This window comes from Anabaena lutea FACHB-196 (assembly GCF_014698305.1).
Classification (GTDB): domain Bacteria; phylum Cyanobacteriota; class Cyanobacteriia; order Cyanobacteriales; family Nostocaceae; genus Anabaena; species Anabaena lutea.
Window position 1 is genome coordinate 1 of sequence record NZ_JACJST010000006.1, and the last position, 115,343, is coordinate 115,343.

Genomic DNA, 115,343 nt, shown 5'->3' on the forward strand with positions numbered 1-115,343 from the left:
TAACAATTATATGATTCGAGTTCTCAGTTCCTGTTTCATTGACTCTACATTAGATTCCTCTCATCCCTTATGTCAAGCCTAATTGAGATGCTCTTACCCTGTAAAATTAATTACCCAATCGCTTTAATAATTTATTATGATTATTGATTGCTTTTTGAAAATCTGGTTTAATACTTATTGCCTTTTGGTATGACTTTAGTGCTTCTTTATCTCTTTGTAAATTTTCTAATACAAGACCTCGTTTATACCAAGAAGTATAATTTTTAGGTTGAATGGCAATGGCTTTATCGTAAGATTTAATTGCTTCTTTATACCTTTGTAAATTTCTGAGACAATCACCTCTATTATACCAAAATTCATGTTTATTAGGTTGAATGTCAATAGCTTTATCATAGGATAAAATCGCTTCTTCATGTCTTTTTAAAGTTCTTAGAGTATTACCTTTTTTATGCCAAGCAAGAGCATCATTAGGTTGAATAGCAATAGCTTTATCGTAAGATTCAATTGATTCTTCATACCTTTGTAAAGTTCTTAGAGCAATACCTCGGTTATACCAGGCTTCATAGTAGTCAGATTTGATAGCAATAGCTTTATCGTAAGATTCAATTGATTCTTCATACCTTTGTAAATTTCTTAGGGCATCACCTCGATGATACCAGGCTTCATGTTGATCAGGTTGAATAGCAATGGCTTTATCATAAGATTCAATTGCTTCTTCATACCTTCGCAAAGTTCTTAGAGTAAGACCTCGATTATACCAAGCTTCATAATAATCAGATTTGATAGCAATGGCTTGATTGTAAGATTCAATTGCTTCTTCATACCTTTGTAAAGCTTTAAGAGCTTTACCTCTATGATAGCAAGTTTCATGTTGATCAGGTTGAATAGCAATGGCTTCTTTATAAGATTCAATTACTTCTTCAGGCTTTTGTAAATTGGGTGGTTCATCATTCTGGTTAACACAAATTCCACTTAATTCGGTTAGTTGTGCGGGGTATATATTCTGTTCTTGACCAACTCCAAAAATTTGATTTAATTCATCCAAGGCTTCCTTAGCATTTTTATAACGTTGTCGCCAATCACAACGCACCATTTTAGTGATAAAATTTTCTAATTTATTACTAACTTCAACTTGGTCAATCCAAATAATTTCGCCATCATCATCTTCTGGTAACAAGCGAGGAGACAAATCAATTAATGCCTGAATTGCTGTCATCCCTAAAGCATAAATATCACTACTAAATTTAGGTTTACCCATAGCCTGTTCTAAAGGCATATATCCGGCTGTACCAATGCCAATAGTGCGGGTAGTAAAGCCAGATTTCAGCGCAATAGTAGTATTAATTTGTTTGACTATTCCAAAATCAATCAATACTAATTTTCCATCTTTGCGACGCATGATATTTGCAGGTTTAATATCACGATGAATAAATTTATTGTCATGAACATAAACCAATATTTCTAAAACATCTTGTAAAAGTTGAATTACATCACCTTCACTCAACTTTTTACCAGGACTGATTTCTTGAGTTAGATCATATCCATCAATCAATTCTTGAATCAAATAAAATTCTTTGCCTTCCTGAAAATAGGCGTATAATTTAGGAATTTGATCATGATTTTGTCCTAATTGATATAAAATCTTTGCTTCTTGTTCAAATAAACGGCTAATATCTCGGTCAATTTCTGTAGGTTTTAACCGTTTAACAACACAAATTTGTTTAGGAGTAACGGGAATATCTAAATCTTCAGCGAGATAAGTTTCACCAAATCCACCTGCACCTAGTTCTTTGACAATCTGGTAACGTTGACGGAGGATATTACCAATCATAGGATGTTGCTTTTAAAACCCTGTTTCTGTATATCATAACTCAGAGATCCCTGGCTTCTTTACAAAAACGGATATTTTATAAAAACTTACTGATTATTATTAAATCTGAAGAATTACAAATTAACACATTACCAAAAAACAAAAAATGCAAATTGTTAAACGCAATATCGAATTAAAAGTAGATGATAGTTTAATGCGGGTTTATGTTGCATCTCCTAAACCAGCTGGTAAATATCCAGGAATTGTTTTTTACAGTGATATTTATCAATTAGGTGATGCCATAATTCGGTTAGTTAATTATTTAGCTGGTTTTGGTTATGTTGTCGCAGCACCAGAAATTTTTCACCGCATTGAACCTGTGGGTTCTGTAATTGAACCTAATGATCTTGGAAGAATGCGCGGTAATGATGATGCACGACGCACGTTAATTTCTGAATACGATGCTGATACTCGTGCTGTAATTGATTTTCTCAAAAATGATAATTCAGTTATTGCTGATAAAATCGGTACTTTGGGTTTTTGTATTGGTGGACATTTGGCTTTTCGGGCTGCTTTTGAAGGTGAAATTAAAGCTTGTGTTTCTTGTTATCCTACAGGTATTCCTAGTGGTAAATTAGGTAAGGGTGTGGCTGATACTATTCACAGATTTGAGGAAATTAAAGGAGAAATGTTGTTAATTTTTGGAACTCAAGATCCACATATTTCTGAAAATGACCGACATACTATAATTAATGCTTTAGAAAATGCCAAAGTCCATCATCACTTTTTTGCTTATGAAGCGGAACATACTTTTATGAGAGATGATGGTTATCGTTTTGATGCTGTTGCTGCTACTTCAGCTTGGAGGGAAATTATCGCTTTCTTAGAACGGAAGTTTAAAAGGTAATTATAAACATATTTGTAGTTGGATTAAGCGACAGCGTAACCCAACAAAGTTTTGATAATGTTGGGTTTCCTCGCGTCAACCCAACCTACAATTATTAGGAACTAATCATTAATTTCTAACAAACCGGGGGGAGGAGTAATTTCAACTCGACGGGTTTCTAAATCGACAACAGGAACAATTTCCATAACAAAAGGAATCAAAACAGTTTTTTGTTCTTTTTGCGTTGTTGGTTCTTCGTTATTAGTTGCAAAAGATGGGTCTAATTTAACTTCTAATAAATCATGACCTGAAGGTAAGATATCCACCACTGTTCCTACAAATTGACCAGATGATTGCATGAAGACTTGCAATCCTATCAAGTCTAAAACATGATATTCACCTTCGTCTAGTTCTGGTCGATCGTTTATCGGCACAAAAAACCGACAGTCACGCATATTTTCAGCAGCAGTGCGATCGCTCACTCCCTCCAATTTAATCACATATAGATTCTTATTCTCAATATACCGCCCATCTAACAATTCTACTTGTTGCAGTTCTGTTTCCCCAGGACGTAACAACCAGCGTGTTCCCGGTTCCTCAAAGCGTTCGGGAAAGTCAGTATTAGGATAAACCCGCAACTCCCCAGCTAAACCTTGAGGTGAAACAATTTTACCAATTTCCAACCAATCATCAAGATTGGGGACTGGGGACTGGGGACTGGGGACTGGGTTAAGAGGTTTAGGAGGGCGGGGAGACCCCGCCCCTACGGGTTTCTTCTTCTTCGCGTTCTTTGCGTCTTCGCGGTTCATTTCTCTTACACACTCACAGCCGCAACTTGATAAACTCGTTCAGCCACCTTAGCTAAACGCTGCATACCGATAGTAATTTCCTCATCACTACCAGTCAAACTAATACGCAGACATTGATGTTTGTGTTCCCATTCTTCCTTTAAACCGGGGAAGAAACTACTACCAGGAACAACAATTACACCCACCTTTTTTAATTCCTGGTAAAATTCCCAGTCAGTCATGGGCAAATCTTGCAACCATAACCAACCAAAAATTGCTCCTTCACCACGATGTAAAAACCAAGGTAAATTTTTGGGCATTGCTGCTTCTAATGTACTTTCTAACACATCAAACTTTTTTTGGTAGAAAGGACGAATCACATTTTCAGCAATATTCGCTAATGTACCTGATTCTATCGCACGGGATGCGATCGCTTGACCATATCGAGAAGAATGAATTCCCACATTGGTTTGGAAACATTCCAAAACCTGAATTAGCTTTTCATCACCAATGGCTACCCCAATTCTTTCTCCTGGCAATCCGGCTTTTGATAAACTCATACAATGGAGGATATTTTCCCCAAATACCGGAGTCATTTCTGTAAAATTCAACGCTGGGAAAGGTGGCGCGTAAGCTGAGTCTATCAATACAGGCACATTATAAGGTGCAGCTAAATCAGTGATTTTACTCACCTCATCATTAGTTAAAACGTTACCCGTAGGATTGCAAGGACGGGAGAAAATCACGCAACCAGTATTTTCTGTAATCGAAAGTTGGTTAAAATCAGGACGATATTTAAAACGGTGTGCGGCTGTATCAATATCCAAAGTAGGTTTATAGGCAACCAAAGCCTCTGGGAATAAACACACACCACCATAGCCAGTATAATCGGGACTTAATGGCAAAACGATTTCTTTTAAATCGCCATCATTAGTATATCCACCGAAAGCGTTCGCAGCATAAAAGTATATAGTTTGACTACCAGCGGTAATTAAAATGTTTCTGTCTGTTAAATTTAACCCATAACGCTGGTTAAAATCCTTGACAATTGTATTAATTAAAGGTGCATATCCCTGACTAGAACCATAACGACATACAACTTCACCATACTCAGAACTAGCTAATAAATCTGCGGTGCAATCCCGCCATAACTGTTCTACCTCTGGTAAAATCAACGGATTTCCCGCACTCAAATTATATAATTCCTTTCCCTTACTAGCTCTGAGGGTTTCGTTAATATCTTTCATAATCGCTCTCACGCCTGTTAAGTTAGACATTTGAGCGCCAATTTTAGTAAGGGCAGGTTTCATAGGCTTTTGTACAGACTTAAATAATCGCAGAAGTGGATAAATTAAACAGTGGTTGCAGCCCAGACAAAGATAAATGCTGCCGCCTTTTACCACTCTAAACCAGTGAATGCGATTTTAACAAACTCTGGGAGTTCTTGAGTTTGAGGAGTTTTATATACAAGGAAAAAAATAAAACCCCACGTGTGAGGTGGGGGATTTCTCTTGTAATCGTACAAATGTACTATATCAAAAAGTTGTTTGACAAGTGGTTACTAAAAAAATCTTTATCCATATCATATAAAAGATAGCAAAATCATAAATTTATGTATCCATTTGCTGAGATAAACTCATTAAACGTCAATATCAGGAGAACTAAATTTTGGAAGTTAAAGCAGCAGTAGCTTACAGCCCAGGTAAACCCCTAACGATTGAAACCGTACAATTAGCAGCACCACAAGCTGGAGAAGTATTAATTGAGATTAAAGCCAGTGGGGTATGTCATACTGATGCTTATACTCTTTCTGGTGTTGATCCTGAAGGGCTATTTCCCGCGATTTTAGGACATGAAGGCGCTGGTATAGTTGTAGAAGTAGGGGCTGGTGTAAAAAGTGTAAAACCGGGAGATCATGTAATTCCCTTATACACACCCGAATGTCGCCAATGTGAGTATTGCTTAAGTTTTAAAACTAATCTTTGTCAAGCAATTCGCACTACACAAGGAAGAGGTGTTATGCCCAACGGTACTAGTCGTTTTAGTATCGGTGGAGAAATGATTCATCACTACATGGGTACATCAACCTTCGCTAATTATACCGTATTACCAGAAATTGCCGTTGCCAAAATTCGAGAAGACGCACCTTTTGATAAAGTTTGTTACATTGGTTGCGGTGTGACTACAGGTATAGGTGCAGTCATCAACACAGCTAAAGTAGAACCAGGTGCAAATGTGGTGGTGTTCGGTTTGGGTGGGATTGGTTTAAATGTCATCCAAGGGGCGCGAATGGTAGGTGCAAATATGATTGTGGGAGTTGATATTAATCCCAACAAACGGGCTTTAGCAGAAAAATTTGGCATGACACATTTTGTCAATCCTCAAGAAGTTGCAGGTGATTTAGTTCCTTATTTAGTAGATTTAACTAAAGGTGGTGCTGATTATTCTTTTGAATGTATTGGTAATGTCAATATCATGCGTCAAGCATTAGAATGCTGTCATAAAGGTTGGGGTGTGAGTGTAATTATAGGTGTAGCTGCTGCGGGAAAAGAAATCAGCACTCGTCCATTTCAACTAGTCACTGGACGCGTTTGGAAAGGTTCAGCCTTTGGTGGTGCAAGAGGACGTACAGATGTGCCAAAAATTGTAGATTGGTATATGGATGGCAAGATAAATATTGATGATTTAATTACCCATATTATGCCAATTGAAGAAATTAATGATGCTTTCGATTTGATGCACAGAGGAGAATCAATTCGCAGTGTTGTGACGTTTTAAATTATTGACTGATGGAAATCTAACTTGCATCTTATCTATCATTAAAACTCTTGTGGTAGAGCCACTTCCTGTGGCGGGTTTCCCGACTTTTAGAAAGTGGCGCTGAAAGGGTGGACAACTAATAGCCCACCCACCCTATTTAATGCAAAATTGTAGCCCATTAAAATCTATCAATCATGAAGAATGAGTTTCTAGGGGATTAGCGATGTATTGAAATGTTGGTTCAGAATTCCAAGGACCGCGTTCATTTTGCTCGTTGCCATTTGTCGATAAGTTGTAATAAAGAGAAACGGTTTCATCAGGTTGAATATTCCCAAATAGAGGATCAGTCAACTTACCCAAAGAATCCAAAGCCTTCATAAACATTTGGGTATGAGAAATTTCTCTCGTTAATAGATGCACTAAAGTGTTTTTAGTTCCCTCATCTGTTGCCAGCTTAATTAACTCTTCATAGGTTTGACGAGCGCCTGCCTCCGCCGCAATATTAGCACGTAAATCACGCACGACATCGCCACCTTCATTCAAGTATTTTGCACTCCAAGCATTACCTTGGCTATCAAGAAAATGGGGACCAACTCCTCGGATAGCAAAAAGAGTACTTTTGTAAGCTTCTGTTTGATCGGAATTTTTGGTATGAGCCTCGATGAGCTTACCCACCATCTCTAAATGCCCAAACTCTTCAATTGCAATATCTTGGAGCATATCGCGGATACCAGGATTCTCTACATGAAAAGATTGTACCCAATATTGCAAAGCTGCTGAAAGTTCCCCTGTTGCTCCTCCGAATTGTTCTAGAAGCAATTGTGCAAAACGGGGGTTGGCTTCATCAACTTTGACTGCATGAATCGGTTCTTTTTTGTGGAAAAACATACAACTAATTCAAAATTTACATCAAATCCCAAACAACTTAAAATCCAAATTTAAGCTCTACTACTACTTTTAAATAATCCCCATAGATAGATCGCAATTATTGCCCCAATAACTCCTACAAAAAGTCCAGGAATACTTAAACTAGTAGATGTCAATTGCAACGTTCCTGTTTGGAGTAGTGTGAACAAAGTCCCACCAATAAAAGAGCCAACAATACCTAGAATTATGGTTGAGAGAATTCCACCACCTTGATAACCAGGATAAACAGCTTTAGCAAGAGCGCCAGCTAAGAGTCCTAAAACTATCCAAGCAATTATATTCATTATTTTTTCTTTCCTTAAAAATCTCACTCATCCAGTATTAAACTTATCAATTATTAATTACCTTTCTTTCTACCAAATGAGATAAATGTAAAAATCAAAAGGTAGACTTATTAAAAATAAACTTATTTTTTTGTATTTCTTGTATTTTCAATTGTGCTACTACGATACAGCAGATTGCTGGTGAATAGAATACAATGCTTTTGAGCAAAGCCATATACAAGCATAGTTTTATTTCTAACCGCTAAATGTCGCTATGTTTGGATCTAAGCGTCGTAATATTACTTTTAAATAATACATAAAAATGGTTTTTGTCATATTAGGGACTGGTAACAGGTAAAGATAATCATAAAGTCAAAATTCAGGAGTCAAAACTAATAAATTTCTACTTACTCAATTACCCATTACCAATTACCAATTACCCTTTACCCATACTTAAATTAAATTGCGCGAGAGAATTTTGTCTCTCTGGTTCTTGTATGAGTATCGAAGATGACAGCAATATTTCTTACCAATAATCTACCAGTATCAGTAATTTGGATTTCATCAGCTAATAACTTGACTAATCCATCAGCTTCTAAGGGTTTTAACTCCTCTAATTCCGGAGAGAAATATTGATCAAAACTGATGTGGTATTTGGCTTCAATGTCTGACTTATGTAGCTGAAAGTGAGACATGATAGACATAATTACATCTCGTCTGATGATATCATTCTGGCTTAGTTTGACACCTTTACTGGTAGGGATTATCCCTGCTGTAACTGCTTGGTAATAGTCCTTCAATCCTTTGTGATTTTGAGCATAAGCATCTTCTAGCATACTAATCGATGTGGAACCAAAACCAAAAAGTTCCGTTTCTGCGTGGGTGGTGTAGCCTTGGAAGTTACGTTTTAGAGTACCATGACGTTGTGCGATCGCTAATTCGTCATTAATTTTCGCAAAATGATCCATCCCAATAAACAGATATTCGTTACTGGTTAACTCCTCAATAGTCATTTTCAGCATATCTAACTTTTCCTGTGCTGCGGGTAATGCATCTTGAGGAATCCTTTTCTGCACAGGTTTCATCCACGGTACATAAGCAAAATTAAACACCACAATTCTATCAGGATCTAAAGCAATGGTCTTTTGTATAGTTTCCCGGAAAGTCTGAAGATTTTGGTAGGGTAAACCATAAATTAAATCCACATTCACACTATCGAATTTAGCTTCTTTAATCCAACCCATTGCATCAAACAGCATTGCTTCTGGTTGAATACGGTTCACCGCTACTTGCACTTCAGGATTAAAATCCTGGATACCAAAACTAATGCGATTAAAGCCAATATCTTTCAGAAAATGGATGTACTCTCTAGTTACATAGCGCGGGTTAATTTCAATTGAGACTTCTGCTTGCGAATCAATGTTGAAATAATGATTAATCTTGTTCCACAAAAATTCAACTTGGTGAAGTTCCAAATAATTAGGTGTACCACCACCCCAATGAACCTGAAGCACTTTCCTACTTGTGTCAATCAAAGCCGTGGTATTTTGAATTTCTTGCACCAAATGTTCTAGGTAGGGTTTGGCAATATTCTTATTACTAGAAATCACCGTATTACAGCCACAAAAATAGCAAGCACTCTGACAAAAGGGAATGTGGAAATACAAAGATAGGGGTGTTTGTCGTTGATTAGAAGCGGTAATTGCAGCTTGGAAATCCTTGGTGGTGAATGTCTCACTTAATTCTGTAGCGGGTGGGTAGCTGGTGTATCTGGGTGCGCGAGTATCATACTTCTTAATCAGATCCAGATCAAATTTTACACCAGGTAATAGAAAGACCATCAAAACCTCCGAGTATCTGTAAGTTTAGTTCTTAGTGGTCATAGCAATTTTGAATTGGGAATACTCACGGTTATTTTTCCCAATTTGGTGTTGTAAAATTGACAATTTTTTTGATTACTAATTGCCAATATATTTGTATGCTTCAGTTTAGAAGACTGAAACGAACTAGCTAGGACTTACGTTAAGAAACCCGGTTTTGATCAAAAATACTATAAACCAGTTGTAGTAAATAGAATTCACGACTACACAAACTAGTTTAGTTATGAATTCTACTATTTTTAATAAACCGTAAAATACGCAAAATAACAAGAGTTCGAGAGATATTTTGCGTAATTCATAATTCCATTAATTTTGCCGAATTACCTAATCAAATTAAGTCATTATACGTAGCTCGACCAAGAGCTAGAATTAAAATACTTTCTAACTCTTTAATTATCTGCGTATTCAAGTAAAAAGCATGGTTAGCTTCTGCTACAATTTTATCAGCATTTGCATCATCCACAGGTACTGTATCTAATGCTTGACGATACTTGTTTTTGAATGCTTGCTTATCTGGAATTTGCTCAAAGTTGTAAAAAGAAGTTCCTTCATATCCAGACAATTTTAAAGCTGACTGAGCAATTTTTTGTAGCATTTGTCCTCCAGAAAGATCACCCATATAACGAGTATATGAATGACCTAACAATAATGCAGGTTCATGAGCAGATATTTCTTGAATACGAGCAATGTAATTTTGAGCAGCAGTTGAAGGTGAGATCCTTTTGTACCATTGACTTCCATAATAAAACTCCATGTCTTTTTCTAGGGAAGCTTGGCGCTTTAGTTCAGGAAAATAAACTACACTAATCACAGGATGTTGTTTATTTTTCTCAATTGCTGCTTCTAGTTCACTGTAAACAAAATACAAATTCTTCAACAACTGAATAAAGCAGTCTCTATCAATAACACCTTGGACAAAACATTTCATGAAGCCGACATTTTCTGCATCTGTATGAGCTTGTTGAGTACCAGAACGCAGTTTGATTGCTAAATTATTACTCATTATTGCTTCCTTCTTGTTCAAGTGCAAAGTTTCTAGAATGTCACCGACTTGTTTATCAGTTCACCGTCGATGTCACAGTGAGAAGATTGCTATTGTAGAGATATGGACTCTCTGCACTAATCTATCCAGCAAATATCACGGCTGAATATATCCTGGCTATTTTGATCTCTTACAAAATATTTAACTATTAATCTTCTTAATAAATATAAAGATATTCATATTTCTTTAGACTTTCCTGAGTAAATTTGCTCTATATGTTGCTTTTCAAGGCAAAATTACCTTAGATCTGGAATAATTACTTAATTCCATGTATATAACCAAGAAAAAGTAGCAAGTAGATATATCAAAAATTAAGTGCCATACTGGAAACATTCAACTAAATCACTTTTAAAACCATGAAGTTTACTAATTTGCAACTCCCATTTATTTTTATTTTAGCTGGTTGCGTTTTTTCCCAAGCTGGTTATACGCAGGATACCAATTCAAACACATCTAAACTAACTCAAGAAGTTACAAGATTACGTCAACAGGGAGCAACGGGATTACAAACCTTTCTCAAATCCCATAATAATGAATTAACATCCAAACCTTCACCACAAATCAAAACAGCTTTAGACATATTGTGCCAACAACGAGATTGTTATGCATCTAAATTGTATTGGTACACGGATTTAGAACAAGCTAAAGCTGCTGCTAAAACTAGTAGTAAACCAATCCTTTCTTTGCGGTTGTTAGGTAGATTAGATACAGACTTGAGTTGTGCTAACAGCCGATTTTTTAGAGTAGCCTTATATCCAAATGCAGAAATTTCTCAAGTATTAAGAGAAAACTTTATTTTGCATTGGCAAACAGTACGTCCTGTACCCAAAGTAACGATTGATTTTGGTGACGGACGCAAGTTAGAAAGAACAATTACGGGGAACAGTATTCATTACATTTTAGATAGTTCTGGTCGTCCCATTGATGCTATTCCCGGACTGTATGGACCGAAAGCTTTTCTTAAACAACTAAAGGAAGCAGAAATAATTGCAACAGAGTTGGGTAAAATTAGGGGGACAAAATACGAAAATTTATTACAACAATATCATCTGCGTCAGCTTGATAAAATTCAAAACCAATGGAGATCAGATTTATCCCAATTGGGTATTCAGTCTCCACCTCAGTTAGGGCAACTGACCAATAATTCTACTTTATCTCCTAGTGCTAGTGTTGCAGGTTCTCTCGCAGTTTCTAAGTCTGTCGTAGAAAGACCTATTATCAATGCGATTCAACCCGATACATTAGATAATAAATCTAATCCTTTAGAAATTATTGATCAGGCAACTTGGAACAGATTAGCGCAAATATACCAAAGTGATGCTAAACTTGATGGTAATAGTATAGCTTTAATTCAAGCTAAAAAGTTACCAAATACAACCAGCAAAAATAATTTATCCAGAGTAATTAGTAATTTTGAAACAGTCATGGCTCTGGATACAGTGAGAAATGAATATATGCTACATAGGCAAATTCATCAATGGTTTTCGCAAAGAAATGAAACATTAGATCTCAATAAACTCAATGAAAAAGTTTATGCTGAACTGTTTCTAACTCCTAGTTCTGATCCTTGGTTAGGTTTAGCAAACAATGATACTTATAGTGCAATTGATAATGGTGGCATTATTGAGAATTCTGCATTACTAAGCCGCTAAAACCTCATCCAATTACTAAACCTGCTCAGATGATTTTGTACAATTTAGTTTCAATAATTTAACTGATGACTACTAAGAACTATTTATGCTTAGATAATTTTAAAAGCATAAAATAGCAAAAGGAGTATCATGGTTAAGTCTTTAGAAACTCCCGCAGTTGAGTTATTGAAACCAGGTGTCAAAGCCCCGGTTCAAGAAACATTATTAACTCCCCGTTTTTATACCACAGATTTTGATGCTGTGGCCAAAATGGATATTTCTGCTCATGAGGAGGAAATAAGGGCAGTAGTTGAAGAACTCAAGGCTGATTATAACCGCCATCACTTCGTTCGTGATGATGAATTTAAACAGTCTTGGGATCACATTCAGGGAGAGAAAAGACTAGCCTTTATTGACTTTTTGGAACGTTCCTGTACTTCGGAATTTTCAGGTTTTTTACTGTTTAAAGAATTATCTCGTCGCATCAAAGATAGTAATCCTTTGCTATCAGAAGCATTTGATTATTTAGCACGAGATGAAGCCCGTCATGCTGGGTTTCTAAATAAGTCAATGGCAGATTTTAATCTTTCCCTTGACTTAAGTTATCTCACTAAAAATCGAACTTATACCTTTTTTCCTCTAGAGTGGGTAATTTACACAGTTTATCTATCAGAGAAAATTGGCTATTGGCGTTATATTTTAGTGTATCGCCATATGGAAAAAAATCCAGATTTCCAGTTTTATCCACTGTTTCGGAAGTTTGAAAGCTGGTGTCAAGATGAAAATAGACACGGGGATTTCTTCAAAGCTTTGTTACGTTCTCAACCCCAGTTATGGAATAATTGGAAAGCGCGTTTATGGGTGCGCTTCTTCTTATTAACGGTGTTTGCTACTCATACAATGACCGTATTTGAACGGGCTAATTTCTATGAAATATTAGGAGTTCATCCTCGTAAATACAATAATCAGGTAATTGAAGAAACCAACAAAACCGCAGCGAGAGCATTTCCCATTATCTTGAATACAAATCACCCCTACTTTTTCTGGTATTTGGAACAATGTGCAATCAATAACCAGAAAATTATCGAACTCAATAACAGTAAGCATGGGCTAATTGCCAAGTTTTTCAAAAAAATACCGTTGATGAAAAACATCGTTTGGTATATGTTGAAACTTTACCTGATTAAACCTATCAACGCGGAAAAGAATCGTCAGGCTGTTTGTTAATTGATATTTTGCCTCTTTGACGGTTTGTATTATTTTTAATTTCTAATCTCGCGTAATTCCTAATATCTTTTAAACTAATACAGTGTGTCTGGAAAACCTATTACAAAATCTCTCTTCTAGAAAGAGGGAGATTTTGAATTTTCTCCCTTTCCTCATTGGGAAGGAGGTTAAGTTTTTTGTGGGCTGTTGGTGTCTTAACCGCCCTGCATGAAAACGCTTATAGCCCACATTCCACAGCCCAACTGTCACAATCGGGAAATTACTGAGAGGAAAAGCCCAGCAATCATAAAATTTGCAGATTTTTTGGAGTTCTCTTACTCACCATTTTGTTCTGTTTCTATAAGTTGAGCTTGAGTGCGACGTAATTCTTCTAATGTCAACTCTAAACTGAGATTTTTCTCGTTTAATTCCCGCGTTCGTTCATGTACTTTTTCTTCAAGAATCTGGCTGTATACTTCTAGTTGTTCATTAGCATCATTTTGGATTTTAATGAGTTGCTTAACTTCCAGGATGAGACGATTGAGAGAAGCTGCTAAAATCCCAACTTCATCATTAGTTGTTACAGGTGCTTGCAAATCAAAATTACATTCTTCTGTCACCTGTTGAGCAATGTGAGTGACTAATTGAATAGGACGGGCAATGGTACGACTGGTGTAAATTGCTAATAATGTGGCGATGGCAATTGATAGTGATAAGCTACCTAAAATAATGTATAAACGTAATTTTTCTGCCCTTTTCAGTTCCCAATTAGCTTGCTGATACTCCTCGGCTATTACTTCCACAAGCATTGTGATATCATCAAGAAAATCATCAATCATAAAAACTGATGAACCGTGCATGAAATTAAACAGTTTAGTTTGTGCTATTTTAATTTCATTTGTTGATATTTTACTAGGATTATTAGCCTGAAATAAACCTCCAGTATGTTGTAAGTAAGCATCAAATCCTTTGTAGGTTTGCAATAAGCGATAAACAGCTTCTTGCTCAATGATAGAATCATAAATAATAGGATTTTCAATATTGTAGTTAGCTTGAAAATCAAACCAAATTTCTCTAGCTTCTTCAACATATCTCAATAATAAAGCATATTGTTCTGTCCATTTTGGTGGTTGCTCCATATATAAAATCAGCTTGTGTTGATTGGTACGAACACGAAACACAATAGTTTTGAGTTGGGACATTTGATATAACTCTTCAATTGCTGCTTCTTCCCGTTTCTGGGCTTGTCGCTGGTAATGATCCGCAATTAAAAACCCAATGCTAGTTCCCAAGACAGCAATACTCAAAAGCAGTCCATATCCAAGACCAATTTTTTGTCCAACTTTCAAATGGCTGAACCAATAGCGATAATTACTTGTGTCTGGGGTTGAATTAGTTGATTCCAAGGGGATATTTGGCTTATCAAAATCTAAGTTGTGTTGCTGTTTCATGCTTAACCACGACCCAGATAAACTTGAATCCGTTCCCGTTATTGGGTGCAGGAAGCAGGGGAGGCAGGGTGCAGGGGGATAATAACAACTGACTACTCAATACTCTGCACTCGGTACTATGTTCGTAACCGATAACCCATACCTCTGACTGTCTCAATCACGTTGCTGCCAAGTTTTTTGCGGAGATAACCGACATAGACATCGACAATATTAGAACCAGGGTTATAGTCGTAACCCCACACAGAATCTAGGAGTTGTTCTCGACTGATGATTTGTCCTGGATGACGACAAAACATTTCTACCATTGCAAATTCACGGGCGGGTAGTTCTATAATGCGATCGCCTAATTTTACTTGTCGAGTCCGCAAATCTAGGACTACGTTACCAGCTTTCAGGGTAAATTCTTGAGCATCTCTGACCGGTATAGCACTCCGCAACCGCAATTTTACCCGTGCTAGTAGTTCTTCAAATCGGAAAGGTTTGGTGACATAATCATCTGCACCTCCTTCTAATCCTGCAACTTTATCATGAATGTCACTGCGAGCAGAAAGGATAATCACAGGTATATCTTCTCCCTGTCCGCGTAGTTCTTCGAGAACTTGAAATCCATCTTTTCCTGGCAAACGCAGATCCAAAATTAACAAATCAAACGTGCTACTTTGGATCACATCCAGCACACACAAACCATCGGTAACAATTGTGGTTGTGAATCCTTGCGATCGCAACCCTTTTTGAATAAATGAGGCAATTCGGGGTTCATCTTCAACAATGAGAATGTTGGGCATATCAGGGGGCAGGGGGCAGCTCACAAGGGTAGGTATTTTACATTGTCGTGAGGGCTAGACTTGGTGGACAAGGAAGGACAGTGGACAAGGGAGGAAAACCGTACAAAATCATATTCTCTTGGTAACAAGAACAGTCCGTCAAAAGACCATTGTGCGGAGAAAATCTTCCTTGTCTACTTTCCCTCCTTGTCTTCCTAGTCCTGCCTTAACAGATAATATTAAAAACCTACCCTTGTCAGGCAGGGGGCAGGGGGCAGGAGGTAATATATTATTCTCCCCATCACCCCATCACCCCATCACCCCATCACCTCTACACCCTACACCCTTACCCCCTTTCATGGAGGATCTAGGGGTAAGACGATGGTAAACATCGAACCTTTGCCTAACTGACTGCGAAGTAATACTTGCCCATCATGAGCTTGTGCGATCGCTCGGACAATAGATAACCCCAAACCTGCACCTTCGGAACGACGACGACTGTGGGAAGTGCGGGCAAATCGTTCAAAAATCCTTTTTTGATCAACCAGTGGAATACCTTCGCCTGTATCGCGTACCCAGAAGCGTACTTTCCCTTTAGCGATCGCTGAACCGATGGAAATAGTATCAGTTTTTTTAGTATGCTGAGTAGCATTTTGCGCTAAATTCATCATAGCTTCAGTAATTCTTTGGCGATCGACAACAATCTGACCTTTAGCTACAGCGTCCAGTTGCCAATCTCTTTCTGCCAGTGCTTGGGCTTTGATCAATAACTCTTGGGTTAACTCTGCCACATTCACCGTTGCTACCTGTAAAAAGTCTGCCCGTTCTGCTTTGGCCAGCAAAATCAGATCATCAACTAAACGGCTCATCCGGTCTAGTTCTCCCATCACCATTGTCAGGGTTTCCTGTTGTTCTTGGGGGTCATCTCCCATTAGTTCTAAATGTCCACGAATGATAGTGATAGGAGTTCGCAGTTCATGTCCAGCATCATTCACAAATTCGCGCTGACTGGCAAAAGCAGCTTCAAGTCTGTCCATCATTTCATTGAATGTTGTGGCCAGTTTTCCCAATTCTCCTTTATCTCGCACTGGCAAACGCTGAGTTAAATCTGACTCACTAATGGCATGAGCCGTGGTGATAATTGTCCGTAGAGGAGTCAGTATTCGCCCCGTAGCTAACCAAGCCAAAATTAACGACACTACAAAAACTAAGCTGGAAACTTCAATAATTGCCGTCACTGCTTCTAAAGCTTGTGTCCTATCCCCAGCAGTGTTGTGTGCCACCACGAATACCCCCCGTGTTTCTCCATTGATGGTAATCGGTTCCACAATGTACATAGTATTACTAACATCAGCGGTGAGAAATTCCTTCTCTCCCTGTTCTGCATAAGTCTGTTTTGCCCACTGTCTCATTAATAGTGAATTTCTGGCTAGAAGCTTAGGACGGGCGCTAGGACTGGATTTGTAGAATTCACCATCTATAAAAGTGATGAAATAGGATTCATCTTTGGGTAGCCGATACAACAGATAAGCTTTTAAAAGCTTTTTTAAATCTTCTACTGATTTGGGTACAGTGGTTTGTTTTTGTTCAGAGATTAACCAGTTCAATTGCTTTGGATCAATTACCATCTCTTCAGTGAGTTCATCTTCTGGAATCAAGGTTTGTCCATTAATCAATGCCTTAAAAGCCTTGATGTCTGCGGACATATTTTGACGAACACGCTGATCAATGCGGTGATAGAGATGATAGCGAAAGGCAGGAATAGCAATGAGAAAGGTTATGCCTAAAATCAGCAAGTACCACAGCAAAATTAGGGTGCGTGCTTCTCCGAATACTTGCTGCCCAACTAAAAAAAACTGGGACATTTTAAAAACAGATATGCGCTCACGAAAACGATTTATTATCATCCTCATTTTAAATATTCTTGATTTCAATTTTTCCTGTTCTCTATTTGGAATTGAGTTATTCCTATCACGGTTAAACTCATACAAATTGGGTTATTTAAAATTATGTTGATTTCCTGTAGATTAATTTACTCAAATGATAATTATGTAAAGATGAGAAGATTTTCATCTATTTTTCATGTGCTTTTCATGAGTAATTGCTATGTTAGCAATGATCTTTAATGTTTCTTAAAGAAAACAAAATTAAATCTTAATATTCTGTTTGAAAAACAAGTGTGTAAAATCTATCTACCCAATGAGTACAAAAATGATACTACTATTTAACCCTCTTAAATTCAATATCTGGAGAGAGTTAAATAGGTAATAAATCAATTAAATGTAATAAAGGGAGTATGGTTCGCACGAACCTCTCCTATCAGTAATAAGAATTAGTTCTTAGTCCTGTCTATTGCCTACTGCCTCTGAATCTAGGAGCAAATTTATCAGTCGCCATTAATCATTGTTGTGGTTAATTACCCTCATGAAAACGTTGTCAGGATTGCCCATGAAAAACTTATTAACTCACTCTAGAGAAATAGGACTAACGGTGGCTAGAGAAGAATCTGGGGAGGTTAGTAGTTCATCTCACAATCCTCGTAAGTGGCGCATTGCTTTATATTCCCATGACACAATGGGACTAGGACACAAACGCCGTAACTTGTTAATTGCTCAAACATTAGTAGGATATTCACCCCTAGAAACCGATATTTTGATGATTAGTGGCATACAGGATGGCAGCAATGTATTCATACCTCCAGGAGTTGATTGTTTAACCTTACCTGCTCTGTACAAAAATATTGATGGTCAATATCAAGCACGGCGATTGGATTTGTCATTGCAGGAAATTATTACACTGCGATCGCAGGTTATTCTCACCACCATCAAAACTTTTAAACCCGATCTTTTCATTGTTGATAATGTACCCAGAGGTGCAGTCAGAGAACTAGAACCAACGCTGAATTACTTGCGAACCCAAGAAGAAACACGCTGCATTTTAGGTTTACGAGATGTGTTAGATGAACCTGCATCTGTACAGCGAGATTGGAAAAGCATGGCTAATGAAGAAGCCATTCAAACTTATTATGATGCCGTTTGGGTATATGGAGATCCAGCTATTTATGATTTAGCAAAAGAATATAATTTCCACCCCACGACTGTTGCTAAACTCCGCTACACAGGCTATCTTGACCAACGTAACCGCCTCAAGTTCATGGATGTGGATAGTGTTGAGACTTTTAAATCCCTCAATTTGCCATCAGGAAGATTAGCATTATGCTTGGTGGGTGGTGGACAAGATGGAGCGCGGTTAGCAGAAACATTTGCTAGTGCGGAACTACCACCAGAGATGAATGGCATCATTTTGACGGGTCCTTTTATGCCGCGACAGGTACAGCAAAGGCTTCAGAAGTTGGCTGCTAAACGTGATAATTTGCGAGTATTGAAATATTTATCTGAGCCAACACTGTTAATAAATCAGGCCGAACGCGTCATTGCTATGGGTGGATACAATACAACTTGTGAATTGTTGTCATTTCAAAAGCGATCGCTCATTGTACCCCGTATCAAACCCCGTCGAGAACAGTTTATCCGTGCCGAACGCTTACATTCACTTGGTTTAGTGGATATGCTGCACCCCCACAACCTCACATCTCAAGCATTGACAGATTGGTTAATACAAGAAAGCGAAAAACCACAGATTCGTAACTTTGTCAATCTCAATGGACTCAATCACATTTCCCAATTGATAGACGAGATACTCATGGGTAAGCATTCAGCTATCAGCTATCAGCAGTCAGCTTCTTAAAGAAGGCAGTAGGTAATATATTATTCTCCCCATCACCCCATCACCCCATCACCCCATCACCCCATCACCCCTATTATGCTTGTTGGTTACGTTCTTAAACGCTATCCTCGTTATTCTGAAACCTTTGTCGTCAATGAAATTTTGGCTCATGAAACGGCTGGTTTAAACATTGAAATTTTCGCTTTAAGACCACCGAGTGATACTCACTTTCAAAATATTATTTCTCAGGTGCGATCGCCTGTAACCTACATTAAAAAGCCAATTCAAGGTCGTGTGAGTGCATCTCTCAATAGTCTTGCTCCCACAGCAGCCAGCTATTTTTGGGCTGAATTACAAGAAGCTGCTAAAATCATTCCTGATTTTTGGTCAAAATTAGCAATTGCTGAAGGTGAACAAGCCAGCACCGTCTACCAAGCCGCATGGTTAGCACGGGAAGCAAAACTGAAAGGTATCACTCATTTACACGCTCACTTTGGTAGTGTAGCCACCAGTGTCGCTAGATTAGCATCTCACTTTACGGGCATTCCCTATACATTCACGGCTCATGCTAAAGACATCTTTCATGAAAGCGTTGAATTTGCAGATATGGAACGCAAATTAAAAGATGCTTCTACCGTGGTAACTGTCAGTGACTACAACCTCAATTATTTACAACAAACCTATCCGCAAGCTGCACAGCAAGTTAAACGTATTTACAATGGTTTGGATTTGCGACATTTACAATATTCTTCCCCGGCTGATCGTCCTCCCTTAATTATCTCAGTTGGTCGGTTAGTGGAAAAAAAAGGGCTATCTATTTTGATAGATGCTTGTGCCATTTTGAAGCAGAGAAACTGCGAGTTTCAATGTCAAATTGTCGGGACAGGATCATTAGAAACCGCATTAAAACAACAAATCCAAGATTTAGAATTGCAATCTTTTGTAGAAATTATTGGTCTACGTCCCCAAAATGAAGTGTTTCAATTGGTGCAACAAGCGGCTGTATTTGCAGCACCTTATGTAATAGGTAAAGATGGCAACCGGGACGGACTACCAACAGTTTTATTAGAGACAATGGCTTTAGGAACTCCCTGTGTGAGTACAGATGTAACGGGTATTCCTGAAGTGGTGCGTCATGGTGAAACTGGGTTAATTGTGCCACAAAATAATGCTGAAAAGTTGGCGTTTTCACTTCAGGAATTGCTTACTGATTCAGCTTTGCGGGTGAGGTTGTCAACTCAAGCTAGGCAATTAATTAAATCTGAGTTTGATATTTATTGCAATACTGCTGTGTTAAGGGGATTATTTTGCACACAGAGGAGGACACTTGCTTGGGCGGGTTCCCCGACTTGTGCAAAGTGTCTGTCGCGCAGAGACGCAGAGGAGTTATAAGGAGTGAGAGTTGCTTATATTTGTGCTGATGCCGGAATTCCTGTTTTTGGACAAAAGGGATGTTCTATTCATGTTCAAGAGGTGATACGAGCATTACAAAAGCAAGGTTGTGAAGTTGATTTGTTTGCTACTCGCATTGGGGGAATAGCACCAGCAGATTTAGCTAATGTTGTTGTTCATCAATTGCCAGCAATTCCCAAGGTGGAAAAGGAAATAAGGGAACAAGTTGCTTTAGGAATTAATTATAATTTACGTTTAGATTTGCAGAAATTGGGAAATTTTCACTTAATTTATGAGCGTTATTCTCTATGGAGTTATAGCGCAATGGAATTTGCGAAAGAAAAGGGAATTCCTGGTTTATTAGAGGTCAATTCTCCTTTGATTGCAGAACAGGCAAAACATCGCGGTTTAATAGATTTTGATAATGCTGAAAAAGTTGCACATCGAGTTTTTCAAGCTGCTACAGCTTTGATTGCTGTTTCTGAAGAGGTGAAAAACTATTTACTGAATTATGTGGATAGTAGCAAAGTTTATGTCATCCCTAATGGTGTAAATCCTGAAAGGTTTTCTAAGATTAAGAATTACACTAAATCGGAAACTTTTACTGTGGGATTTGTGGGAACTTTAAAACCGTGGCATGGTTTACCAATTCTCACAGAGGCTTTTGTTCAACTACATCAAAAAGTTCCCCAATCTCGACTTTTAATTGTTGGTGATGGGCCAGAACGAGAACATCTCGAAGTTGAATTATCTACAAGGGGATTAGATGCTTATACTCAATTTACTGGTGCGGTAAATCCTGATCAAGTTCCTGGATTATTAGCGGCAATGGATGTGGCTGTTGCACCTTACCCAGCGCAAGCAGATTTTTATTTTTCACCGTTGAAAGTTTATGAATATATGGCGGCTGGTTTGCCTGTGGTTGCGAGCAAAATTGGGCAATTAGTCGATTTAATTGAGCCGGTGGTGAATGGTATTCTTTGTCCTCCTGGTGATGCTATAGCACTAGCTGAGGCTTTAGAAAAATTGTGGCGATCGCCTCAACTCCGTCATAGTCTAGGACAAGCTGCACGCCAAAAGGTAATGCAAAATCATACCTGGGATGCGATCGCTCAACAAATTTTGCAGATAGCAAAGGTGAGGCGATAAATGTCAACATCCCTCAAAAAAACTGTTCCTGATCTTTGGGGAATTCTGGTTTATTTCTGGCCTTATATTCGCCCACACTATGGATTAATTTTAATTTCTGCGATCGCACTAATCGCAGATGTGGGACTCCGGGTACTAGAACCTTGGCCGCTCAAGTTTGTATTTGATTACGTTCTCATACGGAATAATCAACCAACCAATATTCCCATAATCGCAAATCTCGAACCGCTGACTTTACTAACATTTTCCGCAGTTGCAATCCTTGTATTTACCGGATTACGCGCTTTTGCTGCCTATTGGAGTACGGTGGGATTAGCTACAGTTGGCAGCCGAGTTATGGCTGATGTGCGTAATCATTTATATCGTCATCTGCAAGATTTATCTTTGGCTTATCACACCCAAGCCCGTAGCGGTGATTTAATTATTCGTGTCAGTAGTGATGCCAGTCGTCTACAAGAAATCATGATTACGGCTGCATTGCCGTTAGTAGTCAGTATTTTGAGTCTATTTGGCATGATTGGGGTGATGTTTTGGATGAATCCCAGCCTTACCCTATTATCACTGCTGACGTTACCGTTATTTGTGTTAATTACCAATCGCCTCAGCCAACAAATTAAAGATTCTTCATTAAAGCAACGGAAACAAGAAGGGGCTTTAGCTGCTACTGCGGCTGAATCAATTGCAGCTATTAAATTAGTTAAAGCTTTGTGGTTGCAAGATGCTTTTGCACAAGTTTTTTCTCAACAAAATCAGCGTAGTCTTAATGAGAGTGTCAAAACCCAACGTTTGGCCGCTCACCTAGAACGGACTGTAGATGCTGTCATTGCTTTAGGAACAGCTATTGTCTTGTGGTATGGTTCTTGGTTAGCGTTGCGAGATGCCTTGACACCAGGGGATGTACTGGTATTTATTACCTATCTCAAGAATGCCTTTAAGCCTGTGCAGAACTTCGCTAAGTACACAGGTAGACTGGCTAAAGCGGCGGCTTCTGGGGAACGAATTTTAGATGTATTAAATCAGCAGCCTGATGTCAGAGATTTACCAGATGCAATTCCAGCGCCGATTTTTCAAGGTGCGGTGTGTTTTGATCATGTTAATTTTGGCTATGAACTAGGACAAGTTCTGTTAGAAGACATCAATTTAAATATTCAACCAGGACAACAAATAGCAATTGTCGGCACTTCTGGTAGTGGGAAATCTACATTAGTGAGTTTATTATTACGGCTTTATGACCCTTCTTTGGGTCGGATCATGATTGATGGTAGGGATATTCGAGAGTACACATTAGCATCTTTACGCCCGCAAATTTCGGTGGTTTTACAAGAAAGTATTTTGTTTGCGGCGACTATTCGGGAAAATATCGCTTATGGTGTGGCTGGGGTTTCTGATGTTGAAATTGAAAATGCTGCACGTTTAGCTAATGCCCATGATTTTATCCAAGCTTTACCCCAAGGATATGATACTTTTGTAGGGGAAAGAGGAGCAACACTTTCGGGGGGACAACGCCAACGAATTGCGATCGCACGTGCTGCTATTCGTCAAACTCCCATTCTCATTTTAGATGAACCTACCACGGGTTTAGATAAGGGTAATGAAAAGGCTGTAATTAATGCCCTCCAAAAGCTTTCTCAAAACCGTACAACCTTCTTAATTACCCATGATCTTAATTTTGCAACTCGCGCAGACATGATTATTTACATGGAAAATGGGCGGGTTTTGGAACAAGGTTCTCATTGGGAATTGATGCAACAAAATGGTCGTTATGCGGCTTTGTATCAAGTGCAAGTTGCAATGCGAAATGAGGAGAATTTTTCTCACGCAGAGGAGGACACTTGCATGGGCGGGTCTCCCGACTTGAGCAAAGTGTCCGTCACGCAGAGGCGCAGAGGCGCGGAGGAGAGTAAGATATGAATGTTTTTGTGAGCGATACTTTTAATAGTTTGGCTGATCCGAAAATGCCTTTTTTATCAGCAGCAATTGATCCGGTACAGGTGCAAGAATGCTTGATTGAATATTTACCAACTGCTCAAAATAATCATCTTCAAAAAATTGAAGTTATTCGACACAAACCAGGAAGACGTTGTTTAATTGAATATCAATTAATTAATTATCAAGGAAAAACAATAACCCTAATTGGTAAAGTTCGCGCTAAGGGAACGGATTTTTATAGTTATGAATTACAGAAATCTTTGTGGGAATCAGGATTTGGTGAGGATAGTGTTGATGGTATTTCTGTTCCTGAACCTGTGGGCATAATTCCTGAATGGCAAATGTGGTTACAGCGTAAAGTTGAAGGTGTGACATTTACTCAATGTTTAACACAAAATAACGGTGTTTTTTTATCCCAAAGAATTGCTGAAGTTGCCCATAAATTACACACAACTAATATTTCCCTTCGTCGTTCTCATACTATGAATGATGAATTACGTATCTTACATGAACGCATTCCTTTAGTTATCCCAAAATATCCACAATGGCAAGAACGGTTAGAGAAAATTTTAGAGGAATGTGATTATTTAGAAAATAACTTTACAGAAACAAATATTTGTGGTATTCATCGAGATTTTTATCCAGATCAAGTGATTGTTAATAATGAGCGTTTGTATTTAATTGATTTAGATTTATATTGCCAAGGTGATCCAGCATTAGATATTGGTAATTTTATTGGACATATTCAAGAATATAGTCTGCGTGTATTTGGTGATTCTGAAAAGCTGCGTGATTTAGAATTATCTTTGATTGAACGATTTGTTAAACTTACAAGTGATGATTTTAGAGTGGCAATTGAAGCTTATACGACTTTGACTTTAGTCAGACATATTTATATTAGCACTCTATTTTTAGATCGTTCTTTTTTTACAGAATCACTATTAAATATATGCGAACAGCGATTGAAGAGAATTCGTAATTTGTAATTATCTATATTTATATCTCTCGATGGTGCATAAATTTATTTTTTCTCACGCAGAGACGCAGAGGGCGCAGAGCAGAGAGATTTCTTATTTTCAGGAGATTGCTGTGAAGAATTTCGGTTGTTTACTAAAAACTGGTTTGATTAGTTTATTTATTTCTTGCATTTTGAGCAGCAGAACTCAAGCTAATTCTATCCCTTCATATATTGTTAATGATTTTAATCAAATCAATTCTGTTTCTCAATTATCTGATATTAGTGCTGATGGTTGGAGATTTAAAACTCTACAAGCATTGATCGAAAAGTATAATTGTGTAAATAATGGTTTGTCTGACAATACAGATTTTCCTAATCAAAAGCTTAATAGATACGAATTTGCTGCTAAACTCAATGCTTGTATAGGTAGTATAAATCAGCTAATTATCAATAATGATGCTGCTACAATTGACCAAGAAAGTTTAACTGCAATCCAGCGATTACAAACTGAATTTTCAACAGAAATAAAGGTTTTTGAAACACGAGTCAGTTTATTAGAAACCAATGTTAATAAATTAGAATCACAACAGTTTTCGCCCCATGTTGAACTAGAGGGAGAGGTGATATTTGCTGTCACTGGAATAGTTGGTAAACAAAAAGCTGGAAATACTAATAAACCAATTAATGATAATTTAGTATTTAGTAATCGTGTCCGTCTTAGTTTAGAAGGTAGTTTCACAGGTAAAGATAAACTAGAAGTGCGTTTACAAGGCAGCAATACACCCGAATTGGAAGATGTCACTGGCACTAAAATGGCCAATTTAGGATTTGATGGTGATGATGACAATGAGGTGGAATTAGATGAAATAGAATATAGATTTGGGTTAGGTAAACAAACCCGGATGACTTTGTATGGTTTAGGGGGAGGTTTAGGTGATTTAGTTCCTAGTATTAATCCTCTGTTTAGCGGTAGTGGAGATGGATCTATTTCTACATTTGGACGAGAAAATCCTATTCGACGACAAGGTGGTGGAGTCGGTGTTGGTATTTCTCATAATTTGAATAATGCTGTTAATTTCTCCTTGGGATATATCGCTAGTAATGCAGATAATTCTGAAAGGGGAATTTTTTCTAGTCCTAATGGTGTTATTTCTCAACTCACTCTCGAACCTACTAAAACAACAGCACTTAGTTTTACCTACGTCTATTCTCACAACAATCTCAATACGGGAACCGGCAGCGAATTAACTAGCGATCCTTTTAATGATCTAGCAAATTCGATTACTGCTAATTCTTTCGGTGCGGAAGCAGCTTGGCAAATTAACCCAACTGTTTCTCTTGGTGGTAGAGTTGGTTTTATTAATGCTGAAACAGAAGATTTACGAACAGATGCAAATGCGACTATTTCCACATGGGCAGTTTTGCTAACTCTCAAAGATATTGGTAAAGAAGGTAGCTTTGCTGGTTTTGTATTCGGTCAACCCCCGAAGGTAACTCATAATAGTTTTGGTAAAGCCTTTGAGGATAAAGATACATCTTTACATCTAGAAGCTTTTTACCATTTTCCTATCACGGATAATCTAGCCATAACTCCGGGATTGTTTATGATTACAAGCCCGGAACATGATAATAGTAATGACACTATTTATGTGGGTACTGTGCGGACAACATTTACCTTCTAATCAAAAATTTGTTGCAGTTGGTATCCCCGTGGACGGAATTATAGCGATGTGGAATATTTATTGATGGATCAGATGTGTTTGGGTGGTGATATCTTATGGTTTTATTTATTGGGGTATCTTTTCTCGCATCAAGATTTGTAAGCAGCACACACAGATTTTGACCGCAGATGAACGGATGGGATATTGATTTAATCCTGTTCATCCTAAAATCCTGTAAATCCTGATTCAGACAAAGTTTCGTAAAATCTGTTACTTAACCCCCTTCTCCAAAAAATACCCGTGTATACATTACCAACTAGATAGAGATAAAATTGAGAAGTATCCGGCATTTACCCTCACGGAGATTTTGGCCTGATGTTGCTATGCCTCAGAATTGAGAATTTTGCCCTCATTGACCAACTGGAATTAGAGTTTGGTGCTGGGTTGAACGTGTTAACAGGGGAAACCGGCGCGGGAAAGTCGATTATTTTGGATGCGATTGATGCAGTTTTAGGTGGGAAAGTCTCTAGTCGTGTAATTCGCACGGGGACTAGTCGCGCTTTGGTGGAAGGTACTTTCAGTATCAATCCTTTCCTAGCGGCTTGGTTGAGTGAACAGGAAATTGATTTAATTGATGATAATTCAGTAATAATTAGTCGTGATATTTCTGTCACCACAAGTAATATACGCAGTAGATCTCGTATAAATGGGGTGTTAGTAAATCGGCAGATTATGGGTGGTTTGCGCGATCGCATGGTGGAAATTACCGCCCAAGGACAAACTGTACAAGTGGGACAATCTGCTCAAGTTAGAGATTGGTTAGATTTATATGGTGGTGACTCTTTGATGCAACAACGCCAAAAAGTTGCTGTTGCTTTTATGGCGTATCAACAAGCACACCAAACTTTAGAAAAACGCCGCACTTCCGAACGGGAACGTTTACAACAACTGGATTTACTCACCTATCAAGTGCAAGAATTAGGCGCAGCAAATCTCAGTGATGCTCAAGAAATGGAACAATTGACACAGGAAAGGGAACGCCTAAATCACGTTGTTGATTTGCAACAAATGAGTTACAAAGTTTATCAGGCTTTGTATCAAAATGAAGATGAAACTCCCACCGCTGCGGATTTGTTGGGAGATAGTGAAACGATATTAAATCACATGGTGGAGTTTGATTCTCAATTACAATCTTTGCTGGAATTGGTGCGAGACGCAGTAGCAGCAATGATGGAAGTGGGAAGACAAATTAGTGCTTATGGGGAAGGGTTAGAAGCAGATCCGCAACGGTTAGAAGAGGTTGAAGAACGGATTCGGGAATTAAAACAAATTTGTCGCAAATATGGACCGACTCTTACGGAAGCGATCGCTTATTATGAACGTATCCAAAAAGAATTAGCCGAACTTAATAACAGTGAACTATCAATAGAAACTTTAGAACAACAAGAACAAACTTGTTTACACCATCTCAATAAAGTAAGTCAGACATTAACCCAACTGCGTCGTCAAACTGCGGCTAATTTAGAATCTCATTTGTTAGCTGAACTTAAGCCATTAGCAATGGAAAAGGTAAAATTTCAAGTTGAAATTACACCAATTCCTCCTACCGCTATAGGTGCAGATAAAATTACTTTTATGTTTAGTCCTAACCCTGGTGAACCTATACAACCATTAACAGAAATTGCTTCTGGTGGGGAAATGAGCAGATTTTTACTAGCTTTAAAAGCTTGTTTTAATCAACATGATGGGGCTGATACAATGGTATTTGATGAAATTGATGTGGGGGTGTCAGGAAGAGTTGCTCAAGCTATTGCTGAGAAATTACACCAACTTAGTCAAAATCAACAAGTATTATGTGTTACTCATCAGCCTTTAATTGCAGCAATGGCAGATCGACATTTTCGAGTTGATAAACAAGTTATTAATAACAATGGTAACACTGAACAACGTACAGTTGTGAGAGTTACCAGTTTAGATAATTTAAATACTCGTCGGCAAGAATTAGCACAGTTAGCAGGTGGTAAATCTGCCAATCAAGCGATCGCATTTGCCGAATCTCTGTTATTACAAGCTGCAAACCACCGTCGTCAAGAACAAAGTTAAGTTCTCAACCGATGGTAAGTAGGTTGGCGTTAAAAATTGTCGTTGGGATAAGGCAGGGGGAGAAAGGGTTTTAGCCTTGTTTACTTTTCTTTACACAGTTTGGTTTTATTGTGCTTACCTACTTAAACAACGCTTTTACAAACTTACTACTTACCGTTAGATTCCACTCCCAAAAACTAACACTAACAAAAGAAAAAGCTTTCTGTTTTCAAGAGTTTTACATACTTATCTTTTAGACTACTGTGCTTTTATCCAGTACTTAAATAGTACATTTGATCTATACGTTGTGTTCAAATCGAGCATCGCACGGTTAAATACTTAGCTCATCTAACAATTAGTCATTAATAAATTTAGTTAATCATATTTTTATTAAAAGGTACTTGCTTTTTCATGAGAGTTATGAGATTCTACTATTAATCTACAATAAATCAGTCGAGATACAGTAGTTTTATCAGCAACCCACAACTAACGCTAATGCCTACAGTGGCTAAGGAGTTGAAAAGCTTTGCCAACAACTAAATATGCAGCAGTTACAGTGGCATAGCTGACAACTGCTATACCAGAAAATCATTATTATCCTATACTGATTTGTAAAAAATATTACTTGGAGTCTAATATGAGCAAACAACAAAAACAACTAAGACTCGGTGCATTTTTACCAGGTGCAGGTCAGCACGTGGCAGCTTGGCGACATCCCCAAGCACAGAGTAATGGCGCTCTCAACTTTGAGCATTATAAACAAATAGCCCAGACAGCCGAGCGCGGTAAATTCGACGCATTTTTTCTAGCTGACGGTTTAGCCTTACAACATCGTCCTGGTGCTGAAGGCCGGACAGCCTTCGGTGGCGACTTTGAACCTGTTACCCTATTTTCAGCCTTGTCTGCGGTGACAGAACGAATCGGTTTTATTGCTACTGCCTCTACCACCTACGAAGATCCGTATATTCTCGCACGCAAATTTGCTTCCTTAGATCATATTTCTGGGGGAAGAGCCGGCTGGAATGTAGTCACAACCGGTAGTAGTGAAGCAGCCGGCAATTTCGGACTGGAAGCCCATCCTATTCATGCAGAACGGTACATCCGCGCCCACGAATTTATTGATGTAGCCAAAGGTTTATGGGATAGTTGGGAAGACGATGCTTTTGTCCGTGATAAAGAAACAGCTTTTTACTACGACCCCAAGAAAATACATCAACTTAACCATAAAGGCAGATTTTTCTCCGTACGCGGACCATTAAACATTGCCCGTCCACCCCAAGGATATCCTGTGATTGTGCAAGCCGGTTCTTCTGAAGATGGTAAAGAACTGGCTGGTAGAACTGCGGAAGTTATATTTACTGCTCAACAAACTTTAGAAGATGCCCAAGCCTTCTATGCAGATGTTAAAGGTAGACTAGCAAAATATGGACGCACACCTGACCAACTCAAAGTGATGCCCGGTGTGTTTCCCGTAGTTGGCATCACAGAGGCAGAAGCAAAAGCTAAGTATCAAGAACTACAAGATTTAATTCATCCCCAGGTTGGTTTGGCTTTATTACAGGGACTTATAGGCACGGATCTTTCCGCCTATCCTCTGGATGGACCATTGCCAGATTTACCAGAAACCAATGATAACAAAAGCCGCCAAGCATTATTAATTGATATTGCTCGCAAACATAATTTTACCATTCGGGAACTTTATCAATGGATTGCGGGAGCGCGTGGTCATTGGACAATTATTGGGACACCAGTGCAGATTGCAGATCAATTGGAAAGCTGGTTTGTCAATGATGCTGCTGATGGTTTTAATATTATGCCTCCTTACCTTCCTGGAGGACTAGATGATTTTGTGGATTTAGTAATTCCTGAATTACAACGTCGGGGATTATTCCGCACTGAGTATGAAGGTACAACTCTGCGTGAAAATTTGGGGTTATCTCGTCCAGTTAATCAATATCAAAAGGTATTGGCAGCAATTAAATAATTTTTTTCTCACGCAGAGGCGCAGAGGCGCTGAGAATTCGAGAGATAGAATTTTTAACTTTCAGATGCGGATTTGGGATTGCAATTACACCATAAAAAAATATATGAGCAAAACACGCAAGTTTCGGTTAGGTGCATTTATTCAAGCTACTGGACATCATATTTCTGCATGGCGACACCCCAATACACAAATAGATGCAGGTTTGAATTTTGAACATTATAAAGAAATTACTCAAACTGCGGAACGCGGTTTATTTGATGCTGTTTTTCTAGCAGATAGTCCAGGAGTTTGGGGTGGTTCTCCTGAAACTCAAATTCGTAACGGTAAAATCGCTCATTTCGAGCCTGTTACCCTGTTTTCAGCTTTATCTTCTGTCACCAAAAACATTGGTTTTATTTCCACAGCTTCCACTACTTACGAAGATCCCTATACATTGGCACGGAAGTTTGCATCTTTAGACCATTTGAGTCACGGACGTGCAGGGTGGAATGTTGTCACCACAGGGAATGAAAATGCGGCGGCTAATTTCGGACTGGAACATCACCCAGAACATAGCCAACGTTATGAACGGGCTGAAGAGTTTGTAGAAGTGGTGCAAGGATTGTGGGATAGTTGGGAAGATGATGCTTTTATCAGAGATAGAGAATCGGGTGTTTATTTTGATGCCGACAAACTGCACACATTAAATCATAAAGGCAAATATTTTTCTGTTAAAGGGCCTTTAAATGTTGGTCGTCCACCCCAAGGTTATCCAGTCATTGTTCAAGCTGGTGCTTCTGAACCAGGCAGAGATTTAGCTGCTCGTACTGCTGAGGTAATTTTTACAGCTAATCAAACTTTAGCTGATGCTCAAGCATTCTATGCAGATGTGAAAGGACGGTTGGCAAAATATGGACGTTCTCCCGATGATCTCAAAATCATGCCCGGAGCTTTCCCCATCATTGGCAGAACTGAGGAAGAAGCTCAAGAAAAATATGAGTTTTTGCAATCTTTAATTCATCCCGATGTAGCTTGGGGAATCCTCCAAAATTATTACAAAGGTGTGGATTTATCACAATACTCTTTTGATGATTTAGCACCGGAATTACCCAGTGATACTAACAATAATAAGAGTCGCTTAAAACTGGTGACAGACTTAGCTACTCGCGGTAGTCTTACCCTACGTCAATTATATTTATCTTTGGCGACAGCGCGGGGGCATCGTACTATTTTGGGTACTCCTGAAACCATTGCTGATCAATTAGAAGAATGGTTTATTAATGATGCGGCGGATGGTTTCAATATTATGCCTCCAATTTTGCCTACAGGGTTGGATGAATTTGTAAATTTAGTTGTTCCGGTTCTACAAAAACGCGGACTATTCCGTACTGAATACGAGGGTAGTACCTTACGAGAAAACCTCGGTTTGCGTCGTCCAGTTAATCGTTTTGCTGTTACACAAGAAAACAAAACACTGGTGTTGGCGTAATTTCTACACAGTGTCAGTGTTGTAGGGTGTGTTAGGATGAAATCCGTAACGCACCATTGTCAAAGGTTCGGTGCGTTACGCTGTGGCTAACGCACCCTACAAAAATTAATTTTTAATCACTCTAATTAAGTCACGTCAGCACAGACGTTAAAAGCCTACCGAAGTCTATGCAAACTATCGGAAAGTTATGCTTGTCCAAAAGACAAGAAACTCAAGTCAAAATCAACAGCACGATTTCCCACAGATACCCGATTTTTTGAAAATTCATAACTTTTAGATTCTGCAATTGTTTGAGAAATCAGGGATCTAAATTGTCTTGTAACTTTTCTAAGGAAAATATGAGTAAATATAGCAAGTTGAAAAGCTCTCCCTCCGCCGCAGTTAGAGCCAATCTCGATTATCCTGTCATTGATACTGATGTTCACACTAATGACTTTACTCCTGCCCTTGAGGATTATATTGCTCACTACGGCGGTGTGAAACTGGTAGATGAATTACGCAAAGCCGAATCTTCCCGTCTAAATTCTAAGACTGAGGGTAAAGACTGGTATCAACAAACTCCAGAAGAACGCCAATATAATCGGACATTGCGATCGCCTTGGTGGGCTAGAGTTACCCGTAATACCTTAGATTTGGCTACTTACACTCTCCCTGCATTACTTTACGAACGTCAAGCGGAGCAAGGCTCAGATTATTCGGTACTATTTCCTAATAATGCCTTAGCTGCGGCTGGTGCAAGTAAAGAAAATCGTCAACTACTGCAACGGGCAATTAATCACTATCATGCTGATATTTACCGCAAATATAGCGATCGCTTGACTGTGGTAGCTGGTATCCCCATGACTACCCCCCAAGAAGCGATTGAGGAGTTAGAGTTTGCTGTAAAAACCCTGGGATTGAAGGTGGCAAATATTCCTGGTGGTGTAAAACGTCCAATTAAAGCGATCGCTGATAAATACCCAGCCGATCAATTCCCCGAAATCGGCAAATATGCCTCTTACATAGACTTTTTCGGACTAGACAGTGAATACGACTATGATCCCTTCTGGGCTAAAGCTGTCGAATTAGGTGTACCCATTACCACCCATTACGGTAGTCAAGGATGGACTGGACGCTCCTCCATCAGTAACTACATGAACAACCACATCGGTCATTTTGCCGATGGTTCACAAGCATTTGCGAAAGCATTATTCTTTGGTGGTGTAACTAGAAGATTCCCACAATTGCGTGTCGGTATGCTAGAAGGTGGTGCAGATTGGGGCGCTCACGTTTACATTCATTTAGTAGATCGTTTCTCCAAACGGAGTTTAGAAGGTCTGCAAAATTACAACCCAGATTTAGCTAATCCTGATGAGTTGTTTGAATTGTTTGAACAGTATGGTGGTGACATTACTCAAGGACATTCCCTCAGCAAAGAAGAATTGACTAAGAGTGTATTAGGATCTTCCTTCAACCGTCATAGCCGTTCACCAGTGGGTAGCGAATTGGAAGATTTTGGTGCAGCAGGGATTCAATCAATTGAAGATATACGCGATCGCTGGGTGAACAGTTTCTTCTTTGGTTCTGAGTCTGATGATCGCACAATTGCTGCGGCATTCAACGACAAAGCTAACCCCTTGGGAGTTAAGCTCAACGCTATTTACTCCTCCGATGTTGGTCACTGGGATGTACCCGATCTCACCGCACCTTTAGCTGAAAGCTGGGATTTGGTCAGAGAAGGCGTAATTTCTGAAGATGACTTTAAGGCTTATGTATTCGGTAATCCTTATAAATTCTACACCGAAGCTAACCCTGATTTCTTTAAGGGTACAGCAGTAGAATCCAAACTACCTAAGACCGAATCTCAAATAGAGAACAAAACCTTGGTAGGTGTGTAGATGTCTTTGTAGACCTCTGGTAAGTAATTCGGGATAGATAGAGACGTTTCATGGAACGTCTCTACAGCAATAAATAATGAAGAAAACGTTCGCGAAGCGTGCGTGCAGCGCATACCACAGAGGCGCAGAGGACGCAGAGAAATAAATTATTGTCAACCTTTTGCAAACGCACATTTGAGGATTTAAAACTATGCCAGTTGAAAAAAGATCCTACGACACCAGCAATGGTTCGTTACCTTATATTTTTTCCCCAGCTAATATCAACAAACCCGCCCCTCTCGTATTATTTCTGCATGGCGCAAAGGACAGAGGAACAGATATCAATGTTTTACTAAAATGGGGTTTCCCTCTTTTCGTAGATTCATCAGCATCTTTACCTTATATCTTTGTAGCTCCCCAACTTTCAGAAGGTCAGACTTGGGTAGATAGAGCAGATGATGTAATTGCTTTACTTGATCATATCATTGCTACCCAAACCGTAGATCCATCCAGTATCATCATATCTGGATTCAGCTTAGGCACGGCTGGAGCTTGGCATATCGCCGCTTCCTATCCAGGTCGTTTTGCCGGTTTGGTAGCCACATCAGGTCGTGTACCCCAAACATTAGAACCAGCCCAAATAGCTGCACTCAAAGAAATTTCCATTCAAATATTCCAAGGTGCAAAAGACGAAAAACTCTCAATTGAAGATACCCAAAATGTTGTTGATACCCTGCGTGGAGCAGGAGCAAAAGTAGATTTTACTGTATTACCTGAAGGCGATCATTTTATTGCCGATGAAGTTTACAGTAGCCCAACATTGCAACAATGGCTAGTTTCACAAAGTCTTCGTAAAACTTCTGTAGCTGTGTGACTCCAAATATCCAGAAACTAACTCGCAAAGTTCCGTGAGATAGCAAATAAAATCATGAACATCATGCTTAATTCCAAGTTAAAACCGAACTTATTCTCCAAAATTCAGTGTACTAATGTCAGACTCTCGCAAAGAAATCAGAATTTGTTTTATTGGTGAATCATTTGTCAATGGCACAGGTGATCCAGAATTCCTGGGTTGGACAGGTAGAATATGCCGTCACGCTGAATCAAAAGGATATGCAATCACCCACTACAACTTGGGCGTGCGGGCTGAGACAAGTCGCTATCTCAAACAACGTTGGCGCTCGGAAGTATCCTATCGTCTTCCTCCTGAGTCCGATGGGCGAGTAGTGTTTTCTTTTGGGGTAAACGACTCAGGATGGGCAGGTAAAAAGCAAGGAATCGAACTTTCTGAGTCGATCGCAAATGCTCGCAGCATCCTGACTGAAGCAAAGCAAATCTATCCTGTTTTGATGGTTGGTCCGCCGCCATGTGGTGATGTCGATCAAGAAAAAAGAAATCAAATTATCGCAAATCTGTCACAGGAATTTGCTTTAGTTTGCAATGAACTAGATGTTCCATATCTCGATGTGTTTTCGAGTTTGCTAAAGTCACCGACCTGGCTAACAGAAGCAAAAGCCAATGATGGCGCTCACCCAAAAGCAGATGGTTATACAGAATTTGCAGCGATTGTACAAAACTGGCAAGGTTGGTTAAATTGGTTCACTTCTTAGTAACTGCGTGGTATGGCCTTTTAATTCTGAGATCGCATTCTATTTAGAAATTCCAAAACTTTCTCAATCAAAAACATTTCTATGACATTACCAAATATTAAACTCGGTCAAACCGGACTCACTGTTTCTAGACTCGTTCTCGGTACAATGACCTTCGGACTACAAACCGATGAAGAAACATCTATAAAAATCCTCGATACTGCCGCCGAAGCAGGAATCAACTTTCTCGATACCGCCGATGTTTATCCTCTTGGTGGTGGACTAGCCACTGCTGGACGGACTGAGGAAATCATTGGTCGTTGGTTAAAAGGTAAACGAGAACATTTTATTGTTGCTACTAAAGCCGTCGGTAAAGTTGGTTCTGCACCTTGGGATCAAGGATCTTCACGCAAACATATTTTAGATGCCATTGACGCTTCCCTCAGACGACTGGGAACTGATTATGTTGACTTGTACCAACTGCACTCTGATGATACTTCAACTCCTCTTGATGAAACCCTAGAAGCACTTGATACCATAGTTCGATCTGGTAAAGTCCGCTATATCGGGGTTTCCAATTTCTTAGCTTACCGATTAGCCCGCGCTTTGGGTCGTGCAGATGTGCGTCATCTGACTCGTTTCGTCTCCATTCAGCCCCGCTATAACCTCTTATTCCGGGAAATTGAGCGCGAATTATTACCATTGGCACAAGAAGAAGGCTTAGGTGTCATTCCCTACAATCCTTTAGCCGGGGGACTGCTGACAGGTAAACATAAATTTGCTGAAGGACCAACATCAGGGACTCGTTTTACCTTGGGTACAGCCGCAGAACGTTATCAAGAAAGATATTGGCGCGATCGCGAGTTCAATACTGTGGAGGAATTACGCACAGTTGCCGATCTAGCAGGATTATCTCTCACTACTTTAGCTGTCGCTTGGGTTCTGGCTAATCCAATTATTACAGCCCCTATCATTGGTGCTAGTCGTCCAGAACAACTTATTGATAGCCTCAAGGCTGTGGAAGTCAAACTTGACGACAATTTGAAACAAAAATTAGACGACATTACCGCAGAATATCGCCGGGGAGATGCTCTGCGTTAGATGGCTTTTGGATGATTTTATTAAACTTCACCGGACGGTTAATCCAGCCGTCTATTTTTATTTTTTACAGCAGCTAAAATGATGAAAAAGGTAAGACTTTCTAAATCTTTTCAACGCGCTCCCAATGCACCAGAATTACCAGATAATCCTTTTCAATTTATTTGTTATTTCGTTAATCAGTTTCGTTGGTGGTATGTGTTAATGGTGTCTCTGGAAATCATACACGCCACCTGTGGAATTATGTTGCCCTATGCGATCGGTGAAATGATCCGCAGTGTCACACGCTCCACAGGAGACAGCAAACTCATTTTTGACAGCTTGAGACAACCTCTAATCCTGTTTACGTCCTTGAGTATAGGTGAAGTGGTATTTGGGCGTTCTGCTGGGCTGTTGCAAACTATTCTCCATCCTATCCACAGACAGCATATAGTCCGATCTTTATATGCTTATTTACAGCAACATTCCCATCGTTATCTCAGCAGTAGTTTTGCTGGCGCATTAGCCCATCGGATTGCGGAAACTTCCCTTGGTGTTACCCAAACCATGCAAATGATGATTACTGAATTTATGCCAGTAATTATCGTCTATATCGTCTCCACAATTTTACTGTATCGTGCCTATCCTCCCCTAGCTGCATTTGTGGGAATTTGGGCAGTTCTCTTTCTCAGCATTTCCTTCTGGTTAGCGACTCGTTGCCGAATTTATGCCCGGAAAGCCGCCGCCGCTAGAAGTGAAACCACTGGTATTATTGTAGATTCCGTCACAAATCTCACCAGTAGCCGACTTTTTGCTCGTTTGGGTTTTGAACGCCGCTATTTGAACGACCAATTAAAGTGCGAACTCAAAGAAGTGAGAAAATCAAACTGGTATTCTGAACGAATTCGCTGGTTTCAGTTTATCTCAGCAGCTGTTCTGAAAATCGGTACTTTGTATTACTCACTTTCTCTATGGAGTCAGGGAAAGATTGCTGCGGCTGACTTCGTTGTTGCCACTAGTTTATCACTCTTAATCATTAGTGAAGCCCGCAATTTAAGCAAACGGTTTCTAGAATTTTTTGAACATATTGGTAATGTCGCCAATGGTGTTCAGACTATTGTTCAACCCCATGAAATCATTGATCGGGACAATGCCATAAATCACGCCATTACTAAAGGTAGTATTGAGTTTCGGCAGGTGAATTTCAGTTACTCATCAGAGAAAACTGTATTCACTAATCTTTCTGTCACCATTCAACCAGGGGAGCGCGTCGGATTGGTGGGTTTTTCTGGTTCTGGGAAATCTACTTTTGTCAATCTGATTCTGCGTTTATTTGACCCTCAATCGGGACAAATATTAATTGATGGGGTGGATATTAAAGATATGACTCAGGAAGCCCTACATTCGCAAATCAGTTTGATTCCTCAAGATCCTTCTCTGTTCCACCGCACTTTGCTGGAAAATATTCTCTATGGACGTTTAGAAGCTTCAGAAGCGGAATTGATAGAAGCAGCACGGAAAGCCTATGCTGACGATTTTATTGCTCAAATGACGGAGGGTTATGATTCTCTAGTAGGTGAACGTGGTGTTAAACTTTCTGGGGGACAAAGACAGCGAATAGCGATCGCCCGAGTCATCCTCAAAAATGCACCCATCTTAATCTTAGATGAAGCCACTTCTAGTCTCGATTCCATTACCGAAAAAGCGATTCAAGATACTCTAGATTCAGCAATGAATGGAAAAACTGTCATTGTGGTAGCCCATCGTTTATCTACTATCGCTCATTTAGACCGCATTTTGGTGTTTGATCATGGTCGCATTATTGAAGATGGTACTCACTCTAAGTTATTGGCTAAGGGTGGTGCTTATTACAGATTATGGCAAATGCAAGCCGGTGGATTTTTACCAGTAGCAGCTATAGCAGGTGACAGTTGAGAGAGTTAAAAAGATGTTGGTGTAAGGCTTTTTAGAATACAAAAATACGGATCGTGCAATTGTTTGACATACGGCAATATGCCGTATAAAATTGTATTTACGAGTCTATCTAAAACTATATTGATATGGATGTTGCACCTAATCCAAAACAGATAGCGAGACTTGAAGCTCGTATCACTCCAGAAACTAAAGCTCTGTTGCAGAAAGCAGCCGATTTAGAAGGACGCACTTTAACTGATTTTGTGATTGCGAGTGTTCAGGCAGAGGCTTTGCGAGTCATCGAACGACACCAAACCCTCAAGCTGAGTATGCGCGATGCTGAAGCTTTTGTTGATGCTTTACTCAATCCTCCACAGCCGAATGATGCCCTAAAAGCAGCGGCAATACGATACCAGCAAGTAATTTCAGTGTAATGGTTCTCAAGATCGAGCTTCTAGATAGTCGTAGGCATATCCGCACTGAATTTTGCTGTGGGCAAGATAGTTTAGATAATTATCTATATAAACAAGCATCTCAGGATCTCAAAAAAAAAGTTGCAACTGTATTTGTTTTGATTGATGAGCCTGATTCCCATGTTTTAGCTTACTACACGCTCTCTGCATATACTGTTGATATTACAGTTCTGGATGAGGCTTTTGCGAAACGATTGCCTCGTTATCCTTATCTACCAGCTACGCTGTTAGGTCGTCTTGCTGTTGATAATAGACAAAAAGGGCAGGGATTTGGTGAGCTAATGTTGGTGGATGCTATGAAAAGGGCGTTTAATGCCTCTAGACAGGTTGGTTCTCTAGCTGTGATAGCTGAAGCTTTAGATGAGCAGGTTGTAAATTTCTATATAAAGTATGGCTTTGGGCAATTTAAGCAAAATCCGATGAAACTCTATATGCCGATGCAATCAGTTGAAGAATTTGTTCAGGATTAAAACTTAAATACAAGTTATGAAATAATGAACTACGGAAAGATAAAGGATACCTTATTTATCCAGGGAGAAGCTAATAGCAACTTTTACTATTAAATAAACAATGCTGGAGAAACATTAAAAAGTTCTCCTAAAGCTTTTGCTTGAGCTTTACTAATTGCTCTTTTCCTATTTACAACCTCAGAAACCACACCTTTAGAACCAATAATTCCTACTAAATCAGATTGTTTAATTCCCCTTGCATCCATTAAATGTTCTAGCATTGCATGGGGAGATGATGGTTCAATAGGGTAGTGTTTAGTTTCAAATTCTTCAATGAGAGTGACTAATAATTGTAAGATAGCAGTTTGTTCTGGTGTACGCTGTTGATCAGCCATTAACTTCTCAACAGTTTCTAAAGCATGATCATATTCTGCCTCGGTGGTGATAACTTTGGGTTGATATTCTACTAATAATTGACTGTAGGTGGTTTTATCTAAGGAAATAGTCATCGTTAGCTCCTGTTAAAAGAAAGGATCATTTTTCCATGTTTCTTTATCATACTCAGCATGGGTTAAAAAATATTTGTAGTAGACTGTTTGGATTGCATAATCAATACTAACAATTAAGCGATAAGAATTACCTTTGATGTTGAATACAATAAAATTGCCTACTGCATCTGCTGTGGGATAAAATTTTCTAAGTTCATTAAAATTCTGCCATGATGCAGATTTTATCATTCGATACCAGGAGTTAACCGATTCCACTGCATCTGGGTATTTATCAGCATCAGCACGTAAGTTACGAATGCTGATTAGGTGCATATTTTGTTTTTCATCTGAAAATACAAATGTTGATTTTATATATGTTCTCATTTAGAGAACAATTTGTCAATATTATCCAGATCCCCAACTTCCGAGTATTAATTCATAAGAGGGTTTGAGATATAGAGCGATCGCTTGTTCTCTTTTTTGATACTTTAAATAAAGGATTAAAACAGTACAATTCCTATACTTCAATATTTTGACCTAGCCATGAAGAAAGAACATAAAGACGAACTTCTAGAAAAAATTGATTATCTTGCTTCAGCAGATCCAACACTGAGTCCATTTGCGGCAGAAGATGTTTTTATCAACATACTTAAGCCACTGCTTATTGAAGATGGATATGAAGTAAGTGAAACTGCAAAGGTATCTGATGGAGGATTAGATTTCATAGCAACTCGTCCATCTACTGAAACTCTTGCTTCTCAAAAACTAGGTATTGAATTTAAATACTATCGATCTGGTCAAGCTGTAGGTACTCAACAAGTTCGTGCATTAGTAGGTGCAGCTATATTCAATCAGATTGATAGAGCAATTCTACTTGTAAATACACAGTTTACAAAAGCTGCAAGGGAAATTTTAAGATATGAGTTACCCCTTCAAATTGAATTAATTGATTTAGACGCTCTTCGTGCTTGGATATCTCGTTTAGAGTTTGATAATGAAGAGTTAATTAGTGAAGTCAAACAAATCCTTAAAGTTTGTAGTCAACAATTTGCGCTGTTAATTGCAAAGAACCCCAATATCCTTGAAGAGCTTGAGTGGAGAGATATTGAACGTACTATCGCTGAAATATTTGATGGACTCGGTTTTGATGTGACTCTAACTCCATCAAGTAAAGATGGAGGTAAAGATGTAATTTTGAAGTGCTTGGTTCAGGGCTGTTGCCAAAATTATATTGTAGAAATTAAACATTGGAGATCTCGTTCTCGTGTGGGTGGTGGAGATTTGCGAGATTTTCTTAATGTAATTATTCGCGAAAGCCGTGATGGTGGTCTATTCCTCTCTACCTATGGTTTTTGTGATAATGCATTTGAGCAACTCACAGAGATAGAGCGGCAGAGATTGCGGTTTGGAGAGCAAGAAAAAATAGTAGCTCTTTCGCGCACTTACATTAAAGCTAAATCTGGAATTTGGTCTCCACCTGAACAGTTAACTGAAGTTCTTTTTGAAGATACATTCTGAAGAGTTCAATTTGTATTACACCTAATACTTCATGTACATTAAGAGTTATCTATTTTAGCCCCGAATAAAAAAGTAAGTAGTCATACTAAAACCAACAACAATCACAAATATCCGCACTAAACGAGGATCTAATCTCCGTGCATAATGAGCGCACAAATAACCACCCAGAGAACCACCCACAGCCATTAAAATAGCTTGATGCCAAGCAATTAAACCAGCGAACATAAAAGGAAAAATAGCGATACCGTTGATACAACTACCAAGAAAAGATTTAAAAGCATTCATGGTGTGAATATTTTTAATACCTAAAAAACTTAAAGTTGCTAACATTAAAATTCCTAAACCTGCACCAAAGAAACCACCATAGATAGATATTGATAATTGTGCAATCACGAGAATTAATAAAGGTGGAGATTCTGATGATTTTTGCCTTTGAAATTGTAACCACTTTTTCAGAGGTTCGCTAAATGTAAATATTAGCGTTGCCGAAAGTAACAGGTAAGGAAGTAGCTGTTTAAACATATCTGCTGATGTATACAACAAAACAACAGAACCAATTCCCCCACCAATTAAACTGGTAATACATAGTATCAAAAGCTGTCTTTGCGGGATGTGCAAATTGTGACGATATGCGCCCGCACTGGCCATAGCTGCAATCCATAAAGCAGTATTATTTGTGGCATTAGCTGTAATCGGTGATACACCAGTAAATATCAAGGTGGGAAATGTAATAAAACTACCACCTCCAGCTACAGCATTAAGTGACCCGGCAATGAACGCGGTACAGAAGAGAAGCAAGCTATGGACAAGTGTTAAATTGTTGGGCATTTTGGCTCTACATTTTGAGAAGAATGTTTGCTAAAAGACTTGTTTTTTAGTAAAAACTATGGAATACTTCTAATATAATACGCTAATTCGACCAACAAACCGTAGTTAATTTTAAGCCCTGGTAGTTTGCCAGTGAAAAAATGTAAATCGTAGGAGTGAAATTGATTCACTTCTATCTTTGGCTGTCATTCAATTTGCATTTTTTGCAATTAACTAAAAATTCAAACAAATCCCAATCGAGGAAACGACTAAATGAGTACCTTACAACTTTACTTTGCTAAAGCCTCTACTTTCTCCCAAAGAACCCGTGTGGTATTGCTGGAAAAAGGAATTGATTTTACAGCGATTGAAATTGACTTCCAGAATAAACCTGAAGCTTTTACCCAAATTTCTCGCTACGGTAAAGTTCCGGCAATTAAGCATGGAGATGTAGAAATATATGAATCCGCAATTATCAATGAATATTTAGAAGAAGTATTTCCCGAACCAGCTTTGTTACCTCATGATCCTGCTCAAAAAGCAGTAGCAAGAATTTGGATTGACTATGCTAACACTCGTTTAGTTCCAGCTTTTAATAAATTCCTGCGGGGTAAAGATACCCAAGAACAAGAACAGGGAAAAAGAGAGTTTTTAGAGTCTCTTTTGTATATTGAGCAAGAAGGATTAGGTAGGCTTTCTGGTAATGGTGCTTACTTCTTAGGTGAAAATCTGAGTTTAGTTGATATTAGTTTCTATCCTTGGTTTGAAAGATTACCAGTTTTAGAAAAATTCCGCAATTTTACACTGCCCACAGAAACACCTAAATTACAGGAATGGTGGGAGAATTTACGTCAACGGGAATCTATTCAACAAGTTGCCAATCCTACAGAATTTTATGTAGAAAGATTCGCAAAAATTCTTGGTTTAACAGTGCCAACGGCGTAAAATGCGGTTTTTGAGATTACTTTAATATTACTGCTAATTAAAGTAATTTCACTAAATAATGAAAGTTTTGATGAAATAGAAATAAAGGTGAAAATGATGTTTAAAAGTTTTTCTTTAAAGAATTTTAAAAAGCCTAAGTTGTTCGCTTTGGTGACAGTGTTTTGTGCATTTTTAGTCAGTATTCCTTTATTACCTTTGCCAGTATTATCAGCTAATTCTCGCGCTAATATTCAGTTTGTTTCGCCAAATTGGGTAGCTGAAAACGCCAAAGATCCCAATCTCAGAATTTTAGATGTACGTAATTTTCCTCTCGACTATATAGAAGGACATCTTCCTAATGCTGTAAACATTTCTGATACGGCTTTTAGGGGACCCAAAGAAGGATTGCCAGTACAATATTGGAACAATCAAAAACTAGGGGAAATATTTGCTAATTCAGGAGTAACAAATAACAGTCGTGTTCTTGTATATTCAGATGGTAGAGATGTTTTAGGTGCAACAATGGTTGCTTATTTACTAGAACGTTCTGGATTGAAAGATATTGCCGTTTTAGATGGTGGTTATGCAGGTTACAAAACTGCCCAAGATGTCACAAAAGAATTTCCTAAATACTCCGTCGGTAAATTCACAGTTCGAGATAACCCTTCAGTGCGTGTGAATCTAAATGATGTGAGAAAACTTATTGGTAAACCAGGAATTGTTTTTATTGATCCTAGACCAGAAAAATTGTTCCGGGGTGAGGAAAATCTTTGGATACGCAATGGACATATTCCTGGTGCGCGGAATATTCCTTGGGTAACATTTACAGATGCTAAAAATCCGCACAAATTAAAATCATTAGATGAGATTAAGAAAATTCTGGCAGATAAAAAGATTACTCCTGCAAATGACATTATTGTTTCTTGTAGTACAGGACGAGAAGCTACATTACAATATGTGGTTTTAAAGCATCTGCTTAATTATCCCAAAGTCAGAATTTATGAAGGTTCTTGGACAGAATATAGCACTCACAAAGATTTACCAGTGGCTACAGGAGAGGAGAAATTAACTTAGAAAAGAGAACAGGTGAAAAATAAATCCATGAGATATGCAATTTTGTTAATTACTGCTTCAATTTTGATCTTTAGTCCAGTATATATATTTGCTGTCAATAATCTCGATCAAGATAACTTAGTCAGTTGTAGAAGTAGTAAAGACGAACCTCCCAGTGATTCTACAAGCGATAGCTACGCTCGCCGAAGGCATCGCTCAGGAGCTTAATACAACGTAAAATGCGGTTTTTAATATTACTGCTGATTCAAGTAATTACACTTATATCACTATTCACCAATTTACCAGCATTAGCAGTTACCGTTAATCCCTGTCCTCCAGGAATGGTAATGATTTCTGGAGGTACATTCAAAATGGGAGCAGATGATTCTGGTTTTGTGGAAGAGCGAACAGGAGAAAACGTCACAGTTAGCTCCTTCTGCATTGATAAATACGAAGTGACAAACGCCCAATTTGCTGAATTTGTCAAAGCCACAAACTACGTAACGGTTGCAGAACGCCCATTATCAAAAGAGCAGTTTCCCGACTTACCCGACGAGCAAAGATTACCAGGTTCTTTAGTCTTTCAAATGCCAAAGCAAGGCGTTAAGCAAGTTCAAGTTCTCAGTTGGTGGCATTGGACACCCGGTGCTAACTGGCAACATCCCTTTGGTGGGGATAGCACAATTGTAGGTAAAGAAAACTACCCAGTTGTACATATTGCCTACGAAGATGCCCTAGCCTACGCCCAATGGGCAGGAAAATCCCTACCAACAGAAGCACAGTGGGAATACGCCGCTCGTGGTGGTTTAGAAGGTGCAACTTATACCTGGGGAACCCAGTATTCAGCCAAAAAAGCGAATACTTGGCAGGGAATCTTCCCATTTTTTAATACCAAAGCTGATGGTTACGTCGGTGTAGCTCCTGTTGGTTCATTTCCTGCCAATGGTTATGGAGTTTACGACATGACCGGTAACGTGTGGGAATGGACTTCCGACTTATTCAACGATAGATCCGTTAACCCCACAGAAACCGTCCTGCACGTGATCAAAGGTGGCTCTTATCTATGTGCGCCAAACTATTGTAGCCGTTATCGTCCCGCCGCAAGAGAATCAGAATCTCCTGATACCGGAACAACTCATATCGGCTTTCGATTAGTAAAAAACCTGAATTAAACAATACTCTCTTAATTCCTCTCTGTGCCTCTGCGTCTCTGCGTGAGAAAAAAATATGTTAAATTTAATTTTGCGATCGCTCGCATTATCTCTTTCCATCATTTTCCTCATCACTACTAGCCCCGCCCTAGCAGATACAGGAAAAGTATTACCAGTTAATCCACCATCTTTCAAAGGTAAAATCGGCATCACCTACAAAGAATCAACACCGGATTTTCCCGCACCAATTAAAGCCCCGGAAAAAGCCCCCAATGTATTATTAGTATTATTGGATGATGTAGGTTTTGGGCAAGCGAGTACCTTTGGTGGACCCGTAGATACCCCGAATTTAACTCGGTTAGCGGAAAAAGGATTACGTTATAACCAATTCCACACTACAGCCCTCTGTTCACCTACACGGGCAGCTTTATTAACTGGACGCAATCATCATTCAGTGGGTACAGGTGTAGTTGCAGAGTTAGCATCTGGTTTTCCCGGTTACACAACTATTTTACCTAAGAGTGCGGCTACTGTAGCGGAAGTATTACGGCAAAACGGCTATAACACCGCAGCTTTCGGTAAATGGCACAATACACCAGACTATGAAACCAGTGCGGCTGGACCCTTTGATCGCTGGCCGACAGGGTTAGGATTTGAGTATTTTTACGGTTTCTTGGGTGGTGATACTAACCAATGGAGTCCGGCTTTGGTAGAAAATACGAAGCGGATTGCACCACCAACCAATAACCCTGATTACCATTTGACACCAGATTTAGTAGATCATGCTATTAGCTGGATTCATTCTCAACAGTCTATAGCCCCTGATAAGCCTTTCTTTACCTATTTGGCTACCGGTGCTACCCATGCACCTCATCACGCCCCCAAAGCCTGGATAGACAAGTATAAGGGCAAGTTTGATCAAGGCTGGGATAAATTACGAGAAGAAACCTTTGCCCGTCAAAAACAACTGGGTGTAATTCCTGCTAATGCCCAGCTTACCCCCCGTCCCAAAGAATTACCAGCGTGGGATTCCTTATCTCCAGAAGATCAAAAAATTGATGCCCATGAAATGGAAGTATTTGCCGGATTTTTAGCACATACCGACCATGAAGTAGGAAGATTAATTGATGCCATTGACCAAATTGGTGAATTAGACAATACCTTAATTTTCTACATCGTTGGTGATAATGGTGCTAGTGCTGAAGGTGGTTTATCAGGTAGCGTTAATGAATTAAAAGTTTTCAATAAAGTACCCGAAAGCCGAGAACAACTTTTAGCTTCTTTGAATGACTTAGGAAGTCCTAAAACCTTCAATCATTATCATGCAGCTTGGGCATGGGCAGGTACAACTCCGTTCCAATGGACAAAGCAAATAGCCTCTCATTTTGGTGGAACTCGTAACCCCTTGATTATTGCCTGGGGGGATAAAATCAAAGATCAAGGCGGACTTCGTAGCCAATTCCATCATGTCATTGATATTACACCAACGATTTTTGAAGCAACAGGAATTACTGCACCTACCCAAGTTAACGGCGTAAAACAACAGAAAATTGAAGGTACTAGCCTAGTTTACACATTTGATGATCCTGAAGCTGATTCTGAACATGAAACTCAGTATTTTGAAATGTTTGGAAACAGGGCTATTTATGATGATGGATGGATAGCTGCGGCGCGTCATCCCCGATTACCTTGGCAGGGTACAATTAATGCAGACTTCGAGAAAGATCCTTGGGAACTATACAACATTGAAAAAGATTTTAGTGAAGCCAATAACCTAGCATCTGAAAATCCAGAGAAATTGAAAAAACTGCAAAAGTTATTTTTATCAGAAGCGCGTAAACACAAAGTTTTACCATTAGACGATCGCCTTTCTGAAAGATTTGATGTTCAAAGTCGTCCTTCTCCAGCCGCAGGACGTACAGAATTTACCTACTATCCGGGTGTCAGTATTCCCGAAGGTAGCGCCCCAAGTTTAAAAAATAAATCCTTTAGTATTACTGCTGATGTAGAAATTCCTGAAAGTGGTGCAGAGGGTGTTCTGTTAACTCAAGGGGGACGTTTTGCTGGTTGGGGATTTTTCCTAGAAGATAGTAAACCAACTTACGTTTACAACTTTGTTAATTCCGAACGTTACATTATTCAATCTCCTGAAAAATTAGCACCGGGTAAATCAACAATCAAATTTAATTTTGATTATGACGGTGGTGGAGTTGGTGCAGGTGGAATTGGGAAGTTATTCATTAATGATCAACAGGTAGCTGAAGGTCGAATTGAAAAAACTTTACCCTACCGTTTGGCTTTAAATGAAACTTTTGATGTCGGTCGAGATACAGGTACTCCTATTGTGGAAACTTATCAAGTACCGTTTGAGTTCACAGGTAATTTACAAAAAGTTACTTTGAATTTGAAATAATTGTTTTCTCACGCAGAGGCGCAGAGGCGCGGAGAGCAAGATTAAGAGTATTTTTAAAAATCATGCTGAGTTCTTGCTTTCTTATTTGCGACTTTGCGCGAAATAAAAGAAATAAAAATCTATGAATGAAATTATCCCCATCCTTGACAAAATCGCATTTCTAGCATTTGTTGTTGCTACTATGTTTGGTACAGGTTTAAAGTTAACTGTACAACAGATTTGGCAACCTCTTCGTAATATCCGTTTGGTTGTTTTATCACTACTGACAAATTTTGTATTAGTGCCACTTTTTGTATATTTGCTGCTGCAAGTAATACCTGTTAATGAACCTGTGAAAGATGGTTTAATCATCATGGCATTGGCATCAGGTCCTCCAGCTTTACCTAAACTTGCTCAAATAGTTAAGGGGAATTTAGCTTTTTCTACAGGGTTGATGATGATGTTAATGTTCGGCACTGTTTTTTATATGCCGATTGTATTACCATTAGTTCTGCAAGGTGTAGAAGTCAATTCTTGGGATATTGCTAAACCTTTAATATTGATGATGTTAACACCGTTGGCAATTGGGTTAGTAATTAAGGCAAAATATGAAGATATCGCTTTAAATCTCCAAACACTTACTTTCAAAATATCTAATTTCGGATTGCTTTTAGGTTTAGGAGTGAGGTTGATAGTACACTTCGGTGAAATTATTGTTTTATTGACAAATGGTGTAATCTTTGTTTGTGCTATTTTTATTATCTTCTCGTTTACTGTGGGTTATTTATTGGGTGGCCCTGGTATTGATACTCAAAGAGTGTTAGGAGTGGGAACTGCACAACGCAATTTTGCCGCAGCATTGTTAATAGGTACGAGCAATTTTGATGATCCGAATGTGATAAGTGTGATTATGGTGACGAGTTTATTAATGATGGTTTCAGTTCTGATTTTGGGGAAAAAATTACCAGAATTAGATCAAGGACAGGGTGTAAATTTAGAAAAGGTAGAGGTTTTATGATGACATGAAAATGATTGATCTTAGTGGAACTGTCTATATATCTCTAAGCATGAACTGATAAATTCCACATAAAAGCAAGAAAGGCTTTGATTTTTGCTAAACTAGAAATATGTATAAAAAAAGGGAATATCAAGCTATGACACTTGCTAATTCATCAATTCCTCAACACTATACACTTGATATTGAACCGGAAGGACGTTTAACTTTACCCCAATAAATTCAAAAAATACTTAATTTAGAATCGGGAGATAGATTAATTTTAACTCTGGAAGATAACGGAAAACTCCAATTAGTCAGCCTCAAACAACAAGTTAAAAAATTAAGAGGTTTATTAAAAGATAAATCACCTGATAGAAACTTGGTAGATGAACTCATCCAGGAACGCAGACAGGAGTATTTAAGTGAATAAATCTGTCTTTGTATAATTATCCTACCCCGAATTCCCCAAGAGCGATACATACTACGAACGAAGTGATCGCACTAAATAGGTTTAAATTTGCTATCTTAATCAAATCAAAGGTAGCAATGTAGGAATATCACCTGGAAAATCAGCAATTAAATCAGCTTTGTGAGATTCTAATTCCTCCCTACTTCCATAACCATAAGTCACACCAATTGCAGCAATATTATTTTTCTTAGCTCCGATGATATCATGAGAGCGATCGCCTACCATTACCACATTAGACTTTAAAAGTCTTTCTCTATCTATAATGTAGGAAATTAACTCACCTTTTACACTTCTATTTCCATCCAACTCACTACCATAAACACCATCAAACAAAGGTGCTAAATCAAAATATTCAATAATGCGCGTAGCATAAATTTGAGGTTTAGAAGTAGCTACAAAAATCTGATAACCAGCAGCACGAATAATTTTTAGGGTTTCGGGAATTTGTGGATAAAGGGAGTTTTCAAATAACCCAATCGTAGAAAAGCGACTACGATATAGTAAAATTGCCTCTTCTAGCAATCTGTCATCAGAGGTTTGCAATAACTGGGAAAAACTGCTTTTCAATGGTGGTCCAATACACCAAAGCAATTCATTAGCATCTGGTGGTTTATAACCAAGTTCCGATAAGGCATACTGAATACAGCGAGTAATCCCCGGTTTAGGATCAGTTAGAGTTCCATCTAGGTCAAAAAGGACTGTGCGAGAAAGCATTTTGGTAAGTTTAAATAGTTTTCAACCTTTGCAGAAACTCAATATTCAAAAGTAGTTTCTCCCCTAACCACAGAGAATGCGCTGTATGATCCTTGACATCATCTCCCGTTTCTGGGTGAACCAAAATATCTAAACCTTCTCTATTAAGCATTAACCAAGTCACAACTTCACCAAACTGATGTGGTAAAAAAGCCACTTGATACATAGATTTTGGGTGTGGTCCGATAGGCTGTTCATGCCAACGTCCCAATCTTACATCAAATTTAGCACCTAAACCTTCTCTTACACGAGCAGCGGCTTCACGACTGACAGTATCAAAATAAATATGTGCATGAAAACCAGTAACATCAGTATTTTTATCCATAGTTCTTGATTTCACCTTTTGCTCTCAAGTATAACTTAACAATTATTTAGATATACTAATCATTTTTAAGTCATAAATTTAGTTAAGCATCTATTTTCTTGTCAAACCACTTGAATTTTCTTTCTGGTCGTGTAATACTACTAAAACAAACCCCGATAAATCAGTCAATAAACCGTAGTTTGTATTTTGTCCCAAATCGTCAATAAATTATTCAACCCCCTCAAGGGTGATGCACAGATAACTGGCAATAGTCATGTCTGCGCTGATCTCGGTATTGCAAGTAACTACTGACTATTTACAGCAGTTTTCATGTATTTGAACCACAATTATTAGACCTAACCCCCACAGCCCCTTCCCTACAAGGGAAGGGGGGTAAATCAAAGCCTCTCGCCTTGCAGGAGAGAGGTTTGGAGAGAGGTCAGTTTGTGGTTTATTTACCTGAAAATCGCTGTAAGATTTGGGTTTTTGATGTCAACAAATTTCCCAAACACAAATCCTAATTTACTAAGGAATTTAAACATGGCTGATATTAAAATTTATAGTGCAGTTGTTTGTCCTTATGCTCACCGTACCCGCTTGGTACTTCAAGAAAAGGGTATTGATTTTGATTTGATTGAAATTGATTTGCAGAATAAACCAGAGGGTTTTACAAAAGTTTCTCCTTATTGAGCGATATGCTAAATTTGCTGCTCCTGTTCCTGTCGCTGCTTAGTGAAACGCTGCATTCAACTATTCCTAACATTGAAAACACAAATTTATGAGTTATCAAAACATAGAAGTTAAACCAATTGCTGGACGTATCGGTGCAAAAATTAAAGGTGTTAATCTAGCTGAAAATCTCAGTGATGAAATCATCAGTGAAATTAGAAAAGCCTTGGTTCAATATAAAGTCATCTTCTTCCGTAACCAAGAACTTGATGCCGATGGACAAGTAAATTTTGCGCGTCGTTTTGGTGAAATCACTACTGCACATCCCACAGTTCCATCACTTCCTGGACATCCAGAAGTATTGGATTTAGATTATAGCCGCACTGTTGCCCGTGCAAATAACTGGCACACCGATGTCACATTTGTAGATCGTCCGCCTCTTGGATCAGTCTTGAGGGCATTGGTAATTCCGCCGGCGGGAGGGGATACTATTTGGGCAAATTCTGTGACTGCATACCAAGATTTACCGGAGCATTTGCGTAATTTAGCGGATAAACTTTGGGCTGTACATAGTAATGCCTATGATTATGCCACAGCCTTTGATATACCGGAAGAAGTCAAATCTTACCGAGATGTGTTTACGTCAACAGTGTATGAAACCTTGCATCCAGTGGTGAGAATTCATCCTGAATCTGGAGAAAAAGGTCTATTTATCGGTGGTTTTGTGCGTCAAATTCGCGGGTTATCTCCAACTGAATCAGCCGATATTCTGCGCTTATTGCAATCTTATATTACACGACCTGAGAACACAGTGCGTTGGCGTTGGCAAGTTGGGGATGTGGCATTTTGGGATAACCGTGCTACTCAACATTATGCCGTTGCAGATTATGGAGATCAACCCCGTCGTGTGCAGCGTGTAACCATTGCTGGTGATCTTCCTTTAAGTATTGACGGTAAGTATAGTCAAGCCATTAAAGGTGATTCTTCGGCATATATTCCCAATCTTGTAGCAGCTTAATCACAGGCTAACTGTAGGGTGTGTTACCACAAAGCGTAACGCACCGTTTCGATCATGAATTTGATAATTTAAGGAATTGGATTTTATGGCTTTAACACCTTCGACAATGTTACCTTTGGGGACTTTAGCACCTAAATTTAATCTCCCAGATGTGGTTTCAGGTAAAACGATTTCATTGGCAAATTTTGCTGATAAAAAAGTATTGGTAGTTATCTTTCTTAGTCGTCATTGTCCTTTTGTGCAACATATCAAATTTGAATTAGCAAAATTAGGACAAGATTACAAAAATAGAAATGTGGGTATTGTAGCTATTAGTTCTAATGATATTCATACTCATCCTGATGATGCACCAGAATTACTTAAAGATTTTGCTCAAGAAATAGATTTATCCTATCCTTTGCTTTATGATGAAAGTCAAAAAGCGGCTAAAGATTTTTTTGCAGCTTGTACTCCCGATTTTTTTGTATTTGATAGAAACAGAAAGTTGGCTTATCGGGGACAATTAGATGATAGTCGTCCGAAAAATGGTTTACCTGTAACTGGACAAGATTTACGGAAAGCGATTAATTATGTTTTAGCTGATGAGGTAATTACTTGGCAGCAAAAGCCGAGTATTGGGTGCAATATTAAATGGAAAGCAGGGAATGAGCCAGTTTATTATAAGGTTCCGGTAGCGGTTGGGTAGTTAGGGATTTTGTGGATAATAGTGCTAACTGATGTAGAGATGTTTTATGGAACGTCTCTACAGAATTTTTAATTGGACTGAATTTTTATAAATCCTATTCATGAAATAAACTTGCTTCTGCATGAACAAAATCTTCCAGTATACTCAATCATAGATTTGTTAATTATCTATGATAAAACTTTCTATATTCAAATAATTAAAGTATCTAAATATTAGCTAGACATATTATATTTTCTAAAAGTCAAGACCCAGAATTAAGGATGACAAGCCCAGGTTAAGAGTCACGCTTTTGAGAGTGTTAGAGTACCAAGGATATCCAGTAAACTAATTTAGGTAGCATTAATAAAATAATTAAGAGTGTAATCACAAAGAAGAGAAATATAAAACTAGATCACATTAATCCATAAAAGTCTTTTTGAAGACAAGTGTTCACAATTGATTTAGGATTACTATATTTGTTTTAAAATATCAACAATGCCAAAAATTTTATATGACAAAATCACAAGTTTTAGTACAAAGTTTTTCGCAAGTTCCTGTAATTGATATTAGTGCTTTAGTTTCTGGAACTGAACAGCAGCAAATAGTTGCATCTCAAATTAATCAAGCTTGCCGAGAATGTGGATTTTTCTATATAACTGGACATGGTGTAGATGAAGATTTGCAGCTACGTTTACAGCAACTTAGCCAAGAGTTTTTTGCTCAGGATTTAGCTACTAAAATGGAAATTCAGATGGCTTTGGCTGGTAAAGCATGGCGGGGATATTTTCCAGTTGGGGGTGAATTGACATCAGGTAAACCTGATTTAAAAGAAGGTATTTATTTTGGTACTGAATTGGAAGCAAATCACCCATTGGTGAAAGCTAGTACACCAATGCACGGTGCAAATTTATTCCCATCTAATATTCCCCTGTTTCGTGAAACAGTGTTGGATTATATGGACGCTATGACGCGACTTGGACACCATCTCATGGCGGGAATTTCCCTCAGCTTGGGATTGGAAAAATCATACTTTGCTGACCGTTACACCTCTAATCCTTTGACATTATTTCGTATTTTTAATTATCCTCCTAATTTGGCTGTATCAGATAGTGAACCTAGTTGGGGTGTGGGTGAACACACAGATTATGGAATTTTGACGATTCTCAAGCAGGATAATTCAGGTGGATTACAAGTAAAATCTAGATCAGGCTGGATTGATGCCTCACCTATTCCAGGTTCATTTGTCTGCAATATTGGCGATATGTTGGAACTGATGACAGGAGGTTTATATAAGTCTACACCCCACAGAGTCAAGAATATTTCTGCTAGGAATCGCCTTTCTTTTCCGTTCTTTTTTGACCCTAATTTTGATGTTGAGGTGAAACCAATTAAATTAGGTGAAGTGGTAAATAATGACAAAGAAGAACGCTGGGATAAAGCAAATGTTCATGATTTTCGTGGCACTTATGGCGATTATGTATTGAGTAAGGTGTCCAAGGTTTTTCCAGAGTTGCGAAGAGTAGTTTTGTAGGGATATTGGAAAAAGGAGGATGTATGACTCAGGTTAAGGTTTATGGAATCAGGGATTATCTGAATCCTATCAAACAGCAACTTTCAGATGCAATTCATAGCTGTGTTATGGAGGCGTTACAATATCCGGTAGATAAGCGATTTCATCGCTTTTTTCCCTTAGATAAATTGGACTTTTATTATCCATCGGCACGTAGTGATAAGTATACCATTATCGAGTTTAGTATGTTTGAAGGGCGGAGTGTAGAAGCAAAGAAACAGTTAATCCGTCTGCTATTTGAACGGTTACAACCACTGGGTATTTCTTCGCAAGATTTAGAGATTACGATTTTTGAGACACCCAAGCACAACTGGGGTTTTCGAGGGCTACCAGGAGATGAACATGAACTGAATTATAAAGTTGATGTTTAATAAATTTGCTAGTTAAACTTGACTTATGGTAACTATTCAGGATAGAGAATACCGAAGGTCTGCGAAGCGTCTCCTGACTCCTGAATTCTTACGATTTATGAACAAAACAATTGGATATGTGCTTTTATAGAAAAACCCATTTAAAATATCAAACCTAAAAAAATGAACAGCTTTAAAACTTTATGTGAAACCCTAGCTATTAGTACAGGAATATTGTTGCTATCTGTGCCTACTACCTACGGCATACCACCAAAACCGTTGTTAACCACCACAACAACTTACAATCAAACAGGTTCTTGGGACGCAACTTATTATTTCACCATCAAATTACCAGAATCTCTAGCTAATTGGCAATTACAAGAAGTTGTTTTTACACAAATAGAAGGTTTAGAAAATATTGAATTTAATCAAAAAGAGAGTTTTGCTTTTGTAGAAGCAGAGGGACAAAAAGAAAAGCTAGGTATTACACTAGCTAAGAGTTCAAATCAACCGCGAACTATCATTGCTACTTTTGATAAACCAGTTTCTGCAAATCAAACAATTACTATCGCTTTAAAACCTTTTTATAATCCTACCAGCGAAGGTATTTATCTATTTCGAGTACAAGTGGTTTCCTCTGGTGAAAAGACAAATAATTTAGTTGTAGGAACTGCTCGGTTGCAATTTTACAATAATTTTGATGATCACCTATTTGATAAATGGTAAAGTGTGTAGGAATTGCTGATTTTTTATACAAATTCAGCAATATCATCAATTAGTTGATAAAGATAAATGATAGACGACAATTATTCAGCTTTATTATTATCTTGCCATATTTTTGCACCTGATTGTTGAATTTTTTGGCTAAGAATGGGAAAATTTTCCATTAATCATTTATTCTTGAGATGTTAATTTTTTATAAAAAGTCAACGATTGTTTAGTATTGGTATAGCCAATTTTTTCATAAAACAAGTGAGCCTCTTGACGTTTAATATTAGAACGAAGTATGACTCCTTCACAGCCAACTAAAGTAGCCCATTCTTCAATATGCTGCATTAATAATTTTCCAATTCCATTATTTCGATAATTTTTATCTACAACTAAACCGAAAAGAAGTGCTTGATTAGGAATTATTATTAAATCAGAAATATGAGCGTGCGCCCAACCAATTACATATTCATTTTCTACAGTTGCAACATAGATAACATGAGAGCTATTATTTTGAATTTTATTCAACCGTTGCTCAATTTGTTCCTTGGTAGCAGAATATCCAAGTTGCTCACAAAGAATAGCTATTTGTTCCGCATCTTTTATTTTAGCTTGTCTAATAGTCATAATTTCTAAAATTTGAATTTATAAAAAATTAGATTCCTATATTATTTAAAACTTTGCTCGCAGAAACCGATAACCTATATCAACTTCTTGTAAATTCAAAATCTCTCCATACTTTTTATCCCATTCACCATTACTTAAATCATTCATTAATTTTTGCACTCCTTGTTCAATTAAATTCTGATCATAAAAAGCAAAGGCTGATATTCCTGCTCGAACTTCGGGTTTTAAATACATTTCTGGTCTTCTCCAAGCTGCTGCTGCAAATAAATCAGATAAATCATGAGTTAACATGAGAGGAAAAGCTTCAACATTTCTTTGAGTATTTACTTGAATTAAATTGGCAATTTCGTTAAGTGGCAAAAACTTTAATGCCTCTTCCCACAAACAAGGAAAGTAATCATAAATCCATATTTTTTGAGCTAATCTGATATCAAAAGTCAATAAAATAATTGCTCCATCTTTAACTACTCGTTGCATTTCTTGAAAAGCTTTTGCTAAATCAGAAAAATGATGAATAGTCAGAATACTTATAACTGCATCAACAGATTTATCTGCTAAAGGTAAAGCTTCTGCATATCCAGTAAACCATTTGATTTGGGGATGCTGTATTGCTTGAATTCGCATTACTGATGAAGGTTCTACAGCATAAACAGAAAATCCTTGGTTGGCAATTAATTGACTGTAACCACCAGTACCAGCACCAATATCAGCGATAATGCTACCTTGAGGTAAATTTAATAAATCAATTAACTTCTTAGCAATGCGAGTATCGGGAATACGAGATGTTGAATAGTTTTTACCAATGGAATCATAAATAGGCATTTTTTTAATGATCTAAAATCTACAATTAAATTAAATATCTTGTTCTTGTCTAAAAGAAACTACCATTTCATTCAATGCTTCTATATCAATTAAAAACGCATCATGTCCGTGAGTTGAATGGAGCAATCCCAATTGAGCATGAGGAATTAAATCTACTAATTCTTGTTGCTCCACTGGAGGATACAGAACATCAGAATCAATAGACACAACTAAAGTTGGTTGTTTGATACTTTGTAAAACAGATTGATAATCTTTTCTGTTCCAACTAACATCATGACTATCCATTGCATGAGTGAGGGTAATGTAGGTATTAGCATCAAAACGTTCTATCAATTTTTGTCCTTGATATTGTAAATAACTGGCTATGGCAAATTGATTAGATTCATCTTGCTGTCTGCCAAAGCGATTTGTAAAACTCTCCCAATAACGATAGGTAATCATTGCCATCATCCGTGCTACAGCTAGTCCCTGGTTCGGAGGTGCATCACTTGTATAGTTCCCACCTTGCCAATTTGGATCTGTATAAATTGCCTGTCTTTGAGCTTCACTTAAGCCAATAGACCAAGCTGAATGTCTTCCAGGTGAGGCCATTGGCGAAATTGCTCTCACCGTTTCTGGATACAATAACCCCCACTCCAAGGCTTGCATTCCACCCAGTGAACCACCAATTATCAATCGCAGAGATTTAACTGCCAAATATTCTAATAGTGCAGCTTGGAGATTCACCATATCCCTAATTGTAATTCTGGGAAAAGATACACCGTAAGCCTTTCCTGTTTTTGGGTTAATAGAAGTTGCTCCAGTTGTACCGTAACAACTTCCTAAAATATTGCTGCACACAATAAAATCATGCTCAGGATCAAAGGCTTTTCCTGAACCAAACAAAGGTTCCCACCAGTCGTCAGCGTCAGCAGAACCAGTTAGAGCATGACAAATTAAGACTCCATTATCGCCGTTTGCGTTTAATTTTCCCCAGGTACGATAAGCAACCTGAACACCAATTAATACTTCACCAGATTCTAATGAAAATGGTGCTAACAATTGGTAAAACTGGGTTTTTGGTGAAATGAAGTCTAAGTATTTCATAAAAAAGGTGATTGGTAATTGGTAATTGGTAATTATTCTCTGTCACCTGTCACCTGTTCCCTGTCACCTTCTTAAATGCCTGTTCAAAGTCTTCTTTAATATCGTCAATATGTTCAATTCCCACAGATACCCGCACTAAATCTGGTGTTACACCAGCCGAAATTTGTTCACTATCACTTAGCTGTTGATGAGTTGTAGAAGCAGGATGAATTACCAAGGTTTTCGCATCACCTACATTTGCTAAATGACTGGCCAATTTCACATTACTAATAAAAGCTTTTCCTGCTTCTAATCCACCTTTAATACCAAAGTTGAGAACTCCCCCAAATCCATGTCGGAGATATTTTTTCGCTCGTTGATGATATGGATGATTGGGAAGTCCTGGATAATTAACCCATGTTACCTGCTCTTGTTTCTCTAACCATTGAGCCAATTCTAAGGCATTGCTGACATGACGATCTACACGCAGGGAAAGGGTTTCTAATCCTTGCAGTAACAGAAAGGCGTTAAATGGACTCAACGCTGCACCTAAATCTCGTAATCCTTCGACTCTGGCACGAATAATAAAGGCAATATTTCCAAATTGACTACCTTTCCCAAATACTTCTTGAAAATTTAATCCATGATAACCGGGTGCGGGTTCTGTAAAGAGTGGAAATTTGCCGTTACCCCAGTCAAATTTACCAGAATCAACTATTACGCCGCCAATAGATGTACCATGCCCTCCAATCCACTTGGTTGCAGATTCGACAACAATATCTGCACCATGTTCAATCGGTCGTGCGAGATATCCACCTGCACCGAAGGTATTATCTACAATTAAAGGAATACCGTTTTCGTGGGCAATGTGGGCTAAAGCTGCAAAGTCTGGGATGTTAAATTGGGGATTACCAATGGTTTCAACGTAGAGAGCTTTTGTGTTTTCATCAATTGCTTGACGGAAATTTTCTGGATCATCTCCTTCCACAAATTTGACATTTATTCCCAATCGTGGTAAAGAAACTTTGAACTGGTTATAAGTTCCCCCATAGAGGAAACTGGTAGAAACAATATTATCTCCTGCTTGTGCGATCGTACTCAATGCTAAAAATTGCGCTGCTTGACCGCTTGCAGTAGCTAAAGCTGCAACACCCCCTTCCAAAGCCGCAATCCGTTTTTCAAATACATCCGTTGTCGGATTCATGATGCGGGTATAAACGTTACCAAACTCCTGGAGAGCAAACAATCGCGCTCCGTGATCAGCATCATCAAAAACGTAGGAAGTAGTTTGATATATGGGTACAGCACGGGCATTAGTTCCCGGTGCAGGTTCTTGTCCAGCATGGACTTGTAGAGTTTCAAAACGATAGTTTTCTGACATGGGTATTACTTCAGTAGGTTGATAAGCAGATATAGAGACGTTCCATGGAACGTCTCTACAAAGATTTTTACTCACACTCCATACTGTTTAAACCATTTTTGAAGACGTTGCCAGCCATCCTGAGCTTCTTTTTCGCGGTAGGAAGGGCGATAATCGGCAAAAAAGGCGTGAGGTGCATCAGGATAAACAATAATCTCCGATTTACTGCTGCTAGATTTGAGTTTTTCTCGTATTTGTTCTACTGTGTCCACAGGAATACCTGTATCTTGACCTCCATAGAGTCCCAGCACGGGGACTTTGAGTTCAGCAGCAATATCAATGGGATGTTTAGGCTGTAGTTCGGTAACATTGTTTACTAATCTTCCATACCAAGCCACACCTGCTTTTACTTGGGGATTATGTGCAGAATATAACCAAGTGATTCGACCACCCCAGCAAAAACCCGTAATTGCTAACCTATCAGCGTTACCTTTTGCTGATTTCACTGCCCAATCAACGGTAGCATCTAAATCTGATAACACTTGAGCATCGGGAACTTTGGATACAATGGCGCGAATTTCGTCAATGTTGCTTAATTTTGACACATCGCCTTGACGGATGAACAGTTCTGGTGCAACGGCTAAATAGCCTAACTTAGCAAAGCGTCGCACAACATCCTGAATATGTTCATGAACACCAAATATTTCCTGAATTACCAAGACAATGGGGAAATTTTCACCCTTGTCAGGCTGCGCTCTGTAAGCTGGAATTTCCCCATCTTTGACAGGAATTTTCACCGCTCCAGCAATTAATCCTTTAGTATCTGTGGTAATTACTTTAGCTGAAACAGGTTGTACTGCTAAAGCAAAACCAGTTGTTAAGGCAGCAGTAGCGATAAATTCACGGCGTGTTATTTCTTTGATCATTTTTAATTACCTTGATTTATTCAGTGATATTGAAATTAACAAACATCTACGATTCTATTTTCCTAAATCAATCCAATAACGATAAATAACTTTATTATTACTTGCCAATAATCCCTCACTTGCAAATTTGCCATTATTTTTTTGAATCACGCGAGCAGAACCATGATTATCTTGATTACAGGTTAAGAGAACGCGATTTAATTCAATCTTTCTAGCTTGTTCAAGAGTCATACTGAGCATTTTTGTACCGTATCCTTTACCTCTTTACAGAGGACGAATCATATATCCAATATGTCCTCCTCAATGTTCTAAACTTGGTACTAACCAGTGACGTAATCGGCTGAATAGGTCCTTTACCAGAATTTATTTCTTTCCAAATCTCTAGCATCATTTGACCACTCCAATAATCGCAATTAGAGAATTAAGTTAACATTACCTTGATCGTTGAGGTCAATAAAATATTCAGACTTTAAGTCAATTTGTGATAAAATTACAGTATGTCAATCGAATTACCGTATTTTATTTTAAATAATCACATAGAGGAAATTGAAATGCAAGCTTTTCTTTGAAAAAAGTAATTATCCTGTTAGCTAACTACTGATTTTGTAATTTTATATACCTAATCATCGTGAGATGCTGAAAAAATTAGATTTGAACAATAGCCCTTTGCGAGAGGAAGAACAATCAGAAATTTTTACCTTTAGAAGCTCATGGTATCAAAGTCATGTCTGTAGGATTGTTGGCAGAACCGGATCATCCTCTAGCATGGCGTAGACCCGTATTACATAAAATTATTACTCAATTTATACATGATGTTGAGTGGGGAGAATTGGACTATCTGTTAATAGATTTGCCTCCTGGTACTGGTGATGCTCAAATTACGATTGTGCAAGAAAGCCCGATTTGTGGGGTGATATTGGAGAACCTCTTACCCTGACTGATTCTAGCGCGATCGCAAGTCAAGTATTTATACACATTGCTACGGCATTAGAAGCTACTTTTCTTGCTTTTTCTAATGATCTGTGAGATGCTAGATTATAAACTACATCATCTTTATCGAGTTACCGTATTTTATTAGTCAATGGGCGTTTACTATGGCAGGTAAATTAGAGGGGAAAGTAGCTATTATTACCGGATCTTCTTCGGGAATTGGTGAAGCTACGTCTATTTCATTAGCAGCAGAAGGAGCAAAAGTAGTAATTGCAGCCAGAAGGGGCGATCGTTTAGAAGCAGTAGCAAAACAGATTACTGATAATGGTGGACAAGCATTATCAATCGTTGCAGATATTACCGATGAAGTTCAAGCTAAAAACCTGATACACAAAGCTAATGCAGTATTTGGGCGTGTGGATATTTTGGTAAACAATGCAGGTATATCATTTCCCGGCAGGATTGAAAATGCAGATCCCGCAAATTGGCGGAAAATGATTGATATTAATGTTTTAGCGTTAATGTACACAACTCATACTGTTCTACCTATTTTTAAAGCGCAAAAATCAGGACATATCGTTAATATTTCATCCGTAGCTGGACGCATCGCTCGTGCAGGAATGGCTGGTTATAATGTGACTAAATGGGGTGTAAATGCCTTTTCGGAAGCATTACGACAGGAAGTGTATCAAGATAATATCCGTGTTACCATCATCGAGCCTGGTTTAGTAGAAACAGAAATTGATCAGCATATTACCGATGTAGTAGCAAAACAGGAAATTGAAGCCAGACGCAAAGCAATTACACCATTACAAAGTGAAGATATAGCAGCAGCAATAGTTTATGCTGTTACCCAACCACAGCACGTAAATGTGAATGAAATCTTGATTCGGTCAACTCTACAAGACCGATAATCATCATATCTTGCACCATCATCTTATTGCGAAAATCTAAGTCTACAACCCTTATTATTGCGTAGGGTGGGCAATGCCCACCGCACCCTTATTGAGAAGGTGCAAGATGTGAGCCTCACCAAATAATCACTAAAATTATATCAAAAATTAGGTAGTATTAATGTTAGAAAAAAATAGAAATTCTTTCAAGAAAAGCAACAAAATGGTTGCTTTTTTGGAAGCTCTACCTGCAATTAAATCACCCAACCTATCTTGTTTTGTCATTGGTGAAAGCCTATCTTTTTTCGGATCTTGGATGACACAAATTGCTTTAGTATGGATGGTTTATCAATTAACAAATTCACCAATTTTAGTTGGTGTTGCCGGCTTTACAAATCAAGCTATGGGTTTGGTTATTACACCAATAGTAGGAGTATTACTAGATAGATGGAATTTGAGATATGTTTTATTAACTACTCAGATAGTTTCTATTTTTCTATCTTCGTTACTAACATTTTTAACTGTGAGTAATCAGATTAATTTTATAGCTATTATTATTATTGGTATTCTCCAGGGAATAGTAAAAGCTTTTGATTTACCAGCACGTCAAGTAACTATTCCCAGATTAGTAGAAAATAGAAGTGATACCTATAGCGCAATGGCTGTACATTCATTTTTAATTAATACCGCTAAATTTGTTAGTCCCATGATTGGGGGTTTGATGATTGCTAAAAATGGTGCAGCATCATGTTTTTTAGTAGATGCTATTAGCTATTTACCTTTTGTATCGGCTATCTTGACTATGCAAATTAAACCAAATATCAATAACTTATCAACATCCAACTCTACAAAAATTTTGCATAACCTTAAAGAAGGATTTATTTTTGCATATAGTTTTATACCAATTAAATCCATTTTAATCTTGCAAATTGTAGTTTGCTTTATGGCAATGACCTATGTAAATCTGATGCCAATATTTGCCAAAGAAGTCTTAAAAGGTAATGCAGAAACGATGGGTTTTCTGATGACTGCTACAGCTTTTGGGTCTATCTTTTCTGGGATTTATCTAATGCAGCGTAAACAAGCAATAGGACTAGAAAAAGTTATGGCAATTTCTACTCTAGTGCTGGGAGTATCATTAATATTATTTTCTCGCTCAACACAGCTAGAAATTTGTTTGATATTGATCTTTATTGTGGGATTAACAAACACTTTAACTCTAGCTTCGATTAGTAATTTTCTGCAAGTAATTTTAGTAGAAGAAGATAAAAGAGGACGAGTAACCAGTATATTTATGACTACTTTTTTAGGAATATTACCTTTTGGGAATTTATTTTTCGGAGGATTAGCAAATTATATTGGTGTTGATAATGCTTTGTTATTTGGCGGTGTTTGTTGTATTTTGGGAACTTATTTTTTTGCTAGACAAATATCAAATATTAGAAAAGTGGTAAACCCAATATATCAAGAAATGGGATTACTTTCTTAATGAGTATTCGTAAGCATTCAGTTCAAAAGATAAGATCCCCGACTTCTTTTTAGAATCATGACTGAAAAATTGGAATATTTTATGCGGGAGGCACTGCAAGAAGGACGCAAAGCTTTACCAAACTGCCTTCCTAACCCACCAGTCGGGTGTGTATTGGTTCGAGATCATGAGATTGTTGCACGAGGTTACACCAATCAACCAGGAGCAGATCACGCAGAAGCAATGGCACTCCGACAAATCAGTGGTGATTTGAGCGATATTATTGCTTTTGTTACTTTAGAACCTTGCTCGTTTCATGGCAGAACTCCCTCTTGTGCAAAGACTTTTGTGAGTCGGAAAATAGGAAAAGTCTATGTAGCTATGCTTGATCCTGATCCTAGAAATAATGGTCTTGGTATTGCTTTAGTGGAACAAGCAGGTATAGCGGTATCGGTTGGTTTGTTACAAGCGGAAGCTGAACTCGATATGGGACGATATCTGTGGAAAACAGAATGATGCTCCTACCAATAAATCAATATTATGAATAACGTTGACCCTATATTTGTTGAATTTATATTTATTTGTATGTATTCAGCTATAAAACTCGTTCATACCCAGATTCCCAACCTCTGACATCAATTTATAATTTGTGGACATAATAAACAAAAGAAGTCGGGGATCTTATTACTCCACCTGAATTCTTACCTTTCTTAGTAGAGTATTCAGCCATTAGCTAAAATGCTAAAAATAAATCTTGATAAACAAGAAATGTATTAGAAAATACTTGATTTTCATATTTATTTATGCAAAAGTAATATCCATAACTACTTAATTCCGGTATACATACAGTAGTTCTTCTAAAATTTTATTCAACTCCAAATACGCTCTGAATATTTCAGCTATGAAAATACCATTTTTACCACAACGCCGTACAATTTTAAAACGGTTTGTTCAATATTCATTACTGGGATTGTTTGCTCTATCTACACCCCTAACAGGTAGTTTATTACAAACAAGCCAAGCTCAGACAAAATCTGGATTTAGTGCTAAAGTCATCAACTTGGCTTATCAAACTTCTGGGGATATTGTTAAAGTCAAAAAAGTTGTTGAACCACGTTTTCAAGCCTTGGGTGTAAAGGTAAATTGGGTAGGACCATTTCCAGCCGGACCACAACTAATAGAAGCTATGAATGCAGGTAAAGTTGATATTGGGACTGTGGGAGAAACACCACCAATATTTTCTCAAGCTGCTGGTATTACGGAAGTTATTTATATTGCGGGGCGTGTACCCAGTAGAGGATTAGGACAAGGTATTATCGTCAGAGCCAATTCTCCTATTAAGAAATTAGCGGATGTTAAGGGTAAGAAAGTTGCTTTCCAACGGGGATCGAATGCACACTATTTATTAGCTAAAGCTTTAAAAGAAGTGGGTTTAAAGATTAGTGATGTTCAAGTTGTGGGACTAACTCCATCTGAAGCTCGTGATGCTTTTATTCAAAATAAAGTTGAAGTTTGGGTAGGTGGTGATCCCTTTTTAGCTCTTGTGGAAAAAACCATCCCTATTCGTAATTTGAGAAATGCTTCAGGGATTAATACTCTCGGCGGATTTTATCTGGGTAGACGGGAATTTATTACTAAAAATCCTGAATTAGCACGAGTGTTTTTAGAAGAAGCAGACAAGGTTGGAGAATGGGCTGACAAAAATCCAAAAGAAGTTGCCAAAGCTTTTGCACCTGAACTGAAATTAGATATATCAGTTTTAGAAACTGTGGCACGCCGACGGACATATCGGTTAAGAAAACTGACATCTGCAATCATTGCAGAACAACAGAAAGTTGCAGATTTTTATTTTGAAGAAAAAGTTATTCCTCGCAAGATAAACGTTAAAGATGCAACTCTACCTGCTCAATTAGCTCAAGCTATTACACCTAAAAGACTGAAGTAGCTTTTCATATCAAATCCGGTTTTCAAAACCCACTTTTACCTTTTCATTTTCATAGTGAATGGGGTTGAGGAAAATTTAAAAATTTTTGTAGGTTGGGTTAAGCGATAGCGCAACCCAAAAAAAGCTTATAAATGTTGGGTTATGGCTTCGCCACGCTCCGCGTTCACGTAGTGTCGCGAAGGGATACGTTCCATTGCTCCGCGAACGTTTACGTTCCACAACCCAACCTACTTCTAAAGTTATTCCCTATACAGGCGACCCTTAAACGGTGGGTTTTATTTTCACGAAGTTTGATGGTGCTAAAATCACCGTTTAAGTATCAAATGGGGCAACACCCGCTCAGAATAATACTGAAGAGACTTGTTTTTTAGATTGATTTGTGGGAAATTATTATTTGTAACTCCATAAAATTTATCGGTTTACCGTAATTTAATTAATAAACATGAGCCAAATTTTAGAAGAAGTGTTATCAGCTAACCATAGTTATGCGGAAAACTTCGGTAGTAAAGGCGAATTACTCATACCTCCTGCACGTCGGTTTGCGATTCTTACTTGTATGGATGCGCGACTCGACCCAGCTAAATTTGCAGGATTAGCTGAAGGTGATGCTCATGTAATTCGTAATGCTGGTGGACGTGCCAGTGATGATGCTATTCGCTCTTTAATAATTTCTTACAAATTACTAGGCACTCGTGAATGGTTCGTGATTCATCACACTAATTGTGGTATGGAAACCTTCACAGACCAAATCATGCGAAGCTTACTGGCTAATAGTCTGCAAACTGCCCAATTAAATGAAACAGGTTGGTATGATATAGGCTCTGGAGGGGGATCAAATGAAGCTGAGTTTATTGATTGGTTGACTATTGGGGACTTATCCCAGAGTGTTTATATAGATGTAAAGCGAATTAGATCGCATCCATTAGTACCACGAGAAATTCAGATTTATGGCTACATTTATGATGTGAAAACTGGAAAGTTGATTGAAGTTCCAGAAGCCACAGAAATTGGTAAGGCAAGCTAGGTAAATTTGAGGTAATAATATGGGCGAAACTGGGTTCAAACTTGTAATTTTTGATTGTGATGGAGTTTTGGTTAATAGCGAACCAATTATCAATCGCATTTTTGCAGAAACGCTCACTGAATTTGGTTTTCCTATCACGCATACAGAAGTAACTCAAAAATTTATAGGCAAGTCTCTCAAAACTTGTTTAGAAATTATCGAGCAATCTTACAATAAACCATTGCCCAAAAACTTTATCGAAATTTGTAAGGAACGAGAATTCCCTGCATTGCAGCAGGAATTACAGGCAGTTTCAGGCATTACCGAACTATTGGAGCAAATTACATTACCAAAATGTGTGGCATCAAATAGCAGCCACCGTCATATTCAACTAGTCCTGAAATTAACGGGACTTCTACATCAATTTGAAGGAAAAATATATAGTTGTTATGATGTTCCGCGTCCTAAACCTTTTCCTGATGTGTATATTCATGCAGCCAAGCAAATGAACACAAATCCAGAACATTGTGTTGTGATTGAAGATTCTGTACCAGGTGTGCAAGCAGGATGTGCGGCAGGAATGACTGTTTTTGGTTATGCCCAACATACCTATCCTACTGCTCTTACTGCTGCTGGAGCGAAGATAGTTTTTAATGATATGGGGCAGCTTTCTCAACTGCTGTAACTAAACCAGGTATTTATGAAGATTTTGAGTAATGCCATATATGCTTTAGGAGAAACTATTAATCATCAGCCAAATAATTTTATTCCTACCATTACTATTCGGAACCTGAATTCGACGTAAGAGAATAACCTGTGTTGATTAACAAGAGTTTCGGGTTTATTTTACATCCCGTAAAAACTATTTAAGAAAGTTATATAGAACATAAGTAGCTGTTAATTAACATCCTGTTTTATATAGGCATTTTCAGTAAATACAGGTACACAATTGCTAACATTATAGGCTGATGCAAGTTCAACATCTAAATCAAAACCTTTAGCAATTAACTCCTTACCAGAACTACATTTTTGCAAATAACTCAACAAATCATGTTTAACAGTTTGAAACGCTGCTACAGCTATTGCCGCTTCTGGTGATAAGCTACCAGGTAAGTAACTGAGAATAGCTCCAGCACCAATTAAATCTTCAAATGCAGGACGGAGACTTCTATCTTCTTGCCATTTTTCTCCAGCAGGAATAACTGCAATTTTATTGCCATATTTTTTGGCAAACTGTGCCACGGCTTGGCAATTTCGCAAACAACCAGCTAAAGTTGGTGTTTGTCCTGTAAGTAAAGATAAAGTAGAACCATTGAGTGATGGTAAAACTAGTTTAGTTCCTGGAGGAATATTGACAAGCGATTGAAGAGAAAGAGAATAAGCATTTTTCGATCTAGCCATTGGTAATGCTGTTTCTGCACCTACTCTTTGTGCATAATCAACAACTGATTCACTTGTTATATATTCATTATTTGTAGAGAAAGGAAAAATAATAGCATTATTGTTTGTGGCGATTTCTACACAACTAGAAAAAGAAAGCACATCAACAATAATTATTACGTCACTAATAGGAGCAAGTTTTTCAACTCCCTGTTTACCCCATTCACAACGCAAATCAAATCCTATTTGATTGTAAATCATATCGTGAGTTTATTAAATTCATATTTAATAACCAGCAGTTTTATCTACCACATTGCGTAAAGGTTTACCTTGATAATAGCGGTTGAAGTTATCAAGAAATAGGGCAATTGTTCTCTCTTTTACTCTAGGAGAATGACCAGAGCAATGGGGTGTAATAAAGACATTTGGTAATGTCCACAAAGGACTATCCGCTGGTAATGGTTCTGTAAATACTGTATCTAAAGCTGCCCCAGCAATCCAATTTGCTTGTAAAGCTTTAGTAAGTGCTGATTCATCAACAATTGCTCCCCGTGCAATATTAATTAAATAGGAATCTGGGCGGAATAAACGCAGGGTTTCTACATCAATCATTCCCTTAGTTTCTGGCGTTAAAGGCGTAGCAATCACCACAAATTCTGCTTCTGAAAGTAGTTCTTTCCAATCATTAGCCCCGACCACTTTATCAAAGTTTGGTAATGGTTTTGGATGACGAGAACTGCCAAAAATTCGCATTCCAAAAGCTTTAGCACGAACAGCAATTTCTTGACCAATTCCACCTGCACCAATAATTAATAAAGTTTTCTCGAATAATTCTTGGATTGGTAAACCTCGTTGCCAATTATGCTCATTTTGTAGTTTATATAAACTTGGTAATCGTTTAGAATAAGCCAGTAGATAAGTAATCACAAATTCAGCAATAGGAATACCATGAACCCCTGCACCATTGGTTAAAATTAAATCTTTTTCTAAATATTTTTGTGTCAAAATATGATTTACCCCTGCATTTGGGGCATGATGCCAACGCAGTAAAGGCGCAGCATCTAATACTCGATGTAAAGTAGTTGGTTTGAGATAGAACCAACTAAAATAAACTTCTGCATCTGTGGCATCAGCATCTATATTACCCTCACTATCTACACGCACTACAATAGTATTTTTAGGTAACTGCGGCTCAATTTCATGGGCAATTTCTACTGGCAAAATGATTTTCATAATTGATAATATTGATAAATCTGATTATTTTTGATGTTCTATTTCATCTTCTGCAACAATTTATATGTTGAGTCTTCTTTAGCTGTGGTTGTCAGAGATTTTCCCCAACCAATATTTTTACGATAACTTCCTAAAAGTTGAGCTTCTGCTAATGATTGTTCGTTGATTCCTGTTAATGGTTCTACCTCTGGGGCAACATACAGCGCATCAACAGGACAGTATAATTCACACATAAAGCAGGTTTGACAATCGCTTTGTCTAGCAATTTTTGGCGGTGCATCTGGTACTTTGTCAAAAACATTTGTCGGGCAAACTTTGACGCAGATGTTACATTCAATGCAGCGCGATTCACTAACTAATTCAATCATTTGATTTGCTGGTAATACTTGATTAAATTTTGAACCTCTCCTACCTCTCCCTAACCCTCTCCTACAAGGAGAGGGGAAAGGAATAACTCTTAATACTGGAGAGGCTTTAACTCCCCCTTCCTGTGTCGGGAAGGGGGTTGGGGGGTTAGGTCTTTTGTGTTTTATTGCTGATTAAACAGTTACGAGTTCTTTCGTTTTTGTCTCCTGAATAGGTGCAGTTTTCACCCAGACTTGATCTAAACCACCACTAATTAAATGATGTTGCTGATTAGTATCCTGTTGTGGGTAATCTAAATGTTTGTGCATTCCGCGAGTTTCTTTCCGTTCCAAGGCACTGCTGTACATCCATCTAGCTGTAGCTACCATTCCCGCAGCTTCCCTTGTGCGGACAATATTGCTATTATCTGCAACTTGGCTATTGCGAATTTCATGCCAGAGAGAATTTAATCTTTGCAATGATTCCGTTAAAGTTTGTTCATTACGGAAATAGTTGCGATCGCATGGGAATACTTCTGCTTGAGTAGCTGTGATGATGTCTTCACTGTGAATTTGCTTCTGGCTACCAGAGATAAATCCTACACCACCTACAGCTTGAACTGGTCTTTTGTTGGCTTGCACACCTAAATCACGGGAGTATGTAGCCGCAGATTGTCCTGCCCAGTAGCCTGAAGATAGCGCCCAAGCTGCATTATGACTACCACCACCGGTAAAGCCACCACAGATTAATTCCCTGGTGGCTGCATCACCTGCGGCATAAAGTCCACGGACTGAAGTAGCACAAGTATAATCAGTAATTCTGATGCCACCTGTACCCCGCACAGTTCCCTCTAAACGCAGAGTGACAGGGAAACGTTGAGTAAAGGGATCAATACCTGCACGGTCAAAAGGTAGGAAGAAATTGGGTTGAGATAAACGCATTGTCACCCGCATTTCTGCTGAAGCTTTGTCTATAATGGCGTAAACTGGCTGAGTTAGCAAAGTTTCGGCAATGACAGAACGCCCTTTTTGTGAACCCGCACCGGGGATAGGTGTACCATCTTCATAGGTGAAAGTTGCCCAATTATAGAATAAGGTTTTAGTTACAGAAGAAAAAGCAGGTGCGATGCCATAGGCGTTGGAAAATTCCATTCCTGACATATCTGCACCGGCTTCTGCTGCCATCAGGTATCCATCCCCTGTTAGCACATTGCAACCCAAGGCTTTACTCAAGAAAGCACAGCCTCCGGTAGCAATGATCACTGAATGCGATCGCACAACCCACTTTTCACCAGTCTGACGGTTAACTCCAGTTGCCCCAGCTACAGCACCTTCGGCATCTACCAATAGCTGCAAAGCCGGACTGTGATCTAAAATTTTCACCCCTGCCCGTTTTATTTGCGATCGCATCAAACGCATATATTCTGGACCTTGGAGACTGCGCCGATAGGGTCTACCATCTTCATCCGTAGGAAAGGGATAACCCCAGTCAGCTAGTTGGTTGACGTTTGCATAAGTTTGATCTAGTACCCGTTGCATCCAATCACGGCTAGATAAAAATCCTCCTAAAGCCTCCCTAGAAGCCATTGCTGCTTCTCGACTGTCGGGTTCGGGCGGAACATACCACACACCGTTACCCGATGCGGCTGCACAGCCACTTGTACCGCAATAGCCTTTATCTACTAAAACCACTTTTGCACCAGCATTAGCAGCACTCCAAGCTGACCAAGTTCCAGCAGGGCCACCACCAATTACTAATACATCAGCGAATAAGGTTTGATCAACATCGCTATCTTGCGAGAATAATTGTTTTTGAGTCATGTAAATTCCTCTTTTTTGTAACATTAATTTATTGAAAAATCGTAGGTTGGGGAGCCACCGTTGTGGACGGGTTTCCCGGCTTGAAACGAGTGGCGTTTGACGTAAGGAAACCCAACAAAATTCTGAAAATGTTGGGTTGCGCTGTCGCTTAACCCAACCTACCAATAACTTAGACTCCCGGTGTACTGCCACCATCAACTAGAATTTCTGCACCAGTAATAGAAGCAGCTAAATCAGAAACTAAAAATAATGCTAAAGCTGCTATTTCTTCAGGTTTGACGATTTTTCCTAAAGGTATTGATTTCACTGCTTGGGCTTTATATTCATCCACAGTAATCCCCAAACTTTGAGCATTTTGTTCTGCTAAAGTTTTCGCCCTTTCTGTGTCTGTTAAACCTGGAGAAATGGCATTAATTCTAATATTATCTTGGGCTAATTCTTTAGAAATACCCCGTGTAAAGTTGAGCAATGCAGCATTTGTAGTTCCTCCTGGTAGGAAATTAGGACGGGGTGTCCGTCCAGCACCACCAATAATGTTAACAATACGTCCATCCCTCTGACTTTTTAAATAGGGGACAACGGCTCTAACTAATCGAATGTAACCCAAAAGTTTTAAATTCCAAGCATCTAAAAATGCTTCATCACTCAATTCTAAAAATGACCCAGCACGGGCTGAACCAGCATTATTAATTAAGATATCAATTTTTCCAAATTGTTCTAAGGTTGTAGAAACAACTTTTTCAATATCTTCTGCTTTGGTTAAGTCAGCACTAATGCCAATAATTTTAGCATTGGCATTATCTAAAGATTGGATATCAATTACTGCTTGCTCAATTCTTTCTTGGTTACGAGCAGCAATAACGACATTCACACCTTCACTATATAAAGCTTTGGCGGTAGCTAACCCAATTCCGGCACTACCACCTGTGACAATTACTGTTTTACCTGATAGATTGAGTTCTAAACTCATAACAGTTGCACCCGATAAATTTACACAAGGGATTCGTTAATGTATTTCGCGCAATCTCCGTTAGGAGATCCCGCAGGGTAGAGGCAAAGGAGCAAAGACGTAAAGTTTTAGATTTTGAAATTTTCTTGATGTGACAAAGCCTAAAATTTAATTTTGTCTAGCGGCAAACTTTTCTAACAGGAATTGTTTGAGGTGTGGTTGCTCTAAATTAATGCCTAATTCATTAGCTTTTTGAGCAATTTCTTCATAAGTTAAACCTGCTTGAATTGCTTCTGCAATTAAGGCTATTCCTCCCGCTCTTGCACCACCAGCACAGTGAATTAAAATTGGTTTAGGTAAATTATCAATTTCTTGAATTGCTGCTGTTGTTAATTCTTGATTTGGTTCTTTAGGATTTAATGGAACATTTGCATATTCCAATCCCACAATTTCTGCTTGTTGCTGTTCATCAGCAAAAAAACCATTTTCATCAGGATCACGTAAATTCAAAATTGATTTAAAACCCTCAATTGCTAATTCTCGTAATTCCTCAGAAGAAATTTGTCCAGCAACGCTCAAGTCATCGTTAACCTTTTTAAAATCAGTCATTTTGATTCCTCTTTGGATGAAATTAATAAATAGATGCTAAAACTTTATCTGCGGCGGCTCGCAATGCAGTAGCAGCACCAGCACTCATATCTCGTGGCGCACAAATTCTATTTCTTACATAAGCCAGTGTAATAGCCCCACTAGCAGCGATAATAGGATCTATACTTTCTTTCCCTCCAGTTCTGCCACCTGGTAATAGTTCGTTATTACCATTAATAAGATAATCAGCTAATAATCGCAGGTGAAAATCAACAGAGTCCTTAATTATTGAGATATCACCTAAAGATTGAACTCCAGAATTTTTGAGAATATCGCTAATAGCAACTTCTCGATTATCACTTAATCTTTCAGCCGCTTCTGCCCGATATTCAATAAATTCAGCATCAGCTAAATCTAAAGGTAAGGGATTGCCAATAGGTTCTATGCCAAATCTCCGCCGTAAAAGTAAATTATTAGTAATATTGTCTGATTTAACTCTGTTGTAAGCAGGACGTTTTTTAAGTGCTGCAAACCAAACATTAATGAGAGGAAAACGAGGATTTCCTTTGATGTGATATCCTTTATATACTGGTAAATTAGCCGCCAATCTATCTAAATGGGGACTATACATAATATCTACCAGGCTAAATGTTGATAAAAAATAGGGTTTTGGATATTTACCTAAATTTTTCTCAATTTCATCTAATTTAGCTTCAAATTCTGCCTGTAAGTTTGCTAATTCTTTGGCATCTTCTGGAGGTTGTCTCAAGAATCTATAGGCAATATCTCGAAACCCATTAGTTTCTGCATCTTCAACCCATTGTCTAGCGATCGCATTTTCTTCTGGATTTTCAGGTAACAACGTTTCCCCAAAGTTTTCTTCCAATTCTAAAAGAATGTCTTTGGATTCATAAACGAATTTGCCCTCAATATATGCTGCGGGAACAAGGGTTGTGGGAACTAATTCGGTATACCATTTAGGTTTGTTACTCAAATCAATAAATTCTGTCTCAAAGGGGATTTCTTTTTCTTCTAAAGCGAACCAAACCCGTTCGCAGAAAGGACACCAAGAGTTACTATCACGATATAGTAATACTGGTGGTTTTTGATCAGGAGATAGTTTATGTAAACTACTAGGAATAGGAGCCGTAGAAGGAGCTTGTCCTGGTCTTTTAACTCGACGAGCAGGGGTATTTTGTCGAGCAGTTTCTAACAGTTGTTCCCAGCTGGATATGGTAGTGCTTGCAATGGCCATTTCTTACCTTGCCTTATTTGGAACGCCAGAAAATACAAATAGTTTTTCTTCTTTGGGTGTAGGTAGATTTTCGCCTAAATAACGATGAATCCCCACTCCCATATCTCCTGTTGCTGTGATTTTAAAGTTAATTTCTTCAAATCCAAAATCGCGGAAGTATTTACGCACGGTTTCTGAATAAGCAATACCGTTAGAATGTCCGCGAGTCCAGAGAACAAAAGCACCTTTTTTACTTAAAAAACTCAAGTTCCCTAATAAACGATTGAGTTCATTTTCATCAGCTAAATTGCCAAAAATACCACAGACAATGACAATATCTGCTGGTACTGCTCCTACATAGTTATCAGCAGCAGTTGCATCACCGTTGATAAACTCAATTTGCTTTGTTAAACCCAATGATTCTATAGTTGCACGTCCACGTTCAACTAACTGGGGATTGATTTCAACTAATCTCGCAGATACATCTTTAGCACGAGGATGATTTGCTAAAGTTCCTAATAAATCTCGTCCATCACCAGCGCAAGCACTAACTACACGAATAGCTCCTGTTGGTGAATTATCTAAACTATAGGAAATATATTCCCGTACAATTTCTAGACGCTGCTGCAATTTTGGTTCGCTATTGTAAAGATCGTGCCATTCTAACCAATCTTTTGGCATAAAAAAAGATTCCCGATTGCTAAAAACTCAGATTTTGGAGAGTGTTTTTCATCACTCTATCGTTAAAGTACTGTAAGTCTATCAAAAAACCGTAGTTTAGGGATAAATACAGAGTAACATATCAATTCACAGAAAATCAAGTAGTTAAATAATTGGCTATTTAGGTATTAAAAAGGGTGTGGGGTGTAGGGTGTAGGAGTCCTATATTAACCCCTCAATTTATTTATGGGCATTACCTCCTGCCTCCTTAATAACTTGCGCTAAGTCTACATTTCCACCACTGATAATTACGCCAATTCTCGCTGCTGGTGCTTTAACGACACCTTCTAATAATGCTGCTGCGGCTATGACTCCGGTGGGTTCAACAACGATTTTTAACCGTTCCCAAATAAAGAACATGGTACGAATGATAGCCGTTTCCGATACAGTCACCATATCATCTACGTATTGTAAGACTAGGGGAAAGGTGATTTTACCTAAACTGGGAGTCCTAACACCATCAGCAATGGTCTTAGGATTATGGACAGTTTGCAGGGTTTTGGTGTAAAAAGAGCGAGTAGCATCATCAGTTATAGTAACAGAATCAGATAATAACATTATTTTTTATAAAGTAAATCTCACCACCACTAATATTAAGTGAGGTGAGAATCTCGCTTTGTATTTTTTTACAAACCTCGGTTAAGGTGCTGGATTAGGAAAACGAGTATGAATTGCATCTATTTCTGCGAAAATCTCTTTATCCAAAACCACATTGACACTATCTATATTTTCCTGCAATTGTGCCAAACTTGTTGCCCCAATAATTGTGCTTTTCACAAACCAGCGACTCTTGACAAATGCGATCGCTAATTGAGCAGGTGAGAGGTTATACTTTTTAGCAAGTTCAGTATAAGCCTTAACCGCTTCTTGGACATTGGGCTTTAAATAGCGTTGTCCAAAACCTGGAAACAGAGATATTCTCGTATTTTCTAATTGTTGATTTTCGATATACTTACCAGTTAAAAACCCAAAACCCAGGGGACTATAAGCCAATAAACCCACATCTGTATAACGAGAAACTTCAGCTAAACCTGATTCAAAATTACGATTGAGTAAATTGTAAGCATTTTGAGTTGTCAAAACTTTAGGTAATCCCAAATCATTAGCAATGCGAACAAACTCACTTACCCCCCAAGGAGTTTCATTGCTTAAACCCAAATAGCGAATCTTTCCCGCTTTAATCACATCAGCAAATGCCTGTAACTGTTCCGCAATAGGAACAGTTTCCCTTTCTAATTCTGGATTATAACTTGTCTGTCCAAATGTAGGAACATAACGATCAGGCCAATGGATTTGATACAAGTCTATATAATCAGTTTGTAATCTCTGCAAACTATCATTTACCGCCTGTGTAATATTATCACGGTCAACTTTATTATTTCCACCTCTCAACCAAGAAAAAGGACGACCAGGACCTGCAATTTTAGTAGCAACTATCAGTTGATCTCGTTGCTGTTTCTTTAACCATTCCCCAATATAAGCCTCAGTCTTTCCTTGGGTTTCCCCGCGAGGGGGGACTGGATACATTTCCGCCGCATCTAGGAAATTTATCCCTTGAGAAACAGCATAGTCAAGTTGTTGATGCGCCTCCTCAATAGTATTTTGATGTCCATAGGTCATCGTTCCCAAGCAAATTTCTGAAACCTTGAGGTCGCTTGCAGCAAGTTGGTTGTATTTCATAATGTTTGAATAATGCTCCTTAATTACATTTTGCTACAAAAACTAAAAATATGGCTATTTTCCACAACTACGCTAAATCTACTGACTTGTAGTAGTTAATAGTTTAACACGTATACTATCATACCCAAACGAGATAGACAACCCTTTGTAGCAATTAATTTAAAATTATAAAAAATGTATCCATCAATACTCAAATTTTATTTTTTTTATGAAATAGTGCTATTTATCAGCTATTAACTACGGTAACTCGATCAAATTACCGTATATTATTTTAATACATGAGGTAACTGTCTCGCTACTATAGGCTTTCATGTCATTAAGAATAAAAAACTAACCTAGATAGACCTACGAGAAAGTTCTATTTGAGAAGTTGCATTTTTTTCTGTAATTCAATGTGACATTCTATGTAATTTCGTGTCGGCTCTAATTCTGTGTGTGTGGGGTTATCAATCAAAATGAAAAAAACTGCTTGGAATTTATTGCTTAGTTTGCCAATATCTGTATTCCTGTTAATCTTAGCAGCTAGTACAAAAACTCTTGCCAATGAAGGAGGAGGAGAAAACCAAAGAACAGATAAAGAGAATTTATCAAACGTCAGTATAAATATTCCTACCTCTGACAACGGTACTCAAATAATTGCCCAAAAAGAACCTGTAGAAGAACTTTCCTATTCATTGGATGAGTCACAACTTACATCCGTATCCCAGCTTTCAGATGTCCAACCGACTGATTGGGCTTTTCAAGCTTTGCAATCTTTAGTAGAACGCTATGGTTGTATTGCTGGTTATCCAGATAGCACATTTAAAGGTAATCGTGCCTTGAGTCGCTATGAATTTGCCGCAGGGTTAAACGCTTGCTTAGATCAAGTTAATAAACTTATTGCCTCATCTACATCAGATTTGGCTTTAAAAACAGATTTGGAAAGCATACAGCGTCTAACTGAAGAATTTAGTACCGAACTCGCTCAATTACGCGGCAGATTAGATACCTTAGAAGCCAGAACAGCAGAAATAGAAGCCAATCAGTTTTCGACAACAACTAAATTAAGTGGTCAAGTTCAGTTTGTATTAGGTGGTGTTTTGGCGGGGAATAACGTGATCACCAAGAAAGCCGCACCCCGTGTTATCACATTTCAAGATGCAGTTCAATTAGCATTAAACACCAGTTTTACTGGTAAAGATCAACTGCGATTAGTCCTCTCAGGTGGGAATATTGAATCTTTAGGACAAACGAGGGCTGGGCTTTTTGGAACATTCGATGGCAGAACCGCAGATAATCGCGTCCCTAGCCTTCAACCCAATCAGATTCGTGTTGGTGGCATCCGTTATCGTTTTCCTATTGGTTCAAACACACAATTTAACATCTTTGCTCAGTCAGATGGAGCTAATGAAATAGGTTTAAGTGGACCAACCAACCCCTTTGAAGGCTCTTTCTCTAATGGGATAACACGATTTTCCCGACGGAACATGGTCTATAACTATGGAGATACAGGCCCAGGAATTGCTATTCTCCATAATCTGAGTGACCAGTGGCAATTAGGAGCATCATACAGTGCGCCTAATGGTAATGACCCCTCACCTAATAATGGTTTATTTACAGGTAGATATGTCGCCTTTGGACAAGTAACATACTTTAGCCCCAAGAGAAATTTTCGCGTTGGTTTAAGTTACGCTAACACCTACAGTCCGCCGGGTGCAACAGGACTAAGTGGAACTAATTTCGGACCTGCTGCTGGTAGTAACTTAGCAAACAGTACTGTGCCTGGTGCGGGTACTGTGGGGAACCTTTATGGACTGGGTGCATTATATAGAGTTAGTCCAAAGTTAACTGCTAATGCTTTTGTCGGCTATTCAGCCCATCGTTATTTAGGACATGGAGATGGTCAAGTTTGGAACTGGGGAGCAGGACTGACATTTCCTGATTTGGGTAAAAAAGGTAGCTTAGGCGCTCTTTTTGTAGGTCAAGCACCAACACTAACAAGTCTGAGTAAGAATGTAGATTTGGGAGCAGGTAAGGGTCAAGCGGACAAAGATACCTCTCTGCACATTGAGGGATGGTATCAATATAAACTCACTGACAATATTGAAGTTACTCCTGGATTTATTTGGGTAACAGCACCAGACTCGGATGCCAGCAATCCAGCGAGTTTAGTTGGTTGGCTACGTACCACCTTCAGGTTTTAACCTAGTAGAATACGTCTGATAGCGTAGCATGGCGCAAGCCATATCAAGATTTACAGGATTTGAGGATTTGAGAATTTGCAGGATTTCGTATTTATTAAAAGTCTTTAATCCTTTAATCCTGGACATCCTGATTCGGACATTTTCATTCCTTGTCACCATCATTTTTACGAAAGTTAAAAGTTATGACTAACCCAACTGAATTACTCAATTATCGTTATGGTAATGGCAACTTCAATCCGGATATTCCCTGGAGTGAAACCTTAGCGACTCTCTTATCCCATCGTTCAATTCGTGCTTATTTACCTGATGCTTTACCCCCAGGAACTTTAGAAGTTTTAATTGCTGCTGCCCAATCTGCTTCTACTTCGTCAAATCTCCAAACCTGGAGTGTAGTAACAATTGAAGATGCAAATCGCAAAGAAGAATTATCAAAACTAACTAATAATCAAGCACATATTCGCCAATGTCCTCTCTTTTTAGTGTGGTTGGCAGATTTAGCCAGACTAACTCACATCGCCGAAAATCGCGGACTACCCCACGAAGGTTTAGATTATTTAGAAATGTTTTTGATGGCGGCTATAGATGCAGCCTTAGCAGCACAAAATGCGGTAGTAGCAGCAGAATCTCTGGGTTTGGGAACTGTATATATTGGTGCATTACGGAACAAACCAGAAGAAGTAGCACAGCTACTAAATTTACCTCCTCATGTAGTTGCTGTTTTTGGTTTGTGTGTAGGCTATGCAGATCCCGTTGTCAATGTGGCAATTAAACCACGTTTACCACAATCTGTGGTGTTACATCGAGAAACTTATCAACTTACAGAACAAGAGCAAGGAATATCAGAATATAACAAAATCATGGACAATTTTTACAATTCACAACATATGAATATTCCTGGTGATTGGTCGGAACATTGTAGTAAAAGGGTGGCATTTCCTGAATCTTTATCAGGACGAGATAAGTTACAAGAAGTGTTGAAAAAATTGGGATTTGAATTACGGTAGAGTTGTATTTATAAATGAATTTATTTATTGATTTTATAGTTTTAGGAAAAAATAACAATTACTATTGTATTTGTTATTTTTTTTGTATTGTTCAATACAATTTTTACTCGAATTTATAGTGTAAGAATCCCCACAAGCTTATGGGGATTTTTAGTGAGAATAAATTTTATACTTTCTGATAAAAAATACTTGATTTTTTACTTTTTATATGGCAAACTAAAACAATATACAGTAAATCCATAGAGTTGCTGTAGTTAGTGCATAAAAAACCAGAGTTGGACTAAATCAAGCATATTGGTAGCCCGCCTCTATGCTTGTTCACTAAACGTAATCACATAAAGGTTCAACTTTTCTAATTTGAGTGGCACATACAGCGGATTTCGCTGTTAGGAGGTACACATCTAGGGGCAAGATGCCCACACGACAATAGTTTCATTATTTGAATGAAATCCACTGTAGTTCTAGAAGTTTTGGCTATTTTGACTAGATAAAGTTTTTAACTTGATTAACGAAAATTTTCAATTTGGAGCTTCTTGAGATGGTATCTGAAATCAACGGAATGGAATTGAGGTTAGAAGGGTTAAGCAAGTCTTTTGACAAAAAGACAGTTTTACAAAGCATTGATTTAGAAATTCAACCAGGGGAATTTGTCGCTATTGTTGGTCGGAGTGGCTGTGGCAAAAGTACGATGTTGCGTTTGGTTGCCGGACTAGAAACACCCAATGAAGGTAATGTCATTTTGAATGGCAGATACACCGATCAACGCATCAACCCAGATATCCGTATGATGTTTCAAGATGCACGGCTTTTACCTTGGCAAAGAGTTTTGGCAAATGTGGAGTTAGGTTTACTCGGTTCTAATTCCAAAGTTTATGCCAAGCAAACGGCTTTACAAATTCTGCGGGAAGTAGGTTTAGAAGACCGCGCCCATGAATGGCCTGCTGTGTTATCTGGTGGACAACGGCAACGGGTAGCTTTAGCCAGGGCTTTAGCAAGTAAACCTTCTTTATTATTACTAGATGAACCCTTGGGTGCGTTGGATGCCCTAACTAGAATTGAAATGCAGCAATTAATAGAACGTTTATGGCAGGAACAAGGATTTACTGCCCTATTAATTACCCATGATGTCGAAGAAGCAGTCATATTAGCAGACAGAGTGGTGTTAATTGAAAACGGAAAAATTGCCATGAATGAGAAGATTTCTCTGCCACGTCCACGGTCTAGAGGAGATGCAAAATTTGCTCAGACTGTTGAGAAAATTTTAAACCGAGTTATGGGTCAACCAGAATATCAACATCCAGAGATAGAATACATTTTTAGTTCTACAAATGCCTAAATCTCTACAACACAAACTGCAAAATCAACATTATTAAAAATATGACTTTAGCCTTAGAACGTCCACAAAAAACTAAATATACACAGATTCGGGAAAAATTGAGTTATCTTGTCATAGATATCGACGCTCATACCCAAGAATTTCACCCTGCTTTTTGGGATTATTTAGAATTAGTCGGTAGTACAGAAATTGTAGATCGTTTTCAATCTAATTAGAAACTAAGAATAGAGAAAGACATTCACTCCTTGCATTATCGCTTCTTCTTAATCTGGGTTTAAAATTCCCAATTCTTCCCAACTCCAATTTCAATTTTTCAAAGCTGTCAACCCCCAGCAAATACAGCTTTCAATAGTTTAACCTACACGAGTTTGTAGAGGTTAATTAATAAAGCAATAACCTCTTTTACTCAGTAGCCCTAAGTTTTTTTCTCACTCAGTTGCAGTTAGTTTTCCTTACACCTTAAATCCGGGGTGGGTGTTTCTTTCCCACCTCACTTTCTTAAATCGCTTACAAATTTGTCACTAATTTCGATAATAAAAGGTAATTTAATAATGCCAAATTGGAAAAATAAACTGGAGTCATGGCAGCGCCCACGTATCACTCGTCGTCATGCCTTATTTGCTTTTGGCTACAGTTTAGTTTTATCAACTACACTGTTTAGTTGTAACAGCCCACAAAATAATAGTCTGCAACAGAGTAATTCATCTCAAAGTAATACAGGATCTAATACAAATAGTATATCTACCTCTGGGAATAGTTCTACCACTAGCCAAAAATTAGTGAGAATTGTCCGTTCTAAACAACTCACAGCCTTGGCAGTTTTAGAAAAGCAAGGTACTTTAGAAAAGCGATTAGAACCTCTGGGCTACAAGGTTGAATGGCCAGAATTTGCAGCTGGCCCACAACAATTAGAAGCTTTGAATGCAGGTGGACTTGATATTGCTTCTACTGCTGAATCACCGCCTATTTTTTCCCAAGCTGCTGGCGCACCACTTGTTTATTTAGCAGCTAATTCTTCAGATGGACAAGCTATTTCTCTTTTAGTTCCAGCTAACTCACCTGTTAAAAATTTCAAAGATTTAAAAGGTAAAAAAATTGCTTTTCAGAAAGCATCTATTGGGCATTATCTTACAGTTAGAGCCGTAGAAAAAGAAGGCTTAAAACTAACTGATGTTGAGTCTGTTTTTCTAGCACCTCCAGATGCTAACGTTGCTTTTAGTCAAGGTAAAGTTGATAGTTGGTTTATTTGGGAGCCATTCGTTACTAGAAATGTCCAAAACAAAGTTGGTCGTGTATTGATAGATGGTGGTAATGGTTTAAGAGATACTAATAACTTTTATTCTACAAACCGTAAATTCTATCAAGAAAATCCTCAAGTAATTAAAATCTTTTTGGAAGAATTACAAAAAGCACAAACTTGGTCTAAGAATCATCCCCAAGAACTTGCTCAATTACTCGCTCCTGTCACTCAGCTTGATGCAGCAACACTAAAAAAAATGCACAGTAAATATGATTTTGCATTAGTGCCTATTAATGAAGCAGTTATCAACAAGCAGCAAGAAGTTGCAGATAAATGGTACAGCCTGGGACTAATACCCAAGAAAGTAAATGTTAAAGACGGTTTTTTAACACCTGAGCAGTATGCAGAAATTACCCCCAAAGAGGTGTTAGCTAGTAAGTAATAATGGGGCTGATTTAGTATTTCGCTTAAATAGCTGATTCAATTTGTAAGTATTGATTTTGAAATTTCAACTATGACAACTCTAACTTTAACCAAGTTTCAAATTACTCCTCTTAATGCACCCCTGGGAGCAGTAGTTACTGGACTAGATGCTAGTCAAGCTGTTGCACCGGAAGTTATTTTGCAATTAAAACAAGCACTGCGGGATTATCATATTCTCATCTTCAAAAATCAAAATTTGACGAATGAGCAATTTTTAAACTTTAGTTTTTATTTTGGTTCTCTTTTTGTTCCTCCTGATGATGTTCCAGTTCTAGCCTCTCAACCAGGAGTAACACCAGTCATAATTCCTGTTTCTAATGTTGATGGTGGCTATACAGGAACTGGGGAATTAGCTTTTCATTCTGACCATAAATGGACTCCTTTTCCTTCCAGTGGTTCTTTACTCTATGCTTTAGAAGTGCCACCTGAAGGGGGAGATACTTCTTGGTTAAATCTGAATTTAGCTTATGAAACTTTGGATGAACCGACAAAACAACGAATTGCTAATTTACAGTTAATTACTTATAACCCGTTTTTAAACAAACCAGGAGAACCCCGGAGAAAGTATCGTGAGGATAAAAGTATTCCTCTTATTAGTCCTGTATATCCTCACCCATTGGTCAGAACACATCCAGAGAGTGGCAAGAAGATTTTATATTTAGATTACGCCACAGAAGTTGAAGTTGTAGGTTTAGATCCCCAAGAGGGTCAAGAATTAATTGCACAGTTACGGTATCATCTGCATCAGCGTCAATTTTATTATCAACATAAATGGGCTGTAGGCGATATTGTTTATTGGGATAATCAATCTACATTACATTATCGCCAAGCTTTTGATTCTAATCAGCGTCGGGTTATGAAACGGATTAGTTTAGCGGGTAGCCGCCCATTTTAAATTCTGTAATAAAACAGTAAGAAAACAATTTGAATTGAAATTTAGTGAAGAGAGAATCATGAACTTTAACTTACCACGACGCACAGTTTTACAGAAATTTGTTCAATACTCAGCATTAGCTTTGGTTTTTCTTTCTGCTCCAATTGCTAGTCACATAGTCCAAGCCCAAAATACAACTGCTGTTAATAAAACAGGTATCAAAACAAAAGTAGTACGACTTGCTTATCAAACTTCTGGGGATATTGTAAAGATTAAAAGAGTGATAGATAAGCGTCTTCAACCTTTAGGTGTAAAGGTTGAATGGTCTCCATTTCCTGCTGGGCCACAACTAATGGAAGCGATGAATGCAAATAGAGTTGATATTGGTTCTGTCGGAGAAACACCACCTATATTTGCTCAAGCTGCTGGCGCTCAACTTGTATATATTGCTGGACGTAAACCTAGTAAGGGTGAAGGTAGTGCTATTATTGTTCAGAAAGATTCTCCTATTAAGACAGTTAAGGATCTTAAAGGTAAAAAAGTTGTTTTTCAAAAGGGATCAGCATCACATTATTTACTACTAAGAGCTTTAGCTGAAGTAGGTTTGAAATATAGCGATATTCAAGCAGTTAGTTTAACTCCTGCTGAAGCTCGTGATGCTTTTATTCAAAAAAAGATTGATGCTTGGGTAGCTTGGGACCCTTTTATTGCTTTTGTTCAAAAAACTGCTAATGCTCGTGTTTTGAGAAATGCGTCAGGAATTGCTACCCAAGGTGGATTTTATATGGCTAGACGTAGCTTTGCTGTTGAAAATCCAGAAGTTGTACGTATAGTTTTAGAAGAAGTGGATAAGTTAGGGGAATGGGCAGAATCTAATCCTAATGAGGTTGTGAAAATTCTTGCTCCTGAATTAAAACTTGATCCGTCACTTTTAGCGGTCGTAGTTCGTAGACGCACATTCCGTTTACGTCCAATTAACTCATCTCTGATTGCTGAACAACAACGTATTGCAGATTTGTTCTATAAGGAAAGAGTTATTCCTAAACAAATTGCTATCAAAGATTCGGTTCTATCTTCTCAACAATATGCAGCTATTACACCTCAAAGAATTAGTAAAAAATAACCTGCATTAATTCTAATTTTCCCATTCTAATGGCGGATAAACACCGCCCTTAATCATCCTCATCATTACTTAATAAATTGTTATGAAACTTTCTTCTACTTCTACTGATTTTTCATCCAAGTATTCAAAGAAAAAAAACAAGTTCTATTTTAAGTTTTTCAAAAATCGGTATTTTCAGTCATTCATACCTTGGGTTGTACCCGTAACAATAATTATAGCTTGGCAATTCTTGTCTTTTATTGGCTTTATTCCTACGAGAATATTACCAGCACCTTTAGCAGTTGTTGGTGCTACTATTAAATTGGCTCAAACAGGTGAACTTTTCAGAAATATTGGTATTAGTTCTCTACGGGCAATATCTGGGTTTTTACTTGGAGGAGGTATTGGATTTAGCTTAGGTTTACTGAATGGTATTTCTCCAATTGCCGAAAAATTGTTAGATACATCTCTGCAAATGCTGCGGAATATTCCTAATTTAGCATTAATTCCATTGGTAATTTTATGGTTTGGTATTGGTGATGAGGCACGATTATTTCTGGTATCTTTAGGTGTAATGTTCCCTATTTATTTAAATACTTTTCATGGAATTCGCAGCGTTGATGCAGGATTAATTGAAATGGGGAAAATCTACGGTTTAAATACTTGGGGGTTGTTTTGGCGAATTATTCTTCCAGGGGCTATGTCTTCTATCTTAGTAGGTGTGCGATTTTCTTTAGGAATTATGTGGTTAACTCTCATTGTTGCTGAAACTATTGCGGCAGATTCTGGTATTGGTTACATGGCTATGAACGCCAGAGAATTTATGCAAACAGATGTGGTAGTTTTGAGTATTTTAATATATGCTTTGTTTGGTAAGCTGGCTGATGTCGTAGCTAGAGCTTTGGAGAATTATTGGTTGCAATGGAATCCTAATTATTTGAAGGGTTAAACTACTAATATTCGATAAATTTAAAGTATATCCCGGATTTCTCACAAGTGAAAAAAAATCATCGACGTAAGCAAAACTGGGGATGATGTAATTGATACATCTTAACCAATTCTCCCCAACCTCCCAGACTAGCTTATAATTTCCAAGGGGCGCACGCTCTCCACAGGTAAGTCAAAGGGGGATAGATGACACTTAAGCGGTTGCTGTTAATTGGGCTGACACTGTTAGCAATGATGTTGTCGGGGTTGTCTTTATTTGCTAGTTGGCAAAAACCTCAGTTCCAAAGTCGTCTGGAACTGTATCAAACCAATATTGTGCTACAAGCCCAAGCATGGCAACCAGAAGATAGCAACGACGGGAATTTTCAAGCCATTCGGGAAGCCATACTGGGGGATAAACCTTTAGAAAGTGCTACCAAGCAATATCAAGAAGCGCAAGAATCTGTCCAAATTAATTTGGATAAAGTCGAAAACAAACTAGTAAAACTGCGTGTCACACCTCCTAAACCCCTACCAAATGAAGCTCTTGATAGCAATACCTCTCCCCAAGAAAAGCAACAGTTAGAGAAGTCTGTCAACCAGCTGCAAAAATTGCGGCATGAATTAGATTTGCGGCTAGGAATCTTACAAGCAAAGCAGGGTAAAATAGATAGCGCCCTCAGTACTTGGAGTCAAGTACAGGAAAACTCAGATATAAATCCAGAATTTGGCAAAACTGCTGACACATTAAGCGGAATTTGGAGTAACCCCCCTCGTTTACTCCCAAATGCTCAACAACTGATTCAAAAAAATTTAGAAGGTTGGTTTCGCTCTACTGCGCTGATTCAGTTATATGAAATTCAGCAACGTCAAGACGCTCTAATCGCCATTCAATCTGCTCAACAAGCATCTGCTACGGACGCAATTTGGAAATTAGCAATAATTGCGACTATCCCCAGTTTAACGGCGTTAATTGGCGTAGTACTGTTGGTAGTTTTAGTTATTCAGCGTTTACTGAAGGGAAGAGAATCCGTATTGGCTGAAAATGGTGAAAAGCCTTGGTCAACACCTTGGGATGTAGAAACAATTTTACAGGTTTTTGTCCTGGGATTTTTCTTAATGGGACAATTACTTATACCCGAATTATTAACTCTTCTTCCTATTCCCCGTTCTACAGGTAATGCGCGAGTTCAGGCTTTCTCCGTTTTGGTAAGTTACTTGCTAGTTGCCTTCGGTGCGTTGTCAGTGCTGTATTTCTCTATCAAACGCTATTTCCCCCTCCCAGAAGAATGGTTCCGCTTCAGGTTGAAAGGTAATTGGTTTTTGTGGGGACTGGGTGGCTATTGCACCGCTTTACCCATTGTGGTGATAGTGTCTTTAATTAATCAAAAATTATGGCAAGGACAAGGCGGTAGTAATCCGCTCTTACAACTGGCACTAGAAAGTAGAGATAACATAGCATTGGGAATATTTTTCTTTACAGCTGGTATAGCTGCACCACTGTTTGAAGAACTTCTATTTCGCGGCTTTTTGTTACCTTCTCTAACTCGTTACATTCCAGTTTGGGCAGCCATTGTCGCCAGTAGTTTGTTATTTGCTGCGGCTCACCTGAGTCTGTCGGAAATTCTACCTTTAACTGCCTTGGGAATGGTCTTAGGAATAGTGTACACGCGATCGCGCAATCTCCTCGCCCCTATGCTTCTCCACAGCCTCTGGAATAGCGGTACATTACTCAGTTTATTTCTTTTGGGTAGTGGAAATAATTAAGCTTATTAGCAGATGCAAAAATGCCCCCGTAGCAAGGATTTGGTGGGCAATGCCCACCCTACGTATATTTCCAAAATCAAATCTTATTCCTATAACAATTTTGACCTATTGACCTACTTACCTGATTTTGCAATTTTGTACAAAATCTGCTGTATTACATTTAATAACATTCATATACATATGTTCGCTTTATTTTTGCATTTAGAGGCGTTATATATAATGTTTCTACATAATTTATTACTTGGCACAGCCTTACATAGAATTGATTGAAGACTCTTTTTTATAATTATGTGTATGGGGATCATTAACTGCCAAGGGTTTCAAAAACAAAAAAATCTGTGTGCATATGCACTGACAAAACCACGATAAAAGTGTATCCTTATATTTACAGCCAACTCAAAAAAGTCCGGATCTACTAGCAGTAGACTTGTAGAAAATAGTAGGGTGTAGTAGTTTTTAGAGATGATTAGGGTTAATTATCCTCAAGAGAAATGTTAAGCCTATAAATCTGCTTCCCTTGCTGCCTTCAAATTTGTAAGCAAATTGACCAAAATTCATTGATAACCGTGATATTTTCAGGTGTTATGAGACTATTTCCTCATATAGCAATTCTTACTGAGGTTGTGAACATACTGTAGGTTAGGTTTAGACGAGGTAATTAACTGATAACACTCACAGATAAATCACCAAAGCGCGTCTTCACCCAAAATTCACTATACAATATGTGTTCACGATTCCTGATTAATCGCTATACCACGTTGGGATAGTTAGTATTATTTTATATCTCTTGAACAGCCTATTAGCATAGGTGCAAGTTGAGCAATCATATCTATTACTGATAGATATCTTGGGTGAAAAATTCTCTACTGTCACGCCCAAATCTAAAATCTAATATTGGTATCAGTCCCATACTTCCAAGTTATTGATGGAAATGTGGCATCTTAGCTTTGGCTATTGATATTAAGAATTGCTTATCCTATGAAAATGAAAATATATTTAGTCATTACATATATTTTCTTATTCTTAAGACAAGTAGGAATTAAAACTTATACAACACACATCAAGGATGATAACTTAAATATGGCGAATCTTAACCCTTCTCACTCTACCAAACAACTTTTAGCTGGTTACAGTGGCATTATTTTTGGGGGATTTGGACTGCATAAATTTATTCTTGGTTATGCCCCGGAAGGTTTTATCATGCTAGTAATTTCTGTAGTTGGAGGTTCTATCACTTTTGGTTTTACATTGGTGATTATGCAATTTGTAGGTTTAGTTGAAGGCATGATTTATTTAAACAAGAACCATGAAGAATTTGTTAATACCTATTTTGTGAATAGACAAGGCTGGTTTTAGAGTTTTGATTAAACAGCTATAGGAATCAAACCTGATTCCTATATGTATTTTCAGTATATTTAGGAAATTGACATCAACAGTATTCTTAATCTAAAATCTAAAATCTAAAATTGGTAAGATATGCCAATCCTTAAACCTAAGCAGGTTAACTTAATTATTTTATTGCTGATTGGTATTGCTTATTTCAGCACTATGTCTAATTTAGAAATCAACAATTTCTACAAAAGCCTGATTTTCATGATGCCTATTCAGATAGGGACTGTCATCTATGTAACTTATAGGCGCTGGAGTCGTTGATGTTAGTTGACAATTTAAATATTATTGACATTTGGTCATAGTTACAGATTTCGCCTAATCTCGAAGTAGAGACACCTGTTGTCAGGGATAGAATTTTTATAGCGAATCTAAAAACTTGCCATGCAACTTCTCCCAGAAACTAAGCTTGCCCCAGAATCTACCCCAATGACAGAAAAAATTATTTTAGATGTTGGGGGCATGAAATGTGCTGGGTGTGTAACAGCAGTAGAAAAACAGCTAAAGCAACATCCAGGAATCAGAAGCGTCTGTGTTAACCTAGCGACAGAAGTAGCCGTCGTAGAGGCAGAGGCTGGTGTGGCAGATGCAGATGCACTAGCAAAGGGATTGACGGCAACGGGATTCCCCACGCAAACCCGTACAGCTAATAGCAAAATAGCAGGTGAGACATCTGCTAGACAAGACCCCGCAATCAGACAGCGCCAAGAAATGGTAGGGGCCATAGGGCAGTTAGCGATCGCAGGACTGCTACTGCTATTATCAGGAATTGGACATTTTGGTAGTACAGTTTTCCCCATATTCAATAACATCTGGTTCCACTGTGGACTAGCCACTGTATCCCTGCTAATTCCCGGCCGCCCAATTTTAATCGATGGCTGGCGTGGTTGGCGACGGGGTGCGCCCAACATGAATACCTTAGTCAGTTTGGGAACTCTGACAGCCTACACAGCTAGTTTGGTAGCGCTGTTGTTTCCCCAAATGGGTTGGGAATGCTTTTTTGACGAACCGGTGATGATGCTGGGCTTTATCCTCCTAGGCAGGACATTAGAACAACAAGCTAGAGGTCGTGCTGCTGCGGCATTTAGGCAATTACTAGCACTCCAGCCGCAGATAGCCAGATTGATTGCTAACCCAGAAGCAGAGAAATTAATAGTAGGGGCAAATATTGTCGAGATACCTGCTGAACAAGTGCGGATTGGTGAATGGTTGCAGGTGTTACCAGGAGATAAAATCCCCGTTGATGGTGAAGTTCGCTTTGGACAAACTACGGTGGATGAATCGATGCTGACTGGGGAATCTGTACCAGTGATGAAGCAACCAGGAGATGCAGTCGCGGCGGGAACTCTCAATCAGTCGGGTGCGATCGCTATTCAAGCTACTCGTACAGGCAATGATACTACTTTGGCACAAATTGTGGCTTTGGTAGAAGCTGCCCAAACTCGGAAAGCGCCAGTACAAAAATTAGCAGATACGGTTTCTGGTTATTTTACCTATGGGGTGTTAACAGCTTCTTTGGTAACTTTTCTATTTTGGTATTTTTTCGGTACTCACATTTGGCCAGAAGTTACCGTTTCCAGTGGGATGGAAATGATGAGTCACTCAGCACAACACCCAGCCCCCAACACACATTACTCCTCACTGTTAATTAGTTTAAAATTAGCGATCGCTTTGATGGTAGTTGCTTGTCCCTGTGCTTTAGGACTAGCAACCCCCACAGCCATTCTGGTTGGTACAGGTTTGGGTGCAGAACGGGGTTTGTTAATTAAAGGTGGTGACGTTTTAGAAAGAGTCCACCAACTAGATACTGTGGTGTTTGATAAAACAGGAACTCTGACTACAGGTCATCCAACTGTGACAGATTATTTGGTATTTGCAGAAAATGGAGCGGAAAATTCACCTCAGTCTCTTCTCCAACTAGCAGCGGCAGTAGAAAGCGGCACTTATCATCCCCTAGCTAGAGCAATTCACCAAGCGGCACAGCGGCAAGAGTTATCAATTCCCCATGCTGTAGATTTTCATACGGAACCAGGGCTAGGAGTGTCTGCTGTAGTCGAAGGCAAAAAAGTACTTTTAGGTAATTGGGATTGGTTGAATGGCCACGGAATTGCTATTAGTGAAACCGCACAACAGCAAGGGCAAAAATGGGCAGTAGCGAGTAAAACAGTCATTGGTGTGGCAGTGGATGGCAGTTTAGCTGGATTAATTGCTGTCAGTGATACCCTCAGACCAGATGCAAAAGCAACAGTAGACAAATTACGTCAAATGGGTTTACGGGTCATCCTCCTCAGCGGTGATAGATTAGAAGCAGCCAGTGCGATCGCAGGGCAACTAGGATTAGATAGTAGTGATGTCATGGCAGGTATCCTCCCAGCAAAGAAAGCCGCAGCAATACAGACTCTTCAAACTGGGGAACATCAATCCGTTGTGGCAATGGTAGGAGACGGCATCAATGATGCTCCCGCTTTATCTCAAGCAGATGTCGGCATTGCTTTAAACTCTGGCACAGATGTGGCTATGGAAACAGCCGAAATCATACTCATGCGTGACTGTCTAAGCGATGTTGTACAATCAATCTTACTCAGTCGTGCAACGTTCAACAAAATACGTCAAAATTTATTCTGGGCTTTTGCATATAATACAATTGGTATCCCATTAGCAGCAGGTATTTTCTTACCCAGCTTGGGATTTGTTCTGAGTCCATCCAGCGCAGCTGCGCTCATGGCTTTCAGTTCGGTTAGTGTTGTCACTAACTCAGTTTTATTACGCCGCTTTGCACATCTACCTTAAAATTAAATTAGGTCAACATAATTCGTAATTGATAATAATGCCTGCGGTCGGCATTATTACGAATTACGAATTAGTAATTATTTGGTCAAAGCCGCTACCTTACCAGAGGAGAGGTTTACCAGAAAGGTCTGACGTTTAATTCAGTTGATCTACTGATCACTGGTAGGCAAAATCTAAGTAAAATCTATCTTGGCTCATACCGCTCAATTCAGGTGTTATGACAGGGAATAGATGACTATTAACAAGCTTAAAAGTATAAAAAGTGTCTGGGTTTTATGATGGCTGCTTTCTCTGCCAGACTCTAGGTGTAGCTTGCTTTTCCCAAGGGGTATGTAGAAGGCATCAGTCTATGTCCATACTGTATCTGTCAACGGACATCAGTTAACAAAAGCTATCTAAACTCCTCCCAGAGACAATATACTCATATGGGCAAAAGCAATATACTATTCTCTTCTCACGCCATGTGTAATTTCAATGTTGATTAGATTTAATATGAGATAATTTTCTCTAAAAGTATGGTAGAAAAAGATACTCATTCAATGCTTGTGTATCCAAGTTCAACAAATTTTAGTAACCATCTGTCAATGGCAGCAGAACTTAATGAAAACCATCTACTGATTATAGAAGATGATCAAGGACGTAAAGAATTCCCTCTGGAAAACTCCGTCTATTCTATCGGTAGAGACCGTAATTGCAGTATTCGGTTGATATCGCAGTTTGTCTCTCGTCACCATGCCACCTTAGTCCGATTCCCACGCAAGAATCAGAATAATGGCTATTATTACCGGATTATAGATGGTGATTCCAAAGGTAAGCCCAGTGCCAACGGTTTAGTGATTAACGGACGCAAACTACCAACCCATAACCTTAAAAATGAAGACGAAATTGTCTTTGGACCTCAAGTACGCGCAATTTATTATGTGTTAAAGAATACTCGGCTTTCAGGACAAACGGATGCTTGTGAGTATGATATTACATTAATAAACCCTGGAACAACAGAGGATATGGAGGACTAATACTGTTTCACTGGCAGATTGATACAAATGGACAGAGGCTCTGACCAGGAATTTTAGATTTTAGATTTTAGATTTTAGATTAAAAAAAATTTGGTACAGGTTCCCCGTCTTTCAGGACGGCAAAATCATAAATGCCAAATCCAAAATTTTCAAGCTCTACACTTTAAGGTTGAGTCAATCCAAAATCCAAAATCGTAAATCCAAAATCGAGTGACGCGGAGATTCATTTGTAGCTTTAATCAAGTGAATTGATATGACAGGTCAAGAACTCAAGTTGCTAGTAACTGGCGATACTAGCAACTTAGGTTATGATCCGGCAAGACTTTCAATTAGATGCCAATGTCGGCTATGTTCAATTGCCTGCTTGACAAAATCAAACATTTGTCGGCAATGATTATTCAATTGGAGTGGCAGTTCCTCATTTTTCATCACAATACTTAATCGGGTTTCCGCTTCCGTAGCAGTAGATTTATCAATCAGGACTTCAACGCTAACTAACTTAGAAAAAGATACATTACCAGGAATTTCACGAGCCATAATGTAGTCGGCTGTGTAGTATTGAACATCCAAGTCACAATCTTGTAGCAGTTCTATAAGTAATGCTTGGAGATGCTCAATGGGAACAGAAACAATAAATGAACAGGTATAGCGAGCCATAATAGCCCCACGCCTTACAACACTCCGTCCATCCTATAATACTGAAGTAAATAAAAGACAAGTTGTTATAAATTTATTACCTGAAGCCGATTTTTTTGGCAAGCGATCGCTCTACAGTTCAAGAAGAGATAGGGGAAAATGGGGATATGGGGGCAATTCCCCCTTTCCCCCGTGCTTCTTCTGTTTAACAGAACAGGATATTAGCTATTATTCCTCTGGGACATCAACCAAAATATTGCCTTCTTCCACACGCAGAGGAAATACAGGTAAGGTTTTAGCTTCAGAAACCATAGAAAGTAACTTACCCACTCCAGGTGGCCAGGGACACCAAGTTTTTACTTCACCGCTACTCAGGTCAAAAGCGCTACGATGGAAAGAGCAGACAATCGCCCCGTCTTTGATTTTCCCGGATTTCATCGGTAATTTTAAGTGAGGGCAGCTATTCTCTACAGCATAAATCTGATTTTCGTGGTTTAACAGCAAGATATTCCGCTTACCCACTTTCACAACTTCTCTGGCACCGGAACCCAGTGCATTAGCTGATAGAACCTTAATCCAGGCCATACAGTTCTCCTTTATTTACAAACCTGTTCTCAGTTTCCCGCAATTGTGCGCGGTGTGATTAAATTAATAATTAGGGCTTGCTGTTCGCGTAGCGTGCCGTTAGGCATAAAAGTCTTTTCGTCAGGAGTCAGGAGTCAGGAGTCAGGAGTCAGGAGTCAGGAGTCAGGAGTCAGGAGTCAGGAGTCAGGAGTCAGGAGTCAGAATTAGAAACAGCGTCCAGGAGAGGAAATACACTCTAATTTTCCCAGATGTTTCTCAGTGATAATTTGATAACTAATAGATAAACCTAAGCCTGTACCTTTACCTACAGGTTTAGTAGTGAAAAAAGGGTCAAAGACTCGCTTGTAGATATTTGCGGGAATGCCAATTCCATTATCAGCTATGCGAATAATTACTTTTTTATCTTCCCCCATTTCAGTATAAATGCGAATCTGTGGTTTGCTTAATGCAAATTCTTGACTGAGAATAGACTCTTCCAAAGCATCAATCGCATTTACCAGAATATTCATAAATACCTGGTTGAGTTGTCCAGCGTAGCACTCGACTAAAGGTAAATTACCATACTCTTTGATGAGTTCAATAGCAGGACGGTTAGATGTAGCTTGGAAACGATTTTGCAAAATCATCAGAGTACTATCTAGACCCTCATGGATATTTACTGCTTTCATTTCGGCTTCATCCAAGTGAGAAAAGGTTCGCAGAGATAGAACAATTTCTTTAATTCACCGAACTTGATATAATTCTAAAGACCAGGAATGTAGGCTTAATTTTGATGGCAATTATTAAAAATTCACATATGTAAAATTCAGAATATATAAAAACTGATGAAACAGGCAAAAATATTACTCGAACCAGGCACATTATGGACAAAAGTCAAACAAACCACAGAACAAGCTTTAAAATGCGGGGCGCTAAAATCCATTCCCACAGAGTTTGAATTTATTGAACAAGATGGAATTAAATTTTTAGTCAGAATTTTATCTAACCTCAACCTTAAAAAAGCAGCTAAGGAAAAACAAGAAAAACAAACCACCGCAACTGGTAAAGAGTTTAATCCTTTCTTACCTTACGAAGAAGATTTATTTGTGGCGGATATTTCTGATACTCACGTTTGCATTTTAAATAAATTCAATGTCGTTGATTATCACTTGCTGATTATCACCCGTGCTTTTGAAGAACAGGAAAGCTTACTAACTTTAGAAGATTTTGCCGCGATGTGGGCAATTCTTGCTGATTTCGATGGTTTAGTGTTTTATAATAGTGGCCAACTTGCTGGTGCTAGTCAGCGACATAAACATTTGCAAATTGTCCCTTTTTCGGGGAAAGATATTCCCATTACACCGCTTTTAACAGCCGCTAAATTTCAAGATTCTATTGCTGCAACTATACCTGGACTTCCTTTTTTACACGCGTTCACATCTCTAGATATCCAAGCAGGTGCTGAGGTAACTTTAGCTAAATATCACGATTTACTGCGGGCGGTGGGTATTGAACCGATTAATAATATACAATCTATTGCATATAATCTTTTGGCTACGCAAGAATGGATGTTAATTGTACCGCGATCTCAGGAGGAATTTGAGTCAATTTCTGTGAATTCTTTGGGGTTTGCTGGTGCTTTGTTGGTGCGGAATGCTGAACAATTGCAACTGCTTAAAGATATAGGGCCAATGAATATTTTGAGGAATGTGGCTGTAGTGGAGTTTTAACGCAGAGGAACGCAGAGTTAAGCGCAGAGGGACACGGAGGAGGTTGTTTTTGAGATGGAGATATAATTTATTTTTGCTCTCTGTAGTTATTAAAAAATAAGAAAATTTATGGAATCTCTTGATTTAAAATGGATTCGCGCACAATTTCCAGCATTAACACAAACTATCAATGGATACCCAGCGATTTTCTTTGATGGTCCCGGTGGAACTCAAATACCTGGTGCGGTGCTGGATGCGATGAGTGATTATCTAGTACGTTCTAATGCTAATGCTCACGGTTATTTTGCTACCAGTGTGCGGACGGATGCGGTGATTAATTCTGCACGGGCTGCGATCGCTGATTTTTTAGGATGCGATAATGATGAAGTCGTATTTGGCGCAAATATGACTACTCTCACTTTTGCTGTTAGTCGCGCTATTGGTAGAGAATTACAAGCAGGTGACGAAATTATTGTGACTTGTCTTGATCACGCAGCTAATATTTCTCCTTGGTATGCTTTAGAAGAAAAGGGTGTGATTATCCGTGTTGTGGATATGAATGTTGAAGACTGCACTCTCGACATGAATGATTTGCAACAGAAAATTAATTCGCGCACAAAGTTAGTAGCGGTAAGTTATGCTTCCAATGCAGTGGGGACTATTAATGATATTGCTAAAATTGTCAATTTAGCTCATGCTGTTGGTGCTTTAGTTTTTGTGGATGCTGTCCATTATGCACCTCATGCACCAATTAATGTTCATCATTTAAACTGTGATTTTCTTGCTTGTTCTGCTTATAAATTTTTCTCTCCTCATGTCGGTATTCTCTACGGAAAAAGAGAACATTTAGCGCGGTTTTCTCCTTATAAAGTAAAACCTGCATCTGATGAAGTTCCATCTCGTTGGGAAACAGGAACTTTAAATCATGAAGGTTTGGCGGGATTAGTAGCAACAATTAATTATTTAGCAAAATTAGGTTGTCATGTTTCTCCAACTTTAGATAATGAGTTGCTTTCGTCTTTAATCGAAGCTGATAGAGAAGGGTTAACTACATTTCATTGTCCTCGCTTTCTCACTGAACCTGGACAACCTAACTCTGAGTTAGCATCAGCTTATCACAGTCGTCGTGCGGCTTTGTTAGCTGCAATGTCCGCCATTCAGCAATATGAAAGACAATTAAGTAAAAAGCTCATTTCTGGATTGTTAGAAATTCCTGATTTAAGGGTTTATGGTATTACTGAACCTTGTGAATTTATCTGGAGGACACCAACTGTTTCTATTCGCATTGAGGGAAAAACACCGGCAGATATAGCTAAGATTTTAGCAGAGAAAGGAATCTTCACTTGGCACGGTAATTTCTATGCTATTGAACTCACAGAAAAGTTAGGTGTGGAAACAACTGGTGGTTTACTGCGAATTGGATTAGCACACTATAATAGTGTGGAAGAAATTGAACAACTTTTGTCGGTGTTAGTTGAGATTTAAATTCTCAAGAAATGCTTAAAAACAATATCAAACTGTGAAAAATCACATGGTGGGTTAATCGCTAACTAACCCACCATTACTATCCCCTAAATTTATGGTGGGTTACGGACTACCTAATCCACCCTACTATTTTTGGGTAATTTATTTTTTGGTGTTCCCTAATTAAACCTTGATTGGGATAATCTTTTTCATACTCTAGTTTAATCTTTTCCTGATGTTCATCAATGCGTTGATTCAATGAGCGAATTGATTTTCTGTGGTTTTTATTCCCCATCAAATTAGTAGATGCTCCTACAGTTTACTATAGGCATCTGAGATTACTGATTTTTTTATTTTTACGTTTACAAAATAATTATAAGTTAAAAAAGGTGGGAATTACCCACCCGCTATTTACTCAGCAAACACACTAGCAAAAAAGTCCAAAGTCTCCTTCAAAGCCTTGATGAAAACATCAATTTCTTCGCGGGTATTGTAAAAAGATAAACTTGCCCGTGCAGTTCCCGCTAAACTTAAATAACGGTGTAATGGTTGAGTACAATGATGTCCAGAACGAATAGCTACACCTTCTTGATCTAACAATGTTGCTAAATCATTAGCATGAACTTCAGGGACTGTAAAAGCTGCTAATGCGGCTCTCCCTTCCCCTTGAGCATTAGGTTTCGGCCCGTAGATTCTAATTTGGGGTATTTGCCCTAATTGCTCAAATAAATAAGCAGTTAATTCGGCTTCATAAGCATGGATTTTATCCATACCGATATTAGTAAGATAATCTATCGCTGCACCAAGTGCGATCGCTTCCCCAATAGCCGGAGTACCCGCTTCAAATTTATGAGGTAATTCCGCATAGGTAGAATGGTCTAAAAATACCTCTGCAATCATTTCACCACCACCGAAAAATGGCGGCATTGCTTCTAGTAATTCCAACTTACCATACAAAAAGCCAATGCCAGTGGGAGCGCACATTTTATGTCCAGAAGCTACCAACCAATCACAGTCAAGTTCTTGGACATCAATAGGCATATGGGGGACACTTTGACAAGCATCAAGTAAGAATTTAGCACCGTGTCTGTGAGCAATTTCAGCTATTTCTTTAACTGGGTTTATACAACCCAAAGTGTTAGAAACATGAACAATAGACACCAACTTTGTTTTTTCAGAAATCAGTGTTTTAAACTGTTCTAAATCAAAAGTTTCTTCAGGAGTCAATTCGACAAACTTCAAGACCGCGCCAGTTTTTTGAGCGACAAATTGCCAAGGAACTATATTACTATGGTGTTCCATGACCGAGAGAATAATTTCATCTCCTGGCTGTAAATTGTTCATTCCCCAACTGTAAGCGACTAAGTTAATAGCTTCACTAGCGTTGCGGGTGTAAACAATTTCTTGACGTGATTTTGCATTAATGAATTTTGCTACTTTATCGCGTGCGGCTTCATAAGCATCAGTCGCTTTTGCACTCAAGAAATGTGCCCCACGGTGGACATTAGAATTGTATTGTTCATAATAATCACGCCAAGCATTTAATACAGCTAAAGGCTTTTGAGAAGTAGCCGCATTATCGAGATAAACCAGGGGTTTACCGTGAACTTCCTGATGTAAAATTGGGAAGTCAGAGCGAACTTTATCAGCGAGAGATTTGGTAGAAGTGATGACCATTTTTAATAAAGAGTTCAGGTGTGTGTAGGGGCGGGGTTTCCCCGCCCTTTTAACCGACGGGGTTTCCAAATTTAAATTATTTATTCGTGAGGCTTGTGACGGTTTTCAACAAACTCTCACGCAAAGAAGGAACAGGTATGAAGTTAATAATTTCCGTCGCGAAAGCATTAACTAATAACTTGCGGGCATTATTTTCATCAATACCGCGACTTTGCAGGTAGAATATTTGATCATCTTCCAACTGACTGACAGTAGCACCGTGAGCGCATTTGACGTTATCAGCAGTAATTTCTAATTGAGGTTTGGTGTCAATTCTCGATTTAGATGATAACAGCAAATTGCGGTTTAGCTGTGCTGCGTCCGTTAACTGTGCGGGTTTGGGGACAAAAACCTTACCATTGAAGACACCATGAGCGCGATCGCCTATAATGCACTTATGTAACTGTTTGCTCACACCATGAGGATAATTTAAAGATAAAGCACTGTGAGTATCAGCCAATTGATTATCAGCAATCACAGTTAAACCATTTAGCGTCGTTTCCGTTTGCTCACCAGTTTGTAAAATCTCCAAATTGTGACGTGATATTTTTCCACCAACTGTCACCGCATTACAATGATAACGACTATACCGCGCCTGAGTTACCGCAGTTTTGCCAATATGAAAAGCTGCTTCACCTTCCCGGACAATTCTATTGTGACTCACCTGGGCATTTTCATTTACCCAGATTTCCGTAACGCTATTAGTAAAGTAAACTCCATCATTTTGTGAACATGAAACATACTCTTCAATTAGAGTTGCTTGGGAATTACTTTCAGCTACTACTAAAACGCGCGGTTGGGAAATAGTCGCAGTTTCACCAGCAACAGAAATAAATAGTAAATGAATGGGATTTTCAACCACCACATTTTTACTAACCCATACCACCGCGACATCATTTAAAGCCGCAGTATTAAGAGCAGTAAAAACTTCCTTTGCTCCCTCAGCTTGAGCTAAATATTCCCGAACAACCTCACCAGGTAAAACATCCAAATTACCAAATTTTAAACCAGAAGGTAAATTTTCAGTATTAGATAAATTAGGTGAGTAAACACCATTTACAAATACTAACCGCTGAGAAACTTCAGGTAAAACAAAATCATCTTGTAGAGACAATTCATGAATTGTCTCTACATTATTGAATGTTACCTGTTTCAGAGGTGATAAATCAGTAAACCGCCATTCTTCTTCGCGGGTATTGGGGATAACAGAATGACGAACCCAATTAGCAGCACTGTCACGAAGTTGTTGTAACCAACCATCTGATTTTTTGGTAGTTACCCGACTTAATAAATCACTCAAAAAAGCATCTCTATCTAATAGAGACTCAGGAATAGAAGTAAGAGAAACTGGAATAGACATTACACACCCACTCCCAAAGCTTCTTCTAGAACCCAATCATAACCGCGAGATTCTAACTCTAACGCCAACTCCTTACCACCACTTCTAATAATTTGTCCCTGTGCCATAACATGAACAAAATCAGGAACAATATAATCAAGAAGACGCTGATAGTGAGTAATCATAATTGTGGCATTTTCGGGACTTGTTAACTGATTAACTCCATTAGCGACAATTTTCAGAGCGTCAATATCCAAACCAGAATCAGTTTCATCTAAAATCGCCAACTTTGGTTCTAAAATCGCCATTTGCAGAATTTCATTCCGCTTCTTTTCCCCACCAGAAAAACCCTCATTCACACTGCGGTTAAGAAAAGAAGAATTCATCTTCACAATCTCCAACTTTTCCTCAACCAAATCATCAAAATCGAAAGCGTCAACCTCTTCCAAACCTTGAGCTTTGCGACGAGAATTATAAGCCACCCGCAGAAAATCCAAATTACTCACACCGGGAATTTCCAAAGGATATTGAAAAGCTAAAAATACACCACTTCTAGCCCTGTCTGCTGCTTCCATTTCCAAAAGATTTTGTCCTTGAAAAACCACCTCACCACCAGTAACAGTATAAGCTGGATGTCCCGCCAAAACCTTAGAAAACGTACTCTTACCAGAACCATTAGGTCCCATAATCGCGTGAACTTCCCCAGCGCGAACATCCAAATTCAAACCCTTCAAAATTGGAGTACCATCAACATCAGCAGTCAAATTCTTAACCGACAAAATCAAATCACTATTCTCAATAATCATCTTTTCTTCCTCTATTTCTCTGTGCCTCTGCGTGAGACTTCTTAACCCACACTACCTTCCAACTTCAAACTCAACAACTTATCAGCCTCAACAGCAAACTCCATAGGAAGCTGATTAAAAACATCCTTACAGAAACCGCTAATCATCATCGAAATAGCATCTTCCGAAGAAATACCACGTTGAGCAAAAAAGAATAATTGATCCTCACCAATTTTAGAAGTAGAAGCTTCATGCTCAACCTTCCCAGTATTATTCTGAACTTGAATATAAGGAAAAGTATTAGCTTGAGCATTATCACCAATTAACATCGAGTCACATTGAGAATAATTTCTCGCACCTTTTGCAGTAGGATTAATCTTCACCAAACCCCGATAACTATTGCTTGATTTACCAGCAGAAATTCCTTTAGAAATAATTGTGCTGCGGGTGTTTTTACCAACGTGAATCATCTTACTTCCAGTATCTGCTTGCTGCATATTATTTGTTAATGCAACTGAGTAAAATTCACCCACAGAATTATCACCAACTAACACACAACTAGGATACTTCCAAGTAATAGCAGAACCCGTTTCTACTTGAGTCCAAGAAATCTTAGAATTTACACCTTGACACAAACCCCGCTTAGTTACAAAGTTGTAAATTCCACCTTTACCATTTGCATCCCCAGCGTACCAGTTCTGCACAGTAGAATATTTAATTTCTGCATTATCTAATGCTACCAATTCTACAACCGCCGCGTGTAGCTGGTTGCTGTCGTACATGGGGGCTGTACAACCTTCTAAATAGGAAACATAACTTCCTTCGTCGGCGACAATTAAAGTCCGTTCAAATTGTCCTGTATCACCGGAATTAATGCGAAAATATGTAGACAATTCCATTGGACATTTTAAGCCTTTGGGAATATAAACGAAAGAACCATCGCTAAACACAGCCGCATTTAAAGCAGCAAAATAATTATCAGCAATAGGAACAACGCTACCCAAATATTTTTTAATAAGATCTGGATGTTCTTGCAGGGCTTCCGAAAAAGAACAGAAAATTACGCCATCTTTGGCAAGTTTCTCTTTATATGTAGTGGCGACAGAAACACTATCAAAAATCGCATCAACAGCAACGTTAGTTAATCGCTTTTGTTCATTTAAAGGAATACCCAATTTTGCGAAGGTTTCCAATAAAGTGGGATCAACTTCATCTAAACTGTTGAGTTTTGCTTTTTTTTGTTTCGGTGCAGAATAATAAATAATATCCTGATAATTAATAGGCGGATATTGGACATGAGACCAAGTTGGTTCTGTCATTTTCAGCCATTGGTGGTAGGCGCGGAGGCGATACTCCAACATGAATTCCGGCTCATTCTTTTTGCTGGAAATCAGGCGAATAACATCCTCATTTAGCCCACGGGGGATAATATCGGCTTCAATATCGGTAACAAAGCCGTACTTGTAAGGTTGGTTGACTAAGGTTTTGACAGATGCGCTCATCGGTTCTCTTGTGTTCTCTTTAAAGGACAGGCGACGGGTTCCATGAAGCTGATTCCCGTTTTGTGTTACCGATTGCTAACAGGACTGCTAGAATAGGTTTAATGACTAAAACAACTCGGCGGTTGTTTAATCTAATTTCATTGTACGATAGATTAACAACAACAATGTTGTTTAAGTCAAATTTTCAGAAAAAAAGTTTTTTATTTTGGGACGTTTGCGAAGCGTCTAGTAGAGAAGATGGCGACTACCCAGCAGACCTCAACTAAGCAAGATATACTACAATATCTATTGAAACACTCACAAGCAACGGCTCTTGAACTGGCGGAAGTATTAGAAGTCAGTCCCCAAGCTATTCGCCGTCATTTAAAGGATTTAGAGACGGAGGAGCTAGTTCTTTATTCGGTATCAGAACAACCGAGTATGGGCAGGCCGCAGCACGTTTATCAATTGAGTCGTGGGGGAAGATTACACTTGCAGAAAAGCGCTAACCGCTTAAGTGACGGTTATGGCGAGTTTGCTGTTTCTCTCCTGGACACTTTAGCGGAAACTGTGGGACGTGAGCAAGTAAAATCTATTTTACGGAAACAGTGGGAACGCAAAGCTCAAGAATATCGGAAACGGGTGGGTAATGGTTCTTTGCAGGAACGAGTGGCAACTTTGATAGAATTGCGAAAGGCTGAAGGTTTTATGGCGGAGTTTCACGCTGTTGAATCAGATGCTAGTGGTGCAGAAAGATTCATTTTTGTGGAACATACCTGTGCCATTTCTGATGTTGCTGAATCTTTTCCTAGCGTATGTGGTCATGAATTAGAAATGTTTGCGGCTATTTTACCAGATTGTACTGTAGAGCGTACCCATTCGCTGATTCATGGTGAACATCGCTGTGGTTATTTGGTTCAAGAAAGTCTCCCGCAAAGTTGAAAAGTAGCAAAGTAATTTTTATGGATATCGCACCTAATCAATCATCAACTCAATTTTTATCTCTGGAAGAATCAGCCCAAGTTGATGCGGCTTTGTTATCTTCTCCTGAAAAGTTTTTAACTAGACTGACTATTTCTTCTTTAAGAATTTTACAACATATTGCTCAAGAGAATCAGGTAAAAATTGAAGATTTAACCACACAAGAAGTCATTGCCTGGTTTGAAAAAGATGCCAAGATTAGAAGAGAAGAAGGGGTTGAAACTGCATACCTAAAGTGGTAGAAATAATCAATAAACTATGACTAGAAGGCGAGTTTTTATTAGTCCATACTTCGCTACATTGGGATTAGTAGGACTATCTCTAATTAGTTGTAATTAGTTGTAGTTTTGCTGGTAATCGCAGTCAATCGAAACAGGAGGCGAAAACCATGAAATTAGCAAGTAGCGCTTTTACAAATAATGGCTTAATTCCTGCTCAATATACCTGTGATGGTGCAAATGTGTCCCCACCTCTTAACTGGGATGAAGTTCCACCAGAAACACAAAGTCTAGCATTAATTGTTGATGACCCAGATGCACCTGAACAAACATTTGTGCATTGGGTAATTTATGATATTTCCCCCTCAGTAAACCAACTACCAGAAAAAATCCCTGTGGGACAAACTATCGCTGGTAGTGGTGTACAGGGAGCAAATGATTTTGGCAATTTTGGTTATGGTGGTCCTTGTCCACCCAGCGGAACCCATCGCTATTTTTTCCAAATTTATGCTTTAGATAAAAAGTTGAGTTTAGCTGCTGGTGCTAGTAAATCCCAAATCATAACTGCCATTGCAGGTCATGTTTTGGCGAAATCAGAATTAATTGGACGTTATAAACGACCCTGACATCAAATAATCAAGTAAAAAGCACCCTTTCCAGGTGCTGAACAATTAATTAAGCATTTTTAATTTTTCAAAGGATTCGTTAATGATTGTAATTATTAGTCCGAGGTGTACGAGCGCCAGCAACGGCACCTATGAGCGCAGTAGCTAAACCTAATAAAGAACCAAGGACGTACCACCACAAGGTTCTAGAAGTTGCAGCAGCAATTTCACGAGCTTGTGCAGCAGTTAACTGAGGTATATTTTGCGGTATAGGAGAACCCGACTGCTGTGCTTGATTTATCACGTCTCCGGCATTAGCAGCAACAACACCGAAAGCACCGGTTACCCCCGTTGCTAATAGCCATGAGCTAAGAGCCAATGTTGTTGCCCAAAGAATAGCACCGTTCAGGAGTGCTGTGTTGCGACTCATGGGTCCACAACCACGGGTTGTTACCCAACCACCAACAAATAAGGAAATCAATAAAGCAATAGTTGACCAAAGCCCTACATTACTGGCAACACCTGGTGTAATCGATCTAGGTGCTAATGAGTCAGCTATTCTACCTGCTCCTAGAGCGCCAAACAATGCACTCAAAATCAATTGTGTAGCTAAACCAACCAAGACACCAGAAATTATCGGACCCCAGCGAACACGATCATGATATTCACCTACTCGACTCGCAATCGTGGTCTCGGTTGGTATCATATCATCATTTACCCGATTTACGTATGACATAGTGTATTTTGTCCCTTGCTAGTTCAGGAAATTCTTTCAGGTATATTTATGCTTTATGTTTAAAAGTAAATTACTTTTTGTCAGGTTTTATATCTATCAATAGAAAGACTTGATCACTCTGTCGTTAGTAAGAATAATCACTTTTAAGTTAACTTATTTAAGTTTGATAGTATAACTAAACCTTGCAGGCATTTGATATGAAAAATATCAAAATTTATATCTTTAAAACTGCATTTTAGGTAAGAAAATATTCAAATATCCCAGCTTTTACTTAATTAAAAAATCAGGAAATTTTTAACGAATCTTTACAGCTGTACCTGTGGCAGTAATTAGTAATAAAACCCCAGATTGGTCAACATTTATAGTTCCTGTATCAATTTCAATGCCAATAACAGCATCTGCTCCTAAACGTTGCGCTCTTTGTTCTAGTTCTTCTAATGCTTTTCGCTGTCCTTGTTCAAATAGGCGCTCATAGCTGCCAGTACGTCCACCGACGATATCACGAATGCCGGCTAAAAAATCCCGCAGGAAATTGCTACCATAGACAACTTGTGCTGTCACAATACCCAAATATGAATTAATTACTGCGCCTTGAATTACGTCAGTGGTACTTAAAAGCATAAATTCACTTCCAAAATAGGGAGTTGCTAGGTCGGTTAGGTTATAAACTAATTATATAATCTATATTACACAAGACTTTTCAGCTTTTTGCCTGTTAAGAGTTCCCTGCAATAGACCATATATTCTAATTTTGCATTTTCCTGATGCAGATTGCCAGAATTGGTGGAACTTTTTGGATGTTATGGTGATCCTAATTTTTTGACACTACCACAACTTTAACTGCAATTGTTATAGCGATTCCCGCATTCGTGAGGTACTGTAAAAAAGATTTAACCGCAGATAAAAGAGGATAAACGCAGATGGACGCAGATAAATTAGTATATCAGCCCATTAGTAACGCAGTGAATTCAAAATTCAAACTAGTACAACACGGCGTAAGTTAAGCAACCATTAAAAATACTGAAAAAGCCTGTTTAATCTACTTTTTTAATTTTTAATTGTTAATTTTTAATTCCGAGAAAGCGTTACTAGTGATGACTCCAGGCTGATTTTTTCAATTCAAAAACTAGATTACACAAGCTTTTGAGTTGAATATGAGTGGGTAGTTACTTTGGCCACGCTGTACTAGGAAATGCTAATGGATAGATTTCCTAAATTATTAATATTTTCAAAATGTGAATAAAGACACTTTCCAAAATTAAATATTTTTGTTTTAATGTACCAAACAAAAACTTTACGAAACTTTAAGGAAATTTACTGTGTTCAAACCAACATCATTTTTAGTAACTTTTCTATTATTAGGATGTTTCATGACTACTAGTCCCTTGATAGCGCAAGCTGAGGTACTAGTGGCACAAGCCCGAAACCCACAGTTAAAGGAACTGTTAGAAGAAGGGAGGAGGCTAGTAGATACAGGGGATTATAATGGTGCGATCGCACTTTATCAGCAAGCTGCGAATATAGACCCCAGAAATGCCAAGATACATTCTGGAATTGGCTACTTATATGCCCAACAAGGGAATTTTCAATTGGCGTTAGCTGCTTATCGACGAGCGATCGCTATTGACTCCAATAATAGTGATTTTTACTACGCTGTCGGTTATATCAAAGGTAACTTAGGAGACACCGCTGGAGCAAAAGAAGCTTATCGTCGTGCTATTCAGCTAAATCGTGGCAATCTTAATGCCTATTTAGGTTTGGGTGTAACTCAAGCCTCTCTAGGAGACTATGAATCAGCTAAGTGGGCTTATGAACAAGCACTTAATTTGAATAGGAACAATCCTCGCACTTATGAGTTGATGGGTTCAATGTTCAAACAGCGACGACAAACACAACAAGCCAGCAGCGTCCTACAAAAAGCCCGCGATTTATATCGACGTAGTAATGATCCAGATGGAGTAGACAGGGTAGAAGCAATACTGCGAGAAATAGGCGGTTAATTAATTAAGCTTTGGTGTGTAGGAGTTTTAGGGTATGGGGTATAGGGAAAGAAGAAAAAAACTTACTTCTTGCTACTGACAAATGACAAATGACTACTAACTACTAACTACTCTAGCAATAGGCATTCGCCAACCAGTACCAAAGGCGCGGTCAGTGATTTTCAGTCCGGGAGGTGCTTGTCGCCGCTTAAATTCAGCCCGCGCTACCATTTGCAATACTCGATTGACAATTACTGAGTCATGACCGGCTGCAACTATCTGTGCTGCTGATTGGTGGTTATGAATCAGACGTTCTAAGATATCATCCAAGATTTCATAAGCTGGTAAGGAATCTTGGTCAACTTGACCTGGTTTAAGTTCTGCACTGGGTGCTTTGGTGAGAATATTTTGGGGAATAATTTCTGTCTGGTTATGAGAATTTAACCAATGACAAAGAGAATACACACGAGTTTTAGGGACATCTGCAATCACTGCTAAACCGCCATTCATATCACCGTAAAGGGTGCAGTAACCAACAGCCATTTCTGACTTATTACCAGTAGATAAGAGGAGATGACCAAATTTATTAGCGATCGCCATTAATAAATTACCACGAATTCGAGATTGAATGTTTTCTTCAGCAATACCAAACTCAGTTCCTGCAAATAAATCAGCCAACGTGTGATCAAACCCCTGCATTAATTCGCCAATCGGTAGAATATGAGTTTTAATTCCCAAATTCTCTCCTAAAGCCAAAGCATCACTAAGAGAATGTTGGGAACTATAAGGAGAAGGCATCAAAACACCAAAGACATTTTCCTTACCCACTGCCGCAGTGGCAATTGCCGCTACTAATGCCGAATCAACCCCGCCACTTAAACCCAAAACTACTTTAGAAAAATGACATTTCTGGATATAGTCTTTCACACCCAGAACTAAAGCCTGCCAAATTTCCTCATCTTCAGATTCATAAACAGATGAAATCGAACCTAACTGTAAATCGCGTTTTGTTCCATTAAATTCAACAACTAATAAATCAGATTCAAAACCCCTAGCGCGACAGATAATTTCACCTTGACAATTTAAAGCAAAACTGCGCCCGTCAAAAATTAAATCATCATTTCCACCAACTTGATTAGTATAAATTACTGGGTGTTTAAAATTTACTGCACTATGTTGCAGCATCGCTTCTCGTAACTTTTGCTTACCTACAGTGTAGGGTGATGCTGATAAATTTACAATTAAATCTACACCTAAATTTGATAAATCAGCAATGGGATTAACTGCATAACTACGTTTACCCCAAAAATCCTCATTATTCCACAAATCTTCGCAAATAGTTACGCCAATATTTATATTATCTAAAGTGAAATAATTAGCTTGTAACCCAGGTTGAAAATAACGGTTTTCATCAAATACATCATAAGTCGGTAAAAGTCGTTTGTGAAAATATTGTTTAACTTTCCCTGCTTCTAATAAAGCAATGCTATTAAATAAATTTTTCCCTCCTGTAATATGTGCCTCTGTATTTTTAACAACAGTTCCTACTAACACAGCTAAATTAGCAGGTAAATCCTGAGCTAATTGTTGTAATGTGATATCCATTGCCTCTATAAAACTAGGATTTAGTAATAAATCCCTAGGTGGATAACCACATAAAGAAAGTTCTGGTGTTAATAATAAACGGACATTTTCTGATGCTGCTTTTTGCGCCGATTCCAGAATTTTTTGGGAGTTACCGAGTAAGTCACCAATGATAGGATTAAGTTGAGCGATAGCGATTTTCATATTAGTAATGTGTAATTAAATTATTAAAAATTATTACTCCCTTTCTTTCTTCCTTCATCTTTCCTTCTTCCTATCCCTACGGGACACTACGTGAACGCTTCGCACCTTCGTGGTTCATTTAATCCGTATTTTTATAGTAAAAAGAGAGTATCTTAACTTTCCCCCAATCTAAATTAAATAAACACCAAAGGCTTATCCTTAAAAGGTGCAAAAGCCGCAGCATTAAATTTATACAAACTAGCGGGACGACCAGCACCTCGTGATACTTTAATGCCGGTATCGCATAAAAAACCCAACTTGAGTAAACGCGCTCTAAAATTAGAATAATCAGAGAAATGTTCCCCTAAAACAGTTGTGTATAACTGATATAAATCATTCAAAGTAAATGTTTCTGGTAATACATCAAAAGCTACAGGACTATATTCTAATTTGTTTTTTAGTCGTCTGTGTCCATAAGTAATAATTTCATTATGGTCAAATGCTAATTTAGGTAGTTGCTTGACAGGATACCAAGCAATACCAGCAACTTTATCAGCGATTAATTCTGCTTCTTCAAATCGGACTAAAGCAAAGTAACTAACTGATAAATAACGCACACCATAACTATGAATATTTTCCCTGGGGTCACGATTTGGTCCACCAAAAGTATAAAGTTGTTCTAGATAGAGATTATGGACTTTAATTTTTTCTGCCATAATGCGATAAGCTGCATCTTCTAAAGATTCTCCTTGACGCACCAAAGTACCAGGAAGACTCCAAGAATTTAAAAATGGTTCTTGCTGTCGCATTACTAACAGCACTAATAGCCGATTTTGGGCAGTATCTACAGAAAAAATTACATTATCTACACCAACTTTGAAATCAGCCAAAGGTTGTTGATTTGTCGGATTGAAAATCTTTTTATGGTGGCGTTCTGGCATTTAAACGTACAAATGCTGTTGATGGATATAAGCAACGACATGGGGTGTCAGGGTTTCGGGATCTTTTTGTTCACGAAAAGCCGTGGAGGAGACATCTAAACCGGTTAAACTAGCGATCGCAATTTTTCCTCCTAGCTGTTTGACTCCTTCTAAACTAGGATAATCTATTACATAACCTGGTCGGGGAATCACCAATAGCTGCACTTGTTTTAACAAATCTTTGACATTATACCAGCGTGGTAATTGATGCAATAAATCTGAACCAATTACCAAAGTATATTCGGCATCATCACCCCAATATACTTTAGCTTTTTCTAAAGTTTCCAGTGTTCTCCAACTACTTAAATCTTGTTCTAAAGTAATATTTTGTTTTGGGGCATCTATATCTGTAATTAGGAGTTGTAACATTGCTGCCCGATGAGGTAAAGGTGTTTGTTGAGACTTAAAAGGATTATCCGCAGCCCAAACTGCCACCCAATCATAACCCTCAGACAACCATTTGAGAATTTTCTGATGTCCAGCAGTTGGTGGATCTGCACTTGTACCAAATAAAGCAATTCTCTTCATTTTATTTTGCGCCATTTACTTTATTTGCTGTTTGTTTTTTCGTCTCTTCCGCTAACTTCTGCAAAGCATCAGAAATCTCCACTTTCACAGAAATAGAATTTTCTAATCTTCGTGTTTCTTCTGGTAAACTTGCTACAGAAGCCGCCGTCCGTTGACGAATTATGGCTAAACTTTCATCTGGTTGTAATTGTTTACCTTCTTTCATTACTAACTTTAATACAGGTTGTTCTGTAACTGAACTTTCAGCAACTAATCCCAATCTATCAGCTTGTAACTTACTTCCTGTAAATGAGCGAAAAATTTGCTTTTTCCCTGGATAAGTAAATTTACCACTAGACTCTTTCATCACTGGAATACCATCAATATCTACAAGTTTATAAACTCCATTCACTGGTGTACCTGTAACTAGTTTGGTTCCTATTCCATAACTATCAATTTCCGCCCCTTTGGCTTTTAGTTTGGCAATTTCCCATTCATCTAAGTCACCACTAGCGAAGATTGACACATTTGGTAAGAGCGATCGCACTTTTTTTGATAAAGTTACTAAATCCCCAGAATCTAACCTCACCCCGCTTAATGTCATTTCCCCAGATTTAACCTTTTCCGCTAATCTTTGAGCCGCCGCAACCGTATCATATGTATCAATTAACAAAGGCGCACCAGGAAAATATTGATGAAATGCAGTAAAAGCCTGTTCTTCACTCCCTTCTAAAGCTGACAAAGCCATAACTAAAGCGTGTGCCATCGTACCACTTGGTTTTTCACCTAGCTGTAGCGCTGCTAACACATTGGAGGTGGAATCTAACCCCCCTGCTAAAGCTGCCCTCGCTGCCCATAAAGAAGCTTGGGGACTAAAAGCTCTTCTTGTACCAAATTCTAAAAGTGTTGCTTTTTCTCCAGCAATATCACGCAATCTTGCTGCCCTAGTAGCAATCAAAGTTTGATAATTGAGAGTATTTAATAAATACGTTTCTACTAACTGTGCTTGCCAAAGTGGTGCTTCTACTCGTAATAATGGTTCATTAGCAAATATTGCTGTTCCTTCTGGTACTGCCCACACATCTCCAGTAAAAGCGCCCTCTGTTAATAATGACCAAAAACGCTCAGGTGTATGAGTAAAAATTCCCGTAGCTTGCAAAGCCGCAATTTGCGCGGAATTAAAGCGGAATTTAGCCAAATATACCAAAGCTTGCGCCAACCCCATAGCAATTAAATAGCCAAAACCTTCAGGTAAGCGCCTGACAAACAATTCAAAGCTGGCTCGTTTTTGTTCTATACCTTCACCTGTGTAACAAGCTGCCATTGTTAGCTGGTAAAGGTCAGTCAGTAAGCTGTAATCCTCTACACTGAGATTTAGTTCTGGATGATAGTAGCTTTTCTGTACATAGTCCACGTTGGGAAAGGTTGTCATGAGAGAGCGTCCTACAAAGAGTGCTTCTTTTTATTATGGTAGAACTTACCATAATTAATGTCAAGCCTTGGTGTAATTAATAGTCAAAAATGCCATGAAGACCTATGTCTACAGGACACTAATCTGTAACTAGCTATTAATTTACATTTCTTAATAGTGATTAAAAATAATTTAACTGCGTATTCTTTGACAAGACATCCGTAGGGTGTCTATATCTGCGGTTAGCACTATTACGGATTACGAATTATTTTTTATCCGATAAATATAGGCAACAGACAGTTCTAGAAATTGTTCCACTTTTTGTTCAAAGGGAGTATGTTGACTTCTCTATAAAATAAAATAAAGTATTGCAAAGACATCTAAAAAAACATTGCGGATATTATCAATATATTGCAAATATGAGCAGTTGGAAAATAACGGAACTACAGTATAGACATCGCCACTCAAGCGAATAAAAAAGGGGTTTCAATATTATGGCTATCTTCAAAATTCTGGCTAGTATAACTCAGTTTATTTCTGAAGCGGTAATTCGGATTTTTGGACCTAATGATGATGCCTATCCTATAATTGGTTTTCAACCTTTTACGGGTGATCCTTACAAGAGAGGTAGGGCAGAGTCTTGGTAGATATTTACTTAGCAATAATTAACATTTTTAGAAGTGATAAAAATAAAGGCGTGAGGACAACTTTCACGCCTTTTTGCTGTTAAAGATAATTGGTTTAGTTGGGTTTATTCCCATTATTCATTAGCTATTACCTAATTACCAGTCTCAAAAAGAGCTTTGTTTTGCAACCAATCTTTACCCACCTGAATACTAATATCTGAGCCGATATTACCAGTACTTTCTACCCGCACTTCTCCAAATCCCAAGATATTACGAATTGATTCAGCGCTGTCGCTGTCTCCTTGTTGGGCAATAATGTGAGTAGTTTCTAGAGGTTCACCCCAGGATTTAGAGATAAAGACGTTGCGATATCCGGCTTTTTCCAACGCTGCAATTAAGGGACGAATCTGAGAGCGATTCCTAGGTCGCGCTTCGCTATCGCCATCAGTACTATCCTGAATTGCTACACGCAAACTAGCAGGATCAGTGATTTGTGATTCAAGTGATGACGATTCTAAACCAAAATTCTGAATCATTACTTTCCTGATCGCTCGTTTCTGTGGTATCCAATAACTGGCATCATACTCACCATTCTCACTAAAACGACCAGGCAACATTAACATTTGCATATTAGAGCGATTAGTTCGTGAACCAAAACCGACTAATGCCACTAATTCTTCAACTGTTAAGTTAGTGTCAATATTATCTTTAACAGTATTAAGAATTTCAGGTAATCGAGTGAGTGTCGTTGGGTTAAGACTCTGTTCAATTAAAGCACGTAATACCATTTGCTGGCGCTGAATCCGGCCAATATCGCCCAGTTCATCATGACGAAAGCGAAGTAATTGTAATGCTTGATCGCCTTGGAGATGCTGTTTACCTGCCTTTAAATTAATATATAAATGTTGGGAATCATCCTTATATTTCATATCTTTGGGAACGTAGACACTCACCCCACCCAACGCATCAATTAGCTTACCAACTCCCAAAACATTAATGCGGACATAACGATCAATCCCCACTCCACCCAGGAGATTACTTGCAGTTTTAGCAGTTAAAGCAGGACCTCCATCCACATTAGCGGCGTTAATTTTTTTCACTCCATGCCCTTCTATTTCTGTCCGGGTATCTCTGGGAATGGAAAGCATGACGATTTTTTTGGTCTCTGGATCAAATTTGATCAACAGCATGACATCAGCAAGACCGTCAAAGGAATTGACTTGGGGTAAATAACTGAGTGCTTTGCTATCAGATGGGGGATTCTGCACATCTGGGGGCAGTACACTCATACCCATAACTAAGATATTCACAGGGCGAGTTAATTGAGAAAATTGGAATCCATTACCAGAAATGCGATCGCCATCAAATACTGCCGCCTCCTTTGCAGTCAACTGGGCTTGCTGCAAAGGCGTACTGTCCCAAGAAACTGCTAACAATGCCCCCGCCATTCCTGACACCATGGCAATCCCGCTCATCCCCACCGCAAACCATAGCCAACGCCCAGATTTTGACTTACGAAAGTTTTTGCCCCTGGATTTGGTTTTCGCTGATTTGTTATTTTCTGCTGATGTTCTTTGACTAGTCACAAACTTCCTCACACTGACTGAATAAAATACCCTAAATGTGCAGACTCTATATAATATGTGGACAAATCAAACCATAATAGCTAACTCAGAATTCACCATGTTGACTTTTTTGCGAGGGTAGAAACTACAAGACCTATAGCGGTCTTTCTGGATATTTGTTGCTAATCCGGAGATGTTTATTGAAGTATGGCAATAATAAACCACATTTGACCAAAGCTGGTGGCAGATTAACTGTAAAGTCGTGTATCTTGAGTAAAAATCATCACAAGCTTCTCAACTAATCAAAATTAAAATTTAGTACTTACGTAGCATTCGTTCGGCTAAATTGCTAAATCCTGGTAATCTGTAAGACTTCCCTTGGATGAGACGAAAAATTAACCAAACACTCACTAAAAAGTAACCAGATGTAAAAAAGCTGTTAAGGATTAATAACCGCAGTGTAAAAAAATCTGAAGTTGCTGCCCCAGTCATTAAAAATAAGTACCCTAACATCCATGTAAAACTTAAAGTAATGGACAGGCGGCTCACTGCCAGTTGTTCCCTGCTACCCTGGCGACGATAGAGAGTCCATAGAGAGGGAAAAAAGCCGAGAACTGGAATCAAATATAAAAACAGCAGCCTTTTAGAGGTGGCCGTGTCTTCAGAATTTGAGTAATTTTCAATTGGTGGTAGATTGTCCATAGTGGTTAGTCTAATCTTAAAGAAGGAAAGGAGCAGTCCAGAATGCCTTTGGGTTTGGGTTTTAACCCCTTGTTTGGGTTTTTTACCATAACGTTAGATGGTCAAAGAGTCCAGAAAATTCCCTGAGGATAACTTCCACGAAGTAGCACTCCTGAATTTCTGTACTATCTAGATAAACTAGGGAAATGAATCACATTCATATAGTTAGAGATAATAGTCTGTAAAGAAGAATTCAACTTAGTTCTATCCCGCAATCAGCTGAAAATGCAGACACGCAAGCTACTCGACTGGTGGCAAACACTTACACCAATAGCGCGAATCGGGGCGATCGCGCTCTTCACTCCGTTACTATTTCTCAATGGTTGGGCTATCTCGGCAATTTTCAATTATTTCCATTCTTTGATAGTCATTTTAGTCGGAGCCTCAGTTTTAGCATTTCTGCTCAACTACCCGGTGAGTTGGATGGAACGCCACGGTGCTAGACGAGAACAAGTTGCTATCTTAGTATTTTTATTAGCTTTATCCATTTTATTAGCGCTGGGTGTCACCCTCTTTCCTCTAGCACTTACCCAAGCCCAACAACTGGTAGCCCGCTTACCAGAATTGATTGACTCGGGGCGATCGCAGTTAATGATTCTCAACGAAAAAGCCGAAAGCATGGGCTTACCGATAAACCTTGATGCGATCGTCGTCCAAATTAACGATCGCGTCAAGGGTCAATTGCAAGCCATCGCCGGACAAGTTTTAAATCTGGCTGTAGTCACCTTCACCAGCTTGTTAGACTTCCTGCTAACAATGGTTTTGACTTTCTATCTATTACAGCACGGCGGAGAACTCTGGCAAAGCTTAGTCGAATGGCTACCTTCTAAATTTCGTGACCCTTTTTCGAGAACAGTACGCCTGAGCTTTCAAAATTTCTTTATCACCCAATTAATTTTATCTACCTGTATGGCCTCTGCCCTCATTCCCACATTTTTGTGGCTGAAGGTACCATTTGGGCTACTATTTGGCTTGACTATTGGCCTGATGGCTCTTGTTCCCTTTGGCGGTTCTGTGGGTATCGCCTTGACAACTTTGTTGGTTTCTTTACAAGATTTTGGGATGGGGACGAAAGTCTTATTAGCCGCAGTTATCGTGCAGCAAATTCTCGAAAATATCATTGCACCCCGTATTTTAGGGAGTTTTACAGGTTTAAATCCTGTTTGGATACTAATTTCGGTGTTGACAGGTGCGAGAATTGGCGGACTTTTGGGCGTAATTGTGGCGGTTCCTTGTGCTGTCGTTATTAAGACAGTTATTAGCGCCATCCGTCCTCCCGTCATGAGTATCGATACAGAAGATTCCTGTTCAGGGGAAATAGTTGCACCCATGACATCAGAAGCATCTACCCAAACTCAAGCTCAAAATTCCCTCAGCGTTTCGGAAGCAACTTTACCCTAAGCAATTCAAAATTCAAAATTTAAGCAGGAGAAAACTACTGTTGATTGTTCTCATTTGACAACAGAGACTCAGAACTAGGTAGA

At 38.5% G+C, this 115,343-nt stretch carries 103 protein-coding genes and 4 pseudogenes (1 of these 107 running past the window's edge); 60 read left to right on the forward strand and 47 right to left on the reverse strand.

Annotated features, from left to right (window positions below):
* Positions 1-106 precede the first annotated feature (106 nt).
* Positions 107-1,831 (reverse strand): tetratricopeptide repeat protein, encoded by a 1,725-nt coding sequence (locus tag H6G59_RS08220; RefSeq protein ID WP_190713272.1) that lies wholly within the window; start codon positions 1,829-1,831, stop codon positions 107-109.
* A gap of 145 nt (positions 1,832-1,976) precedes the next feature.
* Here H6G59_RS08220 and H6G59_RS08225 point away from each other — a divergent pair, with 145 nt between their 5' ends.
* Positions 1,977-2,717 carry a dienelactone hydrolase family protein gene (locus tag H6G59_RS08225; protein WP_190713273.1) on the forward strand — a complete coding sequence of 247 codons (741 nt, stop codon included), beginning with the start codon at positions 1,977-1,979 and terminating at the stop codon, positions 2,715-2,717.
* Positions 2,718-2,818: 101 nt separating this feature from the next.
* Here the strand turns inward: H6G59_RS08225 and rimM are convergent, their stop codons facing one another.
* Positions 2,819-3,505: a ribosome maturation factor RimM gene (gene rimM / locus H6G59_RS08230; protein ID WP_190713275.1), complete on the reverse strand. Its 687-nt coding sequence runs from the start codon at positions 3,503-3,505 to the stop codon at positions 2,819-2,821.
* A 5-nt stretch (positions 3,506-3,510) separates the two neighbouring features.
* The gene (locus H6G59_RS08235) at positions 3,511-4,794 is read right to left on the reverse strand and encodes a valine--pyruvate transaminase (RefSeq protein ID WP_190713277.1); all 1,284 of its coding nucleotides are present in this window, start codon (positions 4,792-4,794) and stop codon (positions 3,511-3,513) included.
* A gap of 358 nt (positions 4,795-5,152) precedes the next feature.
* Between H6G59_RS08235 and H6G59_RS08240 the strand changes: the two genes are divergently transcribed.
* On the forward strand, positions 5,153-6,262 hold the full coding sequence (locus H6G59_RS08240; RefSeq protein ID WP_190713279.1) for an S-(hydroxymethyl)glutathione dehydrogenase/class III alcohol dehydrogenase: 1,110 nt from the start codon (positions 5,153-5,155) through the stop codon (positions 6,260-6,262).
* Positions 6,263-6,436: 174 nt separating this feature from the next.
* On the opposite strand, the gene H6G59_RS08245 is transcribed toward H6G59_RS08240, so the two are convergent.
* The 4 genes from H6G59_RS08245 to H6G59_RS08260 form a co-directional block, all read right to left on the reverse strand.
* Positions 6,437-7,132 (reverse strand): manganese catalase family protein, encoded by a 696-nt coding sequence (locus H6G59_RS08245; protein ID WP_190713281.1) that lies wholly within the window; start codon positions 7,130-7,132, stop codon positions 6,437-6,439.
* Between the two features lie 50 nt (positions 7,133-7,182).
* A complete protein-coding gene (locus H6G59_RS08250) occupies positions 7,183-7,455 on the reverse strand; it encodes a GlsB/YeaQ/YmgE family stress response membrane protein (RefSeq protein WP_190713283.1) in 273 nt (90 codons plus the stop codon).
* 437 nt (positions 7,456-7,892) lie between these two features.
* The gene (gene hemN / locus H6G59_RS08255; protein ID WP_190713286.1) at positions 7,893-9,275 is read right to left on the reverse strand and encodes an oxygen-independent coproporphyrinogen III oxidase; all 1,383 of its coding nucleotides are present in this window, start codon (positions 9,273-9,275) and stop codon (positions 7,893-7,895) included.
* A 367-nt stretch (positions 9,276-9,642) separates the two neighbouring features.
* Entirely contained in the window at positions 9,643-10,317 is a 675-nt protein-coding gene (locus H6G59_RS08260; protein WP_190713287.1) for a biliverdin-producing heme oxygenase, read from the reverse strand.
* A 395-nt stretch (positions 10,318-10,712) separates the two neighbouring features.
* Here H6G59_RS08260 and H6G59_RS08265 point away from each other — a divergent pair, with 395 nt between their 5' ends.
* Together H6G59_RS08265 and acsF are read left to right on the forward strand one after the other, a co-directional pair.
* Positions 10,713-12,008, forward strand: a complete 1,296-nt coding sequence (locus H6G59_RS08265) for a thioredoxin domain-containing protein (RefSeq protein WP_190713289.1) — start codon at positions 10,713-10,715, stop codon at positions 12,006-12,008.
* A gap of 129 nt (positions 12,009-12,137) precedes the next feature.
* The gene (gene acsF / locus H6G59_RS08270; RefSeq protein WP_190713291.1) at positions 12,138-13,214 is read left to right on the forward strand and encodes a magnesium-protoporphyrin IX monomethyl ester (oxidative) cyclase; all 1,077 of its coding nucleotides are present in this window, start codon (positions 12,138-12,140) and stop codon (positions 13,212-13,214) included.
* 314 nt (positions 13,215-13,528) lie between these two features.
* On the opposite strand, the gene H6G59_RS08275 is transcribed toward acsF, so the two are convergent.
* From H6G59_RS08275 to H6G59_RS08285, 3 genes are all read right to left on the reverse strand, one after another.
* Positions 13,529-14,644: a HAMP domain-containing protein gene (locus H6G59_RS08275; protein WP_190713293.1), complete on the reverse strand. Its 1,116-nt coding sequence runs from the start codon at positions 14,642-14,644 to the stop codon at positions 13,529-13,531.
* A gap of 116 nt (positions 14,645-14,760) precedes the next feature.
* Positions 14,761-15,429 (reverse strand): response regulator transcription factor, encoded by a 669-nt coding sequence (locus H6G59_RS08280; RefSeq protein ID WP_190713295.1) that lies wholly within the window; start codon positions 15,427-15,429, stop codon positions 14,761-14,763.
* A 335-nt stretch (positions 15,430-15,764) separates the two neighbouring features.
* Positions 15,765-17,273: a sensor histidine kinase gene (locus H6G59_RS08285; protein ID WP_242038824.1), complete on the reverse strand. Its 1,509-nt coding sequence runs from the start codon at positions 17,271-17,273 to the stop codon at positions 15,765-15,767.
* A 583-nt stretch (positions 17,274-17,856) separates the two neighbouring features.
* Here H6G59_RS08285 and H6G59_RS08290 point away from each other — a divergent pair.
* The 16 genes from H6G59_RS08290 to H6G59_RS08365 all read left to right on the forward strand — a co-directional run bounded on the left by H6G59_RS08290 (position 17,857) and on the right by H6G59_RS08365 (position 39,136).
* Positions 17,857-19,155 (forward strand): glycosyltransferase family protein, encoded by a 1,299-nt coding sequence (locus H6G59_RS08290; protein ID WP_190713299.1) that lies wholly within the window; start codon positions 17,857-17,859, stop codon positions 19,153-19,155.
* Positions 19,156-19,230: 75 nt separating this feature from the next.
* Positions 19,231-20,526: a glycosyltransferase family 4 protein gene (locus tag H6G59_RS08295; RefSeq protein ID WP_190713301.1), complete on the forward strand. Its 1,296-nt coding sequence runs from the start codon at positions 19,231-19,233 to the stop codon at positions 20,524-20,526.
* A gap of 3 nt (positions 20,527-20,529) precedes the next feature.
* Positions 20,530-21,675, forward strand: a complete 1,146-nt coding sequence (locus H6G59_RS27575; protein ID WP_190713303.1) for a glycosyltransferase — start codon at positions 20,530-20,532, stop codon at positions 21,673-21,675.
* The gene (locus H6G59_RS08305) at positions 21,676-23,586 is read left to right on the forward strand and encodes an ABC transporter ATP-binding protein (RefSeq protein WP_242038825.1); all 1,911 of its coding nucleotides are present in this window, start codon (positions 21,676-21,678) and stop codon (positions 23,584-23,586) included. It abuts the gene before it with no gap.
* The gene (locus H6G59_RS08310) at positions 23,583-24,590 is read left to right on the forward strand and encodes a phosphotransferase family protein (RefSeq protein WP_190713305.1); all 1,008 of its coding nucleotides are present in this window, start codon (positions 23,583-23,585) and stop codon (positions 24,588-24,590) included. Before H6G59_RS08305 ends, H6G59_RS08310 begins: the two co-directional genes overlap by 4 nt.
* Positions 24,591-24,693: 103 nt before the next feature.
* Positions 24,694-26,244 carry an iron uptake porin gene (locus H6G59_RS08315; protein ID WP_339327938.1) on the forward strand — a complete coding sequence of 517 codons (1,551 nt, stop codon included), beginning with the start codon at positions 24,694-24,696 and terminating at the stop codon, positions 26,242-26,244.
* Positions 26,245-26,598: 354 nt separating this feature from the next.
* On the forward strand, positions 26,599-28,326 hold the full coding sequence (gene recN, locus H6G59_RS08320) for a DNA repair protein RecN (protein WP_190713309.1): 1,728 nt from the start codon (positions 26,599-26,601) through the stop codon (positions 28,324-28,326).
* Between the two features lie 616 nt (positions 28,327-28,942).
* On the forward strand, positions 28,943-30,289 hold the full coding sequence (locus H6G59_RS08325) for an LLM class flavin-dependent oxidoreductase (protein ID WP_190713310.1): 1,347 nt from the start codon (positions 28,943-28,945) through the stop codon (positions 30,287-30,289).
* 103 nt (positions 30,290-30,392) lie between these two features.
* Positions 30,393-31,757: an LLM class flavin-dependent oxidoreductase gene (locus H6G59_RS08330; RefSeq protein ID WP_190713312.1), complete on the forward strand. Its 1,365-nt coding sequence runs from the start codon at positions 30,393-30,395 to the stop codon at positions 31,755-31,757.
* Between the two features lie 338 nt (positions 31,758-32,095).
* On the forward strand, positions 32,096-33,634 hold the full coding sequence (locus H6G59_RS08335; protein WP_190713314.1) for an amidohydrolase family protein: 1,539 nt from the start codon (positions 32,096-32,098) through the stop codon (positions 33,632-33,634).
* A 190-nt stretch (positions 33,635-33,824) separates the two neighbouring features.
* Positions 33,825-34,487 (forward strand): carboxylesterase family protein, encoded by a 663-nt coding sequence (locus tag H6G59_RS08340; RefSeq protein ID WP_190713316.1) that lies wholly within the window; start codon positions 33,825-33,827, stop codon positions 34,485-34,487.
* Positions 34,488-34,602: 115 nt separating this feature from the next.
* Complete coding sequence (locus H6G59_RS08345) at positions 34,603-35,223, forward strand: GDSL-type esterase/lipase family protein (protein ID WP_190713319.1); 621 nt, start codon at positions 34,603-34,605, stop codon at positions 35,221-35,223.
* An 81-nt stretch (positions 35,224-35,304) separates the two neighbouring features.
* Positions 35,305-36,303, forward strand: a complete 999-nt coding sequence (locus H6G59_RS08350; RefSeq protein ID WP_190713321.1) for an aldo/keto reductase — start codon at positions 35,305-35,307, stop codon at positions 36,301-36,303.
* Positions 36,304-36,381: 78 nt separating this feature from the next.
* On the forward strand, positions 36,382-38,214 hold the full coding sequence (locus H6G59_RS08355) for an ABC transporter ATP-binding protein (protein WP_190713323.1): 1,833 nt from the start codon (positions 36,382-36,384) through the stop codon (positions 38,212-38,214).
* 125 nt (positions 38,215-38,339) lie between these two features.
* On the forward strand, positions 38,340-38,627 hold the full coding sequence (locus H6G59_RS08360) for a type II toxin-antitoxin system TacA family antitoxin (RefSeq protein WP_190713325.1): 288 nt from the start codon (positions 38,340-38,342) through the stop codon (positions 38,625-38,627).
* A complete protein-coding gene (locus tag H6G59_RS08365; protein WP_190713327.1) occupies positions 38,627-39,136 on the forward strand; it encodes a GNAT family N-acetyltransferase in 510 nt (169 codons plus the stop codon). Before H6G59_RS08360 ends, H6G59_RS08365 begins: the two co-directional genes overlap by 1 nt.
* Before the next feature lie 89 nt (positions 39,137-39,225).
* On the opposite strand, the gene H6G59_RS08370 is transcribed toward H6G59_RS08365, so the two are convergent.
* Together H6G59_RS08370 and H6G59_RS08375 are read right to left on the reverse strand one after the other, a co-directional pair.
* Positions 39,226-39,624, reverse strand: coding sequence for a helix-turn-helix domain-containing protein (locus H6G59_RS08370; RefSeq protein WP_190713329.1), 399 nt, complete (start codon positions 39,622-39,624; stop codon positions 39,226-39,228).
* 12 nt (positions 39,625-39,636) lie between these two features.
* Entirely contained in the window at positions 39,637-39,936 is a 300-nt protein-coding gene (locus H6G59_RS08375; RefSeq protein ID WP_190713331.1) for a type II toxin-antitoxin system HigB family toxin, read from the reverse strand.
* A gap of 210 nt (positions 39,937-40,146) precedes the next feature.
* Here H6G59_RS08375 and H6G59_RS08380 point away from each other — a divergent pair, with 210 nt between their 5' ends.
* Complete coding sequence (locus H6G59_RS08380; protein ID WP_190713333.1) at positions 40,147-41,121, forward strand: restriction endonuclease; 975 nt, start codon at positions 40,147-40,149, stop codon at positions 41,119-41,121.
* Between the two features lie 54 nt (positions 41,122-41,175).
* On the opposite strand, the gene H6G59_RS08385 is transcribed toward H6G59_RS08380, so the two are convergent.
* Positions 41,176-41,949, reverse strand: coding sequence for a sulfite exporter TauE/SafE family protein (locus H6G59_RS08385; protein ID WP_190713335.1), 774 nt, complete (start codon positions 41,947-41,949; stop codon positions 41,176-41,178).
* A 252-nt stretch (positions 41,950-42,201) separates the two neighbouring features.
* Here H6G59_RS08385 and H6G59_RS08390 point away from each other — a divergent pair, with 252 nt between their 5' ends.
* The 6 genes from H6G59_RS08390 (at position 42,202) to H6G59_RS08415 (ending at position 48,466) form a co-directional block, all read left to right on the forward strand.
* Entirely contained in the window at positions 42,202-42,873 is a 672-nt protein-coding gene (locus tag H6G59_RS08390) for a glutathione S-transferase family protein (RefSeq protein ID WP_190713337.1), read from the forward strand.
* A 93-nt stretch (positions 42,874-42,966) separates the two neighbouring features.
* A complete protein-coding gene (locus H6G59_RS08395) occupies positions 42,967-43,926 on the forward strand; it encodes a sulfurtransferase (RefSeq protein WP_190713339.1) in 960 nt (319 codons plus the stop codon).
* 27 nt (positions 43,927-43,953) lie between these two features.
* On the forward strand, positions 43,954-44,133 hold the full coding sequence (locus H6G59_RS08400) for a hypothetical protein (RefSeq protein ID WP_190713341.1): 180 nt from the start codon (positions 43,954-43,956) through the stop codon (positions 44,131-44,133).
* Between the two features lie 11 nt (positions 44,134-44,144).
* Entirely contained in the window at positions 44,145-45,077 is a 933-nt protein-coding gene (locus H6G59_RS08405; protein WP_190713343.1) for a formylglycine-generating enzyme family protein, read from the forward strand.
* Between the two features lie 55 nt (positions 45,078-45,132).
* Positions 45,133-47,469, forward strand: a complete 2,337-nt coding sequence (locus tag H6G59_RS08410; protein ID WP_190713345.1) for an arylsulfatase — start codon at positions 45,133-45,135, stop codon at positions 47,467-47,469.
* A gap of 121 nt (positions 47,470-47,590) precedes the next feature.
* Entirely contained in the window at positions 47,591-48,466 is an 876-nt protein-coding gene (locus tag H6G59_RS08415; RefSeq protein WP_190713347.1) for a bile acid:sodium symporter family protein, read from the forward strand.
* Between the two features lie 508 nt (positions 48,467-48,974).
* Here the strand turns inward: H6G59_RS08415 and H6G59_RS08425 are convergent.
* Both H6G59_RS08425 and H6G59_RS08430 read right to left on the reverse strand, forming a co-directional pair.
* Complete coding sequence (locus H6G59_RS08425) at positions 48,975-49,628, reverse strand: HAD family hydrolase (RefSeq protein WP_190713349.1); 654 nt, start codon at positions 49,626-49,628, stop codon at positions 48,975-48,977.
* Positions 49,629-49,638: 10 nt separating this feature from the next.
* Positions 49,639-49,992 carry a DOPA 4,5-dioxygenase family protein gene (locus H6G59_RS08430; protein WP_190713352.1) on the reverse strand — a complete coding sequence of 118 codons (354 nt, stop codon included), beginning with the start codon at positions 49,990-49,992 and terminating at the stop codon, positions 49,639-49,641.
* Between the two features lie 519 nt (positions 49,993-50,511).
* On the opposite strand from H6G59_RS08430, the gene H6G59_RS08435 reads away from it, so the two are divergent.
* From H6G59_RS08435 to H6G59_RS08460, 6 genes are all read left to right on the forward strand, one after another.
* A complete protein-coding gene (locus tag H6G59_RS08435) occupies positions 50,512-50,661 on the forward strand; it encodes a glutathione S-transferase N-terminal domain-containing protein (protein ID WP_242038826.1) in 150 nt (49 codons plus the stop codon).
* A gap of 88 nt (positions 50,662-50,749) precedes the next feature.
* A complete protein-coding gene (locus H6G59_RS08440; RefSeq protein WP_190713354.1) occupies positions 50,750-51,658 on the forward strand; it encodes a TauD/TfdA dioxygenase family protein in 909 nt (302 codons plus the stop codon).
* Between the two features lie 85 nt (positions 51,659-51,743).
* Complete coding sequence (locus H6G59_RS08445) at positions 51,744-52,343, forward strand: thioredoxin family protein (protein WP_190713356.1); 600 nt, start codon at positions 51,744-51,746, stop codon at positions 52,341-52,343.
* A gap of 490 nt (positions 52,344-52,833) precedes the next feature.
* Positions 52,834-53,853, forward strand: coding sequence for an isopenicillin N synthase family dioxygenase (locus H6G59_RS08450; RefSeq protein WP_190713359.1), 1,020 nt, complete (start codon positions 52,834-52,836; stop codon positions 53,851-53,853).
* A gap of 23 nt (positions 53,854-53,876) precedes the next feature.
* A complete protein-coding gene (locus tag H6G59_RS08455) occupies positions 53,877-54,263 on the forward strand; it encodes a tautomerase family protein (protein ID WP_190713361.1) in 387 nt (128 codons plus the stop codon).
* 162 nt (positions 54,264-54,425) lie between these two features.
* Entirely contained in the window at positions 54,426-54,968 is a 543-nt protein-coding gene (locus H6G59_RS08460) for a DUF2808 domain-containing protein (RefSeq protein ID WP_190713363.1), read from the forward strand.
* A gap of 168 nt (positions 54,969-55,136) precedes the next feature.
* Here H6G59_RS08460 and H6G59_RS08465 read toward each other — a convergent pair whose 3' ends face one another.
* The 6 genes and pseudogenes from H6G59_RS08465 to H6G59_RS08490 all read right to left on the reverse strand — a co-directional run.
* Positions 55,137-55,577 carry a GNAT family N-acetyltransferase gene (locus H6G59_RS08465; protein WP_190713366.1) on the reverse strand — a complete coding sequence of 147 codons (441 nt, stop codon included), beginning with the start codon at positions 55,575-55,577 and terminating at the stop codon, positions 55,137-55,139.
* A 45-nt stretch (positions 55,578-55,622) separates the two neighbouring features.
* Positions 55,623-56,399 (reverse strand): class I SAM-dependent methyltransferase, encoded by a 777-nt coding sequence (locus H6G59_RS08470; protein WP_190713368.1) that lies wholly within the window; start codon positions 56,397-56,399, stop codon positions 55,623-55,625.
* Between the two features lie 30 nt (positions 56,400-56,429).
* Positions 56,430-57,485 (reverse strand): homoserine O-acetyltransferase MetX, encoded by a 1,056-nt coding sequence (gene metX, locus H6G59_RS08475; RefSeq protein ID WP_190713370.1) that lies wholly within the window; start codon positions 57,483-57,485, stop codon positions 56,430-56,432.
* A 49-nt stretch (positions 57,486-57,534) separates the two neighbouring features.
* On the reverse strand, positions 57,535-58,845 hold the full coding sequence (locus tag H6G59_RS08480) for an O-acetylhomoserine aminocarboxypropyltransferase/cysteine synthase family protein (protein WP_190713372.1): 1,311 nt from the start codon (positions 58,843-58,845) through the stop codon (positions 57,535-57,537).
* Positions 58,846-58,916: 71 nt separating this feature from the next.
* Positions 58,917-59,747, reverse strand: coding sequence for a dienelactone hydrolase family protein (locus H6G59_RS08485; protein ID WP_190713669.1), 831 nt, complete (start codon positions 59,745-59,747; stop codon positions 58,917-58,919).
* 57 nt (positions 59,748-59,804) lie between these two features.
* A pseudogene (locus H6G59_RS08490) lies at positions 59,805-60,002 on the reverse strand (GNAT family N-acetyltransferase); the annotation flags it as partial.
* Between the two features lie 406 nt (positions 60,003-60,408).
* Here H6G59_RS08490 and H6G59_RS08495 point away from each other — a divergent pair.
* From H6G59_RS08495 to H6G59_RS08525, 7 genes are all read left to right on the forward strand, one after another.
* Entirely contained in the window at positions 60,409-60,687 is a 279-nt protein-coding gene (locus tag H6G59_RS08495) for a P-loop NTPase (protein WP_339327939.1), read from the forward strand.
* A 157-nt stretch (positions 60,688-60,844) separates the two neighbouring features.
* Positions 60,845-61,594 (forward strand): SDR family NAD(P)-dependent oxidoreductase, encoded by a 750-nt coding sequence (locus H6G59_RS08500; RefSeq protein WP_190713376.1) that lies wholly within the window; start codon positions 60,845-60,847, stop codon positions 61,592-61,594.
* 202 nt (positions 61,595-61,796) lie between these two features.
* Entirely contained in the window at positions 61,797-63,062 is a 1,266-nt protein-coding gene (locus H6G59_RS08505) for an MFS transporter (protein ID WP_242038828.1), read from the forward strand.
* Between the two features lie 57 nt (positions 63,063-63,119).
* Entirely contained in the window at positions 63,120-63,557 is a 438-nt protein-coding gene (locus tag H6G59_RS08510) for a bifunctional diaminohydroxyphosphoribosylaminopyrimidine deaminase/5-amino-6-(5-phosphoribosylamino)uracil reductase RibD (protein WP_190713381.1), read from the forward strand.
* A gap of 385 nt (positions 63,558-63,942) precedes the next feature.
* Positions 63,943-64,986 (forward strand): aliphatic sulfonate ABC transporter substrate-binding protein, encoded by a 1,044-nt coding sequence (locus H6G59_RS08515; protein ID WP_190713383.1) that lies wholly within the window; start codon positions 63,943-63,945, stop codon positions 64,984-64,986.
* Between the two features lie 442 nt (positions 64,987-65,428).
* On the forward strand, positions 65,429-66,010 hold the full coding sequence (locus H6G59_RS08520; protein ID WP_190713385.1) for a beta-class carbonic anhydrase: 582 nt from the start codon (positions 65,429-65,431) through the stop codon (positions 66,008-66,010).
* A gap of 19 nt (positions 66,011-66,029) precedes the next feature.
* Complete coding sequence (locus tag H6G59_RS08525) at positions 66,030-66,674, forward strand: HAD family hydrolase (protein WP_190713388.1); 645 nt, start codon at positions 66,030-66,032, stop codon at positions 66,672-66,674.
* Positions 66,675-66,886: 212 nt separating this feature from the next.
* Here H6G59_RS08525 and H6G59_RS08530 read toward each other — a convergent pair whose 3' ends face one another.
* The 10 genes and pseudogenes from H6G59_RS08530 to H6G59_RS08575 form a co-directional block, all read right to left on the reverse strand.
* Positions 66,887-67,630 carry a 2-phosphosulfolactate phosphatase gene (locus tag H6G59_RS08530; protein ID WP_190713390.1) on the reverse strand — a complete coding sequence of 248 codons (744 nt, stop codon included), beginning with the start codon at positions 67,628-67,630 and terminating at the stop codon, positions 66,887-66,889.
* 24 nt (positions 67,631-67,654) lie between these two features.
* Positions 67,655-68,602: a D-2-hydroxyacid dehydrogenase gene (locus tag H6G59_RS08535; protein WP_190713392.1), complete on the reverse strand. Its 948-nt coding sequence runs from the start codon at positions 68,600-68,602 to the stop codon at positions 67,655-67,657.
* Positions 68,603-68,640: 38 nt separating this feature from the next.
* Positions 68,641-68,970: a 4Fe-4S binding protein gene (locus H6G59_RS08540; RefSeq protein WP_190713394.1), complete on the reverse strand. Its 330-nt coding sequence runs from the start codon at positions 68,968-68,970 to the stop codon at positions 68,641-68,643.
* A 171-nt stretch (positions 68,971-69,141) separates the two neighbouring features.
* Positions 69,142-70,767, reverse strand: a complete 1,626-nt coding sequence (locus tag H6G59_RS08545; protein WP_190713671.1) for an FAD-dependent oxidoreductase — start codon at positions 70,765-70,767, stop codon at positions 69,142-69,144.
* Positions 70,768-70,936: 169 nt separating this feature from the next.
* Positions 70,937-71,737, reverse strand: a complete 801-nt coding sequence (locus H6G59_RS08550) for an SDR family oxidoreductase (RefSeq protein ID WP_190713396.1) — start codon at positions 71,735-71,737, stop codon at positions 70,937-70,939.
* Positions 71,738-71,884: 147 nt separating this feature from the next.
* Positions 71,885-72,325 (reverse strand): protein tyrosine phosphatase family protein, encoded by a 441-nt coding sequence (locus H6G59_RS08555; protein ID WP_190713399.1) that lies wholly within the window; start codon positions 72,323-72,325, stop codon positions 71,885-71,887.
* Positions 72,326-72,347: 22 nt separating this feature from the next.
* Positions 72,348-73,559: a glutathione S-transferase family protein gene (locus H6G59_RS08560; protein WP_190713400.1), complete on the reverse strand. Its 1,212-nt coding sequence runs from the start codon at positions 73,557-73,559 to the stop codon at positions 72,348-72,350.
* A gap of 3 nt (positions 73,560-73,562) precedes the next feature.
* Positions 73,563-74,219 carry a class I SAM-dependent methyltransferase family protein gene (locus H6G59_RS08565; protein WP_190713402.1) on the reverse strand — a complete coding sequence of 219 codons (657 nt, stop codon included), beginning with the start codon at positions 74,217-74,219 and terminating at the stop codon, positions 73,563-73,565.
* A gap of 219 nt (positions 74,220-74,438) precedes the next feature.
* Positions 74,439-74,792: pseudogene (locus H6G59_RS08570) on the reverse strand (pyridoxal-phosphate dependent enzyme); the annotation flags it as partial.
* 105 nt (positions 74,793-74,897) lie between these two features.
* Positions 74,898-75,938 (reverse strand): NADP(H)-dependent aldo-keto reductase, encoded by a 1,041-nt coding sequence (locus H6G59_RS08575; protein ID WP_190713404.1) that lies wholly within the window; start codon positions 75,936-75,938, stop codon positions 74,898-74,900.
* Between the two features lie 455 nt (positions 75,939-76,393).
* Here H6G59_RS08575 and H6G59_RS08580 point away from each other — a divergent pair, with 455 nt between their 5' ends.
* The 12 genes from H6G59_RS08580 (at position 76,394) to H6G59_RS08635 (ending at position 92,049) form a co-directional block, all read left to right on the forward strand.
* Positions 76,394-78,121, forward strand: a complete 1,728-nt coding sequence (locus H6G59_RS08580; protein WP_190713406.1) for an iron uptake porin — start codon at positions 76,394-76,396, stop codon at positions 78,119-78,121.
* 182 nt (positions 78,122-78,303) lie between these two features.
* On the forward strand, positions 78,304-79,125 hold the full coding sequence (locus H6G59_RS08585; RefSeq protein WP_190713408.1) for an NADPH-dependent oxidoreductase: 822 nt from the start codon (positions 78,304-78,306) through the stop codon (positions 79,123-79,125).
* Between the two features lie 538 nt (positions 79,126-79,663).
* Complete coding sequence (locus H6G59_RS08590; protein WP_190713410.1) at positions 79,664-80,461, forward strand: ATP-binding cassette domain-containing protein; 798 nt, start codon at positions 79,664-79,666, stop codon at positions 80,459-80,461.
* Between the two features lie 41 nt (positions 80,462-80,502).
* Positions 80,503-80,676 (forward strand): hypothetical protein, encoded by a 174-nt coding sequence (locus tag H6G59_RS08595; protein ID WP_190713412.1) that lies wholly within the window; start codon positions 80,503-80,505, stop codon positions 80,674-80,676.
* A 336-nt stretch (positions 80,677-81,012) separates the two neighbouring features.
* Complete coding sequence (locus H6G59_RS08600; protein WP_190713414.1) at positions 81,013-82,143, forward strand: aliphatic sulfonate ABC transporter substrate-binding protein; 1,131 nt, start codon at positions 81,013-81,015, stop codon at positions 82,141-82,143.
* Positions 82,144-82,215: 72 nt separating this feature from the next.
* Entirely contained in the window at positions 82,216-83,079 is an 864-nt protein-coding gene (locus H6G59_RS08605; RefSeq protein WP_190713416.1) for a TauD/TfdA dioxygenase family protein, read from the forward strand.
* Between the two features lie 58 nt (positions 83,080-83,137).
* Positions 83,138-84,181, forward strand: coding sequence for a sulfonate ABC transporter substrate-binding protein (locus tag H6G59_RS08610; RefSeq protein WP_190713418.1), 1,044 nt, complete (start codon positions 83,138-83,140; stop codon positions 84,179-84,181).
* A gap of 82 nt (positions 84,182-84,263) precedes the next feature.
* Positions 84,264-85,109: an aliphatic sulfonate ABC transporter permease SsuC gene (gene ssuC, locus H6G59_RS08615; RefSeq protein ID WP_190713420.1), complete on the forward strand. Its 846-nt coding sequence runs from the start codon at positions 84,264-84,266 to the stop codon at positions 85,107-85,109.
* A 185-nt stretch (positions 85,110-85,294) separates the two neighbouring features.
* Positions 85,295-86,854, forward strand: coding sequence for a CPBP family intramembrane glutamic endopeptidase (locus H6G59_RS08620; RefSeq protein ID WP_190713422.1), 1,560 nt, complete (start codon positions 85,295-85,297; stop codon positions 86,852-86,854).
* A 1,080-nt stretch (positions 86,855-87,934) separates the two neighbouring features.
* Positions 87,935-88,210 carry a TM2 domain-containing protein gene (locus tag H6G59_RS08625; RefSeq protein WP_190713423.1) on the forward strand — a complete coding sequence of 92 codons (276 nt, stop codon included), beginning with the start codon at positions 87,935-87,937 and terminating at the stop codon, positions 88,208-88,210.
* Between the two features lie 417 nt (positions 88,211-88,627).
* Entirely contained in the window at positions 88,628-91,033 is a 2,406-nt protein-coding gene (locus H6G59_RS08630) for a heavy metal translocating P-type ATPase (RefSeq protein ID WP_190713425.1), read from the forward strand.
* Between the two features lie 515 nt (positions 91,034-91,548).
* Entirely contained in the window at positions 91,549-92,049 is a 501-nt protein-coding gene (locus tag H6G59_RS08635; protein ID WP_190713427.1) for an FHA domain-containing protein, read from the forward strand.
* Between the two features lie 306 nt (positions 92,050-92,355).
* Here H6G59_RS08635 and H6G59_RS08640 read toward each other — a convergent pair whose 3' ends face one another.
* The 3 genes and pseudogenes from H6G59_RS08640 to H6G59_RS08650 form a co-directional block, all read right to left on the reverse strand.
* On the reverse strand, positions 92,356-92,706 hold the full coding sequence (locus H6G59_RS08640; RefSeq protein ID WP_190713430.1) for a hypothetical protein: 351 nt from the start codon (positions 92,704-92,706) through the stop codon (positions 92,356-92,358).
* A 207-nt stretch (positions 92,707-92,913) separates the two neighbouring features.
* A complete protein-coding gene (locus H6G59_RS08645; RefSeq protein WP_190713432.1) occupies positions 92,914-93,270 on the reverse strand; it encodes a Rieske (2Fe-2S) protein in 357 nt (118 codons plus the stop codon).
* Positions 93,271-93,473: 203 nt separating this feature from the next.
* A pseudogene (locus H6G59_RS08650) lies at positions 93,474-93,992 on the reverse strand (sensor histidine kinase); the annotation flags it as partial.
* Between the two features lie 102 nt (positions 93,993-94,094).
* Here H6G59_RS08650 and H6G59_RS08655 point away from each other — a divergent pair.
* Both H6G59_RS08655 and H6G59_RS08660 read left to right on the forward strand, forming a co-directional pair.
* The gene (locus tag H6G59_RS08655; RefSeq protein WP_190713434.1) at positions 94,095-94,979 is read left to right on the forward strand and encodes an ATP adenylyltransferase family protein; all 885 of its coding nucleotides are present in this window, start codon (positions 94,095-94,097) and stop codon (positions 94,977-94,979) included.
* Positions 94,980-95,087: 108 nt separating this feature from the next.
* Complete coding sequence (locus H6G59_RS08660) at positions 95,088-96,443, forward strand: cysteine desulfurase-like protein (protein WP_190713436.1); 1,356 nt, start codon at positions 95,088-95,090, stop codon at positions 96,441-96,443.
* A gap of 390 nt (positions 96,444-96,833) precedes the next feature.
* Here the strand turns inward: H6G59_RS08660 and H6G59_RS08665 are convergent, their stop codons facing one another.
* The 4 genes from H6G59_RS08665 to sufB form a co-directional block, all read right to left on the reverse strand.
* On the reverse strand, positions 96,834-98,099 hold the full coding sequence (locus H6G59_RS08665) for a cysteine desulfurase (RefSeq protein WP_190713438.1): 1,266 nt from the start codon (positions 98,097-98,099) through the stop codon (positions 96,834-96,836).
* Positions 98,100-98,175: 76 nt separating this feature from the next.
* The gene (sufD, locus tag H6G59_RS08670) at positions 98,176-99,498 is read right to left on the reverse strand and encodes a Fe-S cluster assembly protein SufD (protein WP_190713440.1); all 1,323 of its coding nucleotides are present in this window, start codon (positions 99,496-99,498) and stop codon (positions 98,176-98,178) included.
* Positions 99,498-100,283 carry a Fe-S cluster assembly ATPase SufC gene (gene sufC / locus H6G59_RS08675; RefSeq protein WP_190713442.1) on the reverse strand — a complete coding sequence of 262 codons (786 nt, stop codon included), beginning with the start codon at positions 100,281-100,283 and terminating at the stop codon, positions 99,498-99,500. Before sufC ends, sufD begins: the two co-directional genes overlap by 1 nt.
* Before the next feature lie 41 nt (positions 100,284-100,324).
* The gene (sufB, locus tag H6G59_RS08680; protein ID WP_190713444.1) at positions 100,325-101,764 is read right to left on the reverse strand and encodes a Fe-S cluster assembly protein SufB; all 1,440 of its coding nucleotides are present in this window, start codon (positions 101,762-101,764) and stop codon (positions 100,325-100,327) included.
* A gap of 237 nt (positions 101,765-102,001) precedes the next feature.
* Between sufB and sufR the strand changes: the two genes are divergently transcribed.
* The 3 genes from sufR to H6G59_RS08695 all read left to right on the forward strand — a co-directional run bounded on the left by sufR (position 102,002) and on the right by H6G59_RS08695 (position 103,568).
* Positions 102,002-102,685: an iron-sulfur cluster biosynthesis transcriptional regulator SufR gene (gene sufR / locus H6G59_RS08685; RefSeq protein ID WP_190713446.1), complete on the forward strand. Its 684-nt coding sequence runs from the start codon at positions 102,002-102,004 to the stop codon at positions 102,683-102,685.
* A 20-nt stretch (positions 102,686-102,705) separates the two neighbouring features.
* Positions 102,706-102,966 carry a hypothetical protein gene (locus tag H6G59_RS08690; RefSeq protein WP_190713448.1) on the forward strand — a complete coding sequence of 87 codons (261 nt, stop codon included), beginning with the start codon at positions 102,706-102,708 and terminating at the stop codon, positions 102,964-102,966.
* Positions 102,967-103,112: 146 nt separating this feature from the next.
* Positions 103,113-103,568: a YbhB/YbcL family Raf kinase inhibitor-like protein gene (locus tag H6G59_RS08695; protein WP_190713449.1), complete on the forward strand. Its 456-nt coding sequence runs from the start codon at positions 103,113-103,115 to the stop codon at positions 103,566-103,568.
* A 79-nt stretch (positions 103,569-103,647) separates the two neighbouring features.
* On the opposite strand, the gene H6G59_RS08700 is transcribed toward H6G59_RS08695, so the two are convergent.
* Together H6G59_RS08700 and H6G59_RS08705 are read right to left on the reverse strand one after the other, a co-directional pair.
* Entirely contained in the window at positions 103,648-104,283 is a 636-nt protein-coding gene (locus H6G59_RS08700; RefSeq protein WP_190713451.1) for a hypothetical protein, read from the reverse strand.
* Positions 104,284-104,577: 294 nt separating this feature from the next.
* Positions 104,578-104,904: a YbjQ family protein gene (locus tag H6G59_RS08705; RefSeq protein WP_190713453.1), complete on the reverse strand. Its 327-nt coding sequence runs from the start codon at positions 104,902-104,904 to the stop codon at positions 104,578-104,580.
* Between the two features lie 698 nt (positions 104,905-105,602).
* Here H6G59_RS08705 and H6G59_RS08710 point away from each other — a divergent pair.
* Positions 105,603-106,283 (forward strand): tetratricopeptide repeat protein, encoded by a 681-nt coding sequence (locus tag H6G59_RS08710; RefSeq protein WP_190713455.1) that lies wholly within the window; start codon positions 105,603-105,605, stop codon positions 106,281-106,283.
* A gap of 96 nt (positions 106,284-106,379) precedes the next feature.
* On the opposite strand, the gene H6G59_RS08715 is transcribed toward H6G59_RS08710, so the two are convergent.
* The 4 genes and pseudogenes from H6G59_RS08715 to H6G59_RS08730 all read right to left on the reverse strand — a co-directional run bounded on the left by H6G59_RS08715 (position 106,380) and on the right by H6G59_RS08730 (position 110,948).
* Positions 106,380-108,050, reverse strand: a complete 1,671-nt coding sequence (locus H6G59_RS08715) for an NAD+ synthase (protein WP_190713457.1) — start codon at positions 108,048-108,050, stop codon at positions 106,380-106,382.
* Between the two features lie 173 nt (positions 108,051-108,223).
* Positions 108,224-108,970, reverse strand: coding sequence for an NUDIX hydrolase (locus H6G59_RS08720; RefSeq protein ID WP_190713459.1), 747 nt, complete (start codon positions 108,968-108,970; stop codon positions 108,224-108,226).
* Positions 108,895-109,537: pseudogene (locus tag H6G59_RS08725) on the reverse strand (nicotinate-nucleotide adenylyltransferase). The gene H6G59_RS08720 and the pseudogene H6G59_RS08725 overlap by 76 nt, the downstream one beginning before the upstream one ends.
* 1 nt (position 109,538) lies before the next feature.
* Positions 109,539-110,948, reverse strand: a complete 1,410-nt coding sequence (locus H6G59_RS08730) for a nicotinate phosphoribosyltransferase (protein WP_190713461.1) — start codon at positions 110,946-110,948, stop codon at positions 109,539-109,541.
* Positions 110,949-111,421: 473 nt separating this feature from the next.
* On the opposite strand from H6G59_RS08730, the gene H6G59_RS08735 reads away from it, so the two are divergent.
* The gene (locus H6G59_RS08735) at positions 111,422-111,574 is read left to right on the forward strand and encodes a nicotinate phosphoribosyltransferase (RefSeq protein WP_127054761.1); all 153 of its coding nucleotides are present in this window, start codon (positions 111,422-111,424) and stop codon (positions 111,572-111,574) included.
* Between the two features lie 131 nt (positions 111,575-111,705).
* Here the strand turns inward: H6G59_RS08735 and H6G59_RS08740 are convergent, their stop codons facing one another.
* Together H6G59_RS08740 and H6G59_RS08745 are read right to left on the reverse strand one after the other, a co-directional pair.
* Complete coding sequence (locus H6G59_RS08740) at positions 111,706-113,139, reverse strand: LCP family glycopolymer transferase (protein WP_190713464.1); 1,434 nt, start codon at positions 113,137-113,139, stop codon at positions 111,706-111,708.
* 294 nt (positions 113,140-113,433) lie between these two features.
* Positions 113,434-113,820, reverse strand: a complete 387-nt coding sequence (locus H6G59_RS08745) for a hypothetical protein (protein ID WP_127054764.1) — start codon at positions 113,818-113,820, stop codon at positions 113,434-113,436.
* 264 nt (positions 113,821-114,084) lie between these two features.
* On the opposite strand from H6G59_RS08745, the gene H6G59_RS08750 reads away from it, so the two are divergent.
* On the forward strand, positions 114,085-115,260 hold the full coding sequence (locus H6G59_RS08750) for an AI-2E family transporter (protein ID WP_190713466.1): 1,176 nt from the start codon (positions 114,085-114,087) through the stop codon (positions 115,258-115,260).
* A gap of 34 nt (positions 115,261-115,294) precedes the next feature.
* Here the strand turns inward: H6G59_RS08750 and H6G59_RS08755 are convergent, their stop codons facing one another.
* Positions 115,295-115,343 carry the 3' end of a proteinase inhibitor I4 serpin gene (locus H6G59_RS08755; RefSeq protein WP_190713468.1) on the reverse strand. Its footprint extends 164 nt past the window's final position, so only the last 49 of its 213 coding nucleotides appear in the window; its start codon lies beyond the right edge, outside the window; the stop codon is at positions 115,295-115,297.

Coding starts and splice junctions, on each gene's coding strand:
- H6G59_RS08520 (WP_190713385.1), top strand. CDS start 65,429: ATGAGCCAAATTTTAGAAGAAGTGTTATCAGCTAACCATAGTTATGCG.
- H6G59_RS08575 (WP_190713404.1), bottom strand. CDS start 75,938: ATGAAATACAACCAACTTGCTGCAAGCGACCTCAAGGTTTCAGAAATT.
- H6G59_RS08560 (WP_190713400.1), bottom strand. CDS start 73,559: ATGGCCATTGCAAGCACTACCATATCCAGCTGGGAACAACTGTTAGAA.
- H6G59_RS08625 (WP_190713423.1), top strand. CDS start 87,935: ATGGCGAATCTTAACCCTTCTCACTCTACCAAACAACTTTTAGCTGGT.
- H6G59_RS08730 (WP_190713461.1), bottom strand. CDS start 110,948: ATGACAACCTTTCCCAACGTGGACTATGTACAGAAAAGCTACTATCAT.
- H6G59_RS08585 (WP_190713408.1), top strand. CDS start 78,304: ATGACTAACCCAACTGAATTACTCAATTATCGTTATGGTAATGGCAAC.
- H6G59_RS08665 (WP_190713438.1), bottom strand. CDS start 98,099: ATGGTCATCACTTCTACCAAATCTCTCGCTGATAAAGTTCGCTCTGAC.
- H6G59_RS08225 (WP_190713273.1), top strand. CDS start 1,977: ATGCAAATTGTTAAACGCAATATCGAATTAAAAGTAGATGATAGTTTA.
- H6G59_RS08555 (WP_190713399.1), bottom strand. CDS start 72,325: ATGACTGATTTTAAAAAGGTTAACGATGACTTGAGCGTTGCTGGACAA.
- H6G59_RS08310 (WP_190713305.1), top strand. CDS start 23,583: ATGAATGTTTTTGTGAGCGATACTTTTAATAGTTTGGCTGATCCGAAA.
- H6G59_RS08380 (WP_190713333.1), top strand. CDS start 40,147: ATGAAGAAAGAACATAAAGACGAACTTCTAGAAAAAATTGATTATCTT.
- H6G59_RS08525 (WP_190713388.1), top strand. CDS start 66,030: ATGGGCGAAACTGGGTTCAAACTTGTAATTTTTGATTGTGATGGAGTT.
- H6G59_RS08345 (WP_190713319.1), top strand. CDS start 34,603: ATGTCAGACTCTCGCAAAGAAATCAGAATTTGTTTTATTGGTGAATCA.
- H6G59_RS08600 (WP_190713414.1), top strand. CDS start 81,013: ATGCCAAATTGGAAAAATAAACTGGAGTCATGGCAGCGCCCACGTATC.
- H6G59_RS08245 (WP_190713281.1), bottom strand. CDS start 7,132: ATGTTTTTCCACAAAAAAGAACCGATTCATGCAGTCAAAGTTGATGAA.
- H6G59_RS08595 (WP_190713412.1), top strand. CDS start 80,503: ATGACTTTAGCCTTAGAACGTCCACAAAAAACTAAATATACACAGATT.
- H6G59_RS08450 (WP_190713359.1), top strand. CDS start 52,834: ATGACAAAATCACAAGTTTTAGTACAAAGTTTTTCGCAAGTTCCTGTA.
- H6G59_RS08505 (WP_242038828.1), top strand. CDS start 61,797: ATGGTTGCTTTTTTGGAAGCTCTACCTGCAATTAAATCACCCAACCTA.
- H6G59_RS08335 (WP_190713314.1), top strand. CDS start 32,096: ATGAGTAAATATAGCAAGTTGAAAAGCTCTCCCTCCGCCGCAGTTAGA.
- H6G59_RS08265 (WP_190713289.1), top strand. CDS start 10,713: ATGAAGTTTACTAATTTGCAACTCCCATTTATTTTTATTTTAGCTGGT.
- H6G59_RS08280 (WP_190713295.1), bottom strand. CDS start 15,429: ATGCCCAACATTCTCATTGTTGAAGATGAACCCCGAATTGCCTCATTT.
- H6G59_RS08700 (WP_190713451.1), bottom strand. CDS start 104,283: ATGTCATACGTAAATCGGGTAAATGATGATATGATACCAACCGAGACC.
- H6G59_RS08355 (WP_190713323.1), top strand. CDS start 36,382: ATGATGAAAAAGGTAAGACTTTCTAAATCTTTTCAACGCGCTCCCAAT.
- H6G59_RS08660 (WP_190713436.1), top strand. CDS start 95,088: ATGGAATCTCTTGATTTAAAATGGATTCGCGCACAATTTCCAGCATTA.
- H6G59_RS08645 (WP_190713432.1), bottom strand. CDS start 93,270: ATGGCCTGGATTAAGGTTCTATCAGCTAATGCACTGGGTTCCGGTGCC.
- H6G59_RS08305 (WP_242038825.1), top strand. CDS start 21,676: ATGTCAACATCCCTCAAAAAAACTGTTCCTGATCTTTGGGGAATTCTG.
- H6G59_RS08325 (WP_190713310.1), top strand. CDS start 28,943: ATGAGCAAACAACAAAAACAACTAAGACTCGGTGCATTTTTACCAGGT.
- H6G59_RS08565 (WP_190713402.1), bottom strand. CDS start 74,219: ATGCCAAAAGATTGGTTAGAATGGCACGATCTTTACAATAGCGAACCA.
- H6G59_RS08415 (WP_190713347.1), top strand. CDS start 47,591: ATGAATGAAATTATCCCCATCCTTGACAAAATCGCATTTCTAGCATTT.
- sufB (WP_190713444.1), bottom strand. CDS start 101,764: ATGAGCGCATCTGTCAAAACCTTAGTCAACCAACCTTACAAGTACGGC.
- recN (WP_190713309.1), top strand. CDS start 26,599: ATGTTGCTATGCCTCAGAATTGAGAATTTTGCCCTCATTGACCAACTG.
- H6G59_RS08715 (WP_190713457.1), bottom strand. CDS start 108,050: ATGAAAATCGCTATCGCTCAACTTAATCCTATCATTGGTGACTTACTC.
- H6G59_RS08720 (WP_190713459.1), bottom strand. CDS start 108,970: ATGCCAGAACGCCACCATAAAAAGATTTTCAATCCGACAAATCAACAA.
- H6G59_RS08705 (WP_190713453.1), bottom strand. CDS start 104,904: ATGCTTTTAAGTACCACTGACGTAATTCAAGGCGCAGTAATTAATTCA.
- H6G59_RS08235 (WP_190713277.1), bottom strand. CDS start 4,794: ATGAAACCTGCCCTTACTAAAATTGGCGCTCAAATGTCTAACTTAACA.
- H6G59_RS08550 (WP_190713396.1), bottom strand. CDS start 71,737: ATGAGTTTAGAACTCAATCTATCAGGTAAAACAGTAATTGTCACAGGT.
- H6G59_RS08405 (WP_190713343.1), top strand. CDS start 44,145: ATGCGGTTTTTAATATTACTGCTGATTCAAGTAATTACACTTATATCA.
- H6G59_RS08735 (WP_127054761.1), top strand. CDS start 111,422: ATGGCTATCTTCAAAATTCTGGCTAGTATAACTCAGTTTATTTCTGAA.
- H6G59_RS08455 (WP_190713361.1), top strand. CDS start 53,877: ATGACTCAGGTTAAGGTTTATGGAATCAGGGATTATCTGAATCCTATC.
- ssuC (WP_190713420.1), top strand. CDS start 84,264: ATGAAACTTTCTTCTACTTCTACTGATTTTTCATCCAAGTATTCAAAG.
- H6G59_RS08370 (WP_190713329.1), bottom strand. CDS start 39,624: ATGACTATTTCCTTAGATAAAACCACCTACAGTCAATTATTAGTAGAA.
- hemN (WP_190713286.1), bottom strand. CDS start 9,275: ATGGTCTTTCTATTACCTGGTGTAAAATTTGATCTGGATCTGATTAAG.
- H6G59_RS08640 (WP_190713430.1), bottom strand. CDS start 92,706: ATGGCTCGCTATACCTGTTCATTTATTGTTTCTGTTCCCATTGAGCAT.
- H6G59_RS08605 (WP_190713416.1), top strand. CDS start 82,216: ATGACAACTCTAACTTTAACCAAGTTTCAAATTACTCCTCTTAATGCA.
- H6G59_RS08330 (WP_190713312.1), top strand. CDS start 30,393: ATGAGCAAAACACGCAAGTTTCGGTTAGGTGCATTTATTCAAGCTACT.
- H6G59_RS08690 (WP_190713448.1), top strand. CDS start 102,706: ATGGATATCGCACCTAATCAATCATCAACTCAATTTTTATCTCTGGAA.
- H6G59_RS08510 (WP_190713381.1), top strand. CDS start 63,120: ATGACTGAAAAATTGGAATATTTTATGCGGGAGGCACTGCAAGAAGGA.
- H6G59_RS08620 (WP_190713422.1), top strand. CDS start 85,295: ATGACACTTAAGCGGTTGCTGTTAATTGGGCTGACACTGTTAGCAATG.
- H6G59_RS08750 (WP_190713466.1), top strand. CDS start 114,085: ATGCAGACACGCAAGCTACTCGACTGGTGGCAAACACTTACACCAATA.
- H6G59_RS08515 (WP_190713383.1), top strand. CDS start 63,943: ATGAAAATACCATTTTTACCACAACGCCGTACAATTTTAAAACGGTTT.
- H6G59_RS08275 (WP_190713293.1), bottom strand. CDS start 14,644: ATGAAACAGCAACACAACTTAGATTTTGATAAGCCAAATATCCCCTTG.
- H6G59_RS08590 (WP_190713410.1), top strand. CDS start 79,664: ATGGTATCTGAAATCAACGGAATGGAATTGAGGTTAGAAGGGTTAAGC.
- rimM (WP_190713275.1), bottom strand. CDS start 3,505: ATGAACCGCGAAGACGCAAAGAACGCGAAGAAGAAGAAACCCGTAGGG.
- H6G59_RS08430 (WP_190713352.1), bottom strand. CDS start 49,992: ATGGATAAAAATACTGATGTTACTGGTTTTCATGCACATATTTATTTT.
- H6G59_RS08745 (WP_127054764.1), bottom strand. CDS start 113,820: ATGGACAATCTACCACCAATTGAAAATTACTCAAATTCTGAAGACACG.
- H6G59_RS08635 (WP_190713427.1), top strand. CDS start 91,549: ATGGTAGAAAAAGATACTCATTCAATGCTTGTGTATCCAAGTTCAACA.
- H6G59_RS08250 (WP_190713283.1), bottom strand. CDS start 7,455: ATGAATATAATTGCTTGGATAGTTTTAGGACTCTTAGCTGGCGCTCTT.
- H6G59_RS08375 (WP_190713331.1), bottom strand. CDS start 39,936: ATGCACCTAATCAGCATTCGTAACTTACGTGCTGATGCTGATAAATAC.
- H6G59_RS08400 (WP_190713341.1), top strand. CDS start 43,954: ATGAGATATGCAATTTTGTTAATTACTGCTTCAATTTTGATCTTTAGT.
- H6G59_RS08465 (WP_190713366.1), bottom strand. CDS start 55,577: ATGACTATTAGACAAGCTAAAATAAAAGATGCGGAACAAATAGCTATT.
- H6G59_RS08385 (WP_190713335.1), bottom strand. CDS start 41,949: ATGCCCAACAATTTAACACTTGTCCATAGCTTGCTTCTCTTCTGTACC.
- acsF (WP_190713291.1), top strand. CDS start 12,138: ATGGTTAAGTCTTTAGAAACTCCCGCAGTTGAGTTATTGAAACCAGGT.
- sufR (WP_190713446.1), top strand. CDS start 102,002: ATGGCGACTACCCAGCAGACCTCAACTAAGCAAGATATACTACAATAT.
- H6G59_RS08285 (WP_242038824.1), bottom strand. CDS start 17,273: ATGTCCCAGTTTTTTTTAGTTGGGCAGCAAGTATTCGGAGAAGCACGC.
- H6G59_RS08460 (WP_190713363.1), top strand. CDS start 54,426: ATGAACAGCTTTAAAACTTTATGTGAAACCCTAGCTATTAGTACAGGA.
- H6G59_RS08580 (WP_190713406.1), top strand. CDS start 76,394: ATGAAAAAAACTGCTTGGAATTTATTGCTTAGTTTGCCAATATCTGTA.
- H6G59_RS08395 (WP_190713339.1), top strand. CDS start 42,967: ATGATGTTTAAAAGTTTTTCTTTAAAGAATTTTAAAAAGCCTAAGTTG.
- H6G59_RS08220 (WP_190713272.1), bottom strand. CDS start 1,831: ATGATTGGTAATATCCTCCGTCAACGTTACCAGATTGTCAAAGAACTA.
- H6G59_RS08480 (WP_190713372.1), bottom strand. CDS start 58,845: ATGTCAGAAAACTATCGTTTTGAAACTCTACAAGTCCATGCTGGACAA.
- H6G59_RS08610 (WP_190713418.1), top strand. CDS start 83,138: ATGAACTTTAACTTACCACGACGCACAGTTTTACAGAAATTTGTTCAA.
- H6G59_RS08435 (WP_242038826.1), top strand. CDS start 50,512: ATGGCTGATATTAAAATTTATAGTGCAGTTGTTTGTCCTTATGCTCAC.
- H6G59_RS08295 (WP_190713301.1), top strand. CDS start 19,231: ATGCTTGTTGGTTACGTTCTTAAACGCTATCCTCGTTATTCTGAAACC.
- H6G59_RS08695 (WP_190713449.1), top strand. CDS start 103,113: ATGAAATTAGCAAGTAGCGCTTTTACAAATAATGGCTTAATTCCTGCT.
- H6G59_RS08425 (WP_190713349.1), bottom strand. CDS start 49,628: ATGCTTTCTCGCACAGTCCTTTTTGACCTAGATGGAACTCTAACTGAT.
- H6G59_RS08260 (WP_190713287.1), bottom strand. CDS start 10,317: ATGAGTAATAATTTAGCAATCAAACTGCGTTCTGGTACTCAACAAGCT.
- H6G59_RS08445 (WP_190713356.1), top strand. CDS start 51,744: ATGGCTTTAACACCTTCGACAATGTTACCTTTGGGGACTTTAGCACCT.
- H6G59_RS08365 (WP_190713327.1), top strand. CDS start 38,627: ATGGTTCTCAAGATCGAGCTTCTAGATAGTCGTAGGCATATCCGCACT.
- H6G59_RS08360 (WP_190713325.1), top strand. CDS start 38,340: ATGGATGTTGCACCTAATCCAAAACAGATAGCGAGACTTGAAGCTCGT.
- sufD (WP_190713440.1), bottom strand. CDS start 99,498: ATGTCTATTCCAGTTTCTCTTACTTCTATTCCTGAGTCTCTATTAGAT.
- H6G59_RS08545 (WP_190713671.1), bottom strand. CDS start 70,767: ATGACTCAAAAACAATTATTCTCGCAAGATAGCGATGTTGATCAAACC.
- H6G59_RS08340 (WP_190713316.1), top strand. CDS start 33,825: ATGCCAGTTGAAAAAAGATCCTACGACACCAGCAATGGTTCGTTACCT.
- H6G59_RS08535 (WP_190713392.1), bottom strand. CDS start 68,602: ATGAAAATCATTTTGCCAGTAGAAATTGCCCATGAAATTGAGCCGCAG.
- H6G59_RS08410 (WP_190713345.1), top strand. CDS start 45,133: ATGTTAAATTTAATTTTGCGATCGCTCGCATTATCTCTTTCCATCATT.
- H6G59_RS08630 (WP_190713425.1), top strand. CDS start 88,628: ATGCAACTTCTCCCAGAAACTAAGCTTGCCCCAGAATCTACCCCAATG.
- sufC (WP_190713442.1), bottom strand. CDS start 100,283: ATGATTATTGAGAATAGTGATTTGATTTTGTCGGTTAAGAATTTGACT.
- H6G59_RS08290 (WP_190713299.1), top strand. CDS start 17,857: ATGAAAAACTTATTAACTCACTCTAGAGAAATAGGACTAACGGTGGCT.
- H6G59_RS08470 (WP_190713368.1), bottom strand. CDS start 56,399: ATGCCTATTTATGATTCCATTGGTAAAAACTATTCAACATCTCGTATT.
- H6G59_RS08540 (WP_190713394.1), bottom strand. CDS start 68,970: ATGATTGAATTAGTTAGTGAATCGCGCTGCATTGAATGTAACATCTGC.
- H6G59_RS08440 (WP_190713354.1), top strand. CDS start 50,750: ATGAGTTATCAAAACATAGAAGTTAAACCAATTGCTGGACGTATCGGT.
- metX (WP_190713370.1), bottom strand. CDS start 57,485: ATGAAATACTTAGACTTCATTTCACCAAAAACCCAGTTTTACCAATTG.
- H6G59_RS08350 (WP_190713321.1), top strand. CDS start 35,305: ATGACATTACCAAATATTAAACTCGGTCAAACCGGACTCACTGTTTCT.
- H6G59_RS08500 (WP_190713376.1), top strand. CDS start 60,845: ATGGCAGGTAAATTAGAGGGGAAAGTAGCTATTATTACCGGATCTTCT.
- H6G59_RS08530 (WP_190713390.1), bottom strand. CDS start 67,630: ATGATTTACAATCAAATAGGATTTGATTTGCGTTGTGAATGGGGTAAA.
- H6G59_RS08390 (WP_190713337.1), top strand. CDS start 42,202: ATGAGTACCTTACAACTTTACTTTGCTAAAGCCTCTACTTTCTCCCAA.
- H6G59_RS08655 (WP_190713434.1), top strand. CDS start 94,095: ATGAAACAGGCAAAAATATTACTCGAACCAGGCACATTATGGACAAAA.